The following is an 81,003-nucleotide window of genomic DNA, read 5'->3' on the forward strand; positions in this document are numbered from 1 at the left end:
GCCGAACATGCGCTCCGCCCACTCGATCAGGTTCATCACCGGCTGATGGCGTACGATCACACCCTTCGGTACCCCGGTGGAGCCCGAAGTGAAGATCGCGTAAGCCGGCTGGTCCGCCGCTGTGCCTTCGAGCGCACCAGGATTCGCCTCGTCGCAGCCGGACAGCAGTCCCGGCTCGTCGAGCAAGACCCCGCGAGCGAGCCCTGGCTCCGGCAGCAAACCCTCCAGCGCATGAAGCTTCTCGGCATGCTTCGACTGCGTCAGCACAAGCGGCACCTTCATCGAGCCGAAGATTTGCTCCNACTTCAAAATGCCGAGCACACCGGCGATCATGTCGAAGCCGCGGTCCATCATGATGCCGATAAACGTGCCCGGCACAACGCCCTGCTGCAGCAAGTAGTGCGCCACCTGATTGGCGCGGCGGTTCAGCTCGCCATACGTGAGCTCCTGCCCGTCCATGCACAGGGCAACCCGCTCAGGAAAGCGTTCGGCCTGCGCTTCGAACGGCTCATGAATGCGAAGCGAACGGTTGTAATCCCGTTCCGTCGCATTCACTTCCCACACGAGCTTGCGACGTTCCTCCGGCGTGGCCGTCTCGATTTCCGACATGCGCAGCTCCGGATTCTCTGTCACCTGGGACAAGATATGTGTGTAATGCCGGAACAGCCGCTCGATGCTCTCTTGCTTAAACAGAGACGTCGCATACTCCATAATCACTTGAAGCCCTGTTTCGAACTCCGTAGCTTCAAAGGTTAGATCAAACTTGGAGGTCGACCCGCTCCACTGCTGCGGAACAAGCGACAGCCCCTCCTGCTCCAGCCTGCGGTCTCCCGTATTTTGCAGCACAAACATCACATCAAAGAGCGGGTTGCGCCCCAAATCCCGTGGCACCTGCAGCGCCTCGACCAAATCCTCAAAGGCATAATCCTGATTCTCCAGCGCGTGCAGCGTCATCTCTTTCACTTCGTGTAAATAGTCGATAAACGTTTTATCCGGCGCAGGCCGGCTCCGCAGCGCCAAGGTATTAATGAACATGCCCGGCATATCGGAAAGATCCGTATGCCTGCGTCCGGCCACAGGGGTTCCGACAATGAGATCCTCCTGCGCGGTATATTTATGAAGCACGGTTTTGAAAGCCGCCAGCAGTACCATATAGAGTGTGCCGTTGATACGTTTGGCAAGCTCATTGGACCGTGACAGCAGCTCCTGCTCCATATGGAATGTCAGCTGTTTGCCGGAGAAATCCAGCTGCGCCGGTCTCGGGAAGTCGGTAGGCAGCTGAAGCAGAGGAAGCTCCCCGGAATACTCTCTCAGCCAATATGCCTTTTGGCGCTGCCGGTCCTCATGCTGCTCAGCTGCCTGCTGCCAGTACGCGAAATCCTTGTAATGGATCCGGCGCTCCGGAAGCTCCTTCCCTGCATAAAGCTCCATAAGCTCTTCACAAAGGATCGTCAGCGTTACGCCGTCCGAAATAATGTGATGCATATCGAACAGCAGCAGTGTTCTTCCGTCGTTTACCCTGACCAAGCCGATCCGCATAAGAGGCGCAGTCGCTAAGTCAAAAGGCCGCACGAACCGTTCGAGCTCAGCTTCCAATCGTTCGGCCGATGCGTCAAACCCTTCGATCCCAAACGGCACCGTCTCGTGCACGATTTGGAACGGCTCCCCTTCTTCCATGACAAAGGAAGTCCGCAGCACTTCGTGCCGCGCTAGCAACCGCTGAAACGCTTGCTCAAGGCGTGTAAGCTCAAGCGTACCGACAACCTCAAGCACCGCCGGAAGATGATATGTTGTCGAAGACTTATCCAGCTCGTTTAAAATCAGCATACGCTTTTGCTCGGAAGAGACGATGTACCGATCCTGTTTTTCCTGCGGCTGGATGCTTGTCCATACTTTCATTTCTTCTCCGGAAGTCAAGCTGGAAATGTATTCGGCCTGCTCCTGGATCGTCACCCGCTGGAAGAACTCTCGCAGAGGCATGTTTACCTGAAACGCCTTATGAATTCGCGTAATCAAAGCGGCTGCTTTTAACGAATGGCCTCCGATATCAAAGAAATTCGTCTGCACACCGATTCCATCGATGCCAAGAACGTCCTCCCATAGAGCAGCCAGCACGTTCTCGACCTCGTTAGCCGGCGGCTCGTATCGATCCTTATGTTCCGCCGCTTGCGGCTTCGGCAGCTGCTTTCGGTCCAGCTTTCCATTCGCAGAAAGAGGCATGCGATCCAAACGGGTAAAGAACGTCGGAAGCATATAATCCGGCAGGCTTTGCCCCAAATACTGACGAAGCGTTCCAGCCGGGATTTCTTCCTCCGCCACATAGTACGCGCAAAGGTTTTGATCCCCTTTGTCGTCCGCCATCGCTACCACAACCGTCTCTTGAACCGCGTCATACGTGAGCAGCACTTCTTCGATCTCCGCCGGGTCGATCCGGTTTCCGCGAATTTTGACCTGGAAATCGATGCGTCCCAAATATTCGATATTGCCGTCCGGCAGCCATCTGCACAAATCTCCCGTGCGGTACATCAGCTGCCCCGGCTCAAGCGGGTGCTCGATAAACTTTTCTGCTTGCAATTCCGGTTTGTTGATGTAACCTCTTGCAACACCGTCGCCTGCGATAACGAGCTCGCCCGGAAGACCGATCGGCTGCACGTTCAAGCCGCTGTCCATAATGTACAGCCTGTGATTGTCGATCGGCCTGCCGATCGGCACTGTGCCATCCGGCATTTGCCCCGGGATACAATCGAAATAGCTGACATCGATCGTCGCCTCCGTCGGGCCGTACAAATTCGTTAAAGCGACACCTGAGCGTTCGGTCAGCAGCTTATGGAAACGATGAACATGATGCGTCTGCAGCGCCTCGCCGCTTGCGAACACCTGCCGTAAAGAACGGAAATCTGCACTCTCCCCAGAATGCTGAAGGTAGTCGAGGAACAGGTTAAGCATCGATGGCACAAAGTGCATCACCGTGATTCCGTGTGCTTCAATCGCCTTTACAATGTCCGCCGGCGATTTCTCCGCGCCCTTCTCGAGCATGCATACACTTGCTCCAGTAAACGACCACCATAACAGCTCCCATACGGATACATCGAAGGTGTAAGGGGTTTTCTGCAAAATAACATCCTGCTCATCAATCGGATATTGGCGCTGCAGCCAATTCAAGCGATTAACCAGCGAACCGTGCTCGATCATGACTCCCTTCGGTCGGCCCGTCGATCCGGATGTATAAATGACGTAGGCCAAATTATCAGGTGTGTTCACCGGAAGCAGGTCCATGCCACTCTCTTCGTGAAACGTCAATCCTTCAACATTGACCCATTTGCAGCCGGGAGCGTCCACCAGCCGTTCATATCGTGCTTGCGTGAGCACAATGGATGTGCCGCTGTCCTCAATCATGTACTCGATCCGATCAGCCGGAAAATCCGGAGAAAGCGGAAGGTACGCTCCGCCTGCTTTCAGAATCGACATGATCGAAAGCACCATGTCGAAGCTCCGGTCCATGAGAATTCCGACCGTCTCGTTGGGCCTTACACCACTTTGACGAAGCATTGCTGCCAGCTGATTCGCCCGCGCATTCAGCTCTCCATAAGACAGCTGCTCTCCGCCCGCATGAACAGCGGTAAGATTCGGATGCAGTCGGGCCCTCTGCTCAAATTGATAATGAATGAGCTGGGTGCGGTCGTAGGCGTAATACGTATCGTTCCAAGCGGATGTGACCAGCTGGTACTCGGCTTCTCCCATCAAACGGATCTCTTGTAGCTGCGTGTCCGGCCGCTCTGTAATGACTGCCAGCACATTCTTATAATGCTCGACCATGCGCTGAATCGTATCCTTGCGGAATAAAGCAGTACAATATTCGGCATATCCTTCCAGCCGCCCATTCTTTTCAATGAGGCCGAAGGTGATATCAAACTTGGATGTCCGGTGTGGAAAAGGAATACTCTCGATGTGAAACGCTGTGGAGTGTTGTTCGTGCTGCACAAAATTTTGCAGTGTAAAAAATGCGTCAAACAACGGGTTGCGGCTGAGATCCCGTGGGATATCCAGCTCTAGAAGCAGCTGCTCGTAGGGGTAGTCTTGGTGCTGGAAGGCTTTTACGGTGGTGTCTTGAACCTGTTGAAGGAAATCGGCATACGTTAGTACGCCTTCGGGGTACACCCGCAGCGCTAAGGTATTGACGAACATGCCAACCGTATTCTCCAGCTGCAGCTCGTTTCGGCCTGCCGAAGGAGTGCCTACAATAACATCCTCCTGTGCGGAGTATTTTGAAATGACCATTTGAAAAGCGGAAAGCAGCACCATATACAGGGTGGCGCCATACTGTTGGGCGAGATCATACAAGCGATTCGTCAGCTCTGGGCTGATCTCAAACTCTACAAGATCACCGTTATAGGTTTTTGCCGGCGGTCTTGGATAATCGGTCTGTAGATTGGTTACCGGAATCGGCCCGGAGAGCTGCTCGCGCCAGTACTGCTTCTGCGGCTCCAGAAGTCCGGCTGCTTCACGCTGCTGATGCCATACGGCAAAATCCTTATATTGAATGGATACGTCCGGTAGTGGCGTACCCTCGAGAATAGCCACAAACTCAGCCGTCAAAATTTCAGTGGATACGCCATCCGCAACGATATGATGAACATCAATTATTAGAATGATTTCTTCATTTGAAGTTCGGGCATACCCGGCGCGAATGAGCGGCGCGGACGACAAATCAAACGGACGGATAAACGCCTGAATGGCATCTTCCAAACCATTCGAGTTGATGTCAAGCCGTTCCAATTGGAACTCGAACGAATCATGAATCTTTTGTACCGGAGCTCCTTCGACGAGATGGAACGAGGTGCGAAGGGATTCATGACGCTCGACGAGCTTCCGCAGCGCCGCTTCAATCCGGTTCGATTCAACATTCCCCTGCAGCCGAAGTACTTCCGGAAGGTTGTAGCTGACCTGTGATCCTTCGATCTGGGACAGCAGGTATAATCTTTCCTGCGCCGGAGAGAGCGGATAATAATCCTGCGGAGCGGCAGGCGTCAGTTCCAGCTTGGCGTCATTTTCAACATGATCTGCCCCAATCACAAAAGACGAGAGCTCCCGAATCGTCGGTGTCAGGAACACCTGTTTCAACGGAACCTTAACGTCCCATTCCTTTTGAATGCGGCTGATCAGCATGGTGGCCTTTAAGGAATGACCGCCCAGCTCAAAAAAGTTATGGGTTACACCGAAATCATCTCGGCCCAAAATTTCCGTCCAAATCTCGCACAGCTTTTCCTCCACCGGATGGATCGGAGCGACCCGCTCCTGATTTCCTGACTCAAAGGTCGGTACCGGGAGCTTACTGCGATCGACTTTTCCGTTCGACGTCATTGGCATTTCTTCAAGGTGGACGAAAGCGCTCGGGATCATATAATCCGGCAGAGCGCCGGACAAATGCTCGCGATAATCAATATCGGCTTCTGCGCCATCGATAAGCACGACATAAGCACAAATGTAGTCATCCCCAGACCGGTCCTTGCGCACAAGAGCTACCGCTTCTCTTACCGATGAATGACGCAGCAGCGCAGCTTCAATCTCGCCAAGCTCAATACGGAAGCCGCGGATTTTAATTTGATGATCCATTCGGCCTAAATACTCCATCTCGCCGGATGGAAGCATTCGGACTAAGTCGCCGGACCGGTACAGTCTCTCCGAGGGGAGGTATGGATTTGCAATAAATCGCTCCCTCGTCAATTCCTCGCGGTTTAAATAACCTCTTGCCACCCCTTCGCCCCCGACGTAAAGCTCACCTACAACGCCAATGGGGGAAAGCTTTTGATGCCGGTTAAACACATAACTCGTTAACGTAGGAATCGGCTTTCCGATATTGCTGACTCCGAGACGAATGTCCGTATCGGTGATTTCCTTGTAGGTCACGTGCACGGTCGTCTCCGTGATCCCATACATGTTGATGAGCTTCGTTTCCGGGTATTTTTGTCTCCAGCCAAGTAAGCTTCCCGGCTGCAGCGACTCGCCTCCGAAGATCACATAACGAATCGTCAAATCGCGCGAAGCCGAAGCGCTTTGCAGCTCTTCGTTCATTAACGCGTAGAACGCGGTCGGCGTCTGATTCAGCACGGTTACCCGTTCTGCTTTTAACAGCTGCAAGTATTCCGCTGGATGCTGCGCAGTGAGCTTCGGCACGATGAGTAACCGGCCCCCGTAAAGCAGTGCGCCGTACATTTCCCATACGGAGAAATCGAAGCAAACCGAATGGAACATCGTCCAGGTATCGGAGCTGTTAAAGTCAAACAGCGGTGCGTCATTAAAAAGCAGCCGTACGACATTGCGATGCTCGATTAAGGTTCCTTTCGGACGCCCCGTCGTGCCGGACGTGTAAATGATATACGCTAAATCGGTTGGACCGCTGGCGGAAGACAGAGCGTTCTCCACGCTCTCTTCCCCCCATCCCTCTTCGTAATAATCGATCACCGTACCGGCGAAACCCAATTCCTCAGCTAACTCTTTCTCGGTAACTAAAATCGCGGCGCCGCTGTCTTCCAGCATGAATTGAATCCGGTCGCGCGGATAGATCGGATCGATCGGAAGGTACGCCCCGCCCGCTTTCAAAATCCCTAAAATCCCGACAATCAGCTCGATGGACCGATTCATAAAAATGCCTACAACCGTATCCGGGCCCACTCCGTGGCGCTCCAGCAAACGAGCCAGCTGATTCGCTTTGCCGTTTAGCTCCGCATAGGTCATGACACAGTCACCGTGCTTGACGGCCGCATGATCCGGCGTTTTTGCCGCCTGCTCTTCAAAGATCCGGTGAATCGTTTGATCACGCGGATAATCTACAGCCAGCTCGCGCTGCGATAAATACAGCTGCTTTTCCAGCTCTGTAACAAGCTCCACTTGCGCAAGTACAATTTCTGCATTGTTCTGCAGCGCCTGAACTAAGCTGCACAAATGCTGCGGCACCATCTCGATCATTTGGTCACTGTATACGCTGGAATTGTAGCTAAACTGAACGGTTAACCTCTCGTTCGGATACACAATGACCGTCAAATCATACTCCGTAAGGTCGAATTCTTCGATCGACGTCGCCTTAAACCCTAGATCCAAGCCCAGCGACAACGATTCGAGCTCTTCACGAAGCGGAAAATTTTCAAAGACGAGAATGTGGTCAATCAAGCTTTGCTTCAGCTCGGAAAACGACTGTACCTCGTATAAAGGGGAGTACTCGTAGGGCTTCGCCGCGATCGACGCTTCATGCACCTGCCGCAGCAGCGCCCCGAACGTGGTCTCGTCCCCGCCGATGCGAATGCGTACCGGCACCGTATTAATAAACAGCCCAACGGCGTCTTCAATGCCGGGCAGCTGCGGCGGTCGTCCGGACACAACCGAGCCGTACACGACGTCGCCGCAATCGTTATACTGCTGCAGCAGTACGCCCCACAGCGTTTGCACAACTGTATTAAGCGTAACCTTGTTTTTTCGGGCAAGCTCCTGCAGAAACACCGTTTCTTCCAAGCTGAATTGAAACATGTAATCTGTAAAAGCTGCCTGCTCCTCTCCTTTTTTCTTAGGAAGCGAGGCATGGGAGGAGTATCCGTTTAGATAAGAGGACCAGAACGCGGCGGCCGCCGCTTTGTCCTGTTTTCCGAGCCATTCCACATAGCTCCGATACGGGAAAACAGGCGGTAATGCTGGCTCCATTCCTTTTTGCAGGGCATCGTAAATTTGAAACAGCTCTCTTGCGATGATTCCAATGCACCAGCCGTCCATCAAAATGTGATGAAAGGTGAAGATCACTTTATAAGAGTCTTCACTGCATTTGTAAACGGCAAGACGAATCAGCTCGTCCTTCGTCAAATGAAAGCCCTTTGCTTTGTCCCCTTCAATCAAGCGGTCGAGAACATGGTTCTGCTCCTCTTTAGAGAGCATACTTAGATCTTCATATCTTAAGCTGACGGCCCGATCCTGAAGCACGACCTGCATCGGCTTTTGGATTTTCTCATAGACAAAGCTGGTCCGCAGAATATCATGTCTCGCAACCAGCATGCGGAAGCTGCGCTCGAGTATTTCGACTTGAACTTGTCCGGTCAGCGTGATGACCTTCTGCTGCAAATAAGCACTGGAATCGTCGTAAATGGCGGAAACCAGCATGCCTTCCTGCATAGGAGCAAGCGGATAAACATGTTTGATTTTTGCGTTCGGTGCATCCATCGGGATATTCCTTTCTATTTAAAAATTTTAAGAATTTCGTCCAGATCCTCGGTACTGACCTCGCTGTCAGCAGCAACCTCGGAAAGCGCCTTGTCCGACTCGGCTGCATTTGAGGCTCCGCCCTCTACACCTGTAGAGACCGCTGCTGCTCCGGCTTCCGCTTGCGTTACGTAACGGCTCATTTCGGCGATACTCGGATACTGGAAGAAATGTTTCATATCCAATTGGTACCCCCGCTGATACAGCCGGTTCACCACCTGTATGCTTTGAATGGAATTTCCGCCAATAGCGAAGAAATCGTCATGAATGCTGACCGGCTGCTCCAACCCAAGCACTTCCTCCCAAATTTGCGCGAGCTCTTGTTCCATCGGTGATTCAGGGGCGGCAAACGACTCCTCCGAACGGTCGCGCAAAGTTGGCTGCGGCAGCGATTTGCGGTCCACCTTTCCGTTCGGGGTAAGCGGTATCGCATCCAGCTGTACAATAACCGAAGGCACCATATAGGAAGGCAGGCTTTGGGAGAGCGCCGCTTTCACTTCCTCTGTGTCAATACTCGTGTCCGCTAATACGTACGCAGCGAGATGTCTCTGCTTACGGCTGTCCTCAACGTCAATCACAACGGCTTCGCGGATCAACGGCTGCTTCGCCAGAGCCGCCTCAATCTCACCCAATTCGATACGGTATCCGCGAATTTTCACCTGATGATCGGCCCTGCTCATAAACACGAGATTTCCGTCAGCCGCGATTCGCACAAGATCGCCTGTCCGGTACAAGCGTTCTCCGGAAATATAAGGATTATCGATAAATTTTTCTTGCGTCAGCTCAGGGCTGTTTAGATACCCACGGGCTAGTCCGACCCCGGAAATGCACAATTCACCGACGGCGCCGATCGGAACCATTTGCAGATCCGCATTCAGCACATAGAGCCTGGTGTTATAAAGCGGTTTTCCGATCGGAATTTGGTCATACTCACGGTCAATCAGACAAAATGTCGTAACGACCGTATTTTCGGTTGGCCCATAGTTGTTGTATATCCGGTAAGGCGTCTTCTTCCATATCTTTAAGCGGTCCCCGCCTGTCAGCAATATCCGCAGGCTGTCAACCGGGTAATCCATAAACTGCTCGCAAACATGTGTCGGTAAAAATGCAATCGTAATCTGCTGCTCTTGGAAATACCGCTGCAGCTTAACGAGATCCAAGCGAATTTCCGGGTCAATGACGACGATGGATGCGCCGCAGAGCAAGTAAGGGAATACTTCCCACACCGACGCGTCAAATCCGAAGGCCGCATATTTTGCCGCCCGATCCCGCTCCGTGACTTCATATTCTGCGATATGCCAGTCGCATAAATTGATCAGCGAGCGATGCTCGATGACGACGCCTTTTGGTGCCCCGGTAGATCCCGAGGTATAAATGACATAGGCCGCGTCGTCTGCAGTATTGCACGGCGGCAGGTTTACACATCCGCCCGTTGCGTTCAGGTCCAGATCCACGTCCACGTCCGCGTCCGCGTTCAAGTCCGAGGCACACTCCACCTTCATATCGATCCGCTCGATCTGCGCCTCCGGCAAACTTAGGTGGGCCTGTGTCAGGCAAATCCGTGTTCCGCTCTGCTGTAAAATATATTGAATGCGCTGCTCAGGGTAGGCGGGATCAATCGGTATAAACGCCCCTCCGGCTTTCAACACAGCCAGCATACCGACGAACATTTCCGGGGAAGGATCGGTCATGACGGCCACCGTTTGATCGGGACCAACCCCGAGTTCACGTAATCCCGCAGCCAGCCGGTTGGCCGCAGCGTTCAGCTCCCCATATGTCATGGAACGGTCGCCATACACTAACGCGGTGCCCTCTGGCCTGCGTTCGACCTGCATTTCGAAAAGCTGCGCCACCGTTGCATCCGCCCTACTCATGGCTCCCTCGTGCTCCACGTAAGCATAGCCGACAGTCAGTAACTCCTTTTCCTCCGCGGACAACAGAGTCAGATGACGTATCGTCGTTTCCGGAAGCTCGGCAATCTGCTGTAAAATACGGACATACTGCTCCGCCAGCCTTTGTACCGTATCCTCGTGAAACAGCCCTGCATTGTATTCAAAATTCAAGAGGAGGGAATCTCCTGTTTCAATGGCCTCAATCGTGAGATCAAACTTGGCCCATACTCGTCCCAGCTCGTAAGGCTCGATCGTAACATCCTCCAGCCGGAGTACCGTGTTCTCGGTATTTTGCAGTACAAATACCGTATCAAACAGCGGATTGCGGCTCGGATCGCGTATCAGATTAAGCTTCGCGACCAGCTCCTCCAAGGGATAATCTTGATGCTCATAAGCATGGAGCAGCGTATCTCTTACTCTTACAAGCAGCTCTTGAAACCGTTCTTCACGTTTGATATCACAGCGGATCGGCAGTGTATTGACAAACATACCCACCATCGACCGCAAATCCGGGTGTGATCTTCCGGCAACCGGAGACCCGATGACGATATCGTTTTGCCCGGTATAATGATGAAGCAGTGCGGCGTAAGCGGACAGCAGGGTCGCATATAAGGTGGAGCTTGCTTCCCGGCTTATCCGGTGCAGCTTCTTGATCAGCGCTGGTTCCACACTTGTGGTCAGAAGCCCGCCTTCAAACGTTGGAACGGAACTTCTCTGATGATCCAGAGGCAGGTCAAGCGTTGGCAGCTCCCCTTGGAATACGTCGAGCCAATACGCCTCATGCTTCTGATAGGACTTCGCCCCGCTCCGACTCTGCTGCCACACCGCAAAGTCTTTATATTGCAGCGTTTGCTCGGCAAGCGGCTCCCCTTGATACAAGCTCATTAACTCTTCAATTAATAAATCAAGAGATACCCCGTCCGCGATAATATGATGGATATCAACGACCATCGCATATTGAACCGCCCCCCAGTGAGCAATCCCGACACGAAGCAGCGGGCATTCGCTCAGCTGGAAAGGTTGTACGAAGTCCGCGCACCAAGCGTCGACTGTTTCCGGTGATACCTTTTCCACCGTAACCGCAAGCATAGGATGCTCATGGATCCGCTGAACCGGGACGCCGTTTTCCCAGCCAAAGGAGGTCCTTAGCGATTCGTGCCTCTTAACGAGCTGGTTCCAGACCCACTCCAGGCGCTGCACATTTACGTTTCCTGTTAACCGAAACGCTCCGGTCATATTGTAAACGGGCTGGCGAGCCTCAAGCTGATTTAAGAAAAACATGCGCTTCTGCGCGGAAGAAAGCGGATATACATCCTGATGCGCTGCTTGTGGAATCGTTTCGTATGGCGACAGCCCGCCTTCGGAAACCATCCACTGCGCCAGCTTATCAATCGTTGAGCAAGCAAAAAATACCGGGACAGGCACCTTCACCTGCAGACGCTTATGAATCTTTCCAATGATCGCTGTTGCGGTCAGGGAATGCCCTCCGATGGCAAAGAAATCATCGTATACGCCGACCTTCTTTATCCCCAGCGTTTCCATCCAAATTTGCGCCAGCTGCTCCTCCACATCCGAACGCGGCTCCACGTATGCCCCCGTAATTCCAGATGGTCTTATGTCTGGCAGACCCTTGCGGTCCACCTTTCCGTTCGATGTCAGCGGCAGCTTTTCCAGCTTTGTCAGGACGGCTGGAACCATGAAGGATGGCAGCCGTGCTTGCAGCTCATCCAGCACCGACTGATCCGTTGCCGCCTGATCGCCGGTATAATACCCGCAAAGGTACGCCATCCCATACTCGTCTTTCCTCGCAGCGACAACCGCTTCTTTTACACCGTCGCAGGTAAGCATGACGCTTTCGATTTCCCCGATTTCGATGCGGTATCCGCGAATTTTGACTTGAAAATCCGTTCTCCCGATAAATTCAAGGTTTCCATCCGCCAGCCAGCGGCCCAGATCCCCAGTGCGGTATAGTGTCTCCCCGCTCGCGAAGGGATTGGGAACAAACCGTTCAGCCGTCAAGTCCGGCCTGTTCACATACCCTTTCGCCACGCCGGCACCGCCGATATACACTTCACCGATCACCCCGGCTGGAACGAGATTACGATGCTCATCCAGCACATACATTCGCATATTCGGCAGTGGGCGGCCGACCGGAAGGTTCGACAGAGCCGACCAATCCGCCCGATCATCCGCCTCATAATAGCAGCTGTCAATACACGCCTCCGTTACGCCGTAGCTGTTCACGACCCGCATCCGGCCTCCGAAGCGCTCCTGCAATCGCTGAAAATCTCGGACCGCGCAAACATCCGAGCCGAGAATAAGCAGCTGCAGCGAGATCAGCTCGCGCTTTTCCTCGTACACGTAATCCATAAGCGGTACGAGCAGCGCAGGAGTCGATTCCAGCAGCGTAATGTTGTGCTCCTCGATCAAATCCGCTAACGCTTCCGGATCAAGCCTTACATCGCTCGGGCAAATGACCATCGTCCCGCCGTTAGGCAATGCCCGGGCGAGATCCCCCGCAAACACGTCAAAAGAAAAGCTGGCCATTTGCAGCAGGCTCACCGGAAATTGGTCGAGACGGTACTCTTGTCTCCATGCATGAACGGCATTCAACAGACTGCGATGCGTGACCTGAACCCCCTTCGGCGTGCCGGTAGTGCCCGAGGTGTAAATGATATACGCAAGATTCTCGATCCCGGCGATACGCTGCTCCGGATTTGCCGTGGACATCCCCCGGGCTTCATCTGTAAACAGCACATGCTCATGCTGAAGCACCGGCCCGGAAGCAGCGAGCTCACGGCTTGTCACCAGCCAAGCTGCCCCGCAATCCTGAAGCAAAAGCTGCTGCCGCTCGGCAGGATAACTGGCATCGATGGGAACGTACGCCGCGCCGGCCTTCCATATTCCGAGTACGGCGACGACCATCTCTAGCCCCCGGTCAAGCAGCACCGCAACCGGCTCATCCGCACGGACACCGCCCTCAAGCAGCTTGCGGGCAAATACGTTAGCCCGTCCATTCAGCTCCGCGTAGGTCAACCGATCCTGGCCATACACCAAAGCGATATGGTCCGGTTTCCGCGCAGCTTGATCTTCGATCAGCTCGTAGATCAGCTTGTCTTCAGGGAATGGTACTGCGTGACTGCACAGCTCCAGCAGCATTCGATCCTTCTCTTCCGCCGACAAGAGCCCAATCTCACCCACACTCACATCCGGCCTTGCCGCAATATCCGCCAGCATATTCGCGAAGCTGCGGCTGATTTGTTCGATTAACTCCGGATCATAAACATTCGAATTATAGCTGAATACAAGCTTTAATCCGTGCATCGGCATAAACGTCACATTCAAATCGTAGTTCGTTTGATCAAAGTGATCGATCCGGGTAAAAGTAAACCCAAGCTCCCCGCTTCCGGCAAACGCATGAATTTCTTCAGGCAGCGGATAATTTTCAAAGACAAGAATATGGTCAAGGAGCCGGTTTTTGAGCTCACTACCTGCTTGAATTTCGTACAAAGGAACGTAATCGTATTCCTTCGATTCCACTTCCGCTTGCTGGAAGCGGCGGACCCATTCTAGGAAACGCTCCTCTTTACGACGCTTCGCCCGGACCGGAATCGTATTAATGAACATTCCAACGATCTGCTCAATGCCCGAAATTTTTGCGTTGCGTCCCGATACGACCGAACCAAATATAACATCATCGGTGTGGTTATATTTTTGCAAAAGCAGAGCCCAAACGGATTGAAGCAGCGTATTGAGCGTAACGTGGTTCGTTTTCGCAATCGTTTCGAGCTTTTGCAGGATGTCAGCAGGAATTTCTATGGAAAGGTCACTCTTGGCGTACACTTGTGAATCAACGGCTGTCTTCTTTTTTGGAAAAGAAGCGATTTTATCGTAGCCCTCAACATACTGCTTCCAATAATGTAAGGCTTGCCCGAGATCCTGCTCCTGCAGCCAGCCCACAAAATCGCTAAACGGATATACCGGCGTCAGGCTAGGCTTACGTCCCTGCCGCTTGGCCATATAAATTTGCAACAGCTCGTGAAGAAGAATACCGAAGGACCAGCCATCCATGATGAGATGGTGATGGCTCCACACGATTTGATATTTCCTCGGTCCAGTCTGAAATAAGGCGACTCGCATGAGCAGTTCCTTCGAAACCTCAAACCCTCTCTCCCGGTCTGATTCTAAATATGCGTTGACCCGCTGCTCGCAATCCAAGACATCAAGATCGGATAAATCCACGTAGTGCACATGGAACTCGAAACGGTCAACGACCACTTGAACCATTTCTTCCATCCCTTCATGGATAAACAAGGTACGAAGAATTTCATGGCGGTCGATGAGAACCTTAAAGCTGTCCTCCAGAGCCTCCTTTGAAACCTCACCTTCCAAGGTCAAGGTCAGCTGCTCGAAGTACGCATTTGAGTCCCCGTCAAGCAAGGAGTGAAACAGCATGCCCTGCTGCATGGGAGAAAGCGGCGATATTTTTTGAATCTGCTTTTGGACCAAGTCAATTTCCTCCCCAACTTATCGTTCTTATCTATTTATAAATTGTGTAAGCTTCTGCAGATCTTCGATGGACATGCGGCTGTAACCGACGTCGGACGGGGTGATTTCCGTTTTCTCCTGCTGCAGGCAGTGCTCGATAATCGCTTCAAGCGATTGATGATATAAGAGGGCAAAGCGTTCTATGGTAAAAGAATTGAACTGTCTGCTACTGTATTCGAAGCTCATCGTTAAACAGCCGTTCTGTACGTATCCGTTAATCTCAATCGGACATTCTCGCTGATTGTCCGGCCCTTTCCACATACCGGCCGGTAACGATGATACCGTGAAGGGAGCTTCCTGCAGCATCTCGTCAAACTGCCCGAGGTAATTGAACATGATTTGCGGCTCCTCTTGATAAGCCAGCTCCTCTTTTGTCGCTGAAGGAGCTGCATAGCGAAGTACACCATAACCGACTCCGTTTAAAGGCACCTTTCGCAAATGTTCTTTCGTCAATTTGATGTGATGTGCAATATTCTCGGTATTCGTCATATCCAGCACCAATGGATAGATCGCCGTAAACCAGCCGACGGTCCGGTTTAAATCGAGCTCCTCCCAAAGCTTCTCCCTTCCATGGCTTTCCAAATAGACCATGATGCGGTCAAACCCTGTCCATTTGCGCAAAGCGATGCCTAGGCCGGACAAGAGAATATCCCGGATATCCGTGTTGTATGCTTTATGGACGAGCGTTAATAAATCTCGGGTTTTCTCCTCCGAGAGCACGAAGCTCCACTCACTTGTGCTGCTTTCCCTGCAGTCCCGGTTATTGTAATCCAGCGGAAGCTTCCGGCTTTCGAGCCGCAGCTGCTCCCGCCAATAATCCAATTCCCGCAGCGCCTTATAGCTGGTCGAATAGTGGGCCAGCTTCTGCGCGTACTCAAGATAAGAGCTCGTTTTTCTCGGCAGCTCCGCATGCTGATCTCGCGACAACGATTCATAAACGAGGCGGAAATCCTCCAATAATATCCGCCAGGAAACCCCGTCCACCACCAAATGATGGATACATAAGAGCAGATGATCTCCATCGCGTGTACGGAAGAGTCCGGCTGACAACAATGGTCCTTCCTCGATGTTCAGCGATGCTTGAATCCGATCCGCTTCAATCCGCACCAGCTCGTCCGGTTCAAGTTCATGCCGCAAGTCTACCGAATCCAGACGGAACCAGGTGCCTTCCAGTCCGCAGTTGAGTGCACGTACATTCCCTTCCTCCATCTGGAACACCATTCTCAGTGCGTCATGATGCAGAGTCAGCATATGAAGCGTCCGTTCGACAAGCCCGGAATCAAAGCCTTCCTTCGAAAAAAGCATGAACGCCTGATTCCAGTGATGCGGGGTCGTAAAACGCTGTTCAAAGAAATAGGATTGAATCGGTGTCAACGGAAGCTCGCCTTCGACGATGCCTTGGTCGATGACACGCGACATTTGCTTCACATAGGGAACTAGCGACGCGACTGTCGGGTGCTGGAATAGATGCCTGACTTCAATTTCCAGGTTGTGCTGCTGCAGACGGGACACAAACTGCATCGCTTTGATCGAATCTCCGCCTGATTCAAAGAAATTATCCCGGATCCCGATCGTTCGCACGCCCAAAATATCCCGCCAAATGTCGAGCATCATTCGTTCCAGCTCGTTCGTCGGCTCGACCGGCTGGTAAGAGCCTGACGACAGCTCCGGCTGCGGAAGTGCCTTCCTATCGATCTTGCCGTTTGGCGTCAGCGGCAGCTTCGTCATTTGCACAAAATAAGCCGGAACCATGAAGGAAGGCAGCTTCGCGGAAACGAATGCCCGTACCTCCTCGATGAGCGTCTCCTCTGCCTGCTCGGCCGCAAAATAAGCACAAAGCTTCTTTTGTCCCCGCGGGTCGGTGATATCGCGTACACATGCCTCCGAAATCTTCGGATGCGTTAAAAGCAAAGATTCAATTTCACCGAGCTCAATACGGTACCCGTTGATTTTGACCTGAAAATCCTTTCTGCCGAGAAACTCGATGACGCCATCGGAATTCCAGCGTGCCAAATCCCCTGTCCGGTACATCCTTTCTCCCGGCACAAACGGGTTGTCGACAAACTTTTCGCGGGTCAGCTCCTCCTTATTCCAATACCCGCGCGCAACACCAACGCCTCCGATGCAGAGCTCTCCAACCATCCCGATCGGCAGCAGGCGGCTGCTATCATCCAGAACATACATCCCCGTATTCCGCAAAGGCCGGCCAATCGGGGCATGACCCTTATTCCCAAGCCGCTCAAGCGGCGCCTCATAATAGCAGGAATCGATACTTACCTCCGTCACTCCGTAGCTGTTTATGATGCGCATCGTTTCACCGAAGCGGTGCAGCAGCTTTTCATAATCGACGATGGAGCAAAGATCGGCTCCTAAGATCAGCAGCCGCAAATGCGGAACCGGCAGCTGTTTGGCGTAAACATGCTCCATCAGCGGCAGGATCAGCGCCGGCGTTGACTCCAAGAGAGTGACCTCGTACCGATGCATGTACTGGTACAGCGCGGGGAGATCGATGCGCAGCTCCTCTGGGCAAAGAACGAGCCCGCCTTCGTTTAAAAGTGCGCGCGACAAATCCCCGGCGAAGACATCGAAGGAAAACCCAGCCAGCTGCAGAACGTTCACAGGGAAGCGGTTCAGCCGGTATTCCTCTCGCCATGCCATGGAAATATTCATATAGCTCCGATGCTCGATCATAACCCCTTTTGGGTTTCCGGTGGTACCGGAGGTGTAGATGATATAGGCGAGGCTCTCCGGCGTGGACAAAAGCGTAAGATTGTCGTCCGCTTCTCCCCCCCATTTCGTGTCATCCAAGACGATCAGCTCTTGATCCATTTTTGACCCGAGCTTCAGGGACTCTACCTTCTCTGCTAGTGATTTCTGAATAAGCAGCAGCCGGCATTCGCTGTCATCCACAATATATTGAATGCGATCCTCGGGATACTTCGGATCGATCGGAATATAAGCACCGCCCGCTTTCCACACCGCAAGTACGCTTATAATCATGTCGAAAGACTTCTCCGCCATAATTCCAACCGGCACCTCGGGTCCGACGCGCAGCTTTTGCAAATGGCGTGCCAGCCGGTTTGCCTTACGGTTAAGCTCGTCATAAGTGATCGATTGCTCCCCCAGCACGACAGCTGCCTTGTCCGGGTTTTGTTCTACCACTTGCTCAAAGCGATGAGCAAAGGTCGGCCAATCATCATCCCCTGTGGTACGCGGTGGATTCCATTGCTTTAGAAGCTTTTCACGGTCCTCCTTCGGACAAATGTCCAGCTCATAAATCGTTTTGTCGGGATGAAGAAGAGCGTCCTGAAGGAGAGTCATCATTTGGTCGTATACCGCCTGCATTTCCTCTTCGGTAAACAGCTCTTGGCGGTATTCAAAATCAAAGGTCAGCTGGTCGTCCTTTGTCCAATCTTTAATGTGGAGGCCAAAATCATCGGTCTCATGCCCTGAAAAAACGTATTCCGTTTCATATTGAAAGCCATCGATCGCTTCAAAATTCATGACCTGGTAAAGCACGGAAATTCCAAATAGCCGGTTTATTCCGCTGTCTACATCTCGAAGCTTTTTCATGAGGAGGTTGTATGGATATCTTTGGTGGCGGATTAAAGACATTTGCTCTCTAAAGGTCGATTTAACAAAGTCATCAAACCGGGTGGAGGAATCGACGCCGCAGCGGAATGCTAACGTGCTGGTAAACATGCCGATCGTATTTTTCTCGGTTACGTTCGTGCGGTTCGTTAAATTCGTTCCAAGCACGACATCATCGGTATGTAACGCTTTTGACAAATAAATACTCATTACCGCTAGAAATAACGTATAAATGCTGATTTGGTGAGCTTCACAATATGACCGGATTTGCTGCTTCATTTCGTCGGAAGCGACGATTCTCAGCCGCTCCGCTGTTGTACTCGTTTCAAACACATCGGCTTGTTTTAAAGAGACATGCTCAGGAAGCGTGGCAAATTTTTCGAGCCAATAGCTCTCGTCCTTTTGAAACCGTTTGGAGCTTTCGTATTCCTTCTCCTGCTTCACATATTCGAGATATGAGGGTCTCGATACCGGTTCCCATTGCCCTTCTTTTTCAAGCGTCAGCAAATTTTGAATGATCTGCTGCGCATATAGGACCATCGAGTAGCCGTCGCTGAGCAGATGATGAAACTTACAGTAAACCCAGGTCTCATCCGCTAATTGGAAAATTGCGAAATCGAATAAATTCCCTTGATGGCGAAAAGGCTCCTTCCGCCGCTCATCAACCCAAGCATTCAATTCCTTATGATCGAAGTCGTTAGTAAAATCGTAGACCGAAACCGGGAAGCGGGTATAAGGCTCAATATATTGGGATACCTCGTTCGCGTCATCTTCGATAAATCTTGCCCGGACAATCTCATTTTCACAAATAAATTGATTGATAGATTCCGTCAGTAGGCTCAGGTCAACGACTGCTTTCAGCCTAATGATTCCCGACAGATTTGCCAGTCCCGAATTCGGGTAGATTTTGTCCGTATACCAAATTCGCTGCTGCGGATGCGAGAGAGAGTAGATTTGCTTTTCCACGATACCACCAGCCTTTATGGATTAAGGATTATTTTGTTGAAATGCAATTTCCTTATCATGTGCCGCCAACTGAAGCAGGTCCTCCTCCTTCCCCAGCAGGTGACGGTTTAAAAAGGCGAGCGAATAATCGTTGATTAACCGATGCGCCTTATATTTATTAATGAAAAGCGAAGCAAATAATGGAGATTCCAAAGGATAGTTCGTGAAGCTGTCATGATCCGCCCCCTGAAGGGTCATCATGTAACCATCTGCCGATGATTGTTCAAAAATATTCTTCTTCACGTTCGTATCCCAATCCGATTCACTCGCGTCCATGATTAAAAAAGGCTTCGTCAGCTTCATGCCCTGATCCATTGCACCGTAGCTGGGAGAATCCATACTGATCGCACTGTCGATTCGTGGATCGGCGAGTAAGGCATGGAGCGCGGTTGAGCCTCCAAAGGAATGTCCGACCACTCCGATCTGCTGCAGGTTCAATTTGCCTGACAGCGGGTGTCCCGAGGCAAGATTTATTCCCTCCAGCTCATCGATGATAAAGGAGATGTCCTGGACCCAATAATTCAAAATGCTGTTTAACTGCGGCTTCGACAGCTCAAGAAGTCCTTTTTCCATTTCTACAACCGTGCCGTCGGGAAATTCGGGGGCAGCGGAAACATAGGTGAAATCAGGCGCCGCTACGACATAACCATGGCTGGCCAGCTCTTCAACAAGTGGAATGCTTTGCGTCGACATTCCCGGAAAGCCGTGAAGGAAAAGAACGACCGGTGCTCCGGCTGATGAGATCGCGGGACTTGCCTGTTCAACGGAGTTTGTTTTGACGTACTTGAAGTAGTCGTAGGTGAAGGGTGGGAAACCATCCGCTTTCATGATTTGATCCATAATATCGTGAAACGTCCATGTTCGGTATGAAGCACCTGGAGCTTGTTCGGCAGGGTACCACACGGACAGCATCAGTTCGCGTTTTTTATTCTCATAACCTGGAATAATTTCATTTCTTTGAGAGTCTGTAAGATGCAGCTTCATGACGCCTACTTGCTTGGAGCCGGTAGGCTTAGGGAAGGTAAAGACGGGCAGCAGCAGAGGAAGTGCTAGTATAAAGACTAGGAGCGCGTAGGCGGTTTTTCTTCTACGCATGAATAACGGACGTTGAGAATTCGAATCGGGGGTTGTAAGAGTCGTGCGAAACGACTGGAGAAGCACCCAGCCCGTTAGAAAATAGAGAGGGATCATTTGCAGACGGTAGCCCTCAAGCAAAAGATGAAAACAAATTACGATCGAACCGAATAATCCAAACAGCCTGCAAATCCGGATAAACGCGGCGGGTTTCTTTTTCCTGTGATAGAGAATCCAATCGATAATAACAGGAACTGCAATCAAACACGTCAGCCATTCGAAAAGTCTCACGGTCTCCACCTCTGTTTTCTTAAGATGATCGATTCAGATGATTACTTGTCCTGCTTTTTGTCGAACCCTATTGAAGGAAACCCAAAAAATGTGTAAAATAGAAATAGACCTATTTCTTTGCACAGCAAAGAAGACGGGTTGAAGCAATCCGTTATCAAAGGGCTCTTGGCGGGGCGTGATTTGATAACGGATTATTTATTTTACACTATCATTTTTTGGTTCAACCGGAGTTCGTTCGGGTCGAGTTGAATGGAGTACATGATAAGCATATAAAATGTACTACGATTCTCAAACCCTTCTAAATTATAGGAAACGAGGAACTCTTTGTCCATAGGACAAGCTGTCTATTCATGTCGTTTAAGGTAAAAAAGTGCAAAATTATGTTATTATTTTGTTAATTAGAACATAAATTGTTTTAATTATACAGGGTTTAAATACATTTTATTACAAATAAAGAATAACCTGTAATGAAGGCAAAACGCTCTCAACGATACGATTTCGTTTCAAATCAACTCCTTTTTCCTCAGCTCTTATGCTAAGTTCTACACCCCTCCCTTTCAAACCTGCACAAATCCAGCTTTTACAAAAAAACCAAAAAACCATATGAATGCAAGGAGGATTTCAACATCTTTTTCTTGACAAAAAAATTTATTTATGCTATAATTTACAGTTATTATTTTTGCGTATATAATAAGGTTCTCCTGGCCAGGGGAATCTTATTTTTGTTTTATTAGGAGGATTATCCATTGAAGTCTAGTGAAGCTAGTATAACTTCCTTAATTTCCGCGTTTGGCCGTGCCTACCACAGTACATTCGATACACCTAAAGTTTTTGATGATCATTTGGCCGCCAAACTCATTACTCCGGAAGAGTTTGCCCAAATTCGAAGCAATATGGTTCAAGGGATCACGTTTTTTAACAAAGATATTGCCGAGCGTTTCCAGAACGATCCGGATGAAATCCTAAAGTGGATTGTTCAAGTCCAGCTGGCTCCGACACCGCTGGCGCGCGCAGCCTATTGCGAACAGGTCATACAAAACGAGATTGCGTTAGGCTTGCAGCAGTATGTCATCCTTGGCGCAGGCTTCGATACGTTCGGGTTCCGGCATCGGGAATTCGAAAACAGCATCGAAATCTTTGAAATTGATCATCCGGCTACGCAGCAATTCAAAAAGCAGCGGCTGCACGATGCAGGTCTTGCTATTCCGGGCAATCTTCATTTTATTTCGATGGATTTCACCAAAGACTTTTCCTCCCAAGATCTCATCGACCAAGGTTTTGGCCAGAAGAAAACTCTGTTTAGTTTGTTAGGAGTATCTTACTATTTATCAAAAGAGGAAATTTCGCGCTTAATAGGCGAGTTGTTTGCCTTGGTTCCTGCCGGCAGCTCCATCGTCTTGGATTATGCGGATGAGACCCTGTTCGAAGAAAAGGGGAAGTTCAATCGGGTGGATCATATGGTGAAATTGGCCGCAGCCGGCGGAGAGCCGATGAAATCGTGTTTTGCCTATCCAGAAATCGAGCATTTGCTGAGTCAATCGGGTCTGCTCATCTATGAGCATTTGTCCCCTGCCGAAATTCAAGAACGATATTTTAATCACCGGACCGATTATTTATGTGCGTTTGAAGCCGTACATTATATTCACGCAGTAAAAAAATAAGATACAAGAGCCGCTCGATCCTTCAATGTTCGAGCGGCTCTTGTTATCCGGTTAATTTGCTTTTCTTGTCTCTTCGTCCTGTTGAACCTTCTCCAGCACCTCTTGAATCCGTTTCATCTTATTATCCCAGCATGCTTGGCTAAGATCGACGGGATATTCCACCGGGTTAAGCGTACGCTTATACTCCTCCCACAGCAGCTCCAGGTTTTGCTTCACAAACGCTTGAATGCTGTGAATATCCGGCATCTTACAGACCAGCTCACCATCTTCAATAATGGTGTGATGAAGCTCCCTCGCTTCAAAGTTCGTAACAAACTTGGCAATATGCGTGTAGACAGGATGGAACATTTTTAACCGCTGCTCATTCTGCGGTGTTTCGTGCTCCAGTGCGATATAATCGCCCTCCGCCTTCTTATTTTCGTTATTGATAATGCGGTACACCCTTTTTAGCCCAGGGGTGGATACCTTCTCCGGATTTGAGCTGATTTTAATCGTATCCATCATGTTTCCCTGCTCATCTTCGATGGAAATCAGCTTGTATACGGCACCCAGCGCCGGCTGATCGTATGCGGTAATGAGCTTCGTACCGATGCCCCAAACATCGATTTTAGCCCCTTGCGCTTTCAGGTTCATCATCGTTGTCTCATCCAAATCATTGGTTGCGTAAATCTTCGCATTTGGAAATCCCGCCGCGTCCAGCATTTTTCGTGCTTCCTTGGAAAGATAGGCGAGATCCCCACTGTCGAGACGGATGCCCTTAAAGTTGATTTTATCGCCGAATTCTCTAGCAACCCGAATCGCATTCGGCACACCCGACCGCAGCGTGTCGTACGTATCCACGAGGAAAACGCAGTCCGTATGCTCACTCGCGTACTTGCAGAATGCCGTATACTCATCACGGTAAGCCTGGACCATCGCATGCGCATGAGTGCCCACCGCAGGAATGCCAAACAGCTTTCCTGCCCGAACATTCGAGGTGCCCGCAAAGCCGGCGATATACGCCGCTCTCGTCCCCCAAATTGCCGCATCCATTTCTTGCGCCCGGCGTGTGCCGAACTCCATCGTTATATCGTCGCCGGCGACATGCTTGATTCGGGCCGCTTTGGTGGCGACTAGCGTTTGATAATTAACGATATTAAGGATCGCCGTTTCAATCAGTTGAGCCTGAACCAGCGGTGCTTCAATGCGCATGATCCCTTCGTTCGCAAATACCAATTCCCCTTCCTGCATGGAACGAACCGTACCGGTAAAGCGGAGTCCCTCTAAATAGGTGAGATACTCCTCGTGATAGCCTTCTTCCCGCAAATACGCCAAGTCGCTTGGCGAAAAGCGAAAGTTCGTCAAATAGTGAACGACCCGCTCAAGCCCGGCAAAAACCGCATATCCATTGCCGAAAGGCAGCTTGCGAAAATACACCTCAAATACCGCTTTGCGGTTGTGTATTTGATCGGCCCAGTACACCTGCGCCATGTTAATCTGATATTTATCCGTGTGCAGCGCAAGACTGTCGTCCATATATCGAGCATCATTCATATTCACTGTGCCTTCCCCCCACTCGTACGTCTCTCTCTAGTCAATTCTTGCTCCCAGCGAGCCTTTAAAATGCCGCAGCGCCCACTCATGTCCCAGCTGGTCAAAGCTGGCAACCGCTTTTTCATGGATCACGATCGTAAAGCCTTTATTGTACGCATCGACGGCCGTATGCAGCACGCAAATATCGGTGCAAACCCCAACCAGATGCAGCTCGGTTATTCCACGTGCCCTCAGGCGCAGCTCAAGATCCGTCCCGGCAAAGGCGCTGTAGCGTGTTTTATCCATCCAATACACGTTATCAGCTTCCCGATTTTCCTGAAATAAAGCGTTAAGCTCACCATACAGATGGCGGCCTGCAGTTCCCTTAAGGTTATGCGGCGGGAACAGCTTCGTCTCAGGATGGTACTCGTCATTCTCCGTATGGGTGTCGATGGCGAATACGACATAATCACCGTTCGCGATGAAGCTTCGGGTAATATGCGTAATCTCAGCCACAATTTGCTGGCCCGGCTTGCCGCAGGTCAGGGCACCGTCATCGGCTACAAAATCACGGGTATAGTCGATATTAATCAGCGCTTTTTTAGTCATCATTTCCTTGTACCTCCCTTTGATAGATCAATACGTCACACTGTAAATCGATTTGCTAATTTCCATCTCAACAAAACGATACAGCTGTGTCGGCTTCTTGGATGTACGAGTCGTTTTCTTGCCTGCTACCTCCTGAATGAAGGGCAGCGATTTAATTTTTCTTGCAAAGGCGGGATCGCTTGCGATCACAGAATCATTCGTAACGGTGAGCAGAACGGCCCGAAGCTCTGAATACGTAAACTCCTCCGGCAAAAATTGCTTGGCAACAGTCGTTTCGAGCAGCTCCCGGGAAATCACGTCTATGGCATCTCGTATTATTTCCGCATGATCAAAGGCAAGCTCTAGCCCTAAAACCTCCTCAACGGAAAAAAGCTCTACCGCATCCGCGTCGTCATTCGCCTGCCGGTCCTTTAATCGATGCTCGGGAACAATCGCATAATAAGCGTTGGATATGATCCAGCCTCGCGGGTCCCGGCCCGGTTTGTCATAGACGCCAAAATGCTTGAGATGCAGATGATCCACTCCCGTTTCTTCCTTCAGCTCCCGCTGCGCCGTTTCCACCGAGGATTCGGTCGGGTCGACAAATCCTCCCGGCAGTGCCCACTTGCCCGCTTCGATATTCGGTCTGCCTTCGCTGTTCGTCATGCTGCGCCGTATAAGCATGATTTTTAGCTCCATCTTCGGCGGCTTATATTCCTCGTTTTTCGAAGACAAAATCGTAAACACTGCGATATCGGACGTATACCCATCAGGCGTGCGATATTTTTTCACATCGTACTGCGACAGCGCTTGTTCGTTAGACATTCCAGCTCACTTCATTTCCGTATTTTAATTAACAATTAACGTTTTGTTAATTGTAATATATGTAATTTTCGTTTTTTTGTCAACCCTCTTTCACCCATATTACCCGAATTCGGAAAGCAATAGCAGCTAAAACGCATTTAACCTCCTAAAAGAAGGAAAATCACATACATAAAAGGAATTTCTTATATTGCAAATTATTCTAGAGGATGTTCCATACGCATTTCATTTCGGAAGGAGAATAAGCACTTTATGGATTCAAAATTAAACGTCCTCTTAGTATGCGATTTTGATTCATTGCATTCTGATGCGCAAAAAGCCGTGTATTCCGAATTTTATCAGTTCTCTTACGGACCGATTTATTATATGGTTAATGATCATGCGGCGACCGAGGACATTATTCAGGAGGCCTTTTGGAAGGTCATTCGTAAAATCCCCTCCGAAATGAGCAATGAAACTCAATTTAAAACGTGGCTTCGTGTAGTCGTTAAAAATATGACCTACAACTACCTTCGGAAGCATAAAAAAATTCGCAACGAAGTGAATGATGAAAGTGTCTTTATAGATAACAGTACAAAATACGCTACCTCATCGGATCACCTGCAAAACGAAGTGGAAGCAAAAGTGATGGCCGAAACGATTTCTGCTTATCTTCATGAGCTAAAGCCTGAGCTAAGAGTACTCATTGAACTCCGATGGCATCAGCAGCTGAGCTATAAAGAAATCGCCGCTTCGTTGGATACGGATGAAAACACAGTGAGACACAAGCTTTATCGAGCTCGGGAAGCAATAAAGAAAAGATTCCGCAAGGATTGGGGGGACCCTAGGTGAACAAAGGAGATTTCGACCGGAAGTTTGATTTAGCGTTTGAAGAGGCAGCCCAACATCATAGCGTTACCCCGGATCCCACCGCTTCCTGGAAAAAAGTTGAACGACAAATCAAACGCCGCAGGAAGCAGATGAAGCGGATCAAGCTTCTTCCCTACGCAGCGGCTTCTTTTTTACTGGGAGCGCTCTTGTTTGGCACTCCTGCCGCAACAAAAGCATTCCATCCCTTTTTTCAAGTCATTCAAGACGCACATCAGGATGTCGTCACTTTTATCTTCGGCTCCTCTACCCAAGATCATTCCGGAGCAAAAACCGCTCCGCCCGATCCAATGGCCGCTTCTACTGAAATGCAAACGTCCGGTGAAAAAACGAGCAAACGTTTTGATACTTGGGAGCAAGCTCTCGAATTCGTCAGCTTCCCGCCAATAAGCCTGCACGATGTTCCGCCTGGGTTTACCTTAACAGACGTTCAGCTATTCTTCACAGATGCTCGTCAAAAGGCGAACGAAGCTGTATTACGATACACCAAAGACGATTCCAGCTTTCGTGTCGTGATTCGAATGATCGAAAACAACGAAACCATCAGCACGGTTGCCGATAAGAAATCAAGCACCGTAGAAACCGTTCAAGTTCATGGTTCGGATGCATATCTAACGATTTCCAATGACGGTCGGCTGCGGTTAGAATATTTGTTTGCAAACCTCCATCTTTCCATTTCCGGAAATCTAAAAAAAGAGGATGCCCTTCGAATTGCCAACCAAATAAAATAAGCAGGGGGCATTCCTCCCTGCCCCCTGCTTTTTATTTAACCAATATGTAATCCGAAACGGATTCCCCTTGTTCGTACACGCCGCTGTGTTTAATAAAATGAACGACTCGTGCTCGATAATAATAACCACTTTCAACCTGCACTACCGATTCCCCCGAAAAATACCACTTCTCGGATCCGCTAATGGTCGTACCTGATCCAGCGCTAACCCATTTCGAGCCGGTCCACCGTTCCAAATAGATTACTGCGCCGATCGTTGAAACATCGGTCGTCGCTTCCGTTACCACACCTACGGTTAGGGACTGATTCCCGTTGTCTTTTATCGATACGCTCCCTTGATCTAAATACTCATGGCCCGGGTCAAAGAATCCTTCTATCGTAAACTCCGTTTCCGGCGGAAGCGTTCGGGCCATCGTTTCTGGGTTAGGCGATGCCGCAAAGGAATGACCTGAATGGAACATAACTCCAACTACCATAAAGAGGCAAACTAGAATCAATCGACAAACTGCTTTCATTTTTATTCATCCCTTCATTCATAAAATAGTTTCCTTGCTTTCCAGAGCATTTATCTATTGGAGCAGTATAAAGTTATTGATGTACATCGAATCCTGCCCAAAGATCCGGGAAATCTTGCCTGATTTCAATTCATAAAAATACAAGGAGTTCGGTGGACCGCCTGTGATTTTTCCTGGTTCTTCCATCGAATGAACGATTCCGGTGAAATAAAAGCCTTCCTGATCAGGATTAGGGGAGAAGGAAGCGAATTGAATGGAGCTGAGCCCCTTACTATCCAGCTCCTGCTTGCTGCCGCTCCCCATGTCATATACATAGATTTTCTTCGCTTGAAAAACAGTAGGGGCGCTTCGAATCAAGGCAAATTTCTTATCCTGCGACAGAACAAAAAAGGATATTTTCTCATCAGCACGGTATACCTCACCAAGCGCTTTGCCCTGCATATCGTATTCCATCACCCAATGCGGAGACGCTTTTACATCGGCCGCCTTCGCTAAATTCGCCTTATCGGTAAGCTTGTCGCGTTCCTGATCGGAAAAAAGAACGGCATACAGCTTGCCGGTTGAAGCATGATAATGAAGCGATTCAACGGAAGTGTCGTCATTGTCGCTGGGAAACCAATTGGTTAGCTTGCCGCTTTGATGATCGTAACCGTAAATTTGCACAGCAGATTTCACCTTATCTACGGCAGCGAGGATGACCTTTTCGTGCTCCCAGATGGGGATGATGCTATTGATTGCGAACAGCTCTGTGGTCAGCTGCTTCTTCTCACCTGTTTTAAGATCGAGCATCATCAGCTGATCTCCACCGGTAGACACTTTTTCCGAATAAAATAATAGATTATGCTTGCGGTCTAAGGCTCCTAAAGGATATTGCGCTGTATCTTTGGTCACAGCCGCTTCCTCAAGCGATTTCTTTGATAAATCGTAGTAATAGTAATGATTTTGCAGCTGTTTATCCGTCATCGTAATAGATAAGTAGGGTGTTCCGTTCTCTTCAGTCTTCGAGACTGTTTCCTCATAAGAATTGGTATTAGGCTCCAGAGGCCCCTTCCCCATCTGGGAAACAGCTTGATCCTTACAAGCCGTCAGCAGGATTATAATAACGATGCTGAGTATACGTATGTTGTTCACTAGACCTACCCTCCTGCAGTACAATAAAAATAGGATACCTCTTTCTATAGCAAGCTTGCGTCCCTCTATGAATCGTGATTCACTTATATAAACAACCAGTAATAGGATCTAGTTGCATCGATTGGAAAAATATTTTTCTAGACTCGTAGAGGCACAACGAGAAAAAGACTCCGGCAGCATCACCGAAGTCCTAGCACAATCGAATATATAGATTTAATTTTACCCAGGCCCAGGCTGGTAATCGACTACCCAAACCCATTGCTGCTAAGGGTATACAGCTGGTCCGATTGCCGGCTGATAAACCGACTAGGCTCACCGACCACCCCTATCTGCAGCTCATGCATCGCCCTTGTGCAAGCGGTATACAGCAGCCTGCGATCATGATCAGAGCTGTATTTGTCATCACAGGCGTCAAACACCAGCACGGCGTCAAACTCCACCCCTTTGGCCAAATAAATCGGCATGACGACAACTCCCTTTTCATACTTCGGGGTATCCTTCGTCACCAGCGAAAGCTTCCCCTTCCATTCGGTGCCGTAGCCTGATTGCTTACCCTCCCCGCTCGAGGCGAGAAGTGCGTTGTACATGTCCTCACTTTCCTTTGCGGTTTTACATAATACTGCGATCGAATCAAATCCCTGCGCCTCCCAAATGGATACAGACCGCCAAATTTCATTCAGCAGTTTTTCTTTATTATAAAACAGCGCAACCACCGGCTTCCTTCCATTCCGTTGAAAGGGTACAATCTCAGCGCCGTTTGGCACCATCCCGCGAGTAAACTCAATAATCTCAAACGTGGAACGGTAGCTTTTCGTAAACTGGAGAAGCTCGGTCTGTTCCTGTCCATATAAATCCCATAACGTATCTGCTTCCTGTAAAGATGAAGTATGGGCAAAAATCGTCTGATTCAAGTCGCCCAATACCGTCATTTTTGCTCGCGGGAACATATTCCTTATAAGCTGAAGCTGAAACGGCGTATAGTCCTGCACCTCATCAATGAATACATACCGGATGCTAGGGTTCGTTTCGAATCCGCGGCATAATTCCCGCAGGAACAGGAACGGTGCCGTGTCCTCGAAGCATAATTCTTTTCGATCGAGCAATTCGACGGTTTGACGGCATATGTCCGGCCACTCCTTAGGAAGCGGCTGATCGCTTGTTTGCAGCTGTTCTGCAAAATCTGGCTCAAAAAGCTGACGATATAAGCTGATTGAGTCAACAAAGCTCAGCTGCTTGATTCCTCGTCGAATCGGTTCCAAATGCTTGGCCAGTACCATTCGCGCTAAAATTGTTTTTTCTTGGTCGTAGTCATCGAAGGTTGTTCCTCTCCCCGCTTTCTGGCGTACTAATTGCTCGTACGCCCTTCGATATTGCTCTTGGGTAAGGAGCTCCGCCTCATCCTCGATCCAATCGGCCTGCAACTCCGTTTCCTCGAACAGGGAGATCTGCTGAAGCAGCCAATCCCGTATCAGCTCGATCCGGTTTTGAAGACGAAAGGCTGGATCGAAGGAGTAAAATTTATCCATCATTACATCCGCACTCACCAAGTCCACACCCCGAAACCGAATAGGATGAAACCGCATCCCCCGCTGCCGCAGAAAATCCCTGTATCTAAAAATTACATTGAGAAAAGCCTTCGACGACTTGTACTGAATGCCTATCGTACGAATCGCAGCGAGCTCGGGATCGTTTGCGGCCAGCACGAATTCGAGCTGAGTGAAAGGATCTTCAACGGTAAACTCTGGAAACAGCCGATGCTCAACATACTCTTGAAATGTCGTTTGCTGCATGTTCTGCTCGCCGAGCTCTGGCAGCACGGATGATACGTAACTGTTGAACATGGGATTCGGTGAAAACAGAACCATTTGATCTGCCGTAAGCGTATTCCGGTGCTTATAGAGCAAATACGCGACCCGCTGCAGCGCCGCCGATGTCTTCCCGCTTCCCGCAGTGCCGTTCACGATAAGCATCCGGCAGCGATCATGTCGGATCATTTCATTTTGTTCCCTTTGAATCGTGGCGACGATACTCTTCATATGGACATCGGAGCTGCGGCTTAACACCTCTTGCAGCAGCTGATCGCCAATCGTCACGTTCGTGTCGAACATCAGCTTCAGAGTACCATCCCGTATAACAAACTGCCTTTTCATCGTTATTTCACCCGCAACCGGCCCCATCGGGGATTCATAGCGGGCCGTTCCAGGCTCATGATCATAATAAAGGCTCGAGATCGGCGCACGCCAATCGTATATAAGAAACGGGCTGAGCTCATCCTCCTGCAGCGAACAAATGCCAATATAGATCGGTTCAGCAGTTTGTTCCCCCGTCTCCTTAAAATCGACCCGCCCAAAGTAAAGCGAGTCCGTCAATTTTTTCAGCTTCGCCAGTTGAGTTGTGTTTGACGCATACTGCTGCTCACGCAGGTTTAGCATTTCCGCCTGCTGCTTTACACTGGCATACGCTTCCGCTGTACTCTCACCGTCACCCACATTCAAACGGATATCATCCCAAAACTGCCTTCTGCTTTGGACGACTTCCCCTTTCATCTCGCCCCGAGCCCGCTGCAGCTCTTCGATCTTCCCATGGATAATCTCCAGCACTTTAACCGCCCGCTCTTGTTCCTTCAGCCAATCGGAATCCAAGCGATTCACTGCGATCACACTCCCTCATTTACTCATACATAGCTTGAAAAGATGTACGCACATGGGCAAAGGTATGTTTAGCAGCACCTAACAGCTTCTCGTAAATTTCAGGAAGGGCTTCAATCGTTGCCCTTGCTGTCTCGCCGCTTCTTGGAAAAAAGCTAGGGTCCAGCATAAAATGCAATCCGGCCATCAAAAATTCGCTGATCTGTTCAGGATGCTCACTATGGAACACACCTTCTTTTACCCCCTGCTGTACAATTTCCGATACAAACGGAGTATACGACCGCAGGAGCAGCAGCTTCATTTTCAAATGCAGGCTGCTGTTATGGGCATGATGAAGATAAGCCATAAGTCCGTCTTTGTAATGGACGGTGACCGCCTCCGTGATCAACTGAATCACGGCCGTCATTTTTTCAACGGCATCTATGTCATTTTTTGCGGCAATCTTCTTCAGCGCTGGAATGCTGCTTTCAATTTCCGCTTGAATGACCGCGTCGGCGATTTCATCCTTGGTCTTGAAATAGTGGTAAAAGGTCCCCTTTGCTACATTGAGTCTTTGAATGATATCATTGACCGAGGTTTTTTCGTATCCTTTTTCCATAAACAATTCCCTGGCTGCTTGAACCAGCTCCTGACGACGTTCCTCCGGCAGTTTTACGATTCTTGCCACGCCCCATCAACCTCCAAAACAACGATATTGTTGTATTTTACTACATCGACCGACCGTCGGTCAATAATGGAGGTGCTAGGAGTAAATTCAGCCACTTTATGTAAGCAGAAAATAAAGTATTTGACTGAGCATGAATATGAACCAGCGACAGCCAGAGACGAGAAAATCAAGTCCTAGACTGTCGCTATTTTTTGAGCTAATATTACCCGTTAACTCAACGATTTATGAGTTTACCTAACGGCCAGCCAATTAAACTAACCCCATATACGACAGCAATACATATGAGGGCTAAGTTTATATCGGACGGCATGGTAATGAAATATCTCAGTCCATACAGAGGGCCAGAAAAAATGAAGAATGCAGGAATGTTCGAAATGTCAAAATATGCCGGAATCAACAATAAAGCCCCTCCTCCCCAAAACCATGAGGACGCTTTTATTCCTACGTTGCTTTTGCTCATGAATAATGTACATAAAAACCAAAGAAGAATAAAAACCAGAGAAGAAAGCAGTTGAGTGATGCTTGGTATGTTCCCCTTAAGGTAAGCATTAAAATTCAGCATGGAAAAGGGGACAGAAAGAACTAGAAAAAAAATGATTACATGGCCAACTCTCGTTACAAAAGGCTTTTGACTCGTCATATTTTATTATCCTTCCTTACATTTTTTTTGGATGTAGAAGGAGATTCCTTTTTTTCAATACAATTTAGACGTAAGATACAAAATTTTTGTTGCACTAATGTGCCGTTAGCTTAATGAAGCATCGTCAGTCTAATGTAGTGGAATGATTAGAAAAATTAAAATAAGCCCATTACCTAAATTTTAACGGGTTCACTTCAGGGGTGCAAAATTAAAATTGTCATGCAAAATGCCGGCGGTTTGTTACGGATGGAGATTCGTCCATTATCACAGCACTATTTCGCGCGTTTAAGAAGGAATTAGGCATTTGGTATGCTCACCACTTCCTCTGTAAAATAGACAAAAGCAAAAGCCTGCCAGAGGCATTTAAGGAGTATCAGGAAGGACGCGAGTATTTAAAAGCGTGGGCAACAAGCAACGGGGTTGAAAATACCTCATTGAGCAAGATCGCGTTTCTTATGCTAGAAGAAATGTTCAAGACGCACCAATTTCATGAGGATGTGCCAATCGGCGGAAAGATGCATCCAAAATGGGCGAAAAACCCTGTGGAGCATCCTTTGCCTTCAGTAGATCAAGGCTGGTATTCGGTCGATTGCACGACAAATCTATCTTCGTATGAACCAAAGGATATTGCCAACATGGTCTTGCAAGTCAACGACAAATCCGCGAGCGCATTCATGCAGCAAATTAGGAAGAGGATTTCAATCCTAGAGAGACCCTTAGAGACCGCAAGGGGGGACGGCAAAAGCTATATGTATGCCAACTTCAATCCAAAGTACGCTCATTACGCCATTACCATACTGAGAACCTATTATAACTTTTGCTTGCCGTTCCGTTCGTGGGATAAGTCCAAACTCACGCCAGCCCAAAGGTTAGGGCTTGTCAATAGGGCATTTACCTTGAAAGACATCATATATTTCAAGTAAAAGGACCACTTTTCAAGTGTGGTCCTTCAAGCTCAATAAGGTTATTATAAATTATTCTTAAAATAATCATCCACTAATTTTGTATATTTATTTGCGACACTTTTAATTTGTGCGTTTACCTCATTGAACTCCGATGATGTTGGATCAAAGAGCAGTTTTTCTTTTTCCGTATCATCCATGTCGATAATGCCTCGACTAATTACCATAAGTTCGTCATTCATCTCTTTGAATAGTTCGGATGCTTTTTCTTTATTTAATGGACCTTTCTCAAGGGCTAGGTCTTTGAATAGTGGGTCATACGCCAGGATAAGGAAATTGCTCATATTTACATTTAGTTCGATAGGTCTTCCTGTCATCTGAAAATGATAACATGTTTGATTAACATACCATAGAACCTTCTCTGAATCTTGAAACTCATTTTTTATATAGTATCTATCAATTGTTTCCGATAGACGATATAGTTGAATCCACTCGGCGTCTGTATTTTTTATTGTTTCCTCGATAAGTTCATTTTTTTGGTTATTTATCACAACATAATTTGCTGTAAGAATTAATAGGACAAAAGCCATAGCAATACAACCAATCATCCATTTCTTCTCTCCAAGCCATTTCATGAAACCTTTCCCCCAACTAATAACTTTACCTTATAATACCATGTATTCAGGGGAACATTACAAATTCCTTCCTCAGATACCAAATGAGGTGACAATTCAGCCACCTCTTTGATATGGATTAGTGTACTTACCGCGCCGATTTAATGGTCAAAACAGTTGACAAAAATAGTTTTGCACCTCACAAGTGAACCCGTTACCTAAATTTGGATGTTGTTTATTCCCAATTTTTTATTGCAATGGAGAAAATTTGTATACTGCGTTTCCATTCCTTCTCACTGCGGAACTTTTCAATAGGAATGCAAGCAGCAACATGGAAATCGGAACCAAAAAAAGCTGTCATTTCGACAGTTGGGGCGTCATCCAAACGGCATTACACGCGAGGATGCCGGAGCTCAAAAGAGCGAGAACCTGGTCCAGAGAGACTTCAGATCCTCAGCACCCAAAAGAGGCTATCGGATATCACCGAAATTCCTTAAGAAAAAGAAGCTTTACAAGATCAACACGGAGTGCTATCCGAAGGCCTATATTAAAACAATCATCTTTAGATACATCATAGTCTACTACAACAGACAGCGGGTCTACACCTCTAATCCAGGGGGTTGGATCCCAACTATATATCGCGAGTCACAAGCAGCCTAACGGGTTTGTGTATGAGGGTGTTTTCGAACTGCACTTTTTTTGACAACTCCAGACTGGAAGTTACGGAAGGTAATGAGCTAAGCCAGAAATTCGTATGTTAACGTATAGTTAAAGGAGAACTGGATTATCAGTTCTCCATTATTTGACGCTTACTTCTTTCGGGTAGGCATCTTTATTACAAAGAATAGTAATGATAAAAAGAATAAGGCTTGTGAAACGTTGACAAATATTCTGATACCTTCGCCTAATTCTTTTATGCCAAATAAGATATCAATTATGGACACCAAACCTGTAATAATAAGTATAATCAGTGAGAGTATATACACGTATAGTCCCCCTAAATATTGGTGTTTTACAGCAGGAAGAAGACAATTGCTCTTGCTGCTGCATCACTTAACCATGCTGTAACACCAACAGATTGTAGATCATTGGATAGACCATCCTCTGCAGTCCCAATAAAGACTACCATAATATCCAATTATTTAGTAATTTCCTAATAACCAAAATAAGTTTTCAGGTTTTTTTGCACCATCTGTTAACAATCTATCAATTATTGTGCTACTTCTTTTGCTAGTTTTGTTTTCCATCCCTGCGTAGTAACATCGCCTGCAATTGATGTAATGCCAGGTTCAGCGCCAAAAGTTCCAAATAGAGTATCGTAATCTACTTGTCTAAGTTCAAGTTCAATTCTTTTGCCTAGGTTGATTGAAGCAGCAAAAGTCCTACCCATTGTCTCGCCAAAAAGATTTTCGTCACCCGAAAAAAGACACCACACGGCAGCAGAACGCGGGCATCTTTTCATGACGTGACAATTCATTCAATCCTTGTTCGGATTCACAAGCTCTTGCAGCAAAACCCGCGCTAACTCGTCGACGATCAGCTTGCGAAGGCCAAAAGACGCGAGCACATGCGTCCATGCTCCTATTCCCGTATTCGCCAGCACTACGACACCGGTTCGGCTTTCCTTATGAAAACCAATGAAGCTGGTCGAGCCATACGTCCCCCCGTTATGCCAGTGGAATCGCTTCTCTTCCCTCGTACGGATCATCCAGCCGAGTCCAATCTGTACATTAGGATTCAATTCATGCTTCGGTTCATGACATGCCTGAAACCGTTCTGTCTGTGGGCTGTTACCCATTCCAAGCTGAATACGCAGAAAATGCAATAAATCGGCAACGGTCGAACGAATTGCGCCCGCTCCGGCCATCGCGTTTAAATCCCAATGCTTGACGGGCTTGCCCTTCTCGTTGTAAACCGGCATTAGACGCGGCAATTGCTGCTCATTCAGTTCGATCACCGTATCCTGCAGCCCGCATGGGTTTGCAATTTGCTCTGCAAATAATTGTTCATATGGCTGCTTTGCAACTGTAGACAGCACGTGACCAAGTAAGCCGTACCCGTAATTGGAATACTCAAACGTCCCTTTCCTTTTTAGGTCATCGGGCCGGATCAGATTTAACGCCTTCAAAAGATCAGTCGCCGTATAATTTTGGTATGGGTTTAACTGGTCTGTTACATTTTTTCGTAAATTGAGGGGAAGCCTTGGCAGACCGGAGGTATGCGTCGCCAGCTCCTTCAGCGTAATCCCTCCCGCAGGCATTCCCTGCAGCTCCGGAAGGTGAGTCTGCACCTCATCCTCAATCCGCAGCTTTCCTTCTGCCGCCAAGCCGGACAGCATAGAAGCCGTCATAACCTTCGTGATCGAACCGATTTCGTAAATCCCGTCGGCTTCTTGAATACCGTCCAGCTGTGGCCCGAACGCCCATTTCTCTTCCCCATCAGGGGTTAAAACCCCGATCGAAAAGGTCGTGTGGGCAAGCTTCTTCGCGTAACGCCCGAGAAATTCATCCGCTTTTGAACGAAAACGAAGCTGATTTGTCGACATAAGTCCTCATTTCCGCCGCCATTCTTTTATCCCATAATATAAAGTGGTTACGCTGAATAATCCGATAAGCAGCATCATCATAAACGGGGTCATGCGTGGTCCTCCTTTCGGGATAAAAGAGGCAGCAATTTTTTTCGGTCAACCCATAGCAGCACAAGACACATTACCGTTAACAAGGTGCTTAAATCCTGTACGCCGATGTTGTAGAAGTAATTAACCATCATTACGTTAACAGCGATCGGAAGGTAACAAAGTGCCCCAAAGGTGGATGTGCGAGGGATCATAATAAGCAGCGCTGCAATGACCTCCCCCCAGCCGACAAACAATTCATAGGGGCGCGAGTATCCGAAAAAACTCCACACCGCAACAAAGCCCTCTCCTTTTAATTCCAATGCCCCTGGAGATGGCTCTCCGAATTGTCCAAACACGATTTTCACCCCACCGTAAATCAAAAAAACAACCCCTAGATAGAGGCGAAAGGTAGCGGGTATAGATTGGCGCAAAACACGATACAACATCAAAAATCCTCCTTACCATTATTAGCTATAAATGCCCATAATAAAAAGACAGATGAAACGCTAAAAATGTATCAGGATTTTTACAAAATTTTAATTATCCGCTCTGCTTACCATAAAAAAACGGCAACATGCACGAAAAAAGCTGCACGATGCCGCTAATAATTCAAAATGAAAATCAGCAAACTTGATTTCTACCCAGCCGCTTGGCACGATACAACGCATGATCCGCTAGTTCCCGCAGCGCATTTGCTTCTGTACACGGCGGAGTTGACGCAACTCCAATGGAAACGGTGAGGGAAAGCATTTGTCCGGAAGGAAGTAAAAACTTCTTATTTGCGATCTGCATCCTCCAGCGTTCCGCCACAACAACCGCCTGCTCGTACGTGGTATTCCAAACTAAAGCGGCAAATTCCTCACCGCCCATGCGAGAAACGAAATCTCCTGTTCGGGAGGATTCGGCTAAGAATAACCCTAACTGCTGCAAAACAGCATCCCCTGCAGGATGCCCGTACGTATCATTAATGCTTTTGAAATGATCGATATCGATCATAAAGAAGCTGATCGGAGTGCCGGTTCGGGCAGCTTTCTTAAAATAATCATGGAAGCTCGTATGAAAATGCCGCGTGTTGTTTAACCCGGTTAAGAAATCGAGCTTCAGCTGCTCTTTCATGATTTGGTAGTTACGATTTGATTCTGAAATATAGCTGGAAGCATAAAAGACGAGCACACTCCCAATCACTGTAACAACGCTGTAATTTAGAATGATTTCCCACAAATCGTTTCCATCAATAAACAGTCGTAATGGCACGACATTAAACAAAAATCCCACCGCATTCATGACAATCCATTTTTTTAGCGGCCCCCAGCCGGTTCGATAAATAAGAGCGAAAACCGCCAAACAGCTGAGAATGATCAAGACACCTACAAGCGAGGGAACCGTGATTGGAAATAAAAGCAGCCGGTTAATGATCAAGATCGCCCCCGCCACGGAAAGCGATAGCATTCCACCATGTAATACCGACAATATAAGAACCATATGCCGTAAATCAAGTCGAATCCCTTCTGTTAGGGCAATTCCAAATAACATCAGGATGGAGCCTAACAATCCCGCAATTGCGCCCAGAAGAAGCTTCATTTTCTTATTTTTAAACACCGGATTATTTTTAAATAATGCCCCGCCAAGAAACATAAACGAAAGCATAATACAAAGATGCACGAACAATTCTCTAACCATGTTTCTTCTCCTCAACAAAAGCGTCTACTTCTACCAAGATTGTAAACGATTCTACGTACTTATGGGGGCACCAATGGAGGGCGTATAATTTACTTGACACCTAGATTATGTAAAAAGGATACCTGAGACGAGTGCTCAAGTATCCTTACTATCTTCATGTATAAATGAGACGTCCAAGTGCATCGGAAACACCGGACTTTCGGTAAAAATACGTATTTATGACGTCTCGCCAGTGCTTCGCGTGCACCGCCTGTTCTGTCAGCCGTCCGAGCACCTGCTCGTAACGTGCCGAATCGATCTTTCCTTCTAGGCTCTGCCACTGCTCCTTCATCTTCTCCGCCCGCTCTGCCCCTTGAAATCTGGTATTGTATATATGCTCAATGACCGTTTCTCCCGAATGCAAACGATGAGAGTACGGCACATGATGAAAAAACAGCAGAAGCTCATCGGGACAGCGACGGATATCATTGTACATAGCGGCATTCGGCTCGGCGTACTGAGCGGTGTACCCGGTTCCGGTTTCGACGGTGCGGTCCACCCCAATGCCATCCCGATCGGCAAAATGATACGTCCCCCACCGCGAGTATTCATATCCGTCGACATCCGGTCCATAGTGATGATTCGGCGCTACCATCCAGCCGACGCCAAGAGGCGCCGTGTAGCTTTCATAAATCGGCCACGAGTTCATCAGCAGCTCGGACACCGTCGACACGACCGCCGGATCATGTCCGAATGTAAGCCGGATCCACTCCCCGGCGATGTCTTCGGCCGAGAGCTCCGGCTTCCAAATGAGCCGGCCGTATCCGTATAGATTCGCCTGCGCCAGCGTATGACCGGTCCAGTTTTCATCGTCCCCGATGTTGGAAACGGCCGCTATACCGCTGTATGGGCGTCCGAATAAGCTGCCGTCCACAATGCGTTTTACCGTGGAGCCCGGTCCGTTCACATGCGTGTCGAACTCCAATACCTGCTTCCACTGCGGCACCAAATAACAAAGATGCTTCTGCTGACCGGTATATTCCTGGGTGATTTGGAACTCCATGCTCTGATTGGTCAGCGGCATTGCGCCAAAAAGGGGTGAAACCGGCTCGCGAACCTGAAAGTCCATCGGACCGTTTTTGATCTGCAGGATCACGTTCGCATGAAACCGGCCGTCCAGCGGCTGAAAATGGTCGTAAGCCGCCTTGGCCCGATCCGTGGAGCGGTCGCGCCAATCCTGCATGCAGTTATAGACGAAGCAGCGCCATATCACGAGACCGCCGAAAGGCTCTAGCGCTTCGCCCAGCATGTTGGCTCCGTCGGCATGATCCCGCCCGTAGGTAAACGGGCCGGGACGGTGCTCGGAGTCGGCTTTAACGAGGAAGCCGAGAAAATCCGGAATATGCCGGTAAATTTCCGCCGCCGTTTTACGCCACCACTCCTTGACCTGGACATCCAGCGGGTCGGCCGTCGACAACCCGCCAACCTCGATAGGACTCGCAAAGTTTACGCTGAGTAGCAGGCGGATTCCGTATTCACGGAAAACATCCGCTATTCTTGCCACTGCCGGAAGTCCCTCGCTCGTTATAAACGACGTTTCCACCTGATGGACATTTACATTATTCACCGAGATTCCGTTGATTCCGACGGATGCGAGCAGTCGCGCGTAATCACGAACCCGGGCCAAATCGGCTTTAATTTCGTTGTTTTCGTAAAAAATCGAGCGCCCCGCATAACCGCGTTCAATCGTGCCGTCCGCATTGTCCCACTGGTTCATCAAACGCAGGCTGTTCGCCGGCTGCTCCAGCACCTGCAGCGCGGCGATATCACTGCCTGTCTGCAGCAGCCGCAGCAAGTGGAACACTCCATAAAGCACGCCGCGATCCGATCCGCCGATAATATACAGCTGCCTGCCGATCGTTTCCAAGAGGAAGCCTTCTCCAGCAAGCTGCAGAAGCTTTTCCGCAGCAATACCATACGCGTTCCAATCCGTATCGTTTTTCAGACCGAGGAATATGCATGGGCGATCTTGCTTTGCGAATGCGGTTCGATTGGGAGCTGTACCTAAAGCGGCCTTAGCGTATACGCAAAGCTCCTTGACGGCTGCGGCAACAACCTCCGACTCGTAAGACGCAGCAATGGAGCTGAAAAACTCCGCTTGCAGCGCGCGAATCGGCTCTTCTTCGATTCGGTCATATTGCAGCCAGGCCGCGTACTGCTTACACTTCATGCCCGGCTCCTCCATTTTCAAGCTGATCACAGCCACCCTTCGCCGGCATCCAGATCCGATAACGTCCGCTTAAGGCAAGCATAGCAAGCAGATATAAACAATTATCGTAATAGCGCCTTTCGCCGGTGCGAACCGGCGTGTTCCACAGCAGCGCGACGCATCTCCGCGCAGCCGGCCCATCCTCAGCGGCTAATGCCGCCATCGCGTTCGCCGCCAGCAAGCCGACCGGATGCAGCGCCGGCTCTTCAAACGGCTCGCCTTCAATCGTGTACCGCCGATAATCGCTCGGGTCCTTATCGGCGAAGAACGCTTGAATGCGCGACGCGATAGCACGCATACGCGAATCGCCCCCAAACCACGCTTCATCCAAGCCAAGATTTGCCGCAACTCGGTAGGAATCGCTAAAGAAATGGCCAAAGCCGCGTTCGTTATTCGGCGTTCCATCATAATAAGCATACTCGGGAGCGAGCCCGGTCGCCGGATGACAGCTGAGAACAAGATAATCGCGGCTCGCCATCGCAGCCTCCTTCCAGAAACGGCGATCCCCCGGCTCCGCCCACAACGCGAACAGCTCGTAAAAATGCGGCAGATGATACGAAGGGTCGGAAAAATCGCAATTGGGAACAAACTTAATCAGCTTCCGCTCCGGGTCCCACATCGGATAACCAACCCCGTCCTCACCCTTGTGGATGCAGGTGCGAAGCAGACTCCGAGCCTGAACCGCATAATCAAAGGGGGCCTCCCCATCTCCCCACCGATGCGAAGCAAAGAACAGTGCGAGTGCAAAATATTCCTCGCCATCCGGAGCGGGACCGCATGAATTCCGGCTTCCGTCCGGCTTGCAGGACCAAGCGAAGTATCCCGCGTTTTCACCTTCCGTCATGTACATGTACGTATGCGTCCACTTCCAGATCCGATCAAAAACATCCTTCCGATCCATCTGGACAGCCATCATCATCCCGTATGACATGCCTTCCGTCCGCACATCAAGATTCCCCGTATCCAGTAAATACCCCATATCTTCGCCAACTGGATAATAGATGCGCGTTTCTTCCTCCCCTTCAAACAGCTGCTGCCACGTATCCTCTACACGGGCGTCTATTTCTCGTTCATCATATCCATACTCCATGAATACATTCCGGTACATCCCAGTGTAAAATGCTCCCGCTCCCAATGTGATCTCTCCTTCTCTCGATCAATCATAGATTTTATTTTTCGCTGCATTGCACCCAACGTTCCTCACTCCTTCACGCCGCCAACCATCATTCCCTTAACAAAGTACTTTTGAAGGAACGGATACACCATAATAATCGGTACGGACGCAACAATCGTCATCGTCGCCCGCACCGCAACCGGGGTAACCGCATGGGCTAAGGAGTTTTCCGCATTGGCATAAGCGTCGATTGCCGACTTCGCTGACATCGAGGAATTGGAGTTTTGCAAAATCTTTTGCAGCTCATACTGCAGAGTGCTCAGGTTCGGATACGAGGAATTGTAAAGGAACACGTCAAACCACGAATTCCATTGGTACACAGCGGTAAACAAGGCAACCGTCGCCAGCACCGGCACGCAGAGCGGAAGGACGATTTTAACGAAGGTGGTGAATTCACCGGCTCCGTCGATCCGCGCCGACTCCAGAATACTCTCGGGAAGCCCGTCAATCGCCGAACGAATAATAATCAAATTAAAGACTCCAATCAGACCCGGAATAATATAAACCCAGAATGAACCGATCAGGCCAAGATCCCGGATCAGCAAGAAATTAGGAATCAATCCGCCGTCAAAATACATCGTAAGAATAAACGCAATCGTGACGAATTTGCGCAGCACAAATTCCGGCCGACTGATCGTGTAAGCGACCATTGCCGAGCAGAATACCGTAAGCACAGTACCAATTACCGTGCGTAGCACCGATATCATCGTCGATTGAATAACCGCCGCATCCTTGAACACATAAGAATAGTTATTCCAAGTGAACTCTCGCGGCCATAAATAAATGCCGCCGCGAATCGTATCGCTGGCTAGGTTTAAAGAAATGGCTAACGTATTTAAGAACGGATACAGCGTCACGAGCATGAGAAGTAAAAGCACAACTGTATTCGCCGTATCAAAAATGCGATCCTCAACCGAGCTGTACCGTTTGTACGCTTTCCGCTTCGCTGGTCTCTCCGCAGCGCTTCGCGGGGATGTTGCCGTTTCCATATGAGTCCCTCCTCCTTAAAACAATCTCGCTTCACCCATACGCTTGGCGAAGTGATTCGCCGCGAATAGAAGCACGAAGCTTACCACCGTCTTGAAAATACCCGCCGCTACCCCAAGCGAGAAATTGCCCTGTGCGATGCCATATTTAAGAACGAAGATATCAATGACTTCGGAATATTCAACATTCATGCCGTTTCCGAGCAAGTATTGCGGCTCGAAGCCCGCTTGCAGCAGATGCCCGATGTTCATGATTAAAAGAACGATGATGACCGGCTTAATGCCGGGCAGCGTCACATACCACATCCGTTGAAAGCGCCCCGCGCCATCGATCTCCGCCGCTTCATACTGTGCAGGATCGATCATCGTCATCGCCGCAAGATAAACGATCGTGTTCCAGCCGACATCCTTCCATACCGATGCCGCTCCGAAGATGCCCCAAAAATACTGGCCGATGCCGAGAAACAAAATTTCATTTCCCTTATCAATCCAGCCAAGCCATACCAGCATTTGATTAATAATTCCGTCGGGCGACAGCGTCTGTTGCACAATGCTTGCCGCTACGACCCATGAGAGAAAATGCGGCATGTAGCTGACCGTCTGCACAACCCGTTTAAAAACCACATGGCGCACCTCATTCAGCAGCAATGCTAGTGTAATCGCCGTGGTAAAGCCCAGTACGAGATTAATCGAGCTCATTGCAAGTGTATTTCTTAAAACAATCAGAAAATTATCGTCGGAAAATAAAAATTTAAAATGCTCGAACCCCACCCACTGCTGATTAAAAAAGCTCTTCGCCGGTTTATACTTTTGAAATGCAATGGACCAGCCCCAGAGCGGCAAATATTTAAACACGAACAGCCAAATTAGAAAAGGAACGGACATGAGCACGAGGGTCCGCTGCTTCAGCAGGGTATTGAAAAATCCCGCCGGCCGCTTCGGTAATCCTCGTTCCGTCGGTGTGATCGGTGTATTCTCCACTTGTATCTCTCCTTCCGGCTCCAAACAGATGCTTGTAAAGGAAAGGCCGGCCGCTCGCTCGTGATGAGCCTACAGGCCAGCCTCCTTTGACAGCCGCGTTATTTTTTTTGCTTCATGACACTTTGAATTTGTTCGGTCGTCCACTTTTCATACTGCGCGGTATCGAGCTTACCCATTTCCGCGGTGTACTCCGCCCATACCTTGTCAAAATCGCCCGGGCTGGAAAGAACGAGCTTCGGATAATACTTTTTCGTAATGTCATCCTTCTTCGTCTCCCAAATTTGCTGAGGGGAGCCCTGCTCCTTAGGGAAGGCCCAAGCGGGGAACCACGGACGAGGGTCCGGCTTCGAAAACAGCTCGGAATAGGTTTGAACACCGTACTTTTCCATAATCTTTTTGTCGCCTTCTGTCAAATCCATTTGGAACACTTCTGGCTGTATGCCAGGTTGAATGGCGTTTCCATCTGGCAGAGAGGAACCGTTGCCCCAGTTCGGCCAATTCCAGGAGTAATATTTAAACCCGAACGTTTCGTTAAAGGTTTCGTTGATCTTCTTCACTTGCTCTGCCGTGCGGTAGAAGCGTCCTTGTTCATTCACTTCGTACGTTTCACCCTTAATGCCCCAGCTGCGGAGAATTTGGTTCTCTGGCTTGAGCAAATTATCGAAATATTGAACGATACGCTCCGGATTTTCTGCGCTTACCGTAATGCCGATGCCGCGGTTAGTCACGAAGCCCGGCGGGTCAAGATACTGGTCCTTCTGTCCGTCGAAGGTGACCGGCAGCGGGAAGTAACGGAATTTATCCTTAGACGGATCTGCTTTAGCTGCGTCCTTCAGAACGTTCGTCGCGTTTTGCGTTTGCCACCCGTAATCGAAGTAACCCAGCACCTTGCCGGAGGTCAGCTTCGCAAGATATTGGTCAAAGTTGTCGACGAAGGACGACTTATCAAACAAGCCTTTGGCGTTAATTTCATTGAGCTTTTGCAGCCAGCGCTTGGTGGAATCGGCAGTTGCATACGTCTTCGCCTCGAAGGTTTTCATATCCACGATGACGTTGCCTTCATTGGGATAGCCTTCCAGATGCATGGGCGGATTGGCGAGAGCGAAAAATCTCCAATCATGCGTGAGAGCGATAAATCCGGTCAGATCCTCATCCTTATGCTTGTTCTTGTAATCCTCGATCAGCGTAAAATAGTCGTCCAGCTTCTTAATTTTTGGATATCCCGCTTCTTCAAGCACGCGCCGCTGCACCCAGAATGCGCCCTGGTTAATCGACGGATCCGGGATAAACTCCCCGACAACGTTAGAGAATGGCAGGAAATAAATGTTCCCGTCGGGCCACTTCATTTGATCCATGTAAGGACCGTACACCTTTTTGATATTCGGACCGTGTTTTTCAATTAATTCGTTCAGGGGAATAAAGGCGCCGGCATCAATAATCTTGTCTATGCCTTTATCGGGAATGAGAACGTCCGGATATTCATTGGAAGCAATCATCGTGCCGATTTTTGTTTCCAGATCTCCCACGAGATGTTCGATTTTAAAATTGACCCCGGTCTGCTCCTCCAATATTTTTCCAATGGTCGTTTCATTCGTATTGATGTCTTTCGCGGCGGCGGCGGCGTTGAAGTAGGTGTACGTTACCTTTTCCTTCGAATCGCTCTCCCCATTGTTCTGTTCGGTTGATCCCTTCGTTCCGTTGCTGCTGGAGCAGCCAATTGCTGTGATGAGCATGGCCGAAGCAAGTGATAAAGTCATCCATTTTTTCATTCTCATAGGCTTAAGTCCCCTTTCTTGCTATCAAATGGTACAGTTTTACTTGTAAGCACTTTCATTATAAGATGAAAGCGGTTGCGTGATTACCCGCCAAACTTTAGTTTTTACTTTCAAAAGAATAGCGCTTCATCGGCCTCCACATGATTCGTTGGATGAATACGCCGATCAGCGCCCGTTCATTACAAATACTTCCCTTTGTCAACAGCATCCGGAACGCGAATTTGTATTCTAGTCCCTTCTTCAGCTGCGCTTTCTATAGAAAAACTTGCTTCTTCATGAAAATACATTTTCAGTCGGAACACTACATTTTTTACGCCCACATGCTCGCCCATCTCTTCACGGTTAAGTTCCGCTTTTAACTGCGCAAGCTTTTCCGACTCCATGCCGATTCCGTTATCTTCTACGGTAAAGACAAGGAAGCCCTCGCAAAGCTCTGCCCGTACTTCAATATGACCGCCCTGCTTCAGAGGCTCGATGCCGTGGATGCTTGCATTTTCAACCAGCGGCTGCAGCATCATCTTCGGAATAAGCCTCTTGCTTACTCGTTCGTCGACCTGCAGGCTGTAGTTCAGCTTATCACCGAAGCGGTACTTTTGGATTTCCAGAAAGCTTAAGATCAGGTCCATCTCCTCCTGCACCGTGACCCAATCCTTGCCCCATTCGAGCGACTTGCGGAACATTTTCGCCAAATTGTGAATCATATGCGCCGTTTCCTCTTCCCCCTTAATAAGGCTGCGCATGCGAATCGTCGACAAGGAATTAAAAAGGAAGTGCGGGTTGATTTGGCTCTGCAGGGCATGCAGCTGCGATTGTCTCCGTTTTAGCTCAAGGTCCTTGTGCTGGATATCCGCAATATACACTTCATGAATGAGCCGCTTGATTTCCAATGTCATGCGGTTAAATTCCATCGTCAGCTGCCCGATTTCGTCGCGGTCCCCGGCATGCTCCACTGTTTCAAAAAAACCGTTCTTTACCCGTTTCATATGACGCAATATTCGAATCATTCGCGTGTGGAACGAGCGAGTAATCAGTAAAATAATGAGCGTCGGAATGACAACGTTCGGGATAGCTAAGTAAATGACAAATTCCCTCGTATTGCGCACCGCCTCCAGCAGCTCCCGCTCCGAAACGGCAAGCACAAGGCGCAAATGACTCATATACGGCTGCGAATAGGTTTCTTCGAATTGAATGACATCGCTTGGAAGCATCGCAGAGCCGAATACACTCCCCTCGCGGCTCCTTTCCACCTCCGTGTTGGTGGTGTACTGAATTTGCCCCTGCCCCTCCAGTAAATAAAAATCTCCATGCATAGCGGCTTCTTGAAATATTTGCTCTACCGCTTCGGAGTGCAGGTCAATCTTAACAATTTTTCGGACTTGGCTCTCCGAGGTGTAGTAATTCAGCTCCCGCACCACGGTGTATACGTTTTCATAACCGAGTACATCATACTGTCCGTACCGGTATACGAGTGGCGTATACGAGTTCGGCAGCTGTCTTAGCTTCTTGTACCAGTCGGAGCTTTCTACGATCGGAGTAAGCGGCAGCACGAATCCGCCGGGCAGTACCGTAGGATTGTCCGTATAAATCGTTATTTGCTTAATCGCTTGGTGGACGGGACTATATTTATTAAGCAGGAAAAAAATATCCGAGTGGTAGGCATCCACATATTCACTTGCGTCCTGATATTTCGTTTCCAGTGCGTCATGTAAGAAAAAATCCGTGTTTAGCACGGACGTAATTCCTACGGCTACGTCAATTTGCTGACGAAAAACGTGTTTTACTTTCTCAAGGGTCATCGAGATATCGTTCATTTTTTGCTTTTTCACATTGCTTGTTGTCACGTTGTAGAAAATTACGTTCGATAAAACGATCGGAATCAGAACGCATAAAAAGTATAAAATCAGCATCTTGTCCCGCAGCCTAACGTTGTTGAGGTTAAACTTGACCATCGTTTTCCCAGCTCCATTTAAGGTTTGGCATGTATTGCACTGCGGTATTCGCTTGGAGTTTTACCCTCCACCTTTTCAAATTGAGTGACAAAATAATCGGCGTTGGAGAAGCCCACCAGACCCGCAATTTCGTATATGCGCAGTTCAGATGTCCGCAGCAGCTTTTTCGCTTCCTGAACACGGAACTGAAGCAAAAATTCATTAAAGTACAAGCCGTACGACTTTCTAAACAGCTGTCCTAAATATACGGGGTTCATGTAAAATTTAGCGGCAATCGATTTTAGACTGATGTTTTCGCGATAATGCGCCTCGATATACTGTTTAATTTTTGCAATGCCGCCCTTGCTGTTTTTATGGCGTAAAGCGGCGATATAGGTTGTGCTTTCCGTAACGAATTGCGAGAAATGCATGCGCAGCTTTTCCAGTGTGACGACCTGCTTGGTCGCGTTCAGCATGCTTGGCAGGGAGAGGAGCTGCTTTTCATCCCCTTCCATCTGCTGGATGGTGCGAACGATACTTATAACACATCTTGTCAGCGAGGTCATTACCGCATCCGGTGCAAAGGCCTTTGTTTGGAACTCATGAAATATGGTTTCGATCATCCGCTCGATTTCCTCTGAAGCTGACTCCTCCATCGCCTCCAGCAGCTGTTGATAAAACCGGTTCTCAAGTTCAATGAACTGGACAGCGATGTCCTCGGTTTCCTCGTACAAAACCGCTGTCCTTCCTTTTAACGCGTACTTACATTGACGCGCTTCATTCGCCGTGCGGAAGGAATCCTTTACTTGCTCGAAGCTTGTGACGATGGAACCGCCGTAGACCATCGTGCGACCCGGCGCATATAGGGCAAGCTGTCTCTGCAGCGAACGAATAAATTGGCGCCAATCCGATTTATCGCCCTGCTTCGGCTTAGCGGCCAGAAAACCGTATACACCTCGCTGCTGCTCATGCATAAGCACAGTGGAATGGCCCGTATATTCGGCAATACGCCTTACCCAAGCCTGCTTCCATTCACGATAACGGCGAAGCATCGTTGCCTCCTCTTCATCCGCCTGCAGATCGTTGAGCTCAAGCACGATATAACGAAGCTCCTGACCCTCCGTAATGCCCATCGCAGCCGCAAGCTCTAATGAAAGTACACCATCGGCTTTTCCTGCGAGGAGCTCCTCCAATTTCGCTTCCTGTCCCCTGTGATCGAACAACGCAGATTGACGAAACTGATCCATAATCCGGTCTAGAGTTTCCGTCAATTCTCCTTTATCAATTGGCTTTAGAAGAAAATCACGTACGCCGAAGCGCATCGCCTGCTGCGCATACTTAAAATCATTGTAACCGCTAACAATAATAAACACGGGCTCGGACAATCCGCGTTCCTTCACCGTTTGTATCAGCTGTAGCCCATCCAGCAAGGGCATGCGGATATCGGTGACAACCAGCTCCGGACGCTCGCTTTCGATGAGCTCCAACGCCTCTTCACCGTTATCCGCTTCGAGAACCGTATCAAAACCGTATGCCTTCCAATCGATAAATTGTATTAAACCCTGCCGGGCAAACATTTCGTCATCAACGAGCAGTACCTTGCACAACGGCCACCCCTCCTGTCGCCTTAATGCCATCATTTCCACTCCCTCAAAATAACAGGGCTTCCAAATCATAATTCAAGATTCTTCTATTATAAGTGGTCTTTAACGGTCTGCCTATGTCTAATCCGGCTTCCTATTCTTACGTTTTTTCCATTTCTTTAAAGTATACAAGGATTGCAGACGCTTTTTTACCGAGGAAACTTTAGATTTTCCCCCAAAAAGCTTACATACGAACAAGAGGGGAAAGCATAGACGACCCCATGCTTCCCCCTCTTTAAGCCAGTTGAGTTCCTTGTTTTGGTTTTGGCCCACTATGAAGTTTACATAATTAGATTATGGTCAACCACAGCTTGCTTAGCCCTTGCCCATTTCGTACATGATAGGAATTCGTCCAAAATGCCAAAGTATAGATTCAAAATTCCGGCTTCACCCACATCAGCTTAATCGACTGACGAGTTATGCTTACGCATTGCGGTTCCGATACAACAAATAAATGAAGAACGGAGCCCCCACCCCTGCCGTAAACACACCAGCCGGCACATCCAGCGGTAAAAACGCCGTGCGGGCTAGCGTATCGGCTCCTACCATAATCAAAGCTCCGATTACCGCCGATGCGGAAATTACAGCTCCATAAGAATACCCCATCAGCTTTCTGGCCATATGCGGAGCCAAAAGACCGATAAAGCCAATCGCGCCGCCAATGGCGACAGCGGAGCCTGCTAAGCCCACGCTGATCACAATGAGGATGAATCGATCGCGCTGTACCGAGAAGCCAAGGCTCTTAGCAGTCTCATCTCCCAGCTGCTGCACATTTAAAAACCTTACATAAAGCAGCGCGCACGGAATTAATACGGCTGCCCAAGGAAGAAGCGTCGTGACTTGCGTCCACGTCGCCCCGTAAATGCTCCCGGTAAGCCAAACATACGCTTGGCTTGCGGTATAACTCGGACCGATGACAAGCATAAGCATCGTTGCAGAGCTTCCCGCCGCAGAGATGCCGATGCCGATCAGCACAAGGCGAATCGGTGTAATTCCTCGCTTCCAGGCCAAGGTATAAATCAGCAGTGAAATCAGGCCGGCTCCGGCAAAAGCTGCGGCGGGCAGCCAATGAATGCTCACCTTACCTGAGAAGTAAGTAATAAATACGACCGCCGCAAATGCCGCACCGGCGGTGATCCCCATCGTATCCGGCGAGCCCAAGGGATTACGGATGATGCCTTGAACAATTGCCCCCGCAGCGCCGAGAGCAGCGCCGACGAGTACGGCCGTCAGTGCACGCGGGAGCCGGAGCGTTTCAAGAATCATAGCGTGCTGGGCGCTGCCGTTGCCGCTTAAAGCCCGAATCGCATCCATTGGCGAAATGAACGAGCTTCCTGAGCAAATCCCCAGCAAAACAATTAAGCCAAGCAATGCCAGCAAACCGGCAAGCGCCAGCATCGATTTCTTCTTGACGTCAAGAGAAAGGCACCCTTTACGGAATCGGGCTTCGCTGATCCTACTCACTGCGAAACCCCCTCCGAGCGATATAAATAAAAAATGGGGTTCCAATAAACGCCGTCACGACCCCAACCGGCAGCTCCTGCGGAGGGATCGGAAAGCGAATGAGAATATCCGCCCACAACAATAGAATGGCTCCAAGCAGCGCACAGTATGGAATCGTCCAGCGGTAATCGACACCAACGAAATAGCGGGCGATATGCGGGATGACCAGCCCGATAAAGCCAATCGAGCCCGCGACGGCGACAGAGCTTCCGGCGAGCAGCACAACCGTCACGGCTAGTAAGCATTTGATCAGAACGGTACGTTGCCCCAGCCCTTTGGCGATATCATCGCCGGAAGCAAGAATCGTCACCTGCCGGGCCAAGGTGAAGGCCGCAATTCCGCCTACCGCCATATAGGGCAGGACGGGGTAAAGTATGTCCGTGGTTCTGCCGGACACCGATCCCGCCAGCCAAAACAGGACGTCCTGCAGCCCCGCTTCATTCAGCGCCAGCATTCCCTGACTAAAGGCGGAGAACAGCGCGGATACCGCAGCACCGGCAAGTACCGTTTTGAGTGGTGTCAGGCCTCCCCTGCCGATTGACCCAAGCACATAAACTGCCAGAGCGGCGAGAGCTGCGCCGCCGAACGCTACCCACATTAACTGTTGGAGTGCTGACAGTTTAAATAAAGTTATAGCAACGATCACGCAGAAGATAGCCCCTGCATTAATACCAAAAATGCTAGGTGATGCTAACGGATTGCGTGTCAGCACCTGCATTAAGGCCCCCGCAACGGCCAGATTGGAACCCACCACAGCGGCGATTAGCGCGCGTGGAACACGGGTCGTTTGAATAATGACATGTTCGTCCGATAAAGCATTGTAGTCCAGAAACGAATACACCGCATTCACAAAACGGATTTCCGTCACGCCAAAAACAATGCTGGACACAAAGGAGACGCATAACAATCCGATCCCGAGTACCAGCCCGGCAATTTTTCGTTTATTCGTATTCAGCAGCGGAATCATCGCTTCCCGTCCTTCGTGATGCTACCTCGTAAACTACTTAAGCTCAAATAATGTCGTGATATCATCAAGCATAATCATGGCGGCCTTCGGCCCGGATCCATTCGTCCAAGTGGCAGGATTAACCGGGAAAACCTTGTTGTTTTTCACCGCATCCAGATTGCTCCAAAGCGGATGGCTGGTCCATTCCTTGCGGGTTTCGACACGCCCGTCATCCCGATCCATGCTCGTCATATCAAAGATGAGATCTGCATTCATTTGCGGAATGCTTTCCTTCGTGGTTAGCTTTGCAAAATCGGATCCCCCTTCCTTCCCTGGAAAGCTGAAGCCGACTTCTTGCAACACCAGATTAGGGAACGTATTGTAGAAGAGCCTCGCATGATCTGCTCGAAAATCTACAATGGCCACCTTCGCTTTCGATTCAGCACCTAGCTTCTCTTTGATTCCTGCAACTTTCTTGTCCCATTCCGCTAAGAAATCCTTTTCTTCTTTTACCTTATTCAATGCTTCCGCGCTTAGGTGAAGGGTTGTTTTCCAGTGATAATGATCCTCTTCGATAACCGTAGGCGCGATTGCGGACAGCTGCTCGTATATTTTTTCATGCCGCGTTTTTGTACCGATAATTAAATCCGGCTTCAAAGCAATAATTTCTTCTAAATTCGGCTGAGTCTCCGATCCGACATTCGTTACTCCGTCCATTTTATCTCTTATGTAAAGGTACCATGGCTTCTCAATCCACGCTTCCACCGCACCGACAGGCTTCACGCCCAATTGCACCACCGCGTCCGTAGCCCCCTGATATAAGGTAACTACCTTTTGCGGAGTACCCTTTACCTCGGTTGTACCCATCGCATGCTTGATGACGCGAACCGCTTCGGTCGCTGCCTCTGCACTTTCCTTGGAACTGGACTGGCCTTCCTGTGCATTCGTTTGAACGTTTTGACCAGCTCCGCACCCGGATGCAAGCATGATTAACAGCAGCAGCGCTGTCAGCTGTAAACACCATTTACTTCGTACCAACATCATAATTCCCTCTCCCTTATCATTTCGTGTTGTTAATGAGAATCAGTCTCACTCAAATCATACGGAAAAAGATCCATGTTGGACATGGACAATTACGTCCATTGTTTGGACGATTCCGACAACAATAGCTCCTGCTCAAGCAAGTCCAATAATAATCCGTGCGAAAGAGGATTATAGCTTGTATACAAATGCTTCCCCTCCAGCAAATACGAAACATTCCCCTGCCGAACCGCCTTCAGCTCCCTCCATTCCGTACGCTTCCATAGCAGCTGAATTTCTCGGCGGACTGCCTCCTCCATTTGCGGAGTACCGTCATGCTTAAACGCAGTAATAACGATCCGGTCCGCTTCGTAAAATTTCAATAGTTCGATTGAAATCTCTTGGTAATGAACGATCTCCTGCACTCCCCGGGGCGCAATAAAGCTGAGATCATCGTAAAGAACCGTCCCGATATTCCGACGCCCATAGATGCACAGCTTCCCGTTCCCTACGCCGACAACGAGCAAGGTCTGCTGTCCAATTTTACGACGCAGCTGTTTGCTAAGGCGGTCCGCTTTCGAGTCGTACTGATCCAGCCATTGGTCTGCTTCTTGTTCTTTGCCGACAATCCTTGCAATCGTTTGAAAATGGTCCCGCCAGCTTTGGAAAAAAGGAAGTGCAACGGTGGGGGCGATTTGCTGCAGCAGCTTGTCTTTGCGTGAGCATTCCGCTTCACGCGAGCTGCACGTCACGATCAGCTCCGGTTTTACAGAATACAGTCTTTCTAAATCCGGCCCTGTAACCCCAACCGAAACCGTGTCGCGCATCCGTCCGCGAATCGGGAACGAATTATTCATGACCGCAGCGTACGGTGCCAGCTGAAGGGCCATAAAATGCCCCGTCGGCAAATGCTTGAGCGAGGCAATCCTTCCCGAGCTTCGCATATGCTTGATATACGCGGTAGGGCTGTAACCTGTAGCTTTAAACTTTCGGCTAAAATAAAACTCATCGGTAAAGCCGACATGCTGCGCAATGGATCGGAACGATTCATTCGACTGAAGCAGCAGCTGTTTCGCCTGATTCATTCTTACTTCATTTAAATACTCAATCGGACTCATACCGACTTTATTCTTAAATGAACGAGTATAATAGTCCGCGCTTACACCAGCGAGCTCCGCCAGCTGATCGCGGGAAATTCGCTTCATATAATTTTTGTTCATATAATCGATCGTACGGGAAATCGCATGATCCAACCCGTTTTCAAGCTTTTCATTGGATTGTTGTTGAAGAAGATCATAGATGAGCTCCTGAAATAACAGGTTTGCTTTCATGGCATCCAACGCGAAGCTGCTAACAAGCCGGCTTTCCAGCTGCTCCAATTGTTGCTGGAAGAGATGCTCCTGTGGATACAAAAGTTCAACGGGATCGGTCCATTCCGCCGGCGCATACTGCCGCGGAGCAACCTCTTCTAAAAGCTCAAATTGCAAAGCAAGCCAATCCTGCCCGATCTCATCCAGCAAATGAAGCTGTACGATTGCTTGAGGACCCAGCACAAACCATTTTTTCCGACTCAGCGCGTATCGTTTGCCGTCTATCATAATCCCCCCTTGTCCCTGCCGAAACCATAGAAGGGTATGCCATCCTAGGGTATGCCGGAACATAGAGGAACCGGAGCCTCGTTTCAACTCCTTTAAGCTATATAAATAAGAAGCATGATTCGCTGCACTACGCTCCAAATTGTTCATTTGTCAGCCCTACCACCTCAAAACAATGATTAAACCAACTATATCCTAGTTGATAATGATTATCAATATCTTCGATGGACTGCTGCATAAAAAGGGAAAAACTTGGGAACCTAAACATAGGTATCCTACATGTAGAAACACGAGAAAAGAGGTTGCGATAATGAATCCATTTGATGTATCCATGGTAAACCGGGTAGCGAAAGAAATCGAGGAATCCGGGCGCAGAATGCAGCAGATCGTTAATTCCCCCACGGAGCTGACGGCCGAGCTGAACAAGGTACAAAGCTCCCTCAACAGCCTCCAGTCGTTGACGCAAGCGGACCGCGCCGCTGGAGCCAATGCGAATACAGCCCAGTACACCCCGAATCAAAACCAAAGCTAATCTCGCTTCTACCCTGGACTGCCGAAAACGGCGGTCCATTTTTGTTTTCCATAACTTACATCGCTTACTTTTGAGCGCGTCAAAACGCTTTGATATACAATTTCGTCTCGATTAAAATGAAAACGTTATTAATTCGTCATTTTTCGACATGAGTTCGTTGGCTAGAGTCTATATTAGTGATCTTCCATCCATGCAAAAAGGAGTGCCAGCATTGAAAACCATCATTCATTTTCTACTAATGAAGAAAGTTCGGAGCACCAAACTTAAATCACTTGTGCTTATTCTTCCCGTTACGATTGCGATTCTGTTATGTATTGCTGCCCTTACGTTTACGAAATCAAAAGAGGTCATTCTGGATAAAACGGCGTACGGCATGCACCAGCAATTAAACGGGCTTACCAATCAAATTGAAAAAGATATCCAATCCCATCAAAAGGTAGCCGAAGCGCTGGCACAGGTCGTCAAAACAAATCTCGGCCGTTCCGATCTTGCCAGCTACCAGCTGCAAAATGAACATTTGCTCGACATTAACTCCAACACCTTTGGACTAGGCATCTTTTTTGAACCGAAGGTTCAGGACCCAGCGGCGACGTATTTCTCGACCTACACCTACCGCACCAACGGAAATCAAAAGACGTCGACACAAGATTACAATGATCCGAGTTACGATTACCATAAGCAGGATTGGTACACTATTGTCGGATCCAAAGGAGAGAAAGGAACACAATACACTCTCCCGTATTATGACGCGACAACAGGAATCACGATGCTCACCACGGCCGTCCCCATTCTAAATGACAATCAGAAGTTTGTCGGTGTGGCGACCGGCGATATTAATTTATCGACAATCCAGCAAATGATATCGGAAGCAAAATTCGGTCAATCCGGCTGGACCTTCCTGCTTGGCGCCGACGGGACTTATCTTGCAGGCGTAGAGCAAGAGAAAATCATGAAGCTGAAGATCACCGAGGATGAGAACTCTTCCTTTCAGGCTCTTGGCACAAAAATGCTTGAGTTAAAATCCGGTCAAGAGCTCTTTGAAGCAAACGGCAAGCAGCAGCATGTTTATTTTTCAGAGGTGCCTTCCACGGGTTGGCTGCTCGGGATCGTCATTCCCGACGAAGAATTGATGCAGCCGATTAACCGCCTCATGACTGCCATTAGTTTGTTTAGTGTGATCGGAATTCTTGTTCTTATCGCAGCGATCTTCCTTTACGCAAATTCGATAACGAGACAAATTAAGAAGCTGAACCGGCTTTCTACGGCGATGTCCCACGGGGACTTTACACAAACCGTTCATGCGGATACGGTCGATGAGCTCGGAGTGATGGCGTTGAACTTTAACGATACGACATCGAACGTACGCAATATGCTTCAAACCGTATCGCAGCATGCCGCTCATGTTTCTGCTACCTCGGAGCATTTGCAGGAAAGCGCGGGTGAATCGAGAATCGCGGCTCAATCCGTCAGCACCGTTATCCAGGAAATCGCTGCGGGATCGGAAGCCCAGCTCAAAAGCACAGAGGAAAGCGCGAGAGCACTGGAAGAAATGTCGGTAGGGATCCAGCGTATTGCAGAATCCTCCTCACTCGCAGCCATCGCAACGAATGAAGTTTCACGGCAAGCGTTAACCGGAAGCCAGCTGATGAACAGCGCAGAAGAACAGATGGACATTATTCGCAAATCCGTTATCCATGCTTCCGAAATGGTTCGTCAATTAGGTGAGCGTTCCATGGAAATCAATCAAATTGTTGAGGTTATTACCGACATCAGCTCACAGACCAATCTTCTCGCTTTGAACGCCTCGATTGAGGCCGCCCGTGCGGGCGAGGAAGGACGAGGCTTTGCCGTTGTAGCCGGTGAAGTGAAAAAATTGGCGCATCAAACGAGCCAGTCCGCAGGGAAAATCGCCGAGCTGATTCGGATTATCCAGAACGAAACGCTGGAGGCGATTCGTACCATTGAGTCCGGCTCGTCCGATGTCGCTCAAGGAACGACGATGGTAAATGACGCCGGTCAAGCCTTTCGGGACATTCAAGCCAAAATTGACCATATCGCGAGCCAAATGGAGGACATTTCGGCTTCATCCGAACAGGTATCCGCTGGCTCACAAGAGGTTAGCGCAGCCGTTAACGAGCTAACCAACATTGCAAAGCTTGCGGCTGACAATACCCAGAACGTAGCGGCGTCCGCCGAGGAGCAGGAAGCCTCGATGCAGGAAATATCGGAGTCGGCAAAGTCACTGCATCTCTTAATGAAGGAGCTTCAATGCCTCATCGAAAGATTTAAACACTAAAATAGTGCTTTCGCCACTAGGATTCCTTACTACAAAGAAACTCCCTTTACAGTTCATTAGACTGCAAGGGAGTTTCTTTGTGTGCTCTAACCTTTTACGGCACCGGCCATCATGCCGCGGATCATATACTTTTGCATAAACAGGAAGAACAGCATCGGCGGCAAGGTCGTAAGGACGACCGCCGTTAAGGCGTACTGCCATTCACTGCTGTACATCCCGAAAAACTTATAGGAAGCCAGCTGAAGCGTTGACGCGCTGCCATGAAGCATGATGAGCGGCAGCAGGAAATCGTTCCAAATCCACATCGCGTTGAGGATGACAACCGTGCTTGTTACCGGCTTCATGATCGGCAGCACGATTTTAAAAAACAGCGGCAATCCGGATAATCCGTCGATAGCCGCGCATTCCTCCAGCTCGATGGGGATCGACTTCACAAAGCCATGAAATAAGAAGATCGCCAGCGGACAGCCGAGCCCCCAATAAACGACGGACAATCCTGGTAAATGATTAATCAAATGCAGCTGCTTGGCCAGCTGCGTCAAGGTGATCATAAAGGACTGGAACGGCAGCATCATCGGCGCGATACAGAGGATAAAGAGAAAGCTGCTCCACTTGCTCTTCGTTCGGCAGAGCTTATAGCCGGCCATCGCCCCAAACAGCCAGATGCCGAGAACACTGAAAGCAGTCAGGAATAACGTATTCAGGAACAGCTCCGGGTACTCGATAAGCTCCCAAACCTGAATGTAATTATCAATTAACAGTGACTTCGGTAAATCCACAACATTCGTTAAAATATCCGCATACGACTTAAACGTGTTTATAAACACGAGAAAAAACGGATATAAAAACAAACATGCTGCTAAAATGACAAGCATTTCGACGACGAACAGCTTTGCCTGATTTCGGCCGCGAATGATTCGGATCATGCTTCCACTTCCCTGCTCTTAAAAAACTTCACCTGAACAACCGTAATCAGCAGCACGATCAATACGAAGATTAGCGATTTTGCGGTAGCGTATCCAAACCTGTTGTTGACGAACGCTTCCGTATAAATATCCATCGTAATGCTTCGGGTCGCATCGCCGGGACCGCCGTACGTAAGCGTGTAGATCACATCAAATATTTTCAAGGAGTTGGCGATGGACAAAAACACAGCCACCGTCAACGACGGCATCAGCAGCGGCAGCGTTACTCGGAAAAACTTTGCAAAGCCTCCCACTCCGTCTACATCCGCTGCCTCCAGCAAATCCTGCGGAATTGCCTGCAGCCCCGTAATGTAGATCATCATGAAAAAGCCGACCGACTGCCACACATTTACGAACAGCACCGAGACAAACGCTAAATCAACATCCCCGAGCCAGCTCCATTGAAACACGTGAAAACCGGTCCATTGGTGCAGCGACTCAAACACTTTGGAAAAAATAAACTTCCATACAAAGCCGATGATGACCAAGCTTACGATGTTCGGCAGGAAAAACACCGCCCGAAGCACGTTGGCGCTGCGCAGCGCTTTCGTCAGGGCGAGCGCCAGTAGGATGGCGAGAACATTCGTTAACACTACGTTCCACAAGCTGAACTTGAAAGTAAACAGCATGGATTGCAGTGCGGAGGAATCCTCCGTAAAAATTTCGACAAAATTGCGAAAGCCGACAAAGGCGACCTCTTTGCCGATCCCGTTCCAGCGTGTAAAAGAATAATACAGCGACATAACGAAAGGAATTAGCGCCGAAATGCAGATGAGAATAACCGCAGGCGCAACAAAGCACAAAAACTCGGCGCTTTTCTTCCATGAATTGCTGACGGCAGGTTTCATAGGCTCGCTCACTCCATATCTCATAACTCCGCGTCTATGCGTCTCTGCTCATCCGGCCGGCTGGAGCCCTAAACTCACCCTCCAGCCGGACAAGCAGGCGTTCCGCTATTGCTTTGCCTTTACGAGCTTAGTCCAGGTTTTATCCAGCTCATCCATCGTCTGCTCGCGGTTGATCGATCCGCTGAGATACTTTTGCAGGATTTGACCCGACTGCTGCTCATAACCGTCCGGCCAATAGCCCTTCACCCACGGATAGGTCACGCCTTTTTCAAGAAATTCGGAGGTATCCTTAGCCAGCTGCGCATCCGGGAACGGGGCTCCCTTAATCGTTGAAATTTGCTTTACTTCTGTCGGGACAAAGGCTTTCCCGTATTCCGAGGTCGTCAGCCACTCGAAAAACTTCAATACTTCCTTCAAGTTTTTCGAGTCCTTGTTGATTCGGTACGTGATGTTAGAGTCGACCATAATGCCTGCCTTCGAGCCGTCCTCACCGACCGGTCCCGGCAGAAAGCCGATGTCCAAATCCTTATTGATTTTGCGAATCGAATCTTCCGCCCATGTCCCCTGATGCATCATCGCCGCCTTACCCTGCGCAAACAGCGCGACCTGCGCGTTGAAATCCGTCTCCAGCGGCTTCGGATTGGAATATTTCATCGTAATATCGAGCAGGTCGAAGATATTCATCGCTTCCTTCATATCGCTTACCTTTTTCGTGCCTGCATTAATTTCGGCAAACAGCTTTTCGTAGTCCCCGCCGGTTGACGCCATTACCTGCGTAAACGTCTGCTCCAGCACCCACCATTCCTTGTATCCGTTGGAGAAAGGAATAATATTGTTCGCCTGAAGCTTTTTCGCAGCTTCCTCCAGCTCGGTGTACGTCTTCGGCAGCTCCGTAATGCCCGCATCGGCAAACAGCTTTTTGTTATACACGAAAGAATGCGCTTGCAAAATAAGCGGGTAACCGGTAATTTTGCCGTCTAATGTAACACCCGTTTTGGCCGAGTCCACAATATGCTTCATGAACTCTTCGTTCGTCAGATCGTATACATAATCTTTGTAAGTAATGTTGTCGTTATAAGCGCCCGACATGAATACGTCCGGCAGCTCCCCGGAATTGATTCGAGTTTTTAATAGGGTATTGTAGTCGTCCTGATGAATCGTAAATTCGATTTTCACATTCGGATTTTGCTTATGATACTCGTCCGCCATCCGGCGCAGCGGCTCCGCCATCTCCGGGGCGTATTGGAGCACCGAGATCGTAACCGGCTTTTCCGCCGAAGCCTCTTTTCCCGCACCCTCTGCCCCGCTATTCGTCTCTACACCCGTACTGCAGCCAGACAGCATAAGGCCGAGCGTCAGCATGACAGGCGCCGCCCATTGTAAGCCCCTCATTTTTCTGGTCAACTTACGCATCCTCCCTTTTTCGTTACGATTCTATGGTTCTGCGTTCATCTTACCCTCAGAAGCCCTCCTCGCTCTATGGAATTTCCTGATGCCTTCATAGGAAAAAGTTGATGGATCGCAAGTTCTTGCCGCGCACTCCCAACGCTAATGCTTTGGTTGAAGCTGGCTCCGATATTCATTCGGCGATTCCCCGAAATATTTCTTGAACGCCTTACTGAAATAATTGTTGTCACGGTAGCCGACAAGCTCACAAACGGCGCTGACCTTCACATGGGGGTCGCGCAGCAGCTCCTTCGCCTTGCTCATGCGAACACGCTGTATGTACTCGTGAATGCCGCAGCCAAACTTTTGCTTAAATAACCGAAGCAGATGCTCCTTACTCACATAGTATTTCTCGCAAAAAAACGGGATGGAAATGTCCTGATAATAATGGCGGTCGATATATTCCTTCATTTGATTCAAATTGATCCGGTCTCGGGGCTTTAACGTTTCCAGCATCGTTTCCACCGCTTCCTGAACAAAGAATGCAGCATCCGATGCGAGCTTCTCCAGGTCGTAGTATGGATACTGAAAGGTTTGGTCGAAGTTTCTCATCACGCGAGTACGCAGCTCTCTTGGAAGCTCCGCCTGCTTCATGACATACTCCAGCAGCAAGCGCAGCTCCGCCGACGCGCACTTCATATGCTCCAGGCTAAAATACCCTCCAGCGCGCGCTTCGGCAAAAAACTGCCGAACCATCGAGCAGGCGTAGCTCGGGCTTCCGGTTTCCAAGGCATGCTGCAGCGCCTCTTTATGCGTCAATAGCGACGGACGTTCTGCCTGAAGCGCACACGGTACCCCGCTATACACCCGCTGCCGCGGATCAAGCAGGTTCGCTCCTTCCAAAATTGCGGCTGCCTCCTCGTAGGCATCATGCAGCTCCTCCAATGGGCGGGCACGTTCCCCAAACGCCGCCATCGCCTCTGTCCCAAAGATCGCTTCGAGCTGCGCCACCGCTTCCGTTAATCCGGAATAGACCTCCGATGCGGCAGCAGGGAGTTGAGCGGTCATGACAACGACAAATTCCCGCTCGACCCCCCCGCTTCGAAAGCTGAACGCTTGCGCAAAGGGCTTGCACAGCTCGTTTAACGCGTTGCAGAGTGCGAAGAAATACGCGTGCTCGTCGCCGCGGAATTTGCCGCTGCAAACCGCCTGCTCATTCCGTACACGGACGACCGCCACCCGAAAGCTTGAGCGGTGGATTTCGATTCCCAGCAGCTCCTCGAGCTCACCTATACGGTGAAAGCGTCCGCTTTGATCAATCATGGACGAAAAAATTTTTTCGCGTACGAGGGGGGCGGTAATGTTGTTGCGAATCGATTCGGTAACCTTCTCTTCACGCTGCCGCCGCGTAGAGCCGAGCTGTTCGGCAGCCTTGCACATGACACGATGCAGCTCCTTGCGATTAACGGGCTTTAGCATATATTCCAATGCGCCGGCTCTCATCGCTTCCTGCGCATATTGAAAATCCCCGTAACCGCTGACAACGACATATTTTGCCTCCGGTCGCTCTTGAACCGCTGCATTCAAAAATTCTACCCCGTTCATATACGGCATCTTCATATCAACAAAGACAAGATCCGGTTGAAGTTGTCTCAGCTGCTCCAAGCCTTGCTGGCCATCCATGGCCTCCTCGATTCTCCCGAATTGCAGCTCCTCCCACTGTCCTAACGCGCGGATCGCTAGCCGAACCGGTTCCTCGTCATCAATGATGAGCACCTTGTACATATGCAGCCTCCTTGCCTAGTTTAAATGTGATCGTTACATGAACCCCCTCACCCGGCTTGCTTTCCATCGAAAATTGCGCCTGATCGCCATACATCAGCTTTAATCGGGTGACGATATTTTTAAGTCCGATATGCTCCCCAAACCTCGGTTCTCCGATATCCTCGATATGAGCACGAATGACCTTCATACGCTCCGGCGTTATACCCGGACCGTTGTCACTTACCGATAGAACGGCGTTGCCGTACTCCACCTTACCGCAGATCGAAATGACCACGGGATGGAAAGACTGCTCCAATCCGTGCTTAATTGAATTTTCTACCAGCATTTGCAGCAGCATCTTCGGAATGCGAATCGAGTGCAGCGAATCCGGAAGGTTGCAAACCACCTGCAGCCTGCTGCCGAACCTTGCCTTCTGCAGCATGGTGTAATACATCACGTGCTCCAATTCATCTGCGACTGATACCTGGTAACCGTCCTGTATGCAGTACCGCATGGTGGAGGCAAGCGCTTCGACCATGTCATGAATATCGTTGCGGCCATGTAATATCGCCTTTGTTGAAATCGCTTGCAAAGCATTATATAAAAAATGCGGGTTAATTTGCGCCTCAAGCGCCTTCAGCTGGGCATTACGTTCACTGATCTTCATTTCGTACTTTTCCAAAATCAGCTCGTTGATTCGCCCAACCATTTGATTGAATTTTCGAGATAAATGTGAGATTTCATCCTGTCCATCAATTTGTTCGATGCTGCGCAGCTGCCCCTCGCCCAACTGGTCGATCGTCTGCGAGAAGCGCTTCAGCCTTCTTGTAATGATTCCGGACACGAGCATGACGATCAGGATAAAAATAAGGAGAAGACCACAGCCAATGACCAGATTTACTAGTCCGGCCTCCTGCGCCCTTCCATTAACCACATCGGTCGGAGTGAGACGAACCAGCTTCCATTTGGTTAGAGGCGATATATTGTGAATGACAAAATATCCTTTGTTTGCCTCCTTCCACTCGATGCTGTCCATAGAAGGCTGCGCTGCAAACGTTTGAAGCATGCCCGCCAGATCGATTTGCCCCCACTGCTCCCCTTTTAAATAAAACGGCCGATTGTCCATACTAAAAATTCCGATGGAATCCTTCGTTTGATCCGGGATCCCTTCAATAATTTTGTTTAAACGACTTACATTAAAAGTGATGGAGAGCGCGGCGAGCGGCCTTTTGTCGGCGATGTTGATCAAAATCCGGTGAAAGGTAAAAAACAACGCTCCCGAATCTTTGCCCCGGGTCTCGTAACGCGATTGCAGGCTGCTGAAGCTTTTGCTTTGAATCGCCTCCTGATACCAGGCTTCTTTGGGTATATGCGGATTGATCGAATGGATCGTATTGATGAGACTGCGGGATACGATAAACTGCTTGTGATTGTTTGGTGTATAAAGCGAAACTTCTTCGATATCGTCGCGGGAGTAAAACAAGTTCTTCATTTGATTTTGTACATACTGCTGAGGTAAATACTCCTCTGATAACAACGAATTCATAAATTGCTCATCCTTGCGCGGAGAGACCGACAATTCTTCAATTTGCTTTAGATACGTATCGAGATTTTGATTGACCAGCTTAATATTTTCTTTGTTAGCCAGCAAAAACTGCTGCTCGATCATCCTCGTCATTTGCGTATAAGATAACAAAGTCAGCAGGAGCACAATAAACAGCACGATTCCGGAAAATGCAAAAATAAGCTGGTTGCGCAGTCGATACGAAATGAACGTAGTGAAACGGGTAAAAGGTAGCTTCACGCCCATCAGTCCCATGATTTGGTAATTACACCTTGATTGTATAATCGTTTCCGGCATTGATCAATTCATTTTTCGTGAAGCGGAAAGAAAGGGCCCGGTTAGAAAACCGGAGCCCTTATACGTTATGGTCTTTTCAAGTGGATACGAAGCTTCTGCGGCTTGAGCTTTACGGAAGCTCCAGATGACGTGACCAGCTCCCCGCGAATTACCGCAAGGGTGCTGACCGTATCCCGCCTTGCCTCCTTCGCCTTCATCCGAATTTGCACACCCGGAGCTTGGCTGGTCCCGGAGGTATCAGTCGGTGAAAACCGCGCATCAATGCTGATCCTTCCATGCCCAATCTGCACATCGTTTATCTTCGTCCCAGGCACCGTCGGCTCGATCGAAAGCTCACCTTCTGCAAGCTCAAGCTGGTGCGGGTTAAACAGCAGGGTCACCCTCTGCTCGTAAACACTCTCCGTCACATTGCTTACCCCAAGGTTCACGGAAAACACTTCACCGGCGGCTGCCGACTCTGGGGCAGTAAGTGTAAGCGAAGCGTGCGAAGGATTAAAGCGGAACGAAGACAAGTTCAGCGAACCGTCAAACGTCAAATATACATCGCGAACCCGCTCCGCACCGTACACGGCCGAGCTTACCGAGGTCCACTGCTGAAGTCCGCCGGTCTGCGGAACGTCCAGTGTGGATACGACGCGGCCTCTCGGATGATCCAAACGTACCTCGACTTTCCCGCCGGTTTCACTCGCTGCCCGTGCTTCCCATGACGAAGCGCCGCTGCCGAAATCAACGTCTTTGAACATAATCCAAGCTCCCGATTCCGTCTCCCCGACACTGCTGCCGGTTGTCTCCCGATCCTCAACGAGACGCACACCGGCGTAGTCATCGTAATTTTCCGCTCTTGTTTCTACAAAGAGGTCGCGGTTCGGAATCGTTTCACCGTTCACCTTTAACAGCGCCTTCTCCTTAATATCCTCGGAGGAGCTGCCTACCATAATCGTGTAGATACCAGATTCAACAACAAACTTCTCTTGGGTCACATCCCAGAACTGCAAATCATTGGCCGGAAGCCGGAAGGTAACGGTTCGTTTTTGCTTCGGCTGGAACGAAAGGCGCTGGAACGCCTTAAGCTCTTTGATCGGCCGCTCCACTCTGGAGTGGTTTGCCCGCGTGTAAAGCTGTACGACCTCGTCACTTGCGATGGAACCGGTATTCGTTACATCCACCGATACCGTAATCTCTCCGTTCGCATCTACCGCACGCTGCTCCAATCGTAAATTGCTGTATTTGAAGCGGGTATACGTTAAACCATGACCGAATGGATACAGAGGCTTGCCGTCAAAATATTGGTAGGTGCGGTTGCCTTTCCGAATGTCGTACTCCATCATATCCGGAAGCTGGTGAACCCCCTCATACCATGTTTGGTTTAACCGTCCTGCCGGAGCATAGTCTCCGAACAGTGCGTCGGCAATCGCCGTTCCTTCCTCTTGACCGCCATGAGCCGAGTACAAAATCGCCTTCACATTCGGATTGCGCTCAACCTTTGGCATGGCCATCGGAAAGCCCGAAACAACAACGACAATCGTGTTGCGGTTCACCGATGCGACCTTTTCAATCAGCGCCTCCTGCTCCGGCGGTAAAATCAGATCCGCACGGTCGATCGTTTCACGTGCGTTAATTTGCGGGAAGTGGCCGACTACAACAATCGCAGCATCGGCTCCCTGTGCCGCGGCTGCCGCTTCCTCTTCCCCGTTCACAACGACCGTCTCACGGAATTTCTCCGCATCTCCGGTTATCGATTCCTTGGAGGTGCTTAACCGGTATGGCGCCGCATCGCTTACGGTTACATAACGTCCGCCCTCCAAGCTCGTATCCCAGTGACCGGATTGGTAATTATACAACGAATACGTTCCGTCTTGCTGCTTTTCATACCGGTAGTTTTGGTATGTAAACCATTGATTCGCGCCCGGCGCATCACCGTCATTCAACACATCCGGGTTGCCCCACAGGTTTTGCAGGTAACGGTCATTCGCTCTTGCGCGGAACAAAAATTGATCCCAGCCCAAATCGTATAAGTCAAACGTTTCATTCGTGCCGATTTCGCCTGCACTTGCTTCCAGCGGCGTTTTACCGTCCGGATTAGCCGTCACATAGTTGCCGCTGGTCACGGACTGCAGCGCAATGCGATCCACCCCTCTGGAAAATGCCACGGACTGAGCCGGCATTTTACTTTGGATACCCTCTAGTGTGGAAACCGTATAAGGGAAGGTTCCGCTATAAAAATCCGTCAGCACCTGGTCGGCCAGCGGTCCGATGACCGCGAGTTTATTTATTTTCTGCTTATTTAGCGGGAGCGCCTGGCGTTCGTTCTTCAGCAGCACGAGCTGCTCTCGCGCAGCCTGCAGCGCCAGCTGCTGATGCGCCTCGCTATTAATGACATCCTCCTGGATGCCGGCATAAGGATTTCGTTCAGGTGGATCAAATTCTCCGAGCCGGAACCGGACCATGAACATATGCTTCACGGCACGGTCAATATCCTCTTCCGTGATCAAGCCTTGTTCCAAAGCTTGATGAATATAGCCGATGATAACCGCCGAGTTTTCTCCCTGATCCGTCATACTGTCTACACCGGCTTTAATCGCAAGCGCCATCGCTTCCGGGTACGTTTCCACATACTTGTGATCGGTTACGGTGCCTGTCGGATCGAACGCATCACTGACAACAAATAATCCTTCTTTCGCCCATTCCTTTCGAATGAGGTCATTGATTAACGGACTCGCAATCGCAGGCTTCCCGTTAATGGAATTGTAAGCCGGCATCACCGATAAAGCTGCACCAGATTTGATGGCGGGCTCGAATGACTTTGCATAATATTCATACATATTCCGCGGATCAATGCTGGAAGAGCTGAAGCCCCGATCCTTTTCATTATTGTAGCCGGTAAAGTGCTTCAGCGTTGGAATCGTTTTCAAATAAAACGGGTCGTTCCCCTTCATGCCTGAAGCATACGCCTTCCCCATCGTTCCGGAAAGCATAGCATCCTCCCCAAAGCCCTCCTCGTTGCGGCCTGAACGCGGATCGCGGATCAGGTCGACGACGGGAGCCCACACACTCAGTCCGTGGGAAACGGGATTCCGCTTATAGAAGGCCCTTGCCTCGTCGCCGACAGCGGAGCCGATTTGCTCGACCAGCTCTGTATTCCACGTATTGGCAAGCCCGGTCGCCTGAGGGAATACCGTAGCTTCCCCCAGCCAGGCAATTCCGTGAAGCCCTTCGGTTCCGGTACGGAACGCAGGAATGCCTAAGCGCGGAATCGCCGGCTGGTATTGATGCATGAGTGAGACTTTTTCGGGAAGCGTCAGCCGCGAAACCAAGTCGTCCACTCTCGTTTCTAGCGGAAGATCTGGATTTCGAAATGGATAATCATAGCTTGTACCGGTCATAGAGACCTCGGCCGCTGCCGCAGGGATCGAGGCGGTTAGCACTAAGCAGCTGGATAATGCGAGGCCTAGAAATCGTTTCAGCATCGTATCACTCCTTTGATAGTGGGGTTGTCATGATCAAGATAAGCAGTTCACGTTGTTGTCATCCCATGGCATTACGTTCATTCGAACGACAGCTGTTATCGCGCACAAGCTGTTCAACCAATGCAGCACGTACATCACATTGCCTTCGACCCCTGGCCTGCCCTATCGCCTCCCCTGCTTTCCGTGTATGTATGCATCCCTCATCTTATCAGGTCGTTTCCTTTCCCCCTATGTAAAAAGGTGTGATCCTCATGGTAATTAAGTGGCAATTGTCCCAAAAAAATCTTAACATCTTTTTCTTTCGACAACCTTTTCCTCATTTCGGTATAATAAGTAAAACCAATAAACACCAAAGGAACTCAACAATGCCCAACGAAAACAGCTTGACTGCTAATCACCTGACGAATGGCACCGAGCCATTAACTAACGTAAACCAGTTAATTTTAGACTCCGTAGCCGAAGGAATTTATGGAATTGATCTTGATGCCAAGGTCATTTTTTGGAATAAAGCTGCGGAACGGCTGACCGGCTATCATATTTCCGATTTCCGATATCATAATTTACATGAGCTCATCCATCATACCGATCCTCATGGAAAGCATGTCCCGCTCCATCATTGCCCGGTTTATCACGCACTCAACAGCGGGGAAAGCATGTTTGTGAAGGATGATATCTTTTGGCATAAGTCGGGCTCCAGCTTTCCCGTGGAATACACCGTTCAGCCGATCATGGTCGATGGACACCATGCCGGCAGCGTCATTACGTTCCGGGATATGACGGAAAAGCTGAAAACCGACGAAATCATTCAGCAGTGGGAAAAGCTGTCCGTGGTCGGTCAAATGGCCGCTGGAATCGCGCATGAAATCCGTAACCCGATTACCACTCTTAAAGGCTTCCTGAAGCTGATGCATGCGAAAAACGAATATAATCCCGAGTATTATCAGATTATGGATTCAGAATTTGACCGGATTGAGTCCATTATTCAAGAGCTGCTCACCTTCTCCAAGCCGCAAAGCTCCTATTACGAAAATCATGACATCAAAGAATTGGTACAGCAGGTCGTCCAGCTCATGCAGCCGCAGGCCATTTTTAAAAACATAAGCATTAATACCGCATGGGACGAATCCACGCTGCCCATCTGGTGCATCGAGCATCAATTGAAGCAGGTCTTTATTAACCTTATTAAAAATGCGATTGAAGCGTTGGATGACGGCGGAGAGATTCGTATCGATGTCGTTGTGCAAGAGGGCGAGGCCGTGATTCGGGTCAAAGACAACGGGTTGGGCATACCGCCGGAGGTATTGGCCAAAATGGGTGAGCCCTTCTATTCAACCAAAGAAAAGGGCACCGGTCTTGGCCTCATGGTGACTTTCAATATTATTCGAAACAACCATAACGGTCATATTTACGTGGAAAGCAAAACGAACGAAGGAACGACATTTACGATAAAGCTGCCGTTAGAGAACGTAAACACCAGTCGGTAGAATGCCATGCATTCGGTTTTGCATCGCTCGGTTGGTCTAGCGGGATATAGCTGTGCTCGGCCCGCTAGGTCACCAGATCCTGAAGCGCCTCTCGAAGCGTGGGGTGGCGAAACACAAAACCGGCTGCCTCCAATCGTTCCGGTACGACCCAGCGACTTTTCAGCACAAGCTCAGTTTCCGTCCGAATGAGCACAGCACCGATCTCCAGCAGCCAGCTTGGAGCCGGAAGCCCAAACCTCATATTCATAGCTCGTCGAAGCTCACTCATAAATTCCTCATTGGTCGTGGGGTATGGTGAAGCGCAATTGATCACGCCTTGCAGCTCCTCCCGATCCTTCATAAACATAATCATGCGAAACAAATCCTCGATGTGAATCCAGCTGAACTTCTGCGTGCCCGGCCCCTGTTTGCCGCCAAGGCCATAGGAGACCAGCTTCTTTAGAGGAATCATGACGCCTCCATCCTTGCCCAGCACAATTGAAATCCGTAGTGCCGCCTGGCGTGTCGCCGGCAGTTTAAATGAAAAGAAGGCCTCCTCCCACGCTTTGGCAACCTCAACGGAGAAGCCGGAACCGATTTCGCCGGTTGTTTCCGTCATCGGTCGATCCTCCGCATGGCGGTAGATCGTCGCAGTGCTTGAATTCAGCCATAATGCTGGAGGCTCGCTGCACGCAAGGATCGCATTCCCCAGCGTTTTCGTCGTTTCCGTTCGAGAATTGAAAATCTCCCTTTTGTTCGTCTCGTTATATCGGCAGTTGACCGACTTACCGGCTAAATTGATCAGCATTTCTGCACCGTTCAAGGCATTCATGATGTCCGGTGTGTTTTCCCAAGAAATATGCTGAGGGTTTCGTGAAATGATCAGCACATCGTAGCCGAGTGAGCTGAATTTCTCTGTAAAATAGTGTCCTAAAAATCCCGTGCCACCCGCTAAAACGACTTTCTTCATGTGCCATCACCCTTCCTCAATACTTTTTTACAATTATAGGGGATTTGCGTGGATTTGCGAAATTCGTGAGGATTAGCCCATACTTTCTCGTTTTCCAATAGGTTTGTACATGATTCCTACATCATTTTGAATACTGTTAAGGGGAACTCACTCTTAGAGATAAGATTTTCGGCTATCTGTTTCATAACTTCTTTATCACGTAATTCCATTACTTCTGGATTTAGCAAATCCTGTGGTGATACCCAATTAGAATCAATGATCTCCCTTGGATCTAACTGAAGAGAGCCGCCAGCTATTTCACCAATAAAATGGTTTAAAATGATGTGGTGATTTGAACTGCTGATGAAATTATAAATACCTGTAGTGCCTGTAAGCTCAACGTCGTATCCAGTTTCTTCCTTTGCTTCTCTGCAGGCTGCTGTCAAAATATCTTCACCGAACTCGATTCTACCAGATGGGAAATTCCATTTATTTCGAACAGATGCTTTGTTTTCTTTGACCATAAGTACCTTGTCCTCACGCATGATCGAAACACTAACAACGAATACAATGCCATTTTGAGTCATGTGAAATCCCCCAAGCCTGAAATAAACATCAACCATTACATTAGAACACATGTTCTACATCCTGTAAATGGCTGCAAAAGGACAAAAAAGCATGCCATTGATTAGCATGCTTTTCATCAATTTCTATTTGGTGGCACCGACTGTATTTTGCGGCCGTCCTTCCAGATACGCCTTTACGTTGTCGATCACTGTACCCAAGAGCCGCTGTCTTGCTTCAAAGGTCGCCCATGCAATATGTGGAGTGATAATACAGTTCGGCGCCCCAAGTAACGGATGATCCGCAGGCGGTGGCTCGACTGACAGCACATCGAGCGCCGCACCGGCTAAACGCCCCTCATGCAATGCGGCGGCTAAGGCCTGTTCATCAATGAGCGGACCTCTTGACGTATTGATCAAGAATGCAATCGGCTTCATCATGCGTAGAGCGTCTTCATTGATCAGGTTGGCCGTAGATGGGGTGAGGGGACAATGAAGGCTTACCACATCAGCGCTGCGTAATAGCTCCTCTAGAGGCACCCGCTTGATCCCGTCAGTAGATTTGCTCAGGCTTGACGCTCTTCCCGACGCGATAACCTTCATACCCATCGCTTCCGCAATCTTCGCCGTTTGCGTCCCGATTCGGCCAAGACCGACCAGGCCCATCGTCCGGCCAGCAAGCTCCATTAAGGGAGCCCGAGTAAAGCAAAAATCGACAGATTGTGACCACTCCCCTGCATGAACGGCATCACTATGGCGCTGAACACGATGACACAGCTCAAGCAGCAGCGAAAATACGAACTGCGCCACGGAATGGGTGCCGTAGGTCGGTACATTCGTAACGGTAATCCCCCGTGCTTCGGCAGCTGCAACATCCACCACATTATAGCCCGTTGCAAGCACCCCAATGTAACGCAGCTTCGGCAGCAGGGCTAGCGTCTCAGCCGCCAGCACCGTTTTATTCGTAAGCAAGAGTTCCGCGTCAGCCGCCCGATCAAGCAGTTCACCCGGCGCAGTTCGATCGTAAATTTGCGTTGTTGTACCCAGCCGCCGCAGTGGTTCCCAATCGAGATCCCCCGGGTTTAACGTATAACCGTCCAATACAACGATATTCACTTCGGTTCCCCTCCCTTTCGTACCAAGCATTTCAAACAGAGCTATGTTGTAAAATGACGAATCAAACGAGCGACGCTGCGAGTGCATTCCAACACATTTTGCTCCGCATTCCGCATACACTCCTCCACGTCGGCCGGCTCACGCAATGCGGCAAAGCAGCCGGCGAAATACGGAGTCAGCTGCTCGCTCCCGCCGCCCAAGCTGCCGGAAATCAGTACCGCCCTCTTACCGGCAGCCCTCGCAAGCTCCGCCACATAAAAGGGGAGCTTGCCCTGCAAGGTCTGTCCGTCGCTTCGTCCCTCGCCGGTCAGCACCCAGTCACAGCGTCCGATCAGCGCATGCAGGCCGCATATTTGCTCTACCGCCTGTGCGCCGGAAATGATCCTTCCGCCGATCGCTAGAAGAGCAAAGCCGAGCCCGCCGGCGGCCCCCGCCCCAGCCAATTCCCGCAGCCGCATAGGTAGATCGCCTGCTCGTGAATTAAGCTTCATAACGTTAGCGGCTTCGAACTCCAACAGCTCCGCATATCTGCACATGGCTTCGTCCCATTCGGCCAGCTCATGGGCCGCCGCCCCCTTCTGCGGAGCGAACACATACGATGCCCCCTCCGGACCCAATAGAGCATTCCGTACATCCGATGCGATCACCAATTCGCACTCAGCAAGCCTCGGATCAAGCTGTTGAAGTGACAGCGAAGTAATACCAAACAAATCTGCACCGAAGCCCTGCAGCGACCGCTCATCCGGCGCCAAAGCCTGCGCCCCTAGTGCACAAAGCATGCCCAGACCGCCGTCATTCGTTGCGCTGCCTCCTAGACCAATCAACATGCGACGAATGCCCTGATCCAGCGCAATGCGAATCATTTCGCCTAAGCCTCGTGTCGTTGTAAATCGCGGATTCCTGCGATCCTTCGGTACCATAGTCAGACCGCAAATATTGGCCGCTTCGATAACGGCCCCCGGCCCCCGTTCATCCGTGAAGGTCCCAAAATAGGTTTCCACCGCTTCTCCGAGCGGACCTGTCACCTTCGCTTCGATGCGCCTTCCTCCCGTTGCACGAAGCACCGCGTCGACAGTTCCTTCTCCGCCGTCTGCCATCGGAATAATGTGGATGATAGCATCCGGCAGTTCGCTTTGCAGTGCCTTTGCCATCGTCTCGCCTACCTGAACGGCGGTGAGGCTGCCTTTGTACGAATCTGGAGCGACTACTATGTTCACCTTCTTGCTGCCCCCTCATTTATTTAATAGTATTAAACACTTTTATTAATGTAGTTAATTATAGTCAAATCATGAAATTCGAATATTGTTCAGCTTAAACAATAGCGACCAAGCCTTAGCCTCAAGAACACCTAGTCCCGCTGCGTTCAGCGGCCTTCTTCCAGCTCTATCAGGTACAAGTTCAGCTTGCCCTTATCCCGCTCCGTAGAAAACAAAATCTTCTCGCTGTTCCAGCTAAATGTTGGATGAGGATGGGTACGATTATAGTACCATGACGTATGATGTGTGCAAAGCACGGTCGGCTCCGGCTTTTCCTGCTGCAAATCAATCAGCACCAAATCATCAACCGTATCCCCGATCAGCAAGGAATTGTCGTTATTCGCGTGATAATGATTGCAGTAATAAGGCATATCGATCGTTCGCAGCAACTCGCCCTTTTTATCGGCTAAACCGACATATGGAATTTGCTCCACATCCGGCATCGCTTCGGCTACCGCCTGTGTACGGTCAGAGGTGATCGTTCCGTCATGGCCTTTTCTGCGGTTATCAAAGCAACAGATATTTGCGTTTCCAACAATACCCTTTTGGCAAAAAAATAAATTTTTTATGAAGCATCCGTGTCTAGAAAACCAAAAAAGTCCTTCGAGACCAATGGTTTCGAAAGACTTTATCGCCTTCACTTTTAGAGAGCCAAGGCATTTCCTAGAGCGATCTGCCCTATAAATTTACCGAGCTTTCCGCTGAAATAACTGATGAATGACCTCCGAGCACACTAACCCAACGGCAATCGCACCCGAGATTAAAAACGCTTGCGCCGCTGTTCCCAGCGCTTCCGGATACTCCTTCAAAACGAAAAAACGCATCGCCTCGTACGCAAGCCCTCCGGGAACAAGCGGAATAACCCCCGAAATACTGTACACGATGATAGGCGTCCGATAAATTTTGGAAAAGGCATGACTTATCGCCGTAACGACAAAGGAAGCGATTAAGGTGGACACGATCGCGTCAAAGCGGAACGAGCAAACCATATACGTAAGCCAGCCCGCCATGCCGACAAAACCGCAGTGTATGATGGATGATCGCGGTGCATAAAACAGAATCCCAAAGCCTGCGGAAGCTAAAAAGCTGGTAAGAGCATGTGTTGCCATCATTGTCATATGTAGAACCTCCTCCAGTTACCCGAACCAGCTTAAGACTACCGCGATTCCCGTGCCAATCGCGAACGCGGTCAGGAACGCTTCCGCGCCCTTCGACAGACCAGAAACGAGATGTCCCGCCATCAAATCGCGTACCGCGTTCGTGATGAGCAGTCCGGGAACGAGCGGCATGACCGAGCCGATGACGATCTTATCGTACTGCGTGCCTGCTCCAACATACACAAACAAGCTTGCCAGCAATCCGATGAAGAGCGATGCCGAAAACTCGGCGAAAAACTTAATATGAAGCACCTTTTGCAGGAGAATTAAGCTAAGAAACCCCAGCCCCCCAGCAGCGGCCGCGGGGATAAAATCACTCCACATGCCATTAAACATCATCATAAAGCAGCCGCTGGAAATACCGGCGACTATGGTGCTGTACCACAACGGATGCGTTTGCTTCGCTGCCTCCGCTTCTTTGAGCAGACGATACGCCTCCGGAAGTGTGACTTGCCCCGCACTGATCTGGCGGGAAATGCGGTTGACCCAGGTCACCTTGTCAAGCCGGATCGTGCGGCTGGAAATGCGCGCTAGACGTGTTTTCTCCGCGCCTTCCAGCGAAAATAAAATTGCTGTCGGTGTCACGTAGCTGTGAGCCGGTCCCGCTCCGAAGGAACGAGAAATTCGCTCCATGGTGTCCTCCACCCGGTACGTCTCCGCCCCGTTTTCCAGCATAATTTTACCCGCTAATACACTAACCTCAATAATGTCGTTTACCCGAAGCTCGTTTTTCAACTTATCATCATCCCGTTCATTTTCTCATCGAAGCCCGTCTTACCATTGTACCATGAACAAGCTATGAAGCACCTCACAACAATCGATGGGGAGTCCCCCAAAGCATGAAAAAGGCCGCCCTCAAAACAGGGCAGCCTTCACATTCATTAATTCGCCAAAACACGCCGAATATGGACAGAGCTTTGCTTGCTTAAATCCAAAAAGGCATCGTCAATCTGCACAAGTGGATGAATCGGGTCATGGGCGTTAATCATCACGATGATCCCGACGCGATCATCCGTAAGCTCTACCGTATTTCCTACTAAGGAGCCCATCATTTTCCCTAAAAAGATTCCGATCACCTTAGGATCAAAAGCTCCGAACCGCTGCTCATGCATTTCCTTTAAAATTTCATAAAAAGGAGACGCCATCCGGTACGAGCGTGTGGAGGACATCGCGTGAAACACATCGGCTACCGCAACGATGCGGCTGAACAAGTCAATTTTATGAGAACGCAGCCCAAACGGATAACCGGTCCCGTCTTCCCGCTCGTGATGCTGCAGGGCGACCAAAGCCTCCCGGTGGTTCGTTCCGACCGTCGATTTCAGCATTTCATAGCCGAAAATCGTATGCTTTTTCATGAGGGCATATTCTTCAGCAGTTAATTTTTCCGGTTTCATCAAGATTTCGTTCGGTATTTTCATTTTACCGACATCGTGCAGCGTAGCGGCAACGGTCAGCTGCGCGATTTCGTTGCTGGGTAGGTTCATCCATTTGCCGATTAATGTCGAGAGAACCCCCACACCGATGTTATGACGGTAGGTATAATCGTCCTTAGATTGCAAGCTGGACAATACATGATACAAATCGTGTTCCTCCGATAAATCCTGCACACAAGGAAGAATTTCCTTGCGAATGTCGGATAAGGGCAGCTTGCTTGATTGCCGGATTTGATCGAATATGGTTCGCACCTGAGCAATCGCGTCGTCAACCAGCTCATGCGCATTAATTTTCTGAATGGAGTTCGGGCTGCTTCCCGCCTCTTCACCTTTCGCAGAAGCGTTGTAAACATCCAAAGCTGTCAACGTGATCCCAAGCATTTGTAAACGCTTTACATGCGACTCATTAAGAATAGTTCCCTCAGAAAGCACTACGAGTCCATTGTCATTAAAAATGTCCCGGCGCAGAGTCCAGCCGTTGAGCTGAGCGATTGGCTGATCTTGTTTGGTTTCCATGATGATTCCCACCCTATGGCGTTAAGTTCAACAACTAGAAAAATTCGACATTTATTTCTATTAAAATATCACAAATAGAGACAAATTCATACATTTATTTTTATATTTCTCATTCTTTTTTGAGAATCTTTCCGTTGCAGCCGCAAAACAAAAAAGGCACAATTCTAGATTGTGCCTTGATACACTAACGTATGAGTCTGTCGATGTTGATGGGTGTCCGTTCGGTGATTACTCTTCCCGCTCTTCTTCCTTATCCTTCTCATCCGATTCTTTTTTCTTTTTCTTCTTTTTTTCTTTTTCCTTCTCTTTCTTTCTCTCTTTTTCTTTTTCTTTCTCTTTTTCCTCTTCCTTCTTATCCTTCAGGTCGTCGTCTTCCTTCTTTTTGTCCTCTTTCCCTGTTTCCATGATGCTCGCTTCAAGTACGACTTGGTCTTGAACCGTTGCGATCACGTAATCTCCTTCAAGAATTTGTGTCGCTGTCACGAATCGATCTTGAAAAGACACCACAAGCTCAGGTGAAATATCGAAAGAAATCTCCTCTCCCTCTGAAGCCTCCATAACCAGAGTACCTAGAGCTTCCGTGCCATACACACGTTCCGTCACGCCTGCAGCCTGATCGCCAAAGGAAATCGAAATAACCTTGCCCTTGCGAACTTCAGCACCCGTTTGGGTTAATAGATTCCCGTTTGTACGGTCCAGAAGCGCCGCCATTTCAGCTCGCGTAACCGGTTTTTTCGGCTGAAACGTGCCATCCGGGTAACCCCCTACGATGCCCTGCTCCGCCGCTACATTTACATAACCAACCGCCCCAGCCGGTATATCCTTCGCGTCCCGAAAGTCCGTTGCGGTAGTCATTGCCGCGAACGCCTCTTCCTGAAGTCCGAGCGCCTTTACCAGCAAGCCCGAAACCCAAATACGACTGGCCGGTTTTTCCGGATGAAGATGCTCTTCAGACACATCAAACAGTCCGTGCTGGAGTGCTGTGACGATATAGCCTTTTGCCCAGCTGTATTTTTCATCAATCATAGAAGCATCTTTGAAAAGAAGTGAACCGCTGGCACCCTTCGCCTCCTCTTCTAACCCCATCAACCGTACGGCCATGATCACAGCCTCAACGCGAGTCACAGGCTGATTCGGGCGAAAACTTCCGTCTTCGTAGCCGGAAATAACTTTCTTATGTTTCATTTTTCCGATAAATGAAGTTGCCCAAGCTGCTTCGTTAGCATCGATAAATTCCAACTGGACCGATGCTCTCTCCTCTGGAGCATCCTGCTCTTCCGAAGCTTGCGCCGTTTGAAAGCCGGATATGGATGCGGAAGCGAAAGCCAAAAGCAGTGTGCATACAACGAAACGATGTTTGTTCATGATGTAATCCCACCTATGTACGTTTTTCTGTCTGAACAGGCAGTGCAGGCCGAAACGTTAAAAAAGCTTGTCTATGCGGCCATAGACAAGCTTCAAACTAGCTCTGAAAGCTCCACGGCAGCTGGCTGGCATCGTATTTCTACATTAGCCCCTGTAGCTTTGCGTCATTGCCTTTCGGCAATTTTGCCTTGATCAAGTTATATGTCTTTATCATAACACAACGAACAACATTATGACAATATTCGACACATATCTCCAAAATATTTATTATAATAAACCAACGCTGCTCATTCGACTTCCAAATCGTCTACTTCCGTAAGCAGCTGCTCCAGCAAACCTACAGCCGTTTTCTCGAGTTCATACACCTCTTGCAGCACAGCAATCGCCGCTTGCGCCTGCGCCTCCTCATTTGGTGCTCCGCCCGCCGGAAATGGAAACCGCACACAGAGATCCGCTAATTGATCTGCAATCTGCTCGTAAGTCGCTGACGCTTCACGGCATAGCCCCCTGATTTGCTGGCTGCGCTCTCCATCGCCCTTCCAGCTTTCCGACAACTCCTTCAAGAAAGCGGCCCCCTGTGCTCTTGCCTCTTGTATAACGGCCGCATTATATGCGTTTCCGTTCGGCTCAATGTTCCCGGCCCGGAATGCCTCCATCCACGTCTCATAAGCCTTGAGACCGTGAACACAATCCTCAAATCCGGATTCCCGGCCATGATAGTGGTCAAGAATCAGACGAAGAGCGCCGCGAATCCGCTCCGTAGTGGAGATCTCTATCGTTCCGTCCAACGCGAGCACGAACAAATCTTCTAGAATGCCACGTCCCAAATGTTCAAAGGCAACGTTACCTTTCTTCCCGCACTCTAGGACATGCAGCTCCTGCTTCTCATCGTCATATCCGTCGGCGATCCCAAACTCCGGAATAAACATATCCCACGTAAGAACCGGAAGCCCCTTGTCAATGGAGCTGTGAATGAGCTCCAGCGCAGCTGGAAGCATACTGTGCAGCTGCCTTTTAAGCTTAGCCTCCGGTGTAAGCAGCCTGGGATCGACTAAATTCGCGTTCGGTCCGGCCTCCCCCTTCAGCCCTTCCACCATGCGGGCGCGAAACCCGAGATTACGCAGCCCCTCGGTGAATAATCGGTTGAAATGAAAGCTTGTCGGTCCAGCAATGTGCACCGTGTTTGGATATATCGTAATGCGGAAAGCAAGACCGGTCATCCCCATAATATACGGAAGTGAATAATGCTGATCCGTATACGAAAATAGCTGCTGCAGCGCTGTTCCCGCCGAAGTCCACGAGCACTTCCCTTGAAGCAGTTGTTTTGGCGATAATTGAACCTTTTTCATTGATACAAGCTCCCTTCGAGATTCCATGTAATGATCTACAACCACGCGAATATGCTGCTGAATCACTTTTTTCCGAGACCTGGACAAAATCTGGTACACGTTCGCCGTTGTGAGCTGCGAGGCTTCGGCAATTTCCATTGGCGATAGCTGCTCGAATACATGCGACTCAAAAATACGGCGTTCTTTCGGGGACAAGCAGTACACGATTTCTTTGATCATATTCACCGTTTCTTGGCGCAAAAGTTGCAGCTCCGGATTCAAGCCTCCTGCGGCTTCTTTGTCTCGAGTGGACATACGGCGAAAAATAGCCTCCATGTCCATCGAACCTTCCTCCGATGAATGCTCGTTATTCCCCTCCATCAGCTCGGAAAACAGCTTTTCCCTTGAACCCGATCTTCGCTTCAGCTTCGAATATGCTTGATTACGCACAATTCGCTGCAGCCAAGGCAGAAAGCGGCTCGGATCAGTCAAAGAACCGAGATGCAGAAAAGCCCGAATGACCGCGTCCTGCACAATGTCTTCGGCATGAAAGGTCTCTCTCGTGAGAGTACGGGCATAACCGAATGCCTGCGCCCGATGCCTGCGGATCAGCTCGGCAAAAGCCTCTTGCTCGCCCTGCTGAGCAAGCCGGACGAGCATTTGATCGTCCATTTCCTCCATAAGGGGATTCACAGCCGGAGTGTCTGTTGTCTCCTGTTGATCCAAGCTAGGGTCAAGGGATTTGTGATTCACTGCTAACACCTCGCGTAGAGTAGATACTTTACTGACTCGTGAAAGAAGAGATTTCTGACAAAACAATGCAAACCATTTCGTACGTGATCACAATCTCGCAAATCATGTATGTTTGAACTTTCGTTATACTTGTACTCTCGTATACAAATTCTTGTGCCGATACCCAATTCCTGCATAAAAAAAGCCAACCGAATGTTTGGTCGGCTGGCTCTTAAGCTGTTTGCATATGACACCGGATAGCTTTCGGCTTATGATTTGTTGCGAAGCAGAGCCATATCGAATTGAGGCACGAGCCCTTCTTCTACAGCTCGTCCAAGCAAAGCTTCGACGGCATTATATCCGGCCTCGCCGAGATTTGCCGTAAATTCATTCACATACAAGTCAATATGGGACTTGGCTACCTCAGGCGACATCTCCTGTGCATGCTCCATCACATACTGCTTGGAAAGCTCGGGGTTCGCCCACGCATACTGAACAGAGGCGCGGATCCATCCTTCAAGCGCAGCCAAATCTAAGGATCGGCGGGCAATAATCGCGCCAAGCGGGATCGGTAATTTCGTGTCGCTCTCCCACCAGCTGCCCATATCCGCTACCAGCTTCAGGCCATAGGACGAATACGTAAATCGTGCCTCATGAATAACCAGTCCCGCATCAATCTTCCCATCGCGTACGGCAGGCATAATCTCGTGAAACGGCATCACGATAATTTCACCGACGCCTCCCGGCACCTGCTGCGCCGCCCATAGGCGGAATAACAAATACGCCGTCGAACGTTCGCTTGGCACCGCGACCCGGCGTCCGGCAAGCCATGCCGGATCCCGCTGCTCCTGCGTCAGCAGCAGCGGACCGCAGCCCCGGCCTAGGGCACCGCCGCATGGCAGCAGCGCATATTCGGAAAGCACCCACGGCAGCGCCGCATAAGAGATTTTCATGACCTCCAGCCCACCGGGCTGAGTCGCTAGTGTATTGGTGATGTTAATATCCGCATAGGTCACCTTAAAATCAGGCGCGCCGGGAATCAAACCATGCACAAGGGCATGGAATACAAAGGTATCGTTTGGACAAGGCGAAAAAGCGATTTGCATGTTTACGTAAGCACCTCCGTTAACACTTTACATGCTTGCTCCAGCGCGTGCAGCGCCTCGGGGATCCTCCAGGCGCTTCGGTCACGCGGGCCGACGCGATTGGAAACCGCGCGCAGCTCCAGGACCGGAATGCCGCGGTCATTAGCGGCTGCCGCGACGCCGAAGCCTTCCATTGCCTCGGCTGCTGCGCCGGCATTTCGCCGTGCCAGCTCTTCGGCACGGGCAGCAGTGCCGGTTGCCGTCGTCACCGTGAGCACCGGACCAAAGCAAAGCGGCAGCCCGGCAGCCTCCAGCGCGGCTGCAATTCGCTTCGCAGCGACAGAGTCGACGGCAATCCGGCTGCTGCCGAAGCCGAGCTCGTCCACGCTGAGGAAGCCGTCCTGCGTTTCCGCGCCTAAGTCGGCGGCAATAATTTCGCTGGCGACGACGAGCGAGCCGATGTCCGCCCGTCCCGCAAAGCCGCCGCCGATCCCGGCGCTGATCACGAGCGAATACGTCGAGGCTGCAAGGAGCGCCGCCGTTCGAGCAGCGGCAGCGGCAGGACCGACGCCGACTGCGGCAGCGGCGAACCTTTCGTCTCCTTGCAGCCCGCGCATTACGGCTTCTTTTTCCGCGTCAACGGCAGTGACGATCAAAATGCGCGGCTGCATGTGATTCTCGGAATTTATCGATAAGGAGTTCGTCATATGGGTCATGCACCTCATGAAAGAACTTGGCAATATGCCGTCAAAGTAGATAACAATGTCTCACCTATTAAACCATACCTGCGAAATAAATCAAGAACTTGCATCGACAAGTGCTTATTCCGCCACAAAAAAAGCGCTGCCCCAGAGGACAATGTCATTAAGTTAAGGCGATGGGCCAA

The 81,003-nt window shown here is 49.5% G+C and carries 53 protein-coding genes and 1 riboswitch; of the genes, 8 read left to right on the plus strand and 45 right to left on the minus strand.

From position 1 onward, the window contains the following. The 4 genes from GQS10_RS19680 to GQS10_RS19695 all read right to left on the minus strand — a co-directional run. On the minus strand, positions 1–8,202 hold an 8,202-nt coding region (locus GQS10_RS19680), incomplete at its 3' end, for an amino acid adenylation domain-containing protein (protein ID WP_166245428.1). A gap of 14 nt (positions 8,203–8,216) precedes the next feature. Continuing rightward, complete coding sequence (locus GQS10_RS19685; protein WP_166245430.1) at positions 8,217–14,642, minus strand: non-ribosomal peptide synthetase; 6,426 nt, start codon at positions 14,640–14,642, stop codon at positions 8,217–8,219. A gap of 27 nt (positions 14,643–14,669) precedes the next feature. After that, entirely contained in the window at positions 14,670–19,238 is a 4,569-nt protein-coding gene (locus tag GQS10_RS23735; RefSeq protein ID WP_166245432.1) for a non-ribosomal peptide synthetase, read from the minus strand. A gap of 21 nt (positions 19,239–19,259) precedes the next feature. Continuing rightward, on the minus strand, positions 19,260–20,642 hold the full coding sequence (locus GQS10_RS19695; protein ID WP_166245434.1) for an alpha/beta fold hydrolase: 1,383 nt from the start codon (positions 20,640–20,642) through the stop codon (positions 19,260–19,262). Between the two features lie 746 nt (positions 20,643–21,388). Here GQS10_RS19695 and GQS10_RS19700 point away from each other — a divergent pair. Then, complete coding sequence (locus tag GQS10_RS19700; protein WP_166245435.1) at positions 21,389–22,303, plus strand: class I SAM-dependent methyltransferase; 915 nt, start codon at positions 21,389–21,391, stop codon at positions 22,301–22,303. Between the two features lie 51 nt (positions 22,304–22,354). Here the strand turns inward: GQS10_RS19700 and GQS10_RS19705 are convergent, their stop codons facing one another. From GQS10_RS19705 to GQS10_RS19715, 3 genes are read right to left on the minus strand one after another with little or no spacing between them, the layout of a single operon-like run. Next, positions 22,355–23,836, minus strand: coding sequence for a nicotinate phosphoribosyltransferase (locus tag GQS10_RS19705; protein WP_166245514.1), 1,482 nt, complete (start codon positions 23,834–23,836; stop codon positions 22,355–22,357). 36 nt (positions 23,837–23,872) lie between these two features. After that, entirely contained in the window at positions 23,873–24,427 is a 555-nt protein-coding gene (locus tag GQS10_RS19710) for a cysteine hydrolase family protein (protein ID WP_166245437.1), read from the minus strand. Positions 24,428–24,451: 24 nt separating this feature from the next. Beyond that, the gene (locus tag GQS10_RS19715; RefSeq protein WP_166245438.1) at positions 24,452–25,228 is read right to left on the minus strand and encodes an NUDIX domain-containing protein; all 777 of its coding nucleotides are present in this window, start codon (positions 25,226–25,228) and stop codon (positions 24,452–24,454) included. Positions 25,229–25,477: 249 nt separating this feature from the next. Between GQS10_RS19715 and GQS10_RS19720 the strand changes: the two genes are divergently transcribed. Continuing rightward, positions 25,478–26,056, plus strand: a complete 579-nt coding sequence (locus GQS10_RS19720) for an RNA polymerase sigma factor (RefSeq protein ID WP_166245440.1) — start codon at positions 25,478–25,480, stop codon at positions 26,054–26,056. Beyond that, positions 26,053–26,823, plus strand: a complete 771-nt coding sequence (locus tag GQS10_RS23740) for a DUF4367 domain-containing protein (RefSeq protein WP_166245442.1) — start codon at positions 26,053–26,055, stop codon at positions 26,821–26,823. Before GQS10_RS19720 ends, GQS10_RS23740 begins: the two co-directional genes overlap by 4 nt. A 31-nt stretch (positions 26,824–26,854) precedes the next feature. On the opposite strand, the gene GQS10_RS19730 is transcribed toward GQS10_RS23740, so the two are convergent. The 4 genes from GQS10_RS19730 to GQS10_RS19745 all read right to left on the minus strand — a co-directional run bounded on the left by GQS10_RS19730 (position 26,855) and on the right by GQS10_RS19745 (position 31,783). Continuing rightward, positions 26,855–27,337: a hypothetical protein gene (locus GQS10_RS19730; protein WP_166245444.1), complete on the minus strand. Its 483-nt coding sequence runs from the start codon at positions 27,335–27,337 to the stop codon at positions 26,855–26,857. 54 nt (positions 27,338–27,391) lie between these two features. Further along, complete coding sequence (locus GQS10_RS19735; protein WP_166245446.1) at positions 27,392–28,468, minus strand: hypothetical protein; 1,077 nt, start codon at positions 28,466–28,468, stop codon at positions 27,392–27,394. 245 nt (positions 28,469–28,713) lie between these two features. Continuing rightward, positions 28,714–31,119 (minus strand): RNA polymerase recycling motor HelD, encoded by a 2,406-nt coding sequence (helD, locus tag GQS10_RS19740; protein ID WP_341805104.1) that lies wholly within the window; start codon positions 31,117–31,119, stop codon positions 28,714–28,716. A 19-nt stretch (positions 31,120–31,138) separates the two neighbouring features. Continuing rightward, positions 31,139–31,783, minus strand: a complete 645-nt coding sequence (locus GQS10_RS19745) for a TetR family transcriptional regulator (protein ID WP_166245448.1) — start codon at positions 31,781–31,783, stop codon at positions 31,139–31,141. A gap of 224 nt (positions 31,784–32,007) precedes the next feature. On the opposite strand from GQS10_RS19745, the gene GQS10_RS19750 reads away from it, so the two are divergent. Both GQS10_RS19750 and GQS10_RS19755 read left to right on the plus strand, forming a co-directional pair. Then, positions 32,008–32,298, plus strand: a complete 291-nt coding sequence (locus GQS10_RS19750; RefSeq protein WP_166245450.1) for a hypothetical protein — start codon at positions 32,008–32,010, stop codon at positions 32,296–32,298. Positions 32,299–32,878: 580 nt separating this feature from the next. Next, positions 32,879–33,346, plus strand: a complete 468-nt coding sequence (locus tag GQS10_RS19755; RefSeq protein ID WP_166245452.1) for a hypothetical protein — start codon at positions 32,879–32,881, stop codon at positions 33,344–33,346. Positions 33,347–33,390: 44 nt separating this feature from the next. Here GQS10_RS19755 and GQS10_RS19760 read toward each other — a convergent pair whose 3' ends face one another. From GQS10_RS19760 to GQS10_RS19835, 16 genes are all read right to left on the minus strand, one after another. Then, the gene (locus tag GQS10_RS19760; protein ID WP_166245454.1) at positions 33,391–33,960 is read right to left on the minus strand and encodes a hypothetical protein; all 570 of its coding nucleotides are present in this window, start codon (positions 33,958–33,960) and stop codon (positions 33,391–33,393) included. A 1,189-nt stretch (positions 33,961–35,149) separates the two neighbouring features. Continuing rightward, the gene (locus tag GQS10_RS19765) at positions 35,150–35,374 is read right to left on the minus strand and encodes a hypothetical protein (protein ID WP_166245456.1); all 225 of its coding nucleotides are present in this window, start codon (positions 35,372–35,374) and stop codon (positions 35,150–35,152) included. 42 nt (positions 35,375–35,416) lie between these two features. Continuing rightward, the gene (locus GQS10_RS19770) at positions 35,417–36,484 is read right to left on the minus strand and encodes a serine hydrolase domain-containing protein (RefSeq protein ID WP_166245458.1); all 1,068 of its coding nucleotides are present in this window, start codon (positions 36,482–36,484) and stop codon (positions 35,417–35,419) included. A gap of 89 nt (positions 36,485–36,573) precedes the next feature. After that, positions 36,574–37,002 (minus strand): hypothetical protein, encoded by a 429-nt coding sequence (locus GQS10_RS19775; RefSeq protein ID WP_166245460.1) that lies wholly within the window; start codon positions 37,000–37,002, stop codon positions 36,574–36,576. A 175-nt stretch (positions 37,003–37,177) separates the two neighbouring features. Then, a complete protein-coding gene (locus GQS10_RS19780; protein ID WP_166245462.1) occupies positions 37,178–38,236 on the minus strand; it encodes a GGDEF domain-containing protein in 1,059 nt (352 codons plus the stop codon). Positions 38,237–38,390: 154 nt separating this feature from the next. Continuing rightward, complete coding sequence (locus tag GQS10_RS19785; RefSeq protein WP_243735289.1) at positions 38,391–40,445, minus strand: alpha-glucuronidase family glycosyl hydrolase; 2,055 nt, start codon at positions 40,443–40,445, stop codon at positions 38,391–38,393. Next, positions 40,435–41,592 carry a family 8 glycosyl hydrolase gene (locus GQS10_RS19790; RefSeq protein WP_166245520.1) on the minus strand — a complete coding sequence of 386 codons (1,158 nt, stop codon included), beginning with the start codon at positions 41,590–41,592 and terminating at the stop codon, positions 40,435–40,437. Before GQS10_RS19790 ends, GQS10_RS19785 begins: the two co-directional genes overlap by 11 nt. Before the next feature lie 92 nt (positions 41,593–41,684). Then, on the minus strand, positions 41,685–42,647 hold the full coding sequence (locus GQS10_RS19795) for a carbohydrate ABC transporter permease (RefSeq protein WP_166245465.1): 963 nt from the start codon (positions 42,645–42,647) through the stop codon (positions 41,685–41,687). Positions 42,648–42,662: 15 nt separating this feature from the next. Next, on the minus strand, positions 42,663–43,625 hold the full coding sequence (locus tag GQS10_RS19800; RefSeq protein WP_341805105.1) for an ABC transporter permease: 963 nt from the start codon (positions 43,623–43,625) through the stop codon (positions 42,663–42,665). Between the two features lie 98 nt (positions 43,626–43,723). Next, positions 43,724–45,400 carry an extracellular solute-binding protein gene (locus GQS10_RS19805; protein ID WP_166245467.1) on the minus strand — a complete coding sequence of 559 codons (1,677 nt, stop codon included), beginning with the start codon at positions 45,398–45,400 and terminating at the stop codon, positions 43,724–43,726. A 179-nt stretch (positions 45,401–45,579) separates the two neighbouring features. Further along, positions 45,580–47,349: a sensor histidine kinase gene (locus tag GQS10_RS19810; protein ID WP_166245469.1), complete on the minus strand. Its 1,770-nt coding sequence runs from the start codon at positions 47,347–47,349 to the stop codon at positions 45,580–45,582. Between the two features lie 17 nt (positions 47,350–47,366). Then, the gene (locus GQS10_RS19815) at positions 47,367–48,935 is read right to left on the minus strand and encodes a response regulator transcription factor (RefSeq protein ID WP_166245471.1); all 1,569 of its coding nucleotides are present in this window, start codon (positions 48,933–48,935) and stop codon (positions 47,367–47,369) included. A 459-nt stretch (positions 48,936–49,394) separates the two neighbouring features. Beyond that, positions 49,395–50,435 carry a FecCD family ABC transporter permease gene (locus GQS10_RS19820; RefSeq protein WP_341805106.1) on the minus strand — a complete coding sequence of 347 codons (1,041 nt, stop codon included), beginning with the start codon at positions 50,433–50,435 and terminating at the stop codon, positions 49,395–49,397. Further along, positions 50,428–51,441, minus strand: coding sequence for a FecCD family ABC transporter permease (locus tag GQS10_RS19825; RefSeq protein ID WP_166245473.1), 1,014 nt, complete (start codon positions 51,439–51,441; stop codon positions 50,428–50,430). Before GQS10_RS19825 ends, GQS10_RS19820 begins: the two co-directional genes overlap by 8 nt. 33 nt (positions 51,442–51,474) lie before the next feature. After that, positions 51,475–52,464 carry an ABC transporter substrate-binding protein gene (locus tag GQS10_RS19830; protein WP_243735291.1) on the minus strand — a complete coding sequence of 330 codons (990 nt, stop codon included), beginning with the start codon at positions 52,462–52,464 and terminating at the stop codon, positions 51,475–51,477. An 89-nt stretch (positions 52,465–52,553) separates the two neighbouring features. Then, positions 52,554–54,185: an AraC family transcriptional regulator gene (locus GQS10_RS19835; protein ID WP_166245475.1), complete on the minus strand. Its 1,632-nt coding sequence runs from the start codon at positions 54,183–54,185 to the stop codon at positions 52,554–52,556. 160 nt (positions 54,186–54,345) lie between these two features. Here GQS10_RS19835 and GQS10_RS19840 point away from each other — a divergent pair, with 160 nt between their 5' ends. Together GQS10_RS19840 and GQS10_RS19845 are read left to right on the plus strand one after the other, a co-directional pair. Beyond that, positions 54,346–54,567: a hypothetical protein gene (locus GQS10_RS19840; RefSeq protein ID WP_166245477.1), complete on the plus strand. Its 222-nt coding sequence runs from the start codon at positions 54,346–54,348 to the stop codon at positions 54,565–54,567. A 238-nt stretch (positions 54,568–54,805) separates the two neighbouring features. Then, positions 54,806–56,863 carry a methyl-accepting chemotaxis protein gene (locus GQS10_RS19845; RefSeq protein ID WP_166245479.1) on the plus strand — a complete coding sequence of 686 codons (2,058 nt, stop codon included), beginning with the start codon at positions 54,806–54,808 and terminating at the stop codon, positions 56,861–56,863. Positions 56,864–56,949: 86 nt separating this feature from the next. Here GQS10_RS19845 and GQS10_RS19850 read toward each other — a convergent pair whose 3' ends face one another. The 6 genes from GQS10_RS19850 to GQS10_RS19875 form a co-directional block, all read right to left on the minus strand. Beyond that, complete coding sequence (locus GQS10_RS19850; protein WP_166245481.1) at positions 56,950–57,789, minus strand: carbohydrate ABC transporter permease; 840 nt, start codon at positions 57,787–57,789, stop codon at positions 56,950–56,952. Beyond that, a complete protein-coding gene (locus GQS10_RS19855) occupies positions 57,786–58,676 on the minus strand; it encodes a carbohydrate ABC transporter permease (RefSeq protein ID WP_166245483.1) in 891 nt (296 codons plus the stop codon). Before GQS10_RS19855 ends, GQS10_RS19850 begins: the two co-directional genes overlap by 4 nt. 105 nt (positions 58,677–58,781) lie before the next feature. Further along, positions 58,782–60,080 (minus strand): ABC transporter substrate-binding protein, encoded by a 1,299-nt coding sequence (locus GQS10_RS19860; protein ID WP_207952359.1) that lies wholly within the window; start codon positions 60,078–60,080, stop codon positions 58,782–58,784. Between the two features lie 144 nt (positions 60,081–60,224). Continuing rightward, on the minus strand, positions 60,225–61,847 hold the full coding sequence (locus GQS10_RS19865; protein WP_166245485.1) for a response regulator transcription factor: 1,623 nt from the start codon (positions 61,845–61,847) through the stop codon (positions 60,225–60,227). Continuing rightward, positions 61,825–63,687 carry a sensor histidine kinase gene (locus GQS10_RS19870; protein WP_166245487.1) on the minus strand — a complete coding sequence of 621 codons (1,863 nt, stop codon included), beginning with the start codon at positions 63,685–63,687 and terminating at the stop codon, positions 61,825–61,827. The genes GQS10_RS19865 and GQS10_RS19870 overlap by 23 nt, the downstream gene beginning before the upstream one ends. A gap of 65 nt (positions 63,688–63,752) precedes the next feature. Beyond that, positions 63,753–67,154 carry a glycoside hydrolase family 3 C-terminal domain-containing protein gene (locus GQS10_RS19875; protein WP_166245489.1) on the minus strand — a complete coding sequence of 1,134 codons (3,402 nt, stop codon included), beginning with the start codon at positions 67,152–67,154 and terminating at the stop codon, positions 63,753–63,755. 365 nt (positions 67,155–67,519) lie between these two features. On the opposite strand from GQS10_RS19875, the gene GQS10_RS19880 reads away from it, so the two are divergent. Next, positions 67,520–68,638 (plus strand): ATP-binding protein, encoded by a 1,119-nt coding sequence (locus tag GQS10_RS19880; RefSeq protein ID WP_166245492.1) that lies wholly within the window; start codon positions 67,520–67,522, stop codon positions 68,636–68,638. A gap of 64 nt (positions 68,639–68,702) precedes the next feature. Here GQS10_RS19880 and GQS10_RS19885 read toward each other — a convergent pair whose 3' ends face one another. From GQS10_RS19885 to GQS10_RS19940, 12 genes are all read right to left on the minus strand, one after another. Continuing rightward, the gene (locus GQS10_RS19885) at positions 68,703–69,587 is read right to left on the minus strand and encodes a TIGR01777 family oxidoreductase (protein ID WP_166245494.1); all 885 of its coding nucleotides are present in this window, start codon (positions 69,585–69,587) and stop codon (positions 68,703–68,705) included. Between the two features lie 116 nt (positions 69,588–69,703). Continuing rightward, complete coding sequence (locus GQS10_RS19890; RefSeq protein WP_166245496.1) at positions 69,704–70,153, minus strand: NUDIX hydrolase; 450 nt, start codon at positions 70,151–70,153, stop codon at positions 69,704–69,706. Between the two features lie 123 nt (positions 70,154–70,276). Beyond that, complete coding sequence (locus GQS10_RS19895; protein WP_166245498.1) at positions 70,277–71,245, minus strand: NAD(P)-dependent oxidoreductase; 969 nt, start codon at positions 71,243–71,245, stop codon at positions 70,277–70,279. A 41-nt stretch (positions 71,246–71,286) separates the two neighbouring features. Next, complete coding sequence (locus GQS10_RS19900) at positions 71,287–72,462, minus strand: glycerate kinase (RefSeq protein ID WP_166245500.1); 1,176 nt, start codon at positions 72,460–72,462, stop codon at positions 71,287–71,289. Positions 72,463–72,608: 146 nt separating this feature from the next. Then, positions 72,609–72,944, minus strand: a complete 336-nt coding sequence (locus tag GQS10_RS19905; protein WP_166245502.1) for a hypothetical protein — start codon at positions 72,942–72,944, stop codon at positions 72,609–72,611. 243 nt (positions 72,945–73,187) lie between these two features. Then, positions 73,188–73,619 (minus strand): threonine/serine exporter family protein, encoded by a 432-nt coding sequence (locus tag GQS10_RS19910; RefSeq protein WP_166245504.1) that lies wholly within the window; start codon positions 73,617–73,619, stop codon positions 73,188–73,190. A gap of 18 nt (positions 73,620–73,637) precedes the next feature. Beyond that, positions 73,638–74,393, minus strand: a complete 756-nt coding sequence (locus GQS10_RS19915; protein ID WP_166245506.1) for a threonine/serine exporter family protein — start codon at positions 74,391–74,393, stop codon at positions 73,638–73,640. A gap of 146 nt (positions 74,394–74,539) precedes the next feature. Continuing rightward, positions 74,540–75,607 (minus strand): HD-GYP domain-containing protein, encoded by a 1,068-nt coding sequence (locus GQS10_RS19920; protein WP_166245508.1) that lies wholly within the window; start codon positions 75,605–75,607, stop codon positions 74,540–74,542. Positions 75,608–75,835: 228 nt separating this feature from the next. Continuing rightward, on the minus strand, positions 75,836–76,972 hold the full coding sequence (locus GQS10_RS19925; RefSeq protein ID WP_166245510.1) for an S-layer homology domain-containing protein: 1,137 nt from the start codon (positions 76,970–76,972) through the stop codon (positions 75,836–75,838). Between the two features lie 113 nt (positions 76,973–77,085). Further along, positions 77,086–77,170, minus strand: a riboswitch (cyclic di-GMP riboswitch). A gap of 89 nt (positions 77,171–77,259) precedes the next feature. Continuing rightward, on the minus strand, positions 77,260–79,053 hold the full coding sequence (locus GQS10_RS19930) for an RNA polymerase sigma factor (RefSeq protein WP_341805107.1): 1,794 nt from the start codon (positions 79,051–79,053) through the stop codon (positions 77,260–77,262). A gap of 248 nt (positions 79,054–79,301) precedes the next feature. Then, entirely contained in the window at positions 79,302–80,138 is an 837-nt protein-coding gene (locus tag GQS10_RS19935; protein WP_166245512.1) for a 1,4-dihydroxy-6-naphtoate synthase, read from the minus strand. Between the two features lie 2 nt (positions 80,139–80,140). Next, a complete protein-coding gene (locus GQS10_RS19940; protein WP_243735292.1) occupies positions 80,141–80,788 on the minus strand; it encodes a futalosine hydrolase in 648 nt (215 codons plus the stop codon). Between the last annotated feature and the right edge of the window lie 215 nt (positions 80,789–81,003).

This window comes from Paenibacillus turpanensis (assembly GCF_011421635.1).
Classification (GTDB): Bacteria; Bacillota; Bacilli; order Paenibacillales; family YIM-B00363; genus Paenibacillus_AK; species Paenibacillus_AK turpanensis.

What these genes read in the sequence shown, in the direction of transcription:
- GQS10_RS19870 (WP_166245487.1), bottom strand. Translation starts at nt 63,687, where the DNA reads ATGCCGGAAACGATTATACAATCAAGGTGTAATTACCAAATCATGGGA.
- GQS10_RS19805 (WP_166245467.1), bottom strand. Translation starts at nt 45,400, where the DNA reads ATGAGAATGAAAAAATGGATGACTTTATCACTTGCTTCGGCCATGCTC.
- GQS10_RS19770 (WP_166245458.1), bottom strand. Translation starts at nt 36,484, where the DNA reads ATGTCGACAAATCAGCTTCGTTTTCGTTCAAAAGCGGATGAATTTCTC.
- GQS10_RS19875 (WP_166245489.1), bottom strand. Translation starts at nt 67,154, where the DNA reads ATGCTGAAACGATTTCTAGGCCTCGCATTATCCAGCTGCTTAGTGCTA.
- GQS10_RS19880 (WP_166245492.1), top strand. Translation starts at nt 67,520, where the DNA reads ATGCCCAACGAAAACAGCTTGACTGCTAATCACCTGACGAATGGCACC.
- GQS10_RS19715 (WP_166245438.1), bottom strand. Translation starts at nt 25,228, where the DNA reads ATGTCTAACGAACAAGCGCTGTCGCAGTACGATGTGAAAAAATATCGC.
- GQS10_RS19910 (WP_166245504.1), bottom strand. Translation starts at nt 73,619, where the DNA reads ATGACAATGATGGCAACACATGCTCTTACCAGCTTTTTAGCTTCCGCA.
- GQS10_RS19865 (WP_166245485.1), bottom strand. Translation starts at nt 61,847, where the DNA reads ATGTACAAGGTGCTCATCATTGATGACGAGGAACCGGTTCGGCTAGCG.
- GQS10_RS19780 (WP_166245462.1), bottom strand. Translation starts at nt 38,236, where the DNA reads ATGGTTAGAGAATTGTTCGTGCATCTTTGTATTATGCTTTCGTTTATG.
- GQS10_RS19790 (WP_166245520.1), bottom strand. Translation starts at nt 41,592, where the DNA reads ATGTACCGGAATGTATTCATGGAGTATGGATATGATGAACGAGAAATA.
- GQS10_RS19755 (WP_166245452.1), top strand. Translation starts at nt 32,879, where the DNA reads ATGCTAGAAGAAATGTTCAAGACGCACCAATTTCATGAGGATGTGCCA.
- GQS10_RS19940 (WP_243735292.1), bottom strand. Translation starts at nt 80,788, where the DNA reads ATGCAGCCGCGCATTTTGATCGTCACTGCCGTTGACGCGGAAAAAGAA.
- GQS10_RS19885 (WP_166245494.1), bottom strand. Translation starts at nt 69,587, where the DNA reads ATGAAGAAAGTCGTTTTAGCGGGTGGCACGGGATTTTTAGGACACTAT.
- GQS10_RS19825 (WP_166245473.1), bottom strand. Translation starts at nt 51,441, where the DNA reads ATGATTCCGCTGCTGAATACGAATAAACGAAAAATTGCCGGGCTGGTA.
- GQS10_RS19905 (WP_166245502.1), bottom strand. Translation starts at nt 72,944, where the DNA reads ATGCCGGATGTGGAGCAAATTCCATATGTCGGTTTAGCCGATAAAAAG.
- GQS10_RS19920 (WP_166245508.1), bottom strand. Translation starts at nt 75,607, where the DNA reads ATGGAAACCAAACAAGATCAGCCAATCGCTCAGCTCAACGGCTGGACT.
- GQS10_RS19830 (WP_243735291.1), bottom strand. Translation starts at nt 52,464, where the DNA reads ATGATGTTGGTACGAAGTAAATGGTGTTTACAGCTGACAGCGCTGCTG.
- GQS10_RS19720 (WP_166245440.1), top strand. Translation starts at nt 25,478, where the DNA reads ATGGATTCAAAATTAAACGTCCTCTTAGTATGCGATTTTGATTCATTG.
- GQS10_RS19730 (WP_166245444.1), bottom strand. Translation starts at nt 27,337, where the DNA reads ATGAAAGCAGTTTGTCGATTGATTCTAGTTTGCCTCTTTATGGTAGTT.
- GQS10_RS19935 (WP_166245512.1), bottom strand. Translation starts at nt 80,138, where the DNA reads ATGCAAATCGCTTTTTCGCCTTGTCCAAACGATACCTTTGTATTCCAT.
- GQS10_RS19795 (WP_166245465.1), bottom strand. Translation starts at nt 42,647, where the DNA reads ATGGAAACGGCAACATCCCCGCGAAGCGCTGCGGAGAGACCAGCGAAG.
- GQS10_RS19890 (WP_166245496.1), bottom strand. Translation starts at nt 70,153, where the DNA reads ATGACTCAAAATGGCATTGTATTCGTTGTTAGTGTTTCGATCATGCGT.
- GQS10_RS19925 (WP_166245510.1), bottom strand. Translation starts at nt 76,972, where the DNA reads ATGAACAAACATCGTTTCGTTGTATGCACACTGCTTTTGGCTTTCGCT.
- GQS10_RS19760 (WP_166245454.1), bottom strand. Translation starts at nt 33,960, where the DNA reads ATGAAATGGCTTGGAGAGAAGAAATGGATGATTGGTTGTATTGCTATG.
- GQS10_RS19810 (WP_166245469.1), bottom strand. Translation starts at nt 47,349, where the DNA reads ATGGTCAAGTTTAACCTCAACAACGTTAGGCTGCGGGACAAGATGCTG.
- GQS10_RS19835 (WP_166245475.1), bottom strand. Translation starts at nt 54,185, where the DNA reads ATGAACAATTTGGAGCGTAGTGCAGCGAATCATGCTTCTTATTTATAT.
- GQS10_RS19840 (WP_166245477.1), top strand. Translation starts at nt 54,346, where the DNA reads ATGAATCCATTTGATGTATCCATGGTAAACCGGGTAGCGAAAGAAATC.
- GQS10_RS19710 (WP_166245437.1), bottom strand. Translation starts at nt 24,427, where the DNA reads ATGATGACTAAAAAAGCGCTGATTAATATCGACTATACCCGTGATTTT.
- GQS10_RS19850 (WP_166245481.1), bottom strand. Translation starts at nt 57,789, where the DNA reads ATGATCCGAATCATTCGCGGCCGAAATCAGGCAAAGCTGTTCGTCGTC.
- GQS10_RS19705 (WP_166245514.1), bottom strand. Translation starts at nt 23,836, where the DNA reads ATGAATGATGCTCGATATATGGACGACAGTCTTGCGCTGCACACGGAT.
- GQS10_RS19750 (WP_166245450.1), top strand. Translation starts at nt 32,008, where the DNA reads ATGAGTTTACCTAACGGCCAGCCAATTAAACTAACCCCATATACGACA.
- GQS10_RS19845 (WP_166245479.1), top strand. Translation starts at nt 54,806, where the DNA reads ATGAAGAAAGTTCGGAGCACCAAACTTAAATCACTTGTGCTTATTCTT.
- GQS10_RS19775 (WP_166245460.1), bottom strand. Translation starts at nt 37,002, where the DNA reads ATGTTGTATCGTGTTTTGCGCCAATCTATACCCGCTACCTTTCGCCTC.
- GQS10_RS19785 (WP_243735289.1), bottom strand. Translation starts at nt 40,445, where the DNA reads ATGAAGTGTAAGCAGTACGCGGCCTGGCTGCAATATGACCGAATCGAA.
- GQS10_RS19855 (WP_166245483.1), bottom strand. Translation starts at nt 58,676, where the DNA reads ATGAAACCTGCCGTCAGCAATTCATGGAAGAAAAGCGCCGAGTTTTTG.